The organism is Streptomyces endophytica (assembly GCF_026153355.1).
GTDB classification, from domain to species: domain Bacteria; phylum Actinomycetota; class Actinomycetes; order Streptomycetales; family Streptomycetaceae; genus Streptomyces; species Streptomyces endophytica.
Genome location: NZ_CP110636.1, coordinates 1,955,451 through 2,070,793, shown reverse-complemented (window position 1 = coordinate 2,070,793; position 115,343 = coordinate 1,955,451). Strand labels below are relative to the sequence as shown.

Annotated in this window: 84 protein-coding genes, 3 tRNA genes and 22 pseudogenes (2 of these 109 cut by a window edge); 46 read left to right on the top strand and 63 right to left on the bottom strand. The window is 71.1% G+C overall.

Annotated elements, in window-relative coordinates; translation table 11 throughout:
• Positions 1 to 747, bottom strand: the beginning of a protein-coding gene (gene aspS / locus OJ254_RS09390) for an aspartate--tRNA ligase (protein WP_261956779.1). The gene continues 1,017 nt to the left of window position 1, outside the view; the window shows 747 of its 1,764 coding nt (coding positions 1–747); its start codon is at positions 745 to 747; its stop codon lies off the left edge, out of view.
• Positions 748 to 1,057: 310 nt separating this feature from the next.
• Between aspS and OJ254_RS09385 the strand changes: the two genes are divergently transcribed.
• Complete coding sequence (locus OJ254_RS09385) at positions 1,058 to 3,232, top strand: ATP-binding SpoIIE family protein phosphatase (RefSeq protein WP_265361962.1); 2,175 nt, start codon at positions 1,058 to 1,060, stop codon at positions 3,230 to 3,232.
• Here OJ254_RS09385 and OJ254_RS09380 read toward each other — a convergent pair.
• From OJ254_RS09380 to OJ254_RS09370, 3 genes are all read right to left on the bottom strand, one after another.
• Positions 3,151 to 4,308, bottom strand: coding sequence for an AI-2E family transporter (locus OJ254_RS09380; protein ID WP_265361961.1), 1,158 nt, complete (start codon positions 4,306 to 4,308; stop codon positions 3,151 to 3,153). The genes OJ254_RS09385 and OJ254_RS09380 overlap by 82 nt on opposite strands.
• Before the next feature lie 124 nt (positions 4,309 to 4,432).
• Positions 4,433 to 5,386, bottom strand: a complete 954-nt coding sequence (locus OJ254_RS09375; RefSeq protein WP_261956776.1) for a pirin family protein — start codon at positions 5,384 to 5,386, stop codon at positions 4,433 to 4,435.
• A gap of 174 nt (positions 5,387 to 5,560) precedes the next feature.
• Positions 5,561 to 6,034 carry an SseB family protein gene (locus OJ254_RS09370; protein ID WP_030411509.1) on the bottom strand — a complete coding sequence of 158 codons (474 nt, stop codon included), beginning with the start codon at positions 6,032 to 6,034 and terminating at the stop codon, positions 5,561 to 5,563.
• Between the two features lie 168 nt (positions 6,035 to 6,202).
• On the opposite strand from OJ254_RS09370, the gene OJ254_RS09365 reads away from it, so the two are divergent.
• The 7 genes from OJ254_RS09365 (at position 6,203) to OJ254_RS09335 (ending at position 15,655) form a co-directional block, all read left to right on the top strand.
• The gene (locus OJ254_RS09365; RefSeq protein WP_265361960.1) at positions 6,203 to 8,029 is read left to right on the top strand and encodes an acyl-CoA dehydrogenase; all 1,827 of its coding nucleotides are present in this window, start codon (positions 6,203 to 6,205) and stop codon (positions 8,027 to 8,029) included.
• A gap of 312 nt (positions 8,030 to 8,341) precedes the next feature.
• A complete protein-coding gene (locus tag OJ254_RS09360) occupies positions 8,342 to 9,637 on the top strand; it encodes a M18 family aminopeptidase (RefSeq protein ID WP_265361959.1) in 1,296 nt (431 codons plus the stop codon).
• 1 nt (position 9,638) lies between these two features.
• A complete protein-coding gene (locus OJ254_RS09355; RefSeq protein ID WP_265361958.1) occupies positions 9,639 to 11,603 on the top strand; it encodes an AfsR/SARP family transcriptional regulator in 1,965 nt (654 codons plus the stop codon).
• Between the two features lie 132 nt (positions 11,604 to 11,735).
• Complete coding sequence (locus tag OJ254_RS09350) at positions 11,736 to 12,539, top strand: DUF4232 domain-containing protein (RefSeq protein WP_265361957.1); 804 nt, start codon at positions 11,736 to 11,738, stop codon at positions 12,537 to 12,539.
• Positions 12,540 to 12,834: 295 nt separating this feature from the next.
• Positions 12,835 to 13,755, top strand: coding sequence for an NlpC/P60 family protein (locus OJ254_RS09345; protein WP_265361956.1), 921 nt, complete (start codon positions 12,835 to 12,837; stop codon positions 13,753 to 13,755).
• Positions 13,756 to 13,943: 188 nt separating this feature from the next.
• The gene (locus OJ254_RS09340; RefSeq protein ID WP_423835871.1) at positions 13,944 to 14,831 is read left to right on the top strand and encodes a helix-turn-helix domain-containing protein; all 888 of its coding nucleotides are present in this window, start codon (positions 13,944 to 13,946) and stop codon (positions 14,829 to 14,831) included.
• A 170-nt stretch (positions 14,832 to 15,001) separates the two neighbouring features.
• Positions 15,002 to 15,655, top strand: coding sequence for a DUF4232 domain-containing protein (locus tag OJ254_RS09335; RefSeq protein ID WP_265361954.1), 654 nt, complete (start codon positions 15,002 to 15,004; stop codon positions 15,653 to 15,655).
• A 69-nt stretch (positions 15,656 to 15,724) separates the two neighbouring features.
• On the opposite strand, the pseudogene OJ254_RS09330 reads toward OJ254_RS09335, so the two are convergent.
• A pseudogene (locus OJ254_RS09330) lies at positions 15,725 to 17,524 on the bottom strand (NHL domain-containing thioredoxin family protein).
• A gap of 64 nt (positions 17,525 to 17,588) precedes the next feature.
• On the opposite strand from OJ254_RS09330, the gene OJ254_RS09325 reads away from it, so the two are divergent.
• A complete protein-coding gene (locus OJ254_RS09325; RefSeq protein WP_265361953.1) occupies positions 17,589 to 18,119 on the top strand; it encodes an LURP-one-related/scramblase family protein in 531 nt (176 codons plus the stop codon).
• A gap of 153 nt (positions 18,120 to 18,272) precedes the next feature.
• Positions 18,273 to 19,096: pseudogene (locus OJ254_RS09320) on the top strand (maleylpyruvate isomerase family mycothiol-dependent enzyme).
• Between the two features lie 86 nt (positions 19,097 to 19,182).
• Here the strand turns inward: OJ254_RS09320 and OJ254_RS09315 are convergent.
• From OJ254_RS09315 to OJ254_RS09305, 3 genes are all read right to left on the bottom strand, one after another.
• Positions 19,183 to 20,436: an MFS transporter gene (locus tag OJ254_RS09315; protein ID WP_265365107.1), complete on the bottom strand. Its 1,254-nt coding sequence runs from the start codon at positions 20,434 to 20,436 to the stop codon at positions 19,183 to 19,185.
• Positions 20,437 to 20,579: 143 nt separating this feature from the next.
• Positions 20,580 to 21,263: a GntR family transcriptional regulator gene (locus OJ254_RS09310; protein WP_265361952.1), complete on the bottom strand. Its 684-nt coding sequence runs from the start codon at positions 21,261 to 21,263 to the stop codon at positions 20,580 to 20,582.
• Between the two features lie 135 nt (positions 21,264 to 21,398).
• Positions 21,399 to 22,238, bottom strand: a complete 840-nt coding sequence (locus OJ254_RS09305) for a GNAT family N-acetyltransferase (RefSeq protein WP_265361951.1) — start codon at positions 22,236 to 22,238, stop codon at positions 21,399 to 21,401.
• A gap of 197 nt (positions 22,239 to 22,435) precedes the next feature.
• Between OJ254_RS09305 and OJ254_RS09300 the strand changes: the two genes are divergently transcribed.
• Positions 22,436 to 22,612: a hypothetical protein gene (locus tag OJ254_RS09300; protein WP_265361950.1), complete on the top strand. Its 177-nt coding sequence runs from the start codon at positions 22,436 to 22,438 to the stop codon at positions 22,610 to 22,612.
• Positions 22,613 to 22,618: 6 nt separating this feature from the next.
• Here OJ254_RS09300 and OJ254_RS09295 read toward each other — a convergent pair whose 3' ends face one another.
• Genes OJ254_RS09295 through pdhA (OJ254_RS09275) form a run of 5 tightly spaced genes read right to left on the bottom strand, consistent with a single transcriptional unit; the run spans position 22,619 to position 27,860 of the window.
• Positions 22,619 to 23,089: a VOC family protein gene (locus OJ254_RS09295; RefSeq protein WP_265361949.1), complete on the bottom strand. Its 471-nt coding sequence runs from the start codon at positions 23,087 to 23,089 to the stop codon at positions 22,619 to 22,621.
• A gap of 48 nt (positions 23,090 to 23,137) precedes the next feature.
• Positions 23,138 to 24,145, bottom strand: a complete 1,008-nt coding sequence (locus OJ254_RS09290) for a helix-turn-helix domain-containing protein (protein ID WP_265361948.1) — start codon at positions 24,143 to 24,145, stop codon at positions 23,138 to 23,140.
• Positions 24,146 to 24,151: 6 nt separating this feature from the next.
• Positions 24,152 to 25,633 carry a dihydrolipoamide acetyltransferase family protein gene (locus OJ254_RS09285; RefSeq protein ID WP_265361947.1) on the bottom strand — a complete coding sequence of 494 codons (1,482 nt, stop codon included), beginning with the start codon at positions 25,631 to 25,633 and terminating at the stop codon, positions 24,152 to 24,154.
• A gap of 23 nt (positions 25,634 to 25,656) precedes the next feature.
• Positions 25,657 to 26,640, bottom strand: a complete 984-nt coding sequence (locus OJ254_RS09280; protein ID WP_265361946.1) for an alpha-ketoacid dehydrogenase subunit beta — start codon at positions 26,638 to 26,640, stop codon at positions 25,657 to 25,659.
• A 2-nt stretch (positions 26,641 to 26,642) separates the two neighbouring features.
• Positions 26,643 to 27,860: a pyruvate dehydrogenase (acetyl-transferring) E1 component subunit alpha gene (pdhA, locus tag OJ254_RS09275; protein ID WP_265361945.1), complete on the bottom strand. Its 1,218-nt coding sequence runs from the start codon at positions 27,858 to 27,860 to the stop codon at positions 26,643 to 26,645.
• 327 nt (positions 27,861 to 28,187) lie between these two features.
• On the opposite strand from pdhA (OJ254_RS09275), the gene OJ254_RS09270 reads away from it, so the two are divergent.
• From OJ254_RS09270 to OJ254_RS09255, 3 genes and pseudogenes are all read left to right on the top strand, one after another.
• Positions 28,188 to 28,847: a response regulator transcription factor gene (locus OJ254_RS09270; protein ID WP_279350239.1), complete on the top strand. Its 660-nt coding sequence runs from the start codon at positions 28,188 to 28,190 to the stop codon at positions 28,845 to 28,847.
• 59 nt (positions 28,848 to 28,906) lie between these two features.
• Positions 28,907 to 29,407: a pyridoxamine 5'-phosphate oxidase family protein gene (locus OJ254_RS09265; protein ID WP_423835870.1), complete on the top strand. Its 501-nt coding sequence runs from the start codon at positions 28,907 to 28,909 to the stop codon at positions 29,405 to 29,407.
• 52 nt (positions 29,408 to 29,459) lie between these two features.
• Positions 29,460 to 30,502: pseudogene (locus tag OJ254_RS09255) on the top strand (phosphotransferase).
• Positions 30,503 to 30,523: 21 nt separating this feature from the next.
• On the opposite strand, the pseudogene OJ254_RS09250 reads toward OJ254_RS09255, so the two are convergent.
• Positions 30,524 to 32,136 (bottom strand): annotated as a pseudogene (locus OJ254_RS09250) (protein kinase domain-containing protein).
• A 322-nt stretch (positions 32,137 to 32,458) separates the two neighbouring features.
• On the opposite strand from OJ254_RS09250, the pseudogene OJ254_RS09245 reads away from it, so the two are divergent.
• A pseudogene (locus OJ254_RS09245) lies at positions 32,459 to 34,114 on the top strand (Stk1 family PASTA domain-containing Ser/Thr kinase).
• A gap of 62 nt (positions 34,115 to 34,176) precedes the next feature.
• On the opposite strand, the pseudogene OJ254_RS09240 reads toward OJ254_RS09245, so the two are convergent.
• Positions 34,177 to 34,739: pseudogene (locus OJ254_RS09240) on the bottom strand (bacterial proteasome activator family protein).
• Between the two features lie 621 nt (positions 34,740 to 35,360).
• Between OJ254_RS09240 and OJ254_RS09235 the strand changes: the two are divergent.
• Positions 35,361 to 35,714, top strand: coding sequence for a hypothetical protein (locus OJ254_RS09235; RefSeq protein WP_265361942.1), 354 nt, complete (start codon positions 35,361 to 35,363; stop codon positions 35,712 to 35,714).
• A gap of 263 nt (positions 35,715 to 35,977) precedes the next feature.
• On the opposite strand, the pseudogene OJ254_RS09230 reads toward OJ254_RS09235, so the two are convergent.
• From OJ254_RS09230 to pdhA (OJ254_RS09200), 7 genes and pseudogenes are all read right to left on the bottom strand, one after another.
• Positions 35,978 to 36,954 (bottom strand): annotated as a pseudogene (locus OJ254_RS09230) (NAD(P)H-quinone oxidoreductase).
• Positions 36,955 to 37,058: 104 nt separating this feature from the next.
• A pseudogene (locus OJ254_RS09225) lies at positions 37,059 to 38,199 on the bottom strand (potassium channel family protein).
• A gap of 64 nt (positions 38,200 to 38,263) precedes the next feature.
• Positions 38,264 to 39,689 (bottom strand): annotated as a pseudogene (locus OJ254_RS09220) (molybdopterin molybdotransferase MoeA); the annotation flags it as partial.
• 111 nt (positions 39,690 to 39,800) lie between these two features.
• Positions 39,801 to 40,648, bottom strand: a pseudogene (locus tag OJ254_RS09215) (NTP transferase domain-containing protein); the annotation flags it as partial.
• A 93-nt stretch (positions 40,649 to 40,741) separates the two neighbouring features.
• A complete protein-coding gene (locus tag OJ254_RS09210; protein ID WP_265361941.1) occupies positions 40,742 to 42,190 on the bottom strand; it encodes a dihydrolipoamide acetyltransferase family protein in 1,449 nt (482 codons plus the stop codon).
• Positions 42,190 to 43,223 (bottom strand): annotated as a pseudogene (locus OJ254_RS09205) (alpha-ketoacid dehydrogenase subunit beta). The gene OJ254_RS09210 and the pseudogene OJ254_RS09205 overlap by 1 nt, the downstream one beginning before the upstream one ends.
• Positions 43,220 to 44,410: a pyruvate dehydrogenase (acetyl-transferring) E1 component subunit alpha gene (gene pdhA, locus OJ254_RS09200; RefSeq protein ID WP_265361940.1), complete on the bottom strand. Its 1,191-nt coding sequence runs from the start codon at positions 44,408 to 44,410 to the stop codon at positions 43,220 to 43,222. Before pdhA (OJ254_RS09200) ends, OJ254_RS09205 begins: the two are co-directional and overlap by 4 nt.
• 225 nt (positions 44,411 to 44,635) lie before the next feature.
• Here pdhA (OJ254_RS09200) and OJ254_RS09195 point away from each other — a divergent pair, with 225 nt between their 5' ends.
• Positions 44,636 to 45,160, top strand: coding sequence for an Lrp/AsnC family transcriptional regulator (locus OJ254_RS09195; RefSeq protein WP_265361939.1), 525 nt, complete (start codon positions 44,636 to 44,638; stop codon positions 45,158 to 45,160).
• Positions 45,161 to 45,234: 74 nt separating this feature from the next.
• On the opposite strand, the gene OJ254_RS09190 is transcribed toward OJ254_RS09195, so the two are convergent.
• Positions 45,235 to 45,825 (bottom strand): TetR/AcrR family transcriptional regulator, encoded by a 591-nt coding sequence (locus OJ254_RS09190; protein WP_265361937.1) that lies wholly within the window; start codon positions 45,823 to 45,825, stop codon positions 45,235 to 45,237.
• Positions 45,822 to 47,347: pseudogene (locus OJ254_RS09185) on the bottom strand (3-hydroxyacyl-CoA dehydrogenase). The gene OJ254_RS09190 and the pseudogene OJ254_RS09185 overlap by 4 nt, the downstream one beginning before the upstream one ends.
• A gap of 146 nt (positions 47,348 to 47,493) precedes the next feature.
• Here OJ254_RS09185 and paaN point away from each other — a divergent pair.
• Positions 47,494 to 49,176, top strand: coding sequence for a phenylacetic acid degradation protein PaaN (gene paaN / locus OJ254_RS09180; protein WP_265361936.1), 1,683 nt, complete (start codon positions 47,494 to 47,496; stop codon positions 49,174 to 49,176).
• 148 nt (positions 49,177 to 49,324) lie between these two features.
• Here paaN and OJ254_RS09175 read toward each other — a convergent pair whose 3' ends face one another.
• From OJ254_RS09175 to OJ254_RS09165, 3 genes are read right to left on the bottom strand one after another with little or no spacing between them, the layout of a single operon-like run.
• Positions 49,325 to 49,999, bottom strand: coding sequence for a TrmH family RNA methyltransferase (locus OJ254_RS09175; protein ID WP_265361935.1), 675 nt, complete (start codon positions 49,997 to 49,999; stop codon positions 49,325 to 49,327).
• Positions 49,996 to 51,450 (bottom strand): HTTM domain-containing protein, encoded by a 1,455-nt coding sequence (locus OJ254_RS09170; RefSeq protein WP_265361934.1) that lies wholly within the window; start codon positions 51,448 to 51,450, stop codon positions 49,996 to 49,998. Before OJ254_RS09170 ends, OJ254_RS09175 begins: the two co-directional genes overlap by 4 nt.
• Complete coding sequence (locus tag OJ254_RS09165) at positions 51,447 to 52,118, bottom strand: DUF5819 family protein (protein WP_265361933.1); 672 nt, start codon at positions 52,116 to 52,118, stop codon at positions 51,447 to 51,449. Before OJ254_RS09165 ends, OJ254_RS09170 begins: the two co-directional genes overlap by 4 nt.
• 167 nt (positions 52,119 to 52,285) lie before the next feature.
• Between OJ254_RS09165 and paaA the strand changes: the two genes are divergently transcribed.
• The 6 genes from paaA (at position 52,286) to OJ254_RS09135 (ending at position 57,269) form a co-directional block, all read left to right on the top strand.
• Complete coding sequence (paaA, locus tag OJ254_RS09160) at positions 52,286 to 53,236, top strand: 1,2-phenylacetyl-CoA epoxidase subunit PaaA (protein ID WP_265361932.1); 951 nt, start codon at positions 52,286 to 52,288, stop codon at positions 53,234 to 53,236.
• Positions 53,233 to 53,583 (top strand): 1,2-phenylacetyl-CoA epoxidase subunit PaaB, encoded by a 351-nt coding sequence (gene paaB, locus OJ254_RS09155; protein ID WP_265361931.1) that lies wholly within the window; start codon positions 53,233 to 53,235, stop codon positions 53,581 to 53,583. The genes paaA and paaB overlap by 4 nt, the downstream gene beginning before the upstream one ends.
• Before the next feature lie 8 nt (positions 53,584 to 53,591).
• A complete protein-coding gene (gene paaC, locus OJ254_RS09150; RefSeq protein WP_265361930.1) occupies positions 53,592 to 54,299 on the top strand; it encodes a 1,2-phenylacetyl-CoA epoxidase subunit PaaC in 708 nt (235 codons plus the stop codon).
• A complete protein-coding gene (paaD, locus tag OJ254_RS09145) occupies positions 54,293 to 54,853 on the top strand; it encodes a 1,2-phenylacetyl-CoA epoxidase subunit PaaD (RefSeq protein WP_265361929.1) in 561 nt (186 codons plus the stop codon). Before paaC ends, paaD begins: the two co-directional genes overlap by 7 nt.
• Complete coding sequence (paaE, locus tag OJ254_RS09140) at positions 54,853 to 55,896, top strand: 1,2-phenylacetyl-CoA epoxidase subunit PaaE (protein WP_265361928.1); 1,044 nt, start codon at positions 54,853 to 54,855, stop codon at positions 55,894 to 55,896. The genes paaD and paaE overlap by 1 nt, the downstream gene beginning before the upstream one ends.
• A 239-nt stretch (positions 55,897 to 56,135) precedes the next feature.
• The gene (locus OJ254_RS09135) at positions 56,136 to 57,269 is read left to right on the top strand and encodes an acyl-CoA dehydrogenase family protein (protein ID WP_265361927.1); all 1,134 of its coding nucleotides are present in this window, start codon (positions 56,136 to 56,138) and stop codon (positions 57,267 to 57,269) included.
• A gap of 284 nt (positions 57,270 to 57,553) precedes the next feature.
• Here OJ254_RS09135 and OJ254_RS09130 read toward each other — a convergent pair whose 3' ends face one another.
• The 4 genes from OJ254_RS09130 to OJ254_RS09115 form a co-directional block, all read right to left on the bottom strand.
• Positions 57,554 to 57,898, bottom strand: coding sequence for a rhodanese-like domain-containing protein (locus OJ254_RS09130; RefSeq protein ID WP_265361926.1), 345 nt, complete (start codon positions 57,896 to 57,898; stop codon positions 57,554 to 57,556).
• Positions 57,899 to 57,908: 10 nt separating this feature from the next.
• Positions 57,909 to 58,958 carry a J domain-containing protein gene (locus tag OJ254_RS09125; protein ID WP_265361925.1) on the bottom strand — a complete coding sequence of 350 codons (1,050 nt, stop codon included), beginning with the start codon at positions 58,956 to 58,958 and terminating at the stop codon, positions 57,909 to 57,911.
• A 1,193-nt stretch (positions 58,959 to 60,151) separates the two neighbouring features.
• Complete coding sequence (locus OJ254_RS09120; RefSeq protein WP_265361924.1) at positions 60,152 to 61,612, bottom strand: DUF2252 domain-containing protein; 1,461 nt, start codon at positions 61,610 to 61,612, stop codon at positions 60,152 to 60,154.
• A gap of 426 nt (positions 61,613 to 62,038) precedes the next feature.
• Positions 62,039 to 63,406 (bottom strand): ABC transporter permease, encoded by a 1,368-nt coding sequence (locus OJ254_RS09115; RefSeq protein WP_265361923.1) that lies wholly within the window; start codon positions 63,404 to 63,406, stop codon positions 62,039 to 62,041.
• 186 nt (positions 63,407 to 63,592) lie between these two features.
• Between OJ254_RS09115 and OJ254_RS09110 the strand changes: the two genes are divergently transcribed.
• Complete coding sequence (locus OJ254_RS09110) at positions 63,593 to 64,027, top strand: MarR family winged helix-turn-helix transcriptional regulator (protein ID WP_030798440.1); 435 nt, start codon at positions 63,593 to 63,595, stop codon at positions 64,025 to 64,027.
• A 108-nt stretch (positions 64,028 to 64,135) separates the two neighbouring features.
• On the opposite strand, the gene OJ254_RS09105 is transcribed toward OJ254_RS09110, so the two are convergent.
• On the bottom strand, positions 64,136 to 64,498 hold the full coding sequence (locus OJ254_RS09105) for a winged helix-turn-helix transcriptional regulator (RefSeq protein WP_261956724.1): 363 nt from the start codon (positions 64,496 to 64,498) through the stop codon (positions 64,136 to 64,138).
• 252 nt (positions 64,499 to 64,750) lie between these two features.
• On the opposite strand from OJ254_RS09105, the gene OJ254_RS09100 reads away from it, so the two are divergent.
• The gene (locus OJ254_RS09100; protein WP_265361922.1) at positions 64,751 to 65,401 is read left to right on the top strand and encodes an FMN-dependent NADH-azoreductase; all 651 of its coding nucleotides are present in this window, start codon (positions 64,751 to 64,753) and stop codon (positions 65,399 to 65,401) included.
• Between the two features lie 237 nt (positions 65,402 to 65,638).
• On the opposite strand, the gene OJ254_RS09095 is transcribed toward OJ254_RS09100, so the two are convergent.
• The gene (locus OJ254_RS09095; protein WP_265365106.1) at positions 65,639 to 66,757 is read right to left on the bottom strand and encodes an MFS transporter; all 1,119 of its coding nucleotides are present in this window, start codon (positions 66,755 to 66,757) and stop codon (positions 65,639 to 65,641) included.
• Positions 66,758 to 67,053: 296 nt separating this feature from the next.
• Here OJ254_RS09095 and OJ254_RS09090 point away from each other — a divergent pair, with 296 nt between their 5' ends.
• Positions 67,054 to 67,989 carry a LysR family transcriptional regulator gene (locus OJ254_RS09090; RefSeq protein ID WP_265361921.1) on the top strand — a complete coding sequence of 312 codons (936 nt, stop codon included), beginning with the start codon at positions 67,054 to 67,056 and terminating at the stop codon, positions 67,987 to 67,989.
• A gap of 164 nt (positions 67,990 to 68,153) precedes the next feature.
• Here the strand turns inward: OJ254_RS09090 and OJ254_RS09085 are convergent.
• A tRNA-Leu gene (locus OJ254_RS09085) sits at positions 68,154 to 68,237 on the bottom strand.
• Between the two features lie 609 nt (positions 68,238 to 68,846).
• Here OJ254_RS09085 and OJ254_RS09080 point away from each other — a divergent pair.
• From OJ254_RS09080 to pknB, 6 genes and pseudogenes are all read left to right on the top strand, one after another.
• A complete protein-coding gene (locus tag OJ254_RS09080; RefSeq protein ID WP_265361920.1) occupies positions 68,847 to 69,680 on the top strand; it encodes an FhaA domain-containing protein in 834 nt (277 codons plus the stop codon).
• 10 nt (positions 69,681 to 69,690) lie between these two features.
• A pseudogene (locus tag OJ254_RS09075) lies at positions 69,691 to 70,220 on the top strand (FHA domain-containing protein FhaB/FipA).
• 132 nt (positions 70,221 to 70,352) lie between these two features.
• Positions 70,353 to 71,905: pseudogene (locus OJ254_RS30735) on the top strand (PP2C family protein-serine/threonine phosphatase).
• Positions 71,906 to 71,928: 23 nt separating this feature from the next.
• Positions 71,929 to 73,326, top strand: a complete 1,398-nt coding sequence (locus tag OJ254_RS09065) for an FtsW/RodA/SpoVE family cell cycle protein (RefSeq protein ID WP_265361919.1) — start codon at positions 71,929 to 71,931, stop codon at positions 73,324 to 73,326.
• Complete coding sequence (locus tag OJ254_RS09060; protein WP_265361918.1) at positions 73,323 to 74,792, top strand: peptidoglycan D,D-transpeptidase FtsI family protein; 1,470 nt, start codon at positions 73,323 to 73,325, stop codon at positions 74,790 to 74,792. Before OJ254_RS09065 ends, OJ254_RS09060 begins: the two co-directional genes overlap by 4 nt.
• 144 nt (positions 74,793 to 74,936) lie before the next feature.
• Positions 74,937 to 76,916, top strand: coding sequence for a Stk1 family PASTA domain-containing Ser/Thr kinase (pknB, locus tag OJ254_RS09055; RefSeq protein ID WP_265361917.1), 1,980 nt, complete (start codon positions 74,937 to 74,939; stop codon positions 76,914 to 76,916).
• 105 nt (positions 76,917 to 77,021) lie between these two features.
• Here pknB and OJ254_RS09050 read toward each other — a convergent pair whose 3' ends face one another.
• The 6 genes and pseudogenes from OJ254_RS09050 to OJ254_RS09025 form a co-directional block, all read right to left on the bottom strand.
• Complete coding sequence (locus OJ254_RS09050; RefSeq protein WP_265361916.1) at positions 77,022 to 77,765, bottom strand: class E sortase; 744 nt, start codon at positions 77,763 to 77,765, stop codon at positions 77,022 to 77,024.
• A 24-nt stretch (positions 77,766 to 77,789) separates the two neighbouring features.
• Complete coding sequence (locus OJ254_RS09045) at positions 77,790 to 79,295, bottom strand: class E sortase (protein WP_265361915.1); 1,506 nt, start codon at positions 79,293 to 79,295, stop codon at positions 77,790 to 77,792.
• The gene (locus tag OJ254_RS09040) at positions 79,292 to 79,930 is read right to left on the bottom strand and encodes an aminodeoxychorismate/anthranilate synthase component II (RefSeq protein WP_030412299.1); all 639 of its coding nucleotides are present in this window, start codon (positions 79,928 to 79,930) and stop codon (positions 79,292 to 79,294) included. The genes OJ254_RS09045 and OJ254_RS09040 overlap by 4 nt, the downstream gene beginning before the upstream one ends.
• Positions 79,930 to 80,103 carry a hypothetical protein gene (locus OJ254_RS09035; RefSeq protein WP_261956716.1) on the bottom strand — a complete coding sequence of 58 codons (174 nt, stop codon included), beginning with the start codon at positions 80,101 to 80,103 and terminating at the stop codon, positions 79,930 to 79,932. The genes OJ254_RS09040 and OJ254_RS09035 overlap by 1 nt, the downstream gene beginning before the upstream one ends.
• A gap of 81 nt (positions 80,104 to 80,184) precedes the next feature.
• Positions 80,185 to 80,906 (bottom strand): annotated as a pseudogene (locus OJ254_RS09030) (class E sortase).
• Positions 80,907 to 80,941: 35 nt separating this feature from the next.
• Complete coding sequence (locus tag OJ254_RS09025; RefSeq protein ID WP_265361914.1) at positions 80,942 to 81,712, bottom strand: DUF881 domain-containing protein; 771 nt, start codon at positions 81,710 to 81,712, stop codon at positions 80,942 to 80,944.
• 121 nt (positions 81,713 to 81,833) lie between these two features.
• On the opposite strand from OJ254_RS09025, the gene crgA reads away from it, so the two are divergent.
• Entirely contained in the window at positions 81,834 to 82,088 is a 255-nt protein-coding gene (gene crgA, locus OJ254_RS09020; protein ID WP_030412295.1) for a cell division protein CrgA, read from the top strand.
• A 236-nt stretch (positions 82,089 to 82,324) separates the two neighbouring features.
• Here the strand turns inward: crgA and OJ254_RS09015 are convergent, their stop codons facing one another.
• The gene (locus OJ254_RS09015) at positions 82,325 to 83,242 is read right to left on the bottom strand and encodes a rhomboid family intramembrane serine protease (RefSeq protein ID WP_265361912.1); all 918 of its coding nucleotides are present in this window, start codon (positions 83,240 to 83,242) and stop codon (positions 82,325 to 82,327) included.
• A gap of 203 nt (positions 83,243 to 83,445) precedes the next feature.
• A pseudogene (locus OJ254_RS09010) lies at positions 83,446 to 83,972 on the bottom strand (peptidylprolyl isomerase).
• A 300-nt stretch (positions 83,973 to 84,272) separates the two neighbouring features.
• Between OJ254_RS09010 and OJ254_RS09005 the strand changes: the two are divergent.
• Positions 84,273 to 84,986, top strand: coding sequence for a DUF5324 family protein (locus OJ254_RS09005; protein WP_265361911.1), 714 nt, complete (start codon positions 84,273 to 84,275; stop codon positions 84,984 to 84,986).
• A 188-nt stretch (positions 84,987 to 85,174) separates the two neighbouring features.
• Here the strand turns inward: OJ254_RS09005 and OJ254_RS09000 are convergent.
• Positions 85,175 to 85,247, bottom strand: a tRNA-Ala gene (locus OJ254_RS09000).
• A 127-nt stretch (positions 85,248 to 85,374) separates the two neighbouring features.
• Here OJ254_RS09000 and OJ254_RS08995 point away from each other — a divergent pair.
• Entirely contained in the window at positions 85,375 to 85,923 is a 549-nt protein-coding gene (locus OJ254_RS08995; RefSeq protein WP_030412291.1) for a helix-turn-helix domain-containing protein, read from the top strand.
• 41 nt (positions 85,924 to 85,964) lie between these two features.
• Positions 85,965 to 87,329: a serine/threonine-protein kinase gene (locus tag OJ254_RS08990; RefSeq protein WP_265361910.1), complete on the top strand. Its 1,365-nt coding sequence runs from the start codon at positions 85,965 to 85,967 to the stop codon at positions 87,327 to 87,329.
• A gap of 31 nt (positions 87,330 to 87,360) precedes the next feature.
• Here OJ254_RS08990 and OJ254_RS08985 read toward each other — a convergent pair whose 3' ends face one another.
• The 15 genes and pseudogenes from OJ254_RS08985 to dnaA form a co-directional block, all read right to left on the bottom strand.
• Positions 87,361 to 87,513 carry a hypothetical protein gene (locus OJ254_RS08985; RefSeq protein WP_265361909.1) on the bottom strand — a complete coding sequence of 51 codons (153 nt, stop codon included), beginning with the start codon at positions 87,511 to 87,513 and terminating at the stop codon, positions 87,361 to 87,363.
• On the bottom strand, positions 87,513 to 87,965 hold the full coding sequence (locus OJ254_RS08980; RefSeq protein ID WP_265361908.1) for a hypothetical protein: 453 nt from the start codon (positions 87,963 to 87,965) through the stop codon (positions 87,513 to 87,515). Before OJ254_RS08980 ends, OJ254_RS08985 begins: the two co-directional genes overlap by 1 nt.
• Positions 87,875 to 88,696 carry a hypothetical protein gene (locus OJ254_RS08975; RefSeq protein ID WP_265361907.1) on the bottom strand — a complete coding sequence of 274 codons (822 nt, stop codon included), beginning with the start codon at positions 88,694 to 88,696 and terminating at the stop codon, positions 87,875 to 87,877. The genes OJ254_RS08980 and OJ254_RS08975 overlap by 91 nt, the downstream gene beginning before the upstream one ends.
• Positions 88,697 to 88,728: 32 nt before the next feature.
• A pseudogene (locus OJ254_RS31530) lies at positions 88,729 to 90,615 on the bottom strand (vWA domain-containing protein).
• 287 nt (positions 90,616 to 90,902) lie between these two features.
• The gene (locus tag OJ254_RS08965) at positions 90,903 to 91,037 is read right to left on the bottom strand and encodes a DLW-39 family protein (RefSeq protein ID WP_003958712.1); all 135 of its coding nucleotides are present in this window, start codon (positions 91,035 to 91,037) and stop codon (positions 90,903 to 90,905) included.
• Between the two features lie 190 nt (positions 91,038 to 91,227).
• Positions 91,228 to 91,301, bottom strand: a tRNA-Ile gene (locus tag OJ254_RS08960).
• An 88-nt stretch (positions 91,302 to 91,389) separates the two neighbouring features.
• Positions 91,390 to 91,928: pseudogene (locus OJ254_RS08955) on the bottom strand (DUF3566 domain-containing protein).
• A 165-nt stretch (positions 91,929 to 92,093) separates the two neighbouring features.
• Positions 92,094 to 94,688, bottom strand: a complete 2,595-nt coding sequence (gene gyrA, locus OJ254_RS08950) for a DNA gyrase subunit A (RefSeq protein WP_265361905.1) — start codon at positions 94,686 to 94,688, stop codon at positions 92,094 to 92,096.
• Between the two features lie 50 nt (positions 94,689 to 94,738).
• The gene (gene gyrB, locus OJ254_RS08945) at positions 94,739 to 96,793 is read right to left on the bottom strand and encodes a DNA topoisomerase (ATP-hydrolyzing) subunit B (protein WP_279350192.1); all 2,055 of its coding nucleotides are present in this window, start codon (positions 96,791 to 96,793) and stop codon (positions 94,739 to 94,741) included.
• Between the two features lie 298 nt (positions 96,794 to 97,091).
• A complete protein-coding gene (locus OJ254_RS08940) occupies positions 97,092 to 97,625 on the bottom strand; it encodes a DciA family protein (protein ID WP_261956705.1) in 534 nt (177 codons plus the stop codon).
• Positions 97,622 to 98,758, bottom strand: coding sequence for a DNA replication/repair protein RecF (gene recF / locus OJ254_RS08935; RefSeq protein ID WP_265361904.1), 1,137 nt, complete (start codon positions 98,756 to 98,758; stop codon positions 97,622 to 97,624). Before recF ends, OJ254_RS08940 begins: the two co-directional genes overlap by 4 nt.
• Positions 98,759 to 98,810: 52 nt before the next feature.
• On the bottom strand, positions 98,811 to 99,689 hold the full coding sequence (gnd, locus tag OJ254_RS08930) for a phosphogluconate dehydrogenase (NAD(+)-dependent, decarboxylating) (RefSeq protein ID WP_261956703.1): 879 nt from the start codon (positions 99,687 to 99,689) through the stop codon (positions 98,811 to 98,813).
• A gap of 212 nt (positions 99,690 to 99,901) precedes the next feature.
• Positions 99,902 to 101,032, bottom strand: a complete 1,131-nt coding sequence (gene dnaN / locus OJ254_RS08925; RefSeq protein ID WP_261956702.1) for a DNA polymerase III subunit beta — start codon at positions 101,030 to 101,032, stop codon at positions 99,902 to 99,904.
• A gap of 898 nt (positions 101,033 to 101,930) precedes the next feature.
• On the bottom strand, positions 101,931 to 102,200 hold the full coding sequence (locus tag OJ254_RS31525) for a helix-turn-helix domain-containing protein (RefSeq protein ID WP_423835869.1): 270 nt from the start codon (positions 102,198 to 102,200) through the stop codon (positions 101,931 to 101,933).
• Positions 102,201 to 102,295: 95 nt separating this feature from the next.
• Positions 102,296 to 103,816, bottom strand: a pseudogene (gene dnaA / locus OJ254_RS08920) (chromosomal replication initiator protein DnaA); the annotation flags it as partial.
• 376 nt (positions 103,817 to 104,192) lie between these two features.
• On the opposite strand from dnaA, the gene rpmH reads away from it, so the two are divergent.
• The 9 genes and pseudogenes from rpmH to OJ254_RS08875 all read left to right on the top strand — a co-directional run bounded on the left by rpmH (position 104,193) and on the right by OJ254_RS08875 (position 111,080).
• Complete coding sequence (rpmH, locus tag OJ254_RS08915) at positions 104,193 to 104,330, top strand: 50S ribosomal protein L34 (RefSeq protein ID WP_003975051.1); 138 nt, start codon at positions 104,193 to 104,195, stop codon at positions 104,328 to 104,330.
• A 23-nt stretch (positions 104,331 to 104,353) separates the two neighbouring features.
• Positions 104,354 to 104,721: pseudogene (rnpA, locus tag OJ254_RS08910) on the top strand (ribonuclease P protein component); the annotation flags it as partial.
• Positions 104,722 to 104,807: 86 nt separating this feature from the next.
• Positions 104,808 to 105,125, top strand: a complete 318-nt coding sequence (gene yidD, locus OJ254_RS08905) for a membrane protein insertion efficiency factor YidD (RefSeq protein WP_030412278.1) — start codon at positions 104,808 to 104,810, stop codon at positions 105,123 to 105,125.
• A gap of 3 nt (positions 105,126 to 105,128) precedes the next feature.
• On the top strand, positions 105,129 to 106,289 hold the full coding sequence (gene yidC, locus OJ254_RS08900) for a membrane protein insertase YidC (RefSeq protein ID WP_265361903.1): 1,161 nt from the start codon (positions 105,129 to 105,131) through the stop codon (positions 106,287 to 106,289).
• Between the two features lie 14 nt (positions 106,290 to 106,303).
• The gene (locus tag OJ254_RS08895) at positions 106,304 to 106,810 is read left to right on the top strand and encodes a Jag family protein (protein WP_261956698.1); all 507 of its coding nucleotides are present in this window, start codon (positions 106,304 to 106,306) and stop codon (positions 106,808 to 106,810) included.
• Between the two features lie 136 nt (positions 106,811 to 106,946).
• Positions 106,947 to 107,672, top strand: a complete 726-nt coding sequence (gene rsmG / locus OJ254_RS08890) for a 16S rRNA (guanine(527)-N(7))-methyltransferase RsmG (RefSeq protein WP_201805639.1) — start codon at positions 106,947 to 106,949, stop codon at positions 107,670 to 107,672.
• Positions 107,673 to 107,975: 303 nt separating this feature from the next.
• Complete coding sequence (locus OJ254_RS08885) at positions 107,976 to 109,046, top strand: AAA family ATPase (protein WP_279350177.1); 1,071 nt, start codon at positions 107,976 to 107,978, stop codon at positions 109,044 to 109,046.
• Positions 109,043 to 110,154: pseudogene (locus tag OJ254_RS08880) on the top strand (ParB/RepB/Spo0J family partition protein). Before OJ254_RS08885 ends, OJ254_RS08880 begins: the two are co-directional and overlap by 4 nt.
• A gap of 308 nt (positions 110,155 to 110,462) precedes the next feature.
• Positions 110,463 to 111,080 carry a GNAT family N-acetyltransferase gene (locus OJ254_RS08875; RefSeq protein ID WP_265361902.1) on the top strand — a complete coding sequence of 206 codons (618 nt, stop codon included), beginning with the start codon at positions 110,463 to 110,465 and terminating at the stop codon, positions 111,078 to 111,080.
• Between the two features lie 108 nt (positions 111,081 to 111,188).
• On the opposite strand, the gene trxA is transcribed toward OJ254_RS08875, so the two are convergent.
• From trxA to OJ254_RS08850, 5 genes and pseudogenes are all read right to left on the bottom strand, one after another.
• Entirely contained in the window at positions 111,189 to 111,515 is a 327-nt protein-coding gene (trxA, locus tag OJ254_RS08870) for a thioredoxin (protein ID WP_030412271.1), read from the bottom strand.
• Positions 111,516 to 111,561: 46 nt separating this feature from the next.
• The gene (gene trxB / locus OJ254_RS08865) at positions 111,562 to 112,536 is read right to left on the bottom strand and encodes a thioredoxin-disulfide reductase (RefSeq protein ID WP_265361901.1); all 975 of its coding nucleotides are present in this window, start codon (positions 112,534 to 112,536) and stop codon (positions 111,562 to 111,564) included.
• Positions 112,537 to 112,650: 114 nt separating this feature from the next.
• Positions 112,651 to 113,625 carry an anti-sigma factor family protein gene (locus tag OJ254_RS08860; protein WP_265361900.1) on the bottom strand — a complete coding sequence of 325 codons (975 nt, stop codon included), beginning with the start codon at positions 113,623 to 113,625 and terminating at the stop codon, positions 112,651 to 112,653.
• Positions 113,622 to 114,316: pseudogene (sigM, locus tag OJ254_RS08855) on the bottom strand (RNA polymerase sigma factor SigM). The gene OJ254_RS08860 and the pseudogene sigM overlap by 4 nt, the downstream one beginning before the upstream one ends.
• Before the next feature lie 125 nt (positions 114,317 to 114,441).
• Positions 114,442 to 115,343, bottom strand: partial view of a protein kinase family protein gene (locus tag OJ254_RS08850; protein ID WP_265361899.1) — the 3' portion only. The gene runs 808 nt beyond the window's last position; the window shows 902 of its 1,710 coding nt (coding positions 809–1,710); its start codon lies beyond the right edge, outside the window — the gene reads right to left on this strand; its stop codon occupies positions 114,442 to 114,444.

The following is a 115,343-nucleotide window of genomic DNA, read 5'->3' as shown; positions in this document are numbered from 1 at the left end:
GACGTCCTCCTGCTCGACGAAGGACATCTCGATGTCGAGCTGGTAGAACTCGCCCGGCGAGCGGTCGGCGCGGGCGTCCTCGTCGCGGAAGCACGGGGCGATCTGGAAGTACCGGTCGAAGCCCGAGATCATCAGCAGCTGCTTGAACTGCTGCGGGGCCTGCGGCAGCGCGTAGAACTTGCCCGGGTGCAGGCGGGACGGCACGACGAAGTCGCGGGCGCCCTCCGGGGAGGTGGCGCTGAGGATCGGCGTCGCCATCTCGTTGAAGCCGAGGGCGGTCATCTTCTGGCGGATGGACGCGATGACCGCCGAGCGCAGCATGATGTTGCGGTGCATCCGCTCGCGACGCAGGTCGAGGAAGCGGTACTCCAGGCGCTTCTCCTCGTTGACGCCGTCGTCCGTGTTGATCGTGAACGGGATCTGCTGGGCCGCGCCCAGGACCTCGACCTCGGTGACCTCGATCTCGATCTCGCCGGTGGGCAGCTCCGGGTTGACGTTCTCGGCGCCGCGCGAGACGACCTTGCCGTCGACGCGGACGACCGTCTCCTTCGTCAGCTTGTCCAGCGCCTCGGCGCCGGGGGTGCCGGGGCGGGCCACGAGCTGGACGAGACCGTAGTGGTCGCGCAGATCGATGAAGAGGATGCCGCCCAGGTCACGTCGATTGTGCAGCCAGCCACTGAGGCGTACGTCGGTGTCGACGTCCGCGGCTCGGAGCTCGCCGCAGTTATGGGACCGGTACCGGTGCATCGCTCATCCAAGTCGTCGCGAGTGTCGAGGTGAGGAGTTGTCGGGAGGGGGGCGGGGGGTCGGGATCCGGTGCGGACGCCCGGCCGCTCTCCCCGTGGATCACCCGAAAGGCCACCCCAGGATTGACATAACCGCTCCAGGTTACCGCCCCGGCCCCGGCACTTCGTTGACATATACGCATCAGCGGTTCCCGGCGGGTTCCCGGCACGATTCCGGCGCGATCACCGGGGTGCACCGGGAGCGGGTGACTGGGACGAGGGTCACATCCGTTCTCTGGTCGACCTCCGGCAAACGCCCCTAAAGTGAGGCAATGCGCACCAAGGACCTCCTGGCTGCCATCGCGACCGGCCTCTGGCACTGGGACAACGCCACGGGACGGGTGAGCCTCGATGCCGAGGCGGCCCGGCTGCTCGGGTTGCCGGCCGAGCCGGTGGAGCTGACCGAGGCGGCGGTGCGTTCCCGTTTTCATCCCGTCGACTTCGCCGAGATCAACGGCATCGTGCAGCTCGCGGTCGCCGAGGAGACGCTGGCCGAGGCCCGGCTGCGGGTCGTCGACGAGCAGGGGCGGGTGCTGCGGCTGGTCCGCACCCGTTCCCGGCCCCGCATGGTCGACGGTGACTTCGAGCTGGTCGGCACCCTCCAGGAGGTGCCCGAGCCGCTGCCCGGCACCTCCGCCGCACACACCCCGATCACCGGCGACTGGCGCCGCTCGCGCGAGGCCTTCCTGCTGGACGCGGGGCGGGCGCTGGCCGAGGCCCGGTCCACCGCCGAGGTGCTGCGGGTGGCCGCCGGGCTGTCGATGCCCGGTTTCATGCCGGACGGCCTCGCGGTCTTCGGGATCGAGGGCGACCGGGTGTCGGTCATCGGCCACCACGGGCACCGGCCCGGCGACGAGCAGCCCTTCCTCGACATGCCGCTGGAGACGGAGTACCCGGCCGCGGAGGTGATCCGCACCGGCCGGGCCATCTATCTGCCCACGCCCGAGGAGTACCGCGGCCGCTACCCGGCCACCTGGCCGCTGGCCGCCCGCTTCGGCCGGACGTCCTGGGCGTTCCTGCCGCTGGTCAACGCGGGTCGGACGATCGGTGCCTGGATGGCGGGGTTCGCCGAGCCGGTCGCCTTCACGCCCGACGAACGCTCGGTGCTGACCACCGTCGCCCGGATGCTGGCGCAGGCGCTGGCCAGGGCCGGGATGCAGGAAGAGCAACAGGAGCTGGCGCTGGGGCTGCAGCGCAGCATGCGGCCGACGGTGCAGCCGGACATCCCGGGGATGACGGTCGCGGCGCGCTACGTCCCGACCGGCGGGGGCCTGGAGGTGGGCGGCGACTGGTACGACATGATCCCGCTGCCGTCGGGCCGGATCGCGCTGGTCATCGGGGACGTGCAGGGCCATGACGTACGGGCCGCGGGCCTGATGGGGCAGCTGCGGATCGCGCTGCGGGCCTATGCGTCCGAGGGGCACCACCCGGACGCGGTGCTCTCGCGGGCGTCGCGGTTCCTGGCCGGGATCAATGCCACGGAGTTCCGCGGGCACGGCGAGGACCAGCGGTTCGCCACCTGTCTGTACATCGAGGTGGACCCGTCGACCGGGCTGCTGGACATCGCCCGGGCCGGTCACCCCGACCCGGCGATCCGGCTGTGCGACGGAACGATGCTGATCCGGCCGACCGCGGGCGGGCTGCCGCTGGGCATCGTCCCGGACACCGACTACCCCACCACCCGGCTCGTCCTGGAGCCCGGCGAGACGATGATGGTCTGCACCGACGGGCTGATCGAGACCGGCGGGCACGACCTGGAGACCGGGTGGTCGCGGCTGCGCGGCATCATCGAGTCGCACGAGGTCGGCGCCGACGACGGGGATCTGGAGCGGCTGGCCGACGCCCTGGTCCAGGCCGTGCACGGACCCCCCTCGCACCACACCACCGGGCCGCTGGTGGACCGCCGCGAGGACGACATCGCCCTTCTGCTGCTGTCCCGTGAGGGCGGCAGCTGCGGTGTCGGCACCGGAGGACTGCTGGCGCAGCAGCCCGTACGGCGCACCGCGCTCTCCGTGGCCCAGGCCGAACCGCAGCGGATAGCCGAGGCGCGCCGGCAGGTCCGCGAGGTGCTGCACGACTGGGCCGACCCGGACCAGGTCGACTCGGCGGTGCTGATGGTCTCCGAAATGGTCACCAACGTCCTGCTGCACACCGACGGGGACGCGCTGCTGGTCGCCGAGATCTCCGGGGAGCGGGGCGCCCGCCGGGTCCGGGTCGACGTCTCCGACAGCAGCGACGAGCTGCCGCACCGCCGTAGCCCGGGCGAACTGGCCTCCTCGGGACGGGGGTTGGTGTTGCTGGAGCTGCTGGCCGGGGCGTGGGGCGTGGATCCGCGCGGGGACGGCAAGTCGACGTGGTTCGAGCTCTACGAGGACGCGGGGGACGCGCTGGGCCCGGTGTCGCCGGAGCTGGCGGAGCCCGAGCCGGAGTCCGAACCCGCCGCGTAGTGCTTGCGCAGTTCGTGCAGGACGCCGGAGACCGCGGCGGTCAGCGGGACGGACAGCAGCATGCCGAGGATGCCGGCCACGCTCGCGCCGGCCGTGATCGCCAGCATCACCGTCGCCGGGTGCATCTGGACCGTACGGCTCTGGATCATCGGCTGCAGGACGTGGCCCTCCAGCACCTGGACGGCGAGGACGACGCCGAGCGCCCACAGCGCGATCACGAAGCCCCGGTCGGCGAACGCGACCAGGATCGCCACCGCGCCGGAGATGAAGGCGCCGAGGTAGGGGATGTACGCGCCGACGAAGACCAGTGCGCCCAGGCCCGGGGCACCCGGCACCTTGAGGATCAGCAGGCCGACGGTGATGCAGAGGGCGTCGATCAGCGCGATGAAGGTGGTGCCGCGCATGAAGCCCTGTATGGCCTGGAAGCCGCGGCGGGCCATCCGTTCGAGCTGGGGGCCCGAATTGCCGGGCGCCCAGTCGTGCAGCGCGCGGACGGCCTTGTCCGCGTCGCGGAGGAAGAAGAACGTCAGCAGCAGGGCGAGGACCGCGGCGGCGATGAACTGGCCGACGACGCTGACCCCGGCCAGCAGCCCGGAGGCCGCCTCGCCGCCGAACCTGGCGACCAGACTCTTGGCGTTGGAGGCCAGGTCGCCGAGCGACGCACCGGCCACACCGAAGTTCTTGGAGAGGCCCTGGCCGGCGTCCTTGAGCGAGGCGATGATCTGGTCCCCGGTGTCCACCAGCGCGCTGACGACGACGTATCCGGCGCCGCCGACCACCACCAGCAGGACGGCGCAGGTCAGCCCGGCCGCCAGCGAGCGGTTGAGCCGCATCGCCACCAGCCGCCGGTAGAGCGGCCCGAGCAGCGCACTGCCGAGCAGCGCCAGCAGCACGGGCGTGACCGCCGCACTCAGGAAGACGCACAGCCATACGCCGACGGCCAGCACGGCCGCGATCAGCAGCGCCACCGCGCACCAGGCCGCGGCACGGCGGGCCTCGACCGGCAGCAACGGCTTCTCCGTCAGCGGCCGTTCGGGGCCGGGGCCGCTCCGGTCATGATCCGCATCGTTTCGCACCCGGACAGTCCACCATGGCGCACGCTCCGGAAACGGGCGGGGGAACGCGCCGGAGGCGGTGTTTCACGTGAAACACCTCGTTTCACGTGAAACACCGCCCCTTGTCACGACGTCCGACGCCGGGTCAGTGCTCCCCGGCGGGGATCGTCCCGAGCCGGCCGGCCTGGAAGTCCTCGAAGGCCTGGGCCAGTTCGGCGTGGGTGTTCATCACGAACGGGCCGTAGTGCATCATCGGCTCGCGGATCGGCAGCCCGCCCAGCAGCACCACCTCGAAGTTCGGGCTGCGCGACTCCTGGGTCTCGTCGGCCCGGATCGTGAGCGAGTCGCCGGCCCCGAACACCACCGCCTGGCCCATACGGAACGGGCGCCCGTCCGCGCCGGCGGTGCCGCGTCCGGCCAGGGCGTAGGCGAGGGCGTTGAAATCCTTGCGCCAGGGGAGGGTCAGCTCGGCGCCGGGATTCACCGTCACATGCATCATCGTGATCGGCGTGTGCGTGACGCCCGGCCCGTGGTGGCCGTCGATGTCACCGGCGATCAGGCGCAGCAACGCCCCGCCGTCGGCGGAGGTCAGCAGCTTGACCTGGCCGCCGCCGATGTCCTGGTAGCGGGGGGCCATCATCTTGTCGCTCTTCGGCAGGTTGACCCACAGCTGGAGGCCGTGGAAGAGACCGCCGGACATGACCAGCGACTCCGGCGGCGCCTCGATGTGCAGCAGGCCGGAGCCCGCCGTCATCCACTGCGTGTCACCGCCGTTGATGACCCCGCCGCCGCCGTGCGAGTCACGGTGCACGAACGTGCCGTCGATCAGGTACGTGACGGTCTCGAAGCCGCGGTGCGGGTGCCAGGGCGTGCCCTTGGGCTCTCCGGGCGCGTACTCCACCTCGCCCATCTGATCCATCATGATGAACGGGTCGAGGTGCTTGTAGTCGATGCCGGCGAAGGCCCGGCGCACCGGGAAGCCTTCGCCTTCGAATCCGCTCGGCGCGGTGGCGACGCCCAGCACGGGACGGGCCTGCGCCGCGGCGGGTGCCGCCACACGGGGCAGGGTCAGCGGGTTCTCTACGGTCACAGCGGGCATGACGGCCTCCTCGGTCGCTCACCAAACTTAGTTGAATGCTGAACAACCCGCAAGGCACGCTGCATTCCCGCCCGCGTTTTTGCAGGTCACAGGAGCAAAGCAGACGGCCGGCCGAGCAATGTCGGCCGGCCGTTCAGGAAGCCGGGGCGGTCGCCTGCGGTCCCCGGGGGACGCTCAGCCGTACATCCGCCGCATCGCGAAGTCGACCATCTGCTCCACGGCCTTGGCGTCGAAGACCATCCGGTGGTCGCCCTCCATGTCGAGGACGAAGCCGTAGCCGGTCGGCAACAGGTCGAGCACCTCGGCGCCGGTGATCACGAAGTACTTGGACTCCTTGCCCGCGTACCGCCGCAGCTCCTTGAGCGAGGTGAACATCGGGATCACCGGCTGCTGGGTGTTGTGCAGCGCCAGGAAGCCGGGGTTGTCACCGCGCGGGCAGTACACCTTGGACGTCGAGAAGATGCCCTGGAAGTCCTCGGCCGACATCGAGCCGGTCGTGAAGGCGCGCACCGCGTCGGCGAGCGAGGGCGGGGACGGCTCGGGGTAGAGCGGCTGTTCGCCGTAGCCCCCGGGGGCCGGCTGCTGCGGCGGTGGCGGAGGCGCGCCGTACTGCTGCCCGGCACCCGCGTTCTGGTCGTAGCCGTACATGCGCCTCAGCCTACTGAGTCGGCGCGGCACCGGGGGACGCTCGTCACAGATGGGCGGAAGGGGTTGATTCTTATTACCCGCGGGTAGCATCATGCTAGCTACTAGCCGGTATTGCGTCTGAGGTCCCAGCCTTGGGGTCCTCTCCCGAACCCTTACGGAGCCGTACCCATGGGCCACTACAAGTCGAATCTCCGCGACATCGAGTTCAACCTCTTCGAGGTGCTGGGCCGTGACAGCGTGTACGGCACCGGACCCTTCGCGGAGATGGATGTCGACACCGCCAAGAGCGTGCTGTCCGAGATAGCCCGACTGTCGGAGAACGAGCTCGCCGAGTCGTTCGCCGACACGGACCGCAACCCCCCGGTCTTCGACCCGGACACCAACACCGCGCCGGTCCCCGACACGTTCAAGAAGAGCTACCAGGCGTACATGGACGCCGAGTGGTGGCGGCTGGGCATCCCGGAGGAGATCGGCGGCACCACCGCGCCGCGCTCCCTGCTGTGGGGCTTCGCCGAGACCATCCTGGGCGCCAACCCGGCCGTCTGGATGTACGCCTCCGGCCCCGCCTTCGCCGGCGTCCTGCACGACGAGGGCACCGAGGAGCAGCACCGCATCGCCCAGCTGATGGTCGAGAAGCAGTGGGGCTCCACGATGGTGCTGACCGAGCCGGACGCCGGTTCGGACGTCGGCGCCGGCCGCACCAAGGCCACCCAGCAGGAGGACGGCTCCTGGCACATCGAGGGCGTCAAGCGCTTCATCACCTCCGGTGAGCACGACATGTCCGAGAACATCGTGCACTTCGTCCTCGCCCGCCCCGAGGGCCACGGCCCGGGCACCAAGGGCCTGTCGCTGTTCATCGTGCCGAAGTACGACTTCGACTGGGAGACCGGCGAGCTGGGCGAGCGCAACGGCGTCTACGCCACGAACGTCGAGCACAAGATGGGCCTGAAGGCCTCCAACACCTGCGAGATGACGTTCGGCGCCAACCACCCCGCCAAGGGCTGGCTGCTCGGCGAGAAGCACGACGGCATCCGCCAGATGTTCAAGATCATCGAGTTCGCCCGGATGATGGTCGGCACGAAGGCCATCGCCACGCTCTCCACCGGCTACCTCAACGCCCTGGAGTACGCCAAGGAGCGCGTGCAGGGTCCCGACCTGGCGGCCTTCACCGACAAGGCCGCGCCGCGCGTCACCATCACCCACCACCCCGACGTGCGCCGCTCGCTGATGACGCAGAAGGCGTACGCCGAGGGCATGCGCGCCCTGGTGCTCTACACCGCCACGGTCCAGGACGAGATCATCGCCAAGGAGGCCGCGGGCGAGGACGCCAGCGCCGCCAACCGCCTCAACGACCTGCTGCTGCCGATCGTCAAGGGCTACGGCTCGGAGAAGTCCTACGAGCAGCTGGCGCAGTCGCTGCAGACCTTCGGTGGCTCCGGGTACCTCCAGGAGTACCCGATCGAGCAGTACATCCGCGACGCCAAGATCGACACCCTCTACGAGGGCACCACCGCGATCCAGGGCCAGGACTTCTTCTTCCGGAAGATCGTCCGGGACCAGGGCCAGGCGCTGACCGTGCTGTCCGAGGAGATCAAGAAGTTCCTCGCCGACAACACCGGTGGCGAGGAGCTGGCGCAGGCCCGCGGCGAGCTGGCCAAGGCCGCCGCCGACCTGGAGGCGATCGTCGGCGCCATGCTGACCGACCTCGCCGCGACCGAGCAGGACGTCAAGTCCATCTACAAGGTCGGGCTCAACACCACCCGCCTGCTGATGGCCTCCGGTGACGTCGTCGTCGGCTACCTCCTCCTCAAGGGCGCGGCGGTCGCCGCGGAGAAGCTGGCCGGCGCCTCGGCGAAGGACAAGCCGTTCTACACCGGCAAGATCGCCGCGGCGAAGTTCTTCGCGCACAACATCCTGCCGGGCGTCTCCGTCGAGCGCGGCCTGGCCGAGTCGGTCGACCAGTCGCTGATGGAGCTCGACGAGGCCGCGTTCTAAGGAGCGGACCGGGAGCGGCAGGCCGCGTCCCGGAGCAGGGTCCGCTGCCCGGGCGCGCGGCCTTCCTGAGGACCTCTTCTCAGAATTCTTAGAGGTCTCTCATAGAGGCCGTCCAGACTGACGTGACCCGCCTCCCTTCCCCCGGGGAGGCGGGCTTCGTCATGTACCGGCCCGCCCCACCCGGTCGCCAGACCGGAATCGTTCGTTCCAGTGGGGTTCTCCTTCTGGAATGCAGAAATCGTGGCCGGAAGGGAGCGGAGTCACTCCGCACGCGCACGGGGAATGCGGGGCCCGGCTCCTTATGCTGAATCCATGACCAACTCCGCCCGCTTCGATCGCGGCCACACCGACGACCTGATGTCCTTCCTCGCCGCCAGTCCGTCGCCGTACCACGCGGTCGCCAATGCGGCGGAGCGGCTGGAAAAGGCGGGTTTCCGGCAGGTCGCGGAGACCGACGCCTGGGACGGCGAGAGCGGCGGACGGTATGTGCTGCGCGGCGGCGCGATCATCGCCTGGTACGTCCCCGAGGGCGCGAACGCGGCGACTCCGTACCGAATTGTCGGGGCTCACACCGACTCTCCCAATCTGCGGGTGAAACCGATTCCGGACACCGGCGCCCGCGGCTGGCGGCAGGTCGCCGTGGAGATCTACGGCGGCACCCTCCTCAACACCTGGCTCGACCGCGACCTCGGGCTGAGCGGCCGGGTGACGCTCGCCGACGGGACCCACCGGCTCGTCCACGTCGACCGGGCGCTGCTGCGGGTGCCACAGCTCGCCGTGCACCTCGACCGCTCGGTCAACGCCGACGGCCTCAAGCTCGACAAACAGCGGCACATGACGCCCATCTGGGGCCTGGGCGAGGTGGCCGAGGGCGATCTGATCGCCTTCGTCGCCGAGGAGACCGGCGTCCCGGCCGGGGACATCAAGGGCTGGGACCTGATGGTGCACAGCATCGAGCCGCCGGCCTATCTGGGCCGCGACCGCGAACTGGTCGCCGGGCCGCGGATGGACAACCTGCTGTCCGTACACGCCGGTACGGCCGCGCTCACCGCGGCCGCCGCCCGGGGCTCCGCGCTGACCAGCATCCCGGTGCTGGCCGCCTTCGACCACGAGGAGAACGGCAGCCAGTCCGACACCGGCGCCGACGGACCGCTGCTCGGCACGGTCCTGGAGCGCTCGGTGTTCGCCCGCGGCGGCTCGTACGAGGACCGGGCGCGGGCCTTCGCCGGCACCATCTGCCTGTCGTCCGACACCGGGCACGCGGTCCACCCCAACTACAGCGAACGGCACGAGCCAGGGCACCAGCCGATGCCCAACGGCGGGCCGATCCTCAAGGTGAACGTCAACCAGCGCTACGCCACGGACGGCAGCGGGCGGGCCGTCTTCGCGGCGGCCTGCGAGCGCGCCGACGTACCCTGGCAGAGCTTCGTCTCCAACAACTCGATGCCGTGCGGGACCACCATCGGGCCGATCACCGCGGCCCGGCACGGCATCGCGACCGTCGACATCGGCGTGGCGATCCTGTCCATGCACTCGGCCCGCGAACTGTGCGGCGCCGAGGACCCCTACCTGCTCGCGAACGCCCTGACGGCCTTCCTGGAGGGCTGAGTTGGATTTCTCGCTGCTCGGCCCGATCGCCGTGACGGCCGGCTCCCAGGAGCTGCCGCTCGGCCCAGCGAAACGGCGCAGTGTGCTGGCGCTGCTGTTGCTGCAGCCCAACACCACCGTTCCGCTGGAGCAGTTGATCGACTCCCTGTGGGAGGACGAGCCGCCCGAGCATGCCCGCACGGTCGTCCAGGGGCACGTCTCCCGACTGCGCGCCACGCTCGCCGAGGGCGGCGCCGATGCGTACGGCATCGAGCTGGCCACGCACGGCTCCGCCTATCTGCTGCGGCTGCCCGAGGAGCTGATCGACGCCCACCGGTTCAGCGAACTGGTGACACTGGCCCGTCCCGAGGCCGCGCCGGCCGACGCGGTGGCGCTGCTGCGTGAGGCGCTGGGCCTGTGGCGCGGACCGGCGCTGACCGGCACGGTCACCAGCCCGCCGTTCGCCGCCGCGGCGCATGCGCTGGAGGAGCGCCGGCTGGCGGCCGTGGAGGCGCTGGGCCGGGCGCACGGCGCGCTCGGCGAACACGAACAGGCGGTCGCGATCCTCTACTCCGCGGCCGCCAACCACCCGTTGCGGGAAGGACTGATCGCCGGGCTGATGCGGGCGCTGTTCCGCACCGGGCGGCAGTCCGACGCCCTGGAGTGGTTCCACCGCACCCGCCGGCTGCTCAACGAGGAACTGGGCGTCGACCCCGGCGAGCGGCTGCGCAGCGCGTACGAGGAGATCCTGCGTGCCGAGGCGGCGGGCAGCGGGCGCGGAGGCGCGACGAAGCCGGCGACGGGCGGGGGCCGGGAGACGGCGCCTTCCCCGGGCGGAGGCCGGACGCCCGTGCACGGGAGCACGGCGGGTCCGGAGCCCGACGGTCCGGGGCCCGAGGCGGGGCTTGCCGCCGCTCCGGGCTTCGGCCCCGTATCGGGCGGTACGGGCGCCGGGGCCGAGCGGACCGGTGCCGCGCCGCGGCTGCTGCCCCGGCCACCCGCCCGCTTCCTGGGCCGCGAGCACCAACTCGCCGCACTGACCGACGCCTTGATGGACCGCACCACGGGCGAGAGTCCGCTCGCGGTGGTCGCCGGACCGGTCGGCGTCGGCAAGACCGCCTGTGCCGTGCAGTGGGCGCATCTGCACGCCGACGCCTTCCCCGACGGCCAGCTCTTCGCCGACCTCCGCGGTTTCGGCGAGGGCGCCGAGGCGGCGCCGGCCGAGATCCTGCGCGACTTCCTGCTCGCGCTCGGCACCCCCCAGGAGCAGATCCCCGGATCGGCGCAGGCCGCCTCCGCGCTGTTCCGTTCGCTGGTCGCCGAGCGCCGGCTGCTGGTCGTCCTCGACAACGCCCGCAGTTCGGCACAGGTACGGCCGCTGCTGCCCGGCGGTCCGCACTGCGCCACGGTCGTCACCAGCCGCAGCCGGCTCGACGGTCTGGTGGCCACCGACTGCGCCCGGCCGGTGGGCCTCCAGGCGCTCGGCCACGAGGAGGGCGCGGCGCTGCTCGGCGCCATGCTCGGGCCGGAGCGGGTGGCCGAGGACCCGGCCGCCGCGCGCGAACTGGTCGACCTGTGCGACGGGCTGCCGCTGGCGCTGCGGGCCGCGGCCGCCCAGCTGACCGCCCGGCCGCGCTGGCGGCTGGCCCGGCTCGCGGCCGCACTGCGCGACGAACAGCGGCGGCTGGCGCTGCTGTCGGCGGAGGACACCGGGATCGCGGCGGCGCTGCGGATGTCCGTCGCCCGGCTCTCCGCGGACGACGCCCGGCTGCTGTCGGCGCTGGCGACCAGCGCGGACGGACACCTCAACGCGGCGGTGGCGGCGGCGCTGGCCGGCTACGACCCGGAGCGCACCCAGGACGGCCTGGACCGGCTCGCCGAAATGCACCTGGTGGACGAGGAGGCCACCGATGTCTACACGATCAGCACGCTGACCCAGCTGTTCGCCCGGGACGAGCGCGGCGAGGGCGGGGGGAGCGGCGCGTAGCGGCGGAGCGGCAGGGAGGGACGTGCGGCATCAAAAACGTCGGCAGGTAAGGACGTTAGGCGGGCGTTAGTGGCGCGGCAGCGGCGGGCGGCAACCTGAGGGCATCGACCGACCGAACCGGGGGAGACCGCAATGCCGCAGCGTCCGGACCGCACCAGCAGCCCTCGCACCGCCCGTCCCGCCCGTCGGGGAACGCTGCGGATCGCCGCCGCCGGTCTGACCGCGGTGGCCGCCCTCGGCCTCACCGCCTGCGGCGGGCAGGACAATCCGCTCCAGACCAGCGCGGCCAAGCCGTTCCACCCCGCGGCGCAGGGCGCCGAGGACTCGGCGTCCCGTGCGCCCCGCAAGCTGCCGGTGAAGGAGGCCGGCGAGACGGGGAGCGGGGCCCGGCCCGACGGCGGTGCGGCGGAGCAGGCCTCCGCGCGGCGCGACGTACCCGGCGCGGACGGCGGCATCGACGCCCGTCCTGCCGGCGGGACCGCCGGGCCCGGCCGCACCCCGGACGTACGGCACTCCGCCTGTGACGCCGCGGCGATCCGGATCGTCGCCAAGCCGCTGCGGCGGCCGGTCAACCACCTGCTGCTGGTGGCCACCAACACCTCCGGCGCCACCTGCGACCTCTACTTCGCTCCCAAACTGCGCTTCGACGACGTGCAGTCGCCGCTCGCCGACCTGCCGGAGAGCAGGCCGCAGGCGGTGGTCACCCTCGCGCCCGGCGAGTCGGGCTACGCCGGTGTGCTGACCTCCGCGGCGGACGGATCCGGCCGCAACGGCGGCAGGCGGACCGCGCTGTACGTCAGCCTGCCGGGCCGTGACGGCAAGGGCAGCGTCGGCGGCTCGGCGAAGGTGGCACTGCCGGGCGGCGCGGTGTACGTCGACGACAGCGCGTGGGTGACGTACTGGCAGTCGGACGCGGGCGACGCCGCCGCCTGGTGAGGCGCCGCGCCACCGCCGACTCCCCATGAACCAGGGCGCCCGCATCCCCCAGCGGGCGCCCTGCCAACTGTCCCGACATGTCTCACGCCGGGGCCCGTGATGTCCCATGCAACGGGCGTCTCCGCAGGTCAACGCCGTGCACGCGGCGGCGATGTCCCAAGGAACACAGAGCCCCGGGCCGGCGCCCTGCCCTCGTCCCACGATGTTCTCCGTCGCCGCGGCGGGACCACCCGGCGGCTCACCGACCGGCCGCCGGCCATCCCGGCCAACCGGCCGTCCACGGAGGGGAATCGGTATGGAGGAGCACACGCACAGCGGTCGCCGGACCGTGCTGCGGAAGGTGCTGCCCGCGGTGGTCGCCGCGGGAATCGGCGTCGCGGGAGGCGCGGGGTCGGCCCACGGCAGTGAGCCCGGCCCTGCGGCCGCCAACGGCGTACGGCAGGCCGCGGGCGCGGACATACGGCAGGCCACAGCCGCCGGCCGGCAGACGGCGGCCGCCGCGGACTTTCCCACCTGGGGGACGCGATGGGTGGTGCACGCCGGCCCCGACATCAACTCCCCCGCCGTCGGCATGGTCAACAGGGCCGCCGCGGGCCAGGACCGGATCACCGCCGACTACCAGGTCGACACCGGACACCAGGTCTGCGAGGGCAGCGCCTGCTCGACGTACATGGCCCACCTCACGGGCCCGGTCACCGGCTTCCTCACGGTGGTCGCGGTGGACATCCCGCAGGACCGGCTGCCGGGCGTACCGGTCCACGGCGGTGGCGGCCGGCCCCAGCCCGGCGGCTCCCGCCAGGAGGTGCTGGACCGGGCCGCCACCTGGCTCACCGCCAACAATGGCGCCCAGGTCCCGTACAGCCAGGCCAAGGTCTGGAAGGACGGCTACCGCCAGGACTGCTCGGGGTATGCGTCCATGGCGCTCGGGCTGCCGACGCCGGGCACCAACACCGTGGGCCTGGCCACCAACCGCGGTATCACCCGGCCGATTTCGCTCGGCGAACTCAAGCCCGGTGACCTGCTCATCGATGCGTCCGGGGACAACAACAACCGGCATGTGGTGATCTTCGAGAAGTGGAACAACGACGCACACTCCTCGTACACGGCCTATGAGCAGCGCGGCGGCCACGGCACCGACCACCGGACGTTGACCTACGGCCTGCCGGGCGGGGACGCCGAGTTCACGCCGTACCGTCCGGTGAAGTTCGGCGACTGACGCGCCGTACGCTCTCGCACCGCTGTTTCACGTGAAACGGCGAGGTGGAGGCGAGGCGCTGACGCACGGTCCGTTTCACGTGAAACGTCACCAGCTGGTCCGGGTCCGATCCGGATCGCGTAACGAGGGGCACTTCCGTCACAGGGGAGCGGAAGTGCCCCTCGCCTGCGCATGGCCGCTGTGCTGGAATGCGGGATGTGTCTGGCAATCAGAACCACGCCGCTCATCCCCGACGTAAGCCACTGGCTCCTCTCCCCGACGAACTCTCCGGTCCTGCCCGCGACTTCGCCACCGCCCTGCGCCGTATGCACGGCGAACTCGGCTACAGCCTCAAGGAGTTGGAGGGCCTGTTACCGGCGAGCCGCTCGTCCCTCTCGCGCTATCTGCGGGGCCAGGGGCTGCCCGATGAACGGCTGCTGGTCCAGTGGTGCAAGCTCTCCTTCACCGGCGAGGACCGGCTGCCCGCGCTCGTCGATCTGCTGCACCGGGCCCAGGAGGCAGCGGACTCGGGCCCCGAGACCGCACGGGGAGCGGGCGGGACGGACGAGCCGGCGGACCAGGGGACGGAGCAGGAGGCGCGGGGACCGCGTCGGCTGCCGCTGGTGCTCGCCGCGCTCGGGACGGCCGCGGTGCTGGCCGGTGCCGCGGTGGCCATTCCCGCGCTGACCGGCCAGGACCGGGCGTCGGACGGCTCCTCGCACGACAGCGCGGGTACCGGCGGAGTGCAGGGATCGGAGACCTCGGCGAAGGGCACCGGGTCCGCCCGGATCACCGTCAACAACGTCGAACGTGCCTGCCAGCATCCCCGCACCGACAACTGTGCGCTCGGCCTGGCCCGTGACCCCTACCAGGTCTACCGGCGCGCCAACGTCGTGGCGCACGTCTGGCACGGCGACGTGCTGCACGCGGTGTGCCGGATCGCCGACGGCGTGACGGTCACCGACGAGATGGGCGGGCACAGCAGCATCTGGTTCCGGGTCGATCACGGCGGCGCGCGGATGTGGGCGCCGGGGATCCGCATCCGCCCGGAACAGCTCGAAAACACCACATTGCCGACCTGTCCGGAGGGATCCTGACCCTGCTCCTCCGGGCCGCGGCTCCGCCGCTATCGCTGACCTGCGGCGATGACGCTCCGGCCGGAGCCGCCGCGATCCCGCCCTGGAAGATCGAACCGCGATCGATATCGTGGCCGTGCCATGACAGACACACCTCGCTGACCGTAGCGACCCACTGGGGGACTCCACCCATGACCGCACCCCGCTCCCGCCGCCGCTCCGCCGCGTACGCCGCGCTGGCCCTCGGGCTGGCCGGTTCGCTGGCGCTGACCGGCTGCAACAGCCACTCCTCGAAGAAGTCGAAGAAGACCTCCTCCTCGTCCTCCAAGAGCAAGAAGCGCAAGATCATCGGCGGTGGTGCGGCCGCGGCGGGCGCGGGAGCCGGGGCGGCGTCGCGCCGGGTGACGGGCTGCTGGCCCAGCACCTACCGGGTCACGTTCTCCCAGCAGACCGGCCCGAAGAGCCATGTCACGGTGAAGTTCAAGAACACCACCGGCAACACCTGCCGGCTGTACAACGGCCCGCAGCTGCGCTTCAACAACGCCAAGGCGCCGCTGCCGCTGAGGACGGGCGACCCCGGTGTCCTGGGTGGCCCGACGATCGACGTGCCCGCCAAGGGCTACGCGTACGCGGTCATCCCGACCAACACGGCGGCCAGCAAGGGCACCGAGCAGAAGTCGGTGACCATCGACTTCATGGGTTCCTCCGCGGATTCCACCACCCGCGGGCCGGTCACCCTGAACTTCGCGGAGAAGCGGCTGCACATCTCCGTCGGCCAGAGCAAGGTCACCAACTGGTCGCGCAGCGTCCACGGGGCCGAAGTGATGGCCGGCGTCGGGGACTGACCCGGCACCACACCGCCGCGGCCGCACCGGCTTGGCCCGGGCCCCGTCAACGGGCCCGGGCGCCGGTGGTTATGCGGCGTCCAGCCCCGCCAGCACCAGCCGAGCCGGGCCACGCCGTCCGCGGTGACGGTCACCGGAACGCCCCAGTCCTGCTGGTGGACGTGGCAGGCGGGGTACTCGATGTCCGGGGCGTCGTCGCAGGACGCGGCCATCGCCGAGACGTGCAGCACGCCCTCGGTCACGCCGTCCGCGAGCACCAGCTCCGGCTGAGATCGGTGCCGGCGCCCGCGCCGTCGGCGAGCAGCTCCGGCGGGGTCGCGCTGACCAGCAGCCGGGTCGACGGGCCGTAGCGGGTATCGAGCTTCTGACCCGCCGGGGCCTGGAAGACCACATCGAGCCGGAGCGCGCCCGGCGCCACCTCGGTGGCCGCGCGCTGGGTGCGGTGCGCCACCGCCTCCACCCGGACCGCCTCCTCGGGCAGCCGCAGCCGGGTCAGCCGGTGCCGCGCGGACTCGACGACCACGATGTCGTCGTCGACGAGCACCGCGGCGGACGGCTCGCGCAGGTCCGTCGCCAGCGTCGTCACCTCACCGCTCGCCGGGTCGTAGCGGCGCAGCGCGTGGTTGTAGGTGTCCGCGATCGCGACCGAGCCGTCGGGCAGCGCGGTGACGCCCAGCGGGTGCTGGAGCAGGGCCTGTTCGGCGGCGCCGTCGCGGTGGCCGAAGTCGAAGAGACCGGTGCCGACGGCCGTGCGGATGACGTATCCGTCCTCCGCGGGCTCGACCCAGCGGACCGCGCTGGTCTCCGAGTCCGCGATCCACAGCCGGTCACCGGCGGCCGCGAGCCCGGACGGCTGGGCGAACCAGGCCTCGGCGGCGGGGCCGTCCACCAGGCCCTCGTTCGTCGTGCCGGCGGCCACCTCGACCGTGCCGGTGGCCGGGTCGTACGTCCACAGCTGGTGCACACCGGCCATCGCGATCCACAGCCGGTCCTGCCACCAGGCGATGTCCCACGGCGAGGAGAGCGCCACCTCGCGCGCCGGTCCGGACGTCGGGGAGCCCTGCCACCACTGCTTGCCGGTGCCGGCCACCGTCTCCAGCGTGCCGTCGACGGGGTCGAAGACGCGCAGGGCGTGGTTGACGGTGTCCGCGACGGCGACCTTGCCGTCGGGCAGCAGGGCCAGGCCCTGCGGTTCGTTGAAGGTGTCCGGGGTCAGACCGCGCTCACCGCTGCCGATCCGGCGCAGCACCTGCTCGCCGTCCGCGGCGAGCTCGACGAGCTGGTGGCGGGTGGTGTCGGAGACCAGGAAGCTGCCGCCGGGCAGCCGGACCGCCTTGCCGGGGAAGCGCAGGTCGGTGGCGACCGGCTCCGGCGGTACGTAGGGGCCGTCGCCGCGCCGCAGGGTGCCCTTCGCCTCGTGCTCCGCCGCCAGCTCCTCGACGAGCGTGGCGATGGCGTGCGCATGGCCTTCGCCGGCGTGCTGGGCGACGACGTACCCTCGGGGTCGATCACCACCAGCGTCGGCCAGGCCCGGACCGCGTACTGCTTCCACGTGGTGAGCTCGGGGTCGTCGAGGACCGGGTGCTCGACGCCGTACCGCTCGACGGCGTCCACGACGGCCTGGTGCTCGGCCTCGTGCACGAACTTCGGGGAGTGCACACCGATGATCACGACCGTGTCGCGGTGCTTCTCCTCCAGCTCCCGCAGCTCGTCCAGGACGTGCAGGCAGTTCACACAGCAGAACGTCCAGAAATCCAGGACGACGATGCGTCCTCGCAGGTCGGAGAGGGTCAGATCCTTGTCGCCGGTGTTCAGCCAGCCGCCCTTGCCGATCAGCTCGGGGGCCCGGACGCGCGCACGTGAAGCCATGTGGACATTCAACGTCACTCAGGTGCGTGCGCATTCCGCAGGGGCGTCGGGGAACAGGTCAGCCATGCACCCCTCACCCGCGGCGCAGCCGCCACGCTCCGGCACCTTCCTCGTCCGCGACCGGATCTTCGGCATCGGCGACGACTACTGGATCGACGACGAGCACGGCCGCCATGCCTTCCTCGTGGACGGCAAGGCGCTCCGGCTGCGGGAGACCTTCGAGCTGAAGGACACCGAAGGCCGGGTGCTGATCACCATCCGGAAGAAGATGCTGGCCCTGCGCGACACGATGACGATCGAGCGGGACGACGAGCCGCTGGCCACCATCCGCCGCAAGCGGCTCTCGCTGCTGCGCAACCACTACCGCGTGGAGCTGGCGGACGGCACCGTGCTGGACGTCAGCGGCAAGATCCTGGACCGGGAGTTCGCCGTCGAGTACGAGGGCGAACTCCTCGCCGACATCTCGCGGCGCTGGCTGACCGTGCGCGACACGTATGCGGTCAAGGTCGTACGGGACGACGCGGATCCGGCACTGCTGATCGCCGTCGCGGTGTGTGTGATCCGGCTGGCCGAGCGGGAGCGCGGCGTGGGCTGAGCGGCGGGCGCCCGGAACGCCGCGCCGGAACCCGCTGCGGTCGCGGGACATCGTCCTACGATGGTCCCCCGAAAGCACTGCCGGGGTGCCCGTGCGCAGCGGTAACTTAACTGCACAGACAGCAGCCCGCGTACGAACCGTCCGAGGGGTCCCGTGACCGTCCATCCCAGCCTTCAGTCCTCCATCGATGCTGGACGCACTCCATAGAAGCGATAACCGAGCTGGTGACGCCGCTCGTCGAAGGCGAGTGGAACCGGGCGACGTGCCTGCCAGGATGGTCAGTTCGCGATGTGGTCTCCCACATCATCGGCCTGGAATGCGAAATGCTGGGCGATCCGCGGCCGATCCACACGCTGCCGCGCGACCTCTACCACGTCCGCAGTGAGTCGGCGCGCCGCATGGAGGTGCAGGTCGACGTCCGCCGGCACCACACCGCGCCGGAAATGCTCAGCGAACTCGAATACACCGTCATCCGCCGTTCCCGGCAGCTGCGCAACGAGTCCCGCCAGCCCGACGCGGTGGTGCGCAGCCCGCTCGACGAGGACCGGACGCTGGAATTCGTGCTCCAGCAGCGGGCGTTCGACGTCTGGGTGCATGAGCAGGACCTGCGCCGGGCGCTCGGCAAGCCCGGCAATCTCGACTCCCCCGGCGCGCAGGTGACCCGTGATCTGCTGGTCAGGGTGCTGCCCGGCATCGTCTCCAAGAGGGCCCAGGCGCCCGCCGGTTCGGTGGTGGTCTTCGACGTCAGCGGTCCGCTGGAGTTCCTGCGTACGGTCCGGATCGACAACGAGGGCAACGCCACCATCGACGGCAGCGTCTCGCTCGGCCCGACGGTGACGCTCGCCCTGGACTGGGACACCTTCCACCAGCTGGCCTGCGGCCGGGTCCGCCCGGCTGCGGTCGCCGAGCAGATCAAGATCGATGGCGACCAGGAGCTGGCCGAGGCGATCCTGGACAACTTCGCGGTCACGCCGTAGCGAAGTCGGGCCGGCGGACCACGACGCGTCGGCCGGCCCCCGTTTCACGTGAAACTTCGGCGCTGTTTCACGTGAAACAGCGCCGCTCAGGCCGGAACGTGCACCGCCTCGACGCGGCTGACAACGAGCCGCTCGCGCTCGCGGCGGGCGGCCCGGCGGCGCAGCCGCAGGATCTGGGAGACACCGACCGCTTCGAGGACGAAGACCGAGGCGAAGGCGATCCGGTAGTTGTCGCCGGTCGCGTCCAGCAGGACGCCGATCGCGAGCAGGGTCGTCATCGACGCGGTGAAGCCGCCCATGTTCACGATGCCGGAGGCGGTGCCCTGACGCTCCGGCGGATTGGCGGGCCGGGCGAAGTCGAAGCCGATCATCGACGCCGGGCCGCAGGCGCCCAGCACCGCGCAGAGCGCGATCAGCAGCCCCATCGGTGCATGGTCGGCCGGCCAGCTCAGCACGCTCGCCCAGAGCAGCGCGGTGGCGCCGACCGTGCCCAGCGCCAGCGGCATGCGGGCGGCGTGGTGGCGGGCGATGATCTGGCCGTAGACCAGCCCCACGGCCATGTTGGAGAGCACCACCAGGGTGAGCAGTTCACCGGCGGTGCCGCGGGACAGGCCCTGTGCCTCGACGAGGAACGGCAGGCCCCACAGGAGCAGGAACACCATGGCCGGGAACTGGGTGGTGAAGTGCACCCACATGCCCAGCCGGGTGCCGGGCTCCCGCCAGGCGTCCGCGATCTGCCGCCGCACGAACCCGGCGCCGGTGTGCGCGGCCGCGGCCGGCGGCGGCTCGAAGCCCTCGGGGTGGTCCTTGAGGAAGGCCAGCAGCACGATCAGCACGACGATGCCGCCGGCCGCGCTGGCGGCGAAGGTCGGGGTCCAGCCGAAGGTGTGCAGGAAGCGGGCGAGGACGAGGGTGGAGACCAGGTTGCCGGCCATGCCGACCAGGGCGGCGATCTGGGCGATCATCGGGCCGCGCCGGGCCGGGAACCAGCGCGAACCCAGCCGCAGCACGCTGATGAAGGTCATCGCGTCACCGCAACCCAGCAGCGCGCGCGAGCCGAGCGCCATGGGATACGAGGCGGACAGCGCGAAGCCGAACTGGCCCAGGGTGTAGAGGACGACGCCGAGGGTCAGCACCTTCTTGGCGCCGAGCCGGTCGACCAGCAGCCCGACCGGGATCTGCATCCCCGCGTACACCAGCAGCTGGAGGATGGAGAAGGTCGACAGCGCCGAGGCGTTGATGTGGAAGCGCTCGGCGGCGTCCAGCCCGGCCACGCCCAGGCTCGTGCGGTAGGTGATCGCGACGAAGTAGACGGCGACGCCGATGCCCCAGACCGCCATGGCCCGGGGGCCGCCGGGCGGGTCGGAGGGCAGCGGCCGGGCGCCGCCGCCTATGCCGGAGCGGGCGGAACCGCCGCCCACGGCGCCCGTACCCGAGCCGGAGCCGCCCTCTATGGAGCCGTCCGGTCCGCCGGTGCCACCGCTCATCGCACGTCTCCCTGGGCGAGGTTGCGGACCCAGCTGACGTGCCGGTGCACGACGTCGGTCGCGGCGTCCGCGTCACCGGCCCGCAGCGCGTCGAGGATCTCGGCGTGCTCGGCGATGTTCTTGGCGATCCGATCGGGGTGGGCGTGCATCACCGCGACGCCCATCCGCAGTTGGCGGTCGCGCAGCTGCTCGTAGAGCCGGTCCAGGATCTGGTTGCCGGCGCTGCGCACGATGGCGGCGTGGAAGGCGCGGTCGGTGACGGACACGGCGGCCAGGTCACCGGACGACGCCTGCTCGCGCATGGTGTCCAGCAGCTCGGTCAGCTCGGTGAGCAGCGGCTCGCTCGCGGGCACCGCCTTGGCGGCGGCGTGCTTCTCCACCAGCAGCCGGGTCTCGACCACGTCGGCGATCTCCTGTGCGGAGACCGGCAGCACCATGGCGCCCTTCTTCGGGTAGAGCTTGATCAGCCCCTCGACCTCCAGGCGCAGCAGCGCCTCGCGCACCGGCGTCCGGGACACGCCCACGGCGTCGGCCAGTTCGCCTTCGGTGAGCAGCATGCCGCCCTCGTAGTGGCGCTGCAGGACGGCGTCCTTGACGTGCGCATAGACCCGCTCGGCGGCGGGCGGTTGTTTGGCGGCGGATTCTCTGGCGGGGGCGGTGGGCGTGGACGCTGAGGGCATGCGCACAGGATAGATACAACAGGTATGCGTCCGAAACGTGATTCCGCGATGCGGACGATCGATGGGTACGGACGACTGACAGGTGCGGACGACCGGTGGGTGCGGACGATGACGGGGCGGCCCGCGCGTCGTACGTCAGCCCGGCATCCGCCCCTGGGCCACCAGGCGGTCCACGACTTGGGAGTGGGCCGGGGCACAGCGCTCGCGGGCCTCCCGGCGGTCGAACCAGGCGTACTCGGCGATCTCCCGGCCCGGCACCGGCACGACGTCCTGCGGCCCGCCGGTGAAGCAGGTCATGTGCAGCCGGCGGCCGTTCTGGCCGTGCGCGACGTCATGGATGACGAACGCCTCCGTCAGGGTCCCGGCGGGGACGTCCAGGCCGAGCTCCTCGGACAGCTCCCGCGACAGCGCCTCACGGGCGGACTCCCCGGGCTCGTACTTCCCGCCGGGGAGGTAGAACGTGTCCTTGCCGCGCGTGCGGACGCTCAGCAGCCGGCCCTCCCGCACATGCAGCCAGCTCACCGACTTCAGCGGCGCCGCCCGCTCCAGCACCAGCAGCGGATGGCCGGTCTCCTCGTCCACCCGCCGCCCCCGCTCGGTGAAGCCCAGGTGCGTGGAGAAGCGGCGGGCGCGCGCATTGCCCTCGAAGACCTCCAGGGTCAGCGCGCCGTACCGCGCCGCCGCGTGTTCCACCAACTGCCGCCCGACACCGTCCCCTTGGGCCTCCGGCGCGACGAACGGCCCGCCGATCCCGCCGTCGGGGAGCAGGCCGAGCAGTCCGATGACCGTGCCCGCCCGTTCGGCGACCCAGTTCTCGGCCCGGACGAGATACACCTCGCGGAGGATCCGCGCGCGCTCGCCCCCGCCCTCCCCCTCGATGAACGGATGCGCCAGGCGCACGGCCCGTGACCAGAGATCGACGACAACATCCTGGTCAGCGTCCCGGTACCGGCGGATGATCACGTTGCTGCTCATTCCGCCGACCGTAAGCGGCCGGTCCGGCGACGGCAAACCCTTTCCCGGCCCCTGCCGCAAGGGGGACCACAGGCGGACGGCGGGTCCACCTCAGGTCTGACCCGAGTCCGTACCTGGCGCGTATGGAGCGGCCCGGATTCCGTGGGTGAATGGAGGCATGGAGCCGGGGAGGCTCCGGAATTCAAGGGGAGTTGACCATGCTGTCCAGGACGAACGCCGGCCGTCGTGCGCGGAACACCGTCGTACTGGCATTGATCGTCGCCGGTCTGTGGGCGGGGGTCGCGCTGACCCGCGGCGCGGCGCACGCCGATGAGTCCGGCCCGACCGGGCCGGTGGCGCACTTCAGCCGCGCCGTGGAACTCATCCGCGGCTGACCGGCCCTACGACCGGACCGGGTGCGGCCGGCCGCGGTAGGTGCCGAAGGACCAGCGGTTGCCCTCGGGGTCGCGGGCGCTGAAGCCCCGTGAGCCGTAGTCGGTGTCGGCCAATTCGTCGGTGATCTCCGCGCCGGCGGCCCGGGCCCGGGCACACAGCGCGTCGGGCCGGCCGGTGACCACATAGGCGCCGGAGGTCCCCGGCCGCAGCCCGCAGGGGTCGTCGTCCGCCTCGCGGGCGGAACCGAGCATGATGCCGCCGCCCTCGGGCCAGGAGAGCTCGGCGTGCTCGACCCGTTCGCCGTCGCCGTAGACAGCGGTGGCTTCAAAGCCGAACGCCTCCGTCAGGAACCGGATCAGGGCGCGGGCGTCCCGGGCCCGGAGCACCGGCCACACCTGAGGCGCGGGCGCCGTCGCGGAGTCGTGCGGGGACGTGGTGGCGTCGGATGTGGTGGCGTCGGAAGTGGTCTTCGGCATGAGCGCCGTTCCTCCTCGGTCGGTACGGCCCCGGGTGGGCCGCCGCCCTCAGCCTTCCGCGCAGCCGTCCGCCGGGGCTTGGACGTTTCGGAACTCCTCGGCGAGCCACCGGCTGGGCGGACAGCCGGCCAGCGAGCGGAACTCCCGGGCGAGGTGCGCCTGGTCGAAGTAGCCGCAGTCAGCGGCCAGTTCGGCGAGCAGCGGGGGTGAGCCGGTACGGGCCGCGGCGCCCAGCCGCCGTCGTGCGCGGTCGAAACGGATGACCCGGGCGGCGGTCTTGGGCGTCAGACCGGTTTCCTGCCGGAAGCGGGCGGTCAGATGGCGGGCGCTCCAGCCGATGTCGGCGGCGAGCGCCGCGACCGGCACGGCGCCCCGGGAGGTGGTCAGCAACTGCCAGGCGCGGGCGACCTCGGGCGCCGGGGCGGGCCCCGCACCACCCGGCTCCCGGTCCAGCCACCGCAGCAGATGGACGTCCAGCAGGGCGAACCGCTCCGGCCAGCTGGCGGCCGCCCGCAGCCGCTCGGCGACGTCCCGGCCCCGCGGCCCGAGCACCGCCTCCGCGGGGAGATCGATACCGGCCAGCTCACCGGCCGGCAGGCCCAGCAGCGCCCGGGCACCCAGCGGGTGCAGAGCGAGCTGGATGCCGGACTGGCGGCCCTGATGGGTGATCAGCGCGGGGCGGGTGTGCAGCCCGCCGAGGAGGGTGGCGTAGCTGCCGGGAGCCTGGCCGGGGTCCGGGTGGCCGGCCAGGGTGAGCGGCTCGTCGAGGGTGAAGATCAGCGTCAGCCGGGGCGAGGGCAGCCCGCGGTGCAGGGCGGGCGGGACCCCGGCCTGCCGGTATGCGGCGTAGGAGCTGACATACGGCCGGAGCGCGGGCGCCGGCCGGGCGATCAGCTGCTCGTCAACGGCACCGGACGGAACGGCGGCCGGCGCGCCCCTGGCATGAGGGCGGGCCGGTCCGGCGGGGGCGTGGGGCGGTGTTTCACGTGAAACACCGGCCCCGGCCCCAGGCGTCGTTTCACGTGAAACGACGCCCTGGCCCGACCGGCCCCGCATCCCGGGTCAGCCCCAGGTGATCAGCCGCTTCGGCCGCTCCAGCACCGCCGCGATATCCGCGAGCAGCTTGGAGCCCAGCTCACCGTCGATGAGACGGTGGTCGAAGGACAGCGCGAGGGTGGTGACCTGGCGCGCCTTCACCTTGCCCTTGTGCACCCAGGGCTGGAGCTTGATCGCACCGACGGCGAGGATCGCCGACTCCCCCGGGTTGAGGATCGGTGTACCGGAGTCGACGCCGAAGACGCCGACGTTGGTGATGGTGACGGTGCCACCGCTCATGGCCGCCGGAGAGGTCTTGCCCTCGCGGGCGGTGGCGACCAAATCGCCCAGTTCCTCGGCGAGTTGGGGGAGCGTCTTGGACCCGGCGTCCTTGATGTTGGGGACGATCAGCCCGCGCGGGGTGGCCGCCGCGATGCCGAGGTTCACGTAGTCCTTGTAGACGATCTCCTGGTTCGCCTCGTCCCAGGACGCGTTGACCTCCGGGTGCCGCTTGAGGGCGACCAGGAGAGCCTTGGCGACGATCAGCAGCGGGTTGACCCGCAGGCCGGCCATGTCCGGGTCCTGCTTCAGCTCCTGGACGAGCTTCATGGTGCGGGTCACGTCGACGGTGATGAACTCCGTGACGTGCGGCGCGGTGAAGGCGCTGGCCACCATCGCCTGCGCGGTGGCCTTGCGTACGCCCTTGACCGGCACCCGCCGCTCGCGGGCCGCCGCGTCCACGACCCCGGTCACCACGGGAGCGGCGGCCGGTGCGGCGGGAGCCTCCACGGCCGGTGCCTGCGCTGCCACCGGGGCGGCGGCCGCGTGCACGTCCTCGCGGGTGATGATGCCGTCCGGCCCGGTCGGGGAGACGGTCGCCAGGTCGATGCCGAGGTCCTTGGCGAGCTTGCGCACCGGCGGCTTGGCCAGCGGTCGCCCGGCGGTCGCGGCGCCCACGGGCCGGGCGTCCGGCGTCACCGTCACGGCCGGCTGCGGTGCGGCGGGAGCGGCCGGCTGCGCCGCGGGCCGTCCGTTCAGCTCGGCCTGGAGCGCGGCCTTCACCGGCTCCGGCTGCGACGGCACACCGGCCTGCGGCTTGCGCGCCCGGCGCTTGGTCGAGGACGGCGCGGCGCCGTAGCCGACCAGTACCGCCTGGCGGCCCTGCGGCTCGGCGTCCTCCTCGGCCGGAGCGGCCTCCTGCGGCGCGCTCGCGGTCGCGGGGGCCTCGGCCGGTCCGGCGCCCGGGTCGGTGTCCACCGCGATGATGGCGGTGCCGACGTCGACGGTGACGCCCTCGCCGAAGCGCAGCTCGTGCACCACCCCGGTGTAGGGGATGGGCAGTTCGACGGCGGCCTTGGCGGTTTCGACCTCACACACGACCTGGCCGTCGGTGACGGTGTCACCGGGCTGGACGTACCACTTGAGGATCTCGGCCTCGGTGAGCCCCTCGCCCACGTCGGGCATCTTGAACTCGCGGAAGCGCTGGGCCTTGGCGGTGCCTGTAGTCATGGTCACGAACTCTCCTCAAACCCTCAGTACGCCAGCGCACGATCGACGGCGTCGAGCACCCGGTCCAGCCCCGGAAGGTACTCGTCCTCCAGCCGGGAGGGCGGGTACGGGGAGTGGAAGCCGCCGACGCGCAGGACCGGGGCCTCCAGGTGGTAGAAGCACCGTTCGGTGATCCGGGCGGCGATCTCCGCGCCCGCGCCGAAGAACACCGGCGCCTCGTGGACGACGACCAGGCGCCCGGTCTTCTGCACCGACGACTGCAGGGTGTCGAAGTCGATCGGGGAGAGCGAGCGCAGGTCGACGACCTCGACCGACTTGCCCTCCTCGGCCGCGACCTTGGCGACGTCCAGGCAGACCTTCACCATCGGGCCGTAGGCGGCCAGCGTGAGGTCCGAGCCGCTCTGGGTGACCCGAGCCTTGTGCAGCGGGTCCGGGATCGACTCGGTGTCCAGCCGCGACTTGTCGTGGTAGCGCCGCTTGGGTTCGAAGTAGATGACCGGGTCGTCGCCCGCGATGGCCTGCTGGAGCATCCAGTAGGCGTCGGAGGAGTTCGAGGGAGTGACGATCTTGAGGCCCGCGACGTGCGCGAACAGCGCCTCGGGGGACTCGGAGTGGTGCTCGACCGCACCGATGCCGCCCGCGTACGGGATGCGGATGACGACCGGCACCTTGACCTTGCCCAGCGCGCGGGCGTGCATCTTGGCGAGCTGGGTGACGATCTGGTCGTAGGCGGGGAAGACGAAGCCGTCGAACTGGATCTCGACGACCGGGCGGTAGCCGCGCAGCGCCAGGCCGATCGCGGTGCCGACGATGCCCGACTCGGCGAGCGGGGTGTCGATCACCCGGTCCTCGCCGAAGTCCTTCTGCAGTCCGTCGGTGACCCGGAAGACGCCGCCGAGCTTGCCGACGTCCTCGCCCATGACGAGGACCTTGGGGTCGGCCTCCATGGAGGCACGGAGCGAAGCGTTGATCGCCTTGGCGATGGTGATCTTCTCGTGGACGGCCATGGTCAGTTCCCCTCCGCCAGGACATCGGCATCGACGAACGACGCCTGGTACGCGGCGAACTGCGCGCGCTCCTCATCGACGAGCGCGTGCCCGTCGGCATAGACATTCTCGAAGATCGCCATGTGGTCCGGGTCGGGCATGGCACGGACGGCCTCGCGGACCCGCACGCCCAGGGCCTCGCTCTCCTCGTCGATGGTGGCGAGGTACGCCTCGTCGACCAGGCCCTCGGCCTCCAGGTACGTCCGCAGCCGCAGGATCGGGTCCTTGGCCTCCCAGGCCACCCGCTCCTCGTCCCCGCGGTAGCGCGTCGGGTCGTCGGAGGTGGTGTGCGCGCCCATCCGGTACGTGAACGCCTCGATCAGCATCGGGCCCTGGCCGGTGCGCGCCCGCTCCAGCGCCGCCTTGGTCACCGCGAGACAGGCCAGCACGTCGTTGCCGTCGACCCGTACGCCGGGGAATCCGTAGCCGCGGGCGCGCTGGTAGAGCGGCACCCGGGTCTGCTTCTCGGTGGGTTCGGAAATGGCCCACTGATTGTTCTGGCAGAAGAACACGACGGGGGCGTTGTACACCGCGGAGAACGTGAAGGATTCCGCGACATCGCCCTGGCTGGAGGCACCGTCACCGAAATACGCGATGACCGCGGAATCCGCGCCGTCCTTCTGGACACCCATCGCATAACCGGTCGCGTGCAGCGTCTGCGAACCGATCACGATGGTGTAGAGGTGGAAGTTGTTGCTGTTCGGGTCCCAGCCGCCGTGATTGACACCGCGGAACATGCCCAGCAGGTTCGTCGGGTCGACCCCGCGGCACCACGCCACACCGTGCTCGCGGTACGTCGGGAAGACGTAGTCGTCGTCGCGCAGCGCGCGTCCGGAGCCGATCTGAGCGGCCTCCTGGCCCAGCAGCGAGGCCCACAGGCCCAGCTCGCCCTGGCGCTGGAGGGTGGTCGCCTCGGCGTCGAACTTCCGCGTCAGCACCATGTCGCGGTAGAGGCCGCGCAGTTCTTCGGGGGAAAGGTCGATGGCGTAGTCCGGGTGCTCGACCCGCTTCCCTTCCGGGGTCAGCAGTTGTACGAGCTGATCCTGCTCCGCCTCGTCGGGCCGGCCGTTGGTACGGGCCTTGGCCGGCGACGCCTTCTTGGCAGGCGTCGCCTTCTTGGCGGTGGTGCGCTTGCTGCTGCCGCGGGTGTTTTTCCGCTGCGCAGTGCCTTCCACGGTCACGTGCTGCTCCTCCGTCTGTCCGGCCCCCGGGGTCCGCCGGTGGCCGTATTGCGGCTCACCCGGTATCCGATACGGCGCACGGGGTGTGTGCGAACGCGGCCGGATCCGGGTGGAACAAAGCTCCCGGACAGTGGCCTGCTCATTGCACGTTACCCATTGTCAAAGCCGAAGTGGAAACGGCGCTGACCTGCGATTTTGCTTGGATTTCCAAGTAAAATCGCAAAGGCTGGAACAACTCCTGGTCACAGCGTTGCAGGCCGCCGGGACAACGGCACGTTATATCGGTGACCTGGAGCACGGGAAGACTTGATGTGTGAGACTGAGCCCGTGCCCGAAGACGGAAAAATCACGGTATTCCTACTCGATGACCATGAAGTCGTCCGCCGCGGTGTCCACGAAATGCTCGCGGTCGAGGCTGACATCGAGGTGGTCGGCGAGGCCGGCACCGCCGAAGATGCCCTGGTCAGGATCCCTGCGACGCGTCCCGACGTGGCCGTGCTGGACGTCCGGCTGCCGGACGGCAGCGGGGTCGAGGTCTGCCGGGAGATCCGTTCGCAGAATCCGGACATCAAATGCCTGATGCTCACCTCGTTCGCGGACGACGAGGCGCTCTTCGACGCGATCATGGCCGGTGCGTCCGGTTATGTCCTCAAGGCCATCCGGGGGAACGAACTGCTCTCCGCCGTACGCGACGTGGCCGCCGGCAAGTCGCTGCTCGACCCCGTGGCCACCGCCCGCGTACTGCAGCGGCTGCGGGACGGCAACGCCACCAAGGAGGACGACCGGCTGGCGAGCCTGACGGAGCAGGAGCGCAAGATCCTCGACCTGATCGGCGAGGGCCTGACCAACCGCGCCATCGGGGAGCGGCTCCACCTCGCCGAGAAGACCATCAAGAACTACGTCTCCAGCCTGCTCTCCAAGCTCGGCATGGAGCGCCGCTCCCAGGCCGCCGCCTATGTGGCGCGCCGGCAGGCGGAGCGCCGCTGACCGACGGATTCCGGAGCGGCCGCGCTTCGGGCGCCGCCACCCCGGCCACCGCCCGGGTCATGGCGATTCAGGACCATCGTCCCGTTTACTCCAGGCTGCTGGACCCTGTTGACGAGCCCTCCCGACCGGCAGGGTGGGACCATGCCCACCGACCACCACCGTGCCATCGAACTGCTCGCCGCACCCCCTACGGGCGGGTCTCGGCCAGTCGGCGGGCGCTGCCCTTCACCACCGTCACCCGGCACCTCGTCCTGGACGACGGACGGCTGATCCTCCGGCTGCACCGCGGCTACGGCTACCACGGGGCGCTGGACGGGAGCGTCGTCGCGTACGAGGCCGACAACGTCGGCAGCGGGGCGCCGGACACCTGGTCCGTGCAGTTCACCGGCACCGCCCGGGTGACCCTCCCGGATGCCGCCGAGCGGGAGCGCTTCGGCCGCACGCCCCGGCTGGCCGACGGGGCGCCCTTCGATCCCGTCTTCCTGGGCGTGGAGCCGGAGTTCGTCACCCTGCACCACCTCACCGAGGTGCCGGCCCTCGGCCTCGCTCACTCTGCGTGAGGCTTTCCGATACCCCCACCCGCATAGGTGTAGTTGATCTAACATCTGGCGCGTGCTGCGCTCATCTGTAGTCCGGACGGCGGCGACGCCCGACAAAGACGCCCTCGGATCCCTGCTCCGCCACTACACCGGCGCCGGCGCGCCGCTGTCCTGCGAACCCGTCGCCGAGGGCCTGCTCAACCACGGCTACTTCCTCGCCACCACCCGCGGCCGCTACTTCCTCAAGCACCACCTCGACGGCGACCTGGCCGCGATCACCCGCCAGCACCGCGCCACCCGGCGGCTCGCCGCGCTCGGCCTGCCGGTCGCCCCGCCCGTCGCCGACGCCGACGGCCGCACCGTCACCGTCCTCGACGGCCGCTGCTACGCCCTGCACCCGTGGGTCGAGGGGCGCCACCTGAGCGGGGCCGCGCTGACCACCGGGCAGTCCCGCCGGCTCGGCGCCCTGCTCGGGCTCGTGCACACCGCGCTGACACAGGTCATGGCGGACGAACCGCATCCGCCCCGGCCGCCCTTCGCGGACGCCGGCGCCGACCCCGAGCGGACCTTCGAGACCATCGACGAGCTGCTGGACCTGGCCCGCTGCGCCCCCCGCGCACCAGCTTCGACGAGCTCGCCGAGCACCGGCTGCTGGAGCGCCGGGCCCTCCTGGAGCGGCAGGCGCACCGGCGCCCCGCCCCCGGCGCGGAACCCGCCGCCGGCTGGGTGCACGGCGACTTCCACCCGCTGAACGTGCTCTACCGCGGCACCGAGCCGACCGCGATCGTCGACTGGGACCGGCTGGGCGTCCAGCCCCGCGCCGAGGAAGCGGTGCGCGCCGCCGCGATCTTCTTCGTACGGCCCTGCGGCACCCTGGACCTGGCCAAGGTCGCGGCGTACGCCGGTGCCTACCGCAGCGCCTGCGGAGCCGGCGCCGACGAACTCGCCGCGGCCGTCCACCGGGTGTGGTGGGAGCGGCTGAACGACTTCTGGATGCTCGCCTGGCGCTACCAGCTCGGCGACCGCCGCACCGATCCGCAATTCCCGGCGGCGGCCGCCCTGGCGGTGTGGTGGACCCGCGAATACCGCGCCGTGCGCGACGCGTTCACCCGCTGACCCGGACCCACGCGGGGCCGGTCAGCCGCCGGTCGTGCCCAGCGTGGTGCCGCTGTCCGCGCCCGAGGACGCCCCGCTGTCCGCCCCGGCCGTCGAGCCGCCGTCGGCCGTACCGCCGTCCGCGGTGCCGCCGTCGGCCGTCCCACCGTCCGCGGTGCCGCCGTCGGCCGTGCCACCGGTCGTGTCGGTGGGCGGCTCGGTGGTCGGCTCGCTGGTCGTCGGAGGCTGCGAGCTCGGCGGCGCGGACGTCTCCGGGGTGCTCGGCTGCGTCGTCGGCGGCTGGGTGTACGAACCACCGTCGCCGCCGGTGCCGCCCGGCTGGGTCTCCGGAGTGGTCGGCTCCTCGGTCGTCGGCTCGCTGGTCTCCTTGTGCTTCTTCGGCGTCGGCGACTGCGAGGCGGGAGTCTCGTGCTTCCGGCCCGGGTCCTTGGTGTTCTGCAGCGCGAAGGCCACACCGACCGCGATGGCGATCAGCGCGAGCGCCGCGATCAGCAAGGCCTTGCCGCGGCCGCCCTTGGACGGGCGGGGCCCGCCCTCGAAGCCTCCGTCGTCCTCCCGCATCCCGTGCGTGAGGATCGGCTGCGCCGTGGTCTGGCCGGCATCCGGGTGCGGCAGCGCGGTGGTCGCGGCGGTCCCCATGGAAGGGTGCGACCGCCCTCGTGCATGACGACCGGACCGGTGTTCCAGGTGCCGGTGTGCCCACCCTGCTCCTGCAGCATCTGCAGCGAGTACTGGACCAGCCCGCGCATCTCCTCGGCGGTCTGGAACCGGTCGTCGGGGTCCTTGGCCAGCGCCCGCATGACCAGGCCGTCCAGCTCCGGCGGCACGCCCTCGGCGACCTCGGAAGCCGGCACCGGCATGTCCTGGACGTGCTGGTAGACGACCGAGAGCGGGGTCTCACCGGTGAACGGCGGCCGCAGGGTGAGGAGTTCGTAGAGCAGACAGCCGGTGGCGTAGAGGTCGGAACGGGTGTCGACGGTCTTGCCGAGCGCCTGCTCCGGGGAGAGGTACTGGGGCGTACCCATGACCATGCCGGTCTGGGTCATGGTGGACTGCGCGCCGTGCAGGGCGCGGGCGATGCCGAAGTCCATGACCTTCACGGCGCCGCTGTTCGTGATGATCACGTTCGCGGGCTTGATGTCACGGTGCACGATGCCGTGCTGGTGGCTGTAGGCCAGTGCCTCCAGCACGCCCGAGACGATGATCAGCGCCTGGTCCGGCGGCGGGGCGTCGGCGTTCAGCAGCAGATCGCGGATGGTGTGGCCCTCGACCAGCTCCATCACGATGTACGGCACGGTGTTGCCGCCGACCAGGTCCTCGCCGGAGTCGTAGACCGCGACCACCGCGTGGTGGTTCAGCCCGGCCACGGACTGTGCCTCGCGGGTGAAGCGGGCCTTGGACACCGGGTCCTCGGCGAGGTCGGCACGCAGCAGCTTCACGGCCACGGTGCGGCCGAGGCGCACGTCCTCGGCGGCGAACACCTCCGCCATACCGCCGCGCCCGAGGCGCCGCGTGAGCCGGTACCGGCCGTCGCCGACCAGGCCGCCATTGCCCCACATCTCCGGTGCCTCGGGGACACGGGAGCCGGTGGCCTCAGGATCGGACGGGCCCTGGGGGCTCTGCGTCGGTGCCATCGGTCCTCGCCGTCGAATCGATCCGCCCGAGAGCGGTAAGGTCATCGGTCTTCGCTAGAGCACGCTACAGGTTCCGCGGCACCCACCGGTCCGTCGTGGACCGGCCATCAAACCCGCCGTTCGCCTGACATCGCAAGTTCACCCCCGGTGATTCAGGGTGCCGAACGTCTCAGGTCCGTGACCGGATCTTGCACATCTGGTCACGGAACGGGCACACAGCTTGACGTGTCCGGGCCCTGGGGCACACTTGGCTGCGGAATTCCAGATTTTGATCGCTATAACGTGCGGGTAGTGCGCCGTGCGCCTAGGGGGAAGCGGAACGATGAGCCAGGACGGCGCTCAGGGCCAATTCGAGGGCCGTTCGGTCGGCGGAGGACGTTACCAGCTTCGTGATCTTCTCGGGCCGGCGGAATGGCATCCGTGCACCTCGCGCACGACACCGTGCTCGACCGCGACGTCGCGATCAAGACACTGCACACCGAGCTCGGTCGCGAGCAGGCCTTCCGCGAGCGCTTCCGCCGCGAGGCACAGTCAGTGGCGAAGCTCACGCACACCAATATCGTCTCGGTCTTCGACTCCGGCGAGGACGAGCTCGACGGCGGCATGGTGCCGTACATCGTCATGGAGTACGTCGCGGGCCAGCCGCTGCGCTCCGACCTCGACACCGACATCGCCCAGCACGGCGCGATGCCGACCGAGAAGGCCCTGAAGATCACCGCCGATGTGCTCGCGGCGCTGGAAGTCAGCCACGAGATGGGCCTGGTCCACCGCGACATCAAGCCCGGCAACGTCATGCTGAACAAGCGCGGCGTCGTCAAGGTCATGGACTTCGGCATCGCCCGCGCCATGCAGTCCGGCGTGACGTCCATGACCCAGACCGGCATGGTGGTCGGCACCCCGCAGTACCTCTCCCCCGAGCAGGCGCTGGGCCGCGGGGTGGACGCCCGCTCCGACCTCTACTCCGTCGGCATCATGCTCTTCGAGCTGCTGACCGGCCAGCTGCCGTTCGACGCGGACTCCCCGCTCGCCATCGCCTACGCGCACGTGCAGGAAGAGCCGCCGGTCCCGTCGAGCATCAACCGCTCGCTGCCGCCGGCCGTGGACGCGCTGGTGGCCCGGGCGCTGAAGAAGAACCCCAACGAACGGTTCCCGACCGCCGAGGCGATGCGGGACGAGTGTCTGCGGATCGCCGGGTCGGGGCAGTCCGGTGCCACCCCGCTGATCATCGGCGAGGGCCCCGGCGCGCACCAGCGGCTCCTCGGTGTCCTCCGCGGTCTTCCCCACCGCCGCCGGAAACCCGCACACGCCGGCCCCGCCGAACGTCCAGCAGCCCTACCAGCCGACGCAGGCGGCCGGCTTCGGCCCGCAGACGCCCCCGCCGCCGAACAACGCCTACCCGACGCCGGCCCCCGGCCCGATTCCGGGCCCGGCGCCGTTCAACGCGGGCGGTTACCAGGCTCCGCCGGCGTACACCCCGCCCCCGCCGCCGGTCACCGCCTCGATGCCGTCGGCCGGCGGTCCCGGCGGGCGGAAGAACAACACCCCGGTGATCGTGGTCTCGGCGATCGTCGGTGTCGTCGTGGTCACCGCGATAGCGATCGGCATCGGCCTGAGCGCCGGTTCCTCCGACGACAACGGCGGCGACGTCACGCCGTCCTCCTACTCGGCCTCGCCCAGCGAGAGCATCCGTCCCGAGGACAAGACGGCGACGATCCTGACGTCCGAGTGCACCAACCCGACCAAGAGCTACGCCGACAAGGGCAAGGTCCTCTTCCCGTCGTTCCGGTTCAAGAACCTGGACTCGGTGAAGGAGTGCATCAAGGCGGCCGGCTGGAAGTACAAGATCGTCAAGGAAGAGGACAGCTCGATCTGGGGCAAGAACACCGTCACGGATCAGTCCCCGGCCGCCATCAGCTGGTGGTACCCGACCAAGGACGCCACGATCGAGCTGACCATCTCCACCGGTCGCAGCGGCTGACGGTCGCACCGCACACAGAAGGGGCCGGCACGCATCCGCGTGCCGGCCCCTCGTGCCTACGGTCAGAGGTACGGGCCCGAGCGGGCGCCGCCGTGGCCGGGCTTGCCCTCGTCGCCCTCCGTGGGCAGGACACCGGGCGGCAGGGCACGGCGCATCGACTCCAGCTGGGCCCGGGCGGCCATCTGCTGGGCGAACAGCGCAGTCTGAATGCCGTGGAAAAGGCCCTCCAGCCAGCCCACCAGCTGCGCCTGGGCGATTCGCAGCTCCGCCTCCGTCGGCACCGACTCATCGGTGAACGGCAGCGACAGCCGCTCCAGCTCCTCCACGAGTTCGGGGGCCAGCCCGTCTCCAGCTCCTTCACCGAGCTGGCGTGGATCTCCTTGAGCCGGACCCGGCTGGCCTCGTCGAGAGGAGCCGCCTTCACCTCTTCCAGCAGCTGCTTGATCATGCTGCCGATGCGCATGACCTTCGCAGGCTGTTCGACCATGTCCGTCACCGGGACCTCGCGGGGCTCCTCGCCGTCGTCCCCGCCACCGGAGCCGGCGCTGCCGAGCGCCATGCCGTCCGGGCCGACAACCAGGACGTGCGGGTTCTCCTGCGACCGTTCGTTCATCGGCATATCCATGCCGCCATTCTCTCGTACGAGCGCTTCTCGACGGTGGTGCCCCCAGGAGAACGTGATCCACCATTCCGGGGGACCCGAGCTCCGGCGTTTCACGTGAAACCACGGATTCTCGCTGTTTCACGTGAAACCACGCCAACCGCTCCCACCGTTTCACGTGAAACAAACGGGAGCGTTTCACGTGAAACGGTGTCGCGCGCTTCCTCGTTTCACGTGAAACGAGGAACGCGGAAGCAACGGTCTCAGCGGCGGCGCAGGCGCAGACCCAGGAACGCCAGGCCCAGGCCGGTCAGCGCCAGGCCCGCGCCCATCGGCAGAACCCGCTCGACCGGGGCCGTCGGGGCTCCAGGGCGTATGGGCGGGCGGTGTCCCGTCCTCGTCCGTGGTGCCCGTGGTCGCGTCCTCGGGGACGGTGGGCGACGGGAGCGGCGGCAGCGTTTCGTACGAGCGGGGGCTGCGCCGTTCCGCCGTCCTGACGCGGTGCGACGGCGTGGAGTGCGAGGGTGCGGGGTCGGATGCGGCCTCCGCCGGTGCGTGCCGCTTCGCGGGGTCGCGACGGCCGGGCAGCGGGTGGGAGCGGTCGGTGTCGGGCGGACCGCCCGGCCCGGCCTTCCGGAAGTGGCCGTGGCCCCCGAAATCCGCGCTGCCGGGGCCGTCCCCGTGGAAGCCCGGACCGAACAGGTGCGGGTGGTGGTGCCACCGGCCGTGCCAGCGGCCCGGGTGGTGGTGCGGCACCCGGCGCGGATAGCCCGCCATGTCGTACGGGAAGCCGGGGAAGCCGTCCGGGAACTCGCGGAAGCGGGCCGGAGCCCCCGGCCGGCCGGCGTGGCCCCGGCCCGGCACGAACGGCTCATCGACCTGCGGCAGGTCGCTCACGAAGTCCTCGGCGGCGAAGGCATCGGCCCCGAGCATCTCGGGCCGCAGCTCCTCCGGCACGTTGTCGTCCGGCGAATCGCCCGGGCGGACGAGCTGCGGTGAACGGTCCACCGGCGTGGCCTGCCGGTCCGCGGCCGCCGCGGGGCGGCTCCCACCGGAACGGGCAGGACGACGGCGGCGACCAACAGACTGCTGGCAATGCGCGAACGGAAACCTGGAGCGACCACAGTGCCCCTCCCGTGCCGAGCCGTCGGGTGACCAGCCCAGCGTCACATGTGATCAGATGCACGGCATCTTGGGACTGTCCGCCGGGTTATCCGGCGACGGCCCGGGAGGGGGATCCGGAAGGCCGCAGCGCGGCCGGTTCAGACGGTCAGCACGACCTTGCCGACGTGCACACTCGCGTCCACGACGCGGTGCGCCTCCGCGGCCTCGGACATCGGGAGCGTACGATCCACGATCGCCCGGACCTGGCCGTTACCGATCAGCGGCCAGACGTGCTCGCGTACCGCGGCGACGATGGCCGCCTTCTCACTGAGCGGGCGGGCACGCAACCCGGCGCCGGTGATCGCGGCGCGCTTGGCCATCAGCGCGGCGAGGTTCAGCTCCGCCTTCACCCCGCCCTGCAGCCCGATGATCGCAAGTCGGCCGCTGACCGCCAGCGCCTTCACGTTCCGTTGCAGGTACTTCGCGCCGATGATGTCGAGGATGACGTCCGCGCCCTTGCCGTCGGTGGCCTTGCGGATCTCCTGGACGAAGTCCTGCTCGCGGTAGTCGATCAGGATGTCCGCGCCGAGCTCCGCGCAGCGGGCCAGCTTCTCGGGGCCGCCCGCGGTGACCGCGACCCTCGCCCCGACCGCCTTGGCGAGCTGGATCGCCATCGTGCCGATACCGCTCGCGCCGCCGTGGACCAGCAGCGTCTCGCCGGGCCGCAGGTGGGCGATCATGAAGACGTTCGACCAGACCGTGCAGGTCACCTCGGGCAGCGCGGCGGCCGTGACCAGGTCCAGGCCGGGCGGCAGCGGCAGCACCTGCCCGGCCGGCACCACGACCTTCTCCGCGTAGCCGCCGCCCGCCAGCAGCGCGCACACCTCGTCGCCGACCGCCCAGCCGTGCACGCCCGGGCCGACCGCGCTGATCCGCCCCGAGCACTCCAGCCCCGGGTACGGCGAGGCTCCGGGCGGCGGGTCGTAGAAGCCCTGCCGCTGGAGCAGGTCGGCGCGGTTCACGGCGCTGGCCGCGACCTCGATCAGGACCTCGCCCTCGCCGGGTGCGGGTCGGGCACATCCGTCCAGACAAGTGCTTCGGGGCCACCGGGCTCCGGGATAGTGATCGCTCGCATGGGCGCGAGGCTACTCGTCGTCCGCGGACAGAGCGATGGCACGGGGGCCGCCGGCCACCGACGCGTCGTCACATCACCCTGGCCCGACCTGGGTCAAGGGCCCGTCATTCGTCGTCCAGCCGGCGCATCGGGGAGACGGTGGTGCCCGGGAGGGTGGGCCGCGCCGGCTGCTTGGCGGGCAGGTCCGGCTCCTCCGACACGGCCGCCCGGACGATAGTGATCAGCCGGTCCGTGCTCTGCAGCGGGCTGGCCTCCGGATCGTCGTAGCCGAGCAGCCGGTGGCCGCGCAGCACGGACACGACCAGGTCGTCGGTCTCCCGCACGGACCTGCCCACCTCGGCCTTCACCACCGGGCGTTCGACCAGGTCCAGGCCGCTGCCCTGCTGGATCAGGTCCTCGATGACCATGCCCGCGCTGGGGCTGTGCACGGAGAGCCCAGCAACCGGCCGGCCGCACTGGCCGAGGTGATCACCGCGTCGGCGCCGGACTGCCGCAGCAGCGGGGCGTTCTCCTCCTCCCGCACCGCCGCGACGATGTGCGCCGCTTGTTGAGCTGACGGGCGGTCAACGAGACGAGCACGGCGGTGTCGTCGCGCTGGGTGGCGATGACGACCTGCCGGGCGCGCTGGACCTCGGCGCGCAGCAGCACATCACTGCGGGTCGCATCGCCGACGACCCCGGCGAAGCCTTCGGCCACCGCCGCCTCGATCACCTTGGTGCTGGGGTCGACGAGGACGATGCGGTCGCGGCCGACGCCGGTGGCCCGGAGGGTCTGCACGGCGGACCGCCCCTTGGTGCCGTAGCCGACGATGACGGTGTGGTCGCGCACGGCGTTTCTCCAGCGTTTGAGTTGCCACTGCTCGCGGGTGCGTTCGGTCAGCACTTCCAGGGTCGTACCGACCAGGAATGATCAGGAAGAGCACGCGGAGCGGCGTGATGAGCAGGATGTTCAGCAGCCGCGCGCTGTCGCCGTACGGGACGATGTCGCCGTAGCCCGTCGTGGAGAGCGTGACGGTGGCGTAGTAGAAGCAGTCGAGCAGGTCGACCGTGCCGTCGGCGTTGTCGTGGTACTCCCCGCGGTCCGTCCAGACGATGAAGACCGTCGCCAGCAGCACCAGCAGCGCCATCATCAGCCGGCGGGCGACCTGGCGCAGCGGCGCCTTCGGTGCCCGGCGCGGAGTATCAGGCGGTGGGAGCGGTCCTCGGGCACGTCGTGCGCCGTGCTGTCGTGGGAGGGGAGCTTCACACCGCGCCTCCGGCCGGGCCGAACGGGTCCCCGAAGGCGGCCCGGTCCACCGGCCCGCCCGCCGACCACCCGCTGACCAGGGGAGTTCCAGGAGTTCGAGTTCGGTGCCGCGCTGGGCGCCGCCGGGCGGGACGACCGCCAGCGCATCGGCGGCGGCGATCCCGCGCAGCATGGCCGGGCCGTGGAAGTGCAGCGGCTCGGCCGTCAGGCCGTACCGCTCGTCGTCGCGGTAGGCCACCGGGACGAGCCGGGTGTCGTGCGGATGCCCGTGCACCGGCGCGGTCAGCGGGGTACGGCACGGGGCGGGCGGCCGGCGGTAGGCGAGGGTCCGCAGCAGCGGCTCGGCCAGCGTGCAGAGCCCGGACACCGCGGCGAGGGGGTTGCCGGGCAGGCCGACGAGGTGCCGGCGCGGGGCCAGTCGGGCCAGCAGCATCGGATGCCCGGGGCGCACCGCACACCGTCCACCAGCACCTCGGCGCCGAGGCGGCGCAGGGTCGGATGCACATGGTCGACCGGCCCGCGCGGTGCCACCGGTGGTGATCACCACGTCGGCGGTGGACTCCGCCAGCGCGCGTACAGCGTGTCGGCGTCGTCGGCGAGGTGGCGGGGGGCGGCCGCCACGACACCGAGGGCCTGCAGCCAGGGCCCGAGCATCGGCCCGAGCGCGTCCCGGATCCGGCCGGCCTGCGGCAGCCCGTGGTCCAGCAACTCGTCGCCGAGGACGAACACTTCGGCCCGCGGCCGGGGTAGGCGGTCAACTCGTCGTAGCCGGCCGCGGCGGCCAGGCCGAGGACGGCGGGCGTCACCAGCGCGCCCGCGGGCAGCAGGTGGTCGCCGCGGCGACACTCCTGGCCGCGCGGGCGGATGTCCTGGCCGGGCGGTACGGGCCGCGGCGCGTGCAGCTGCCGGCCGCCGCCGGGCAGGTCGCGTACGTCGCCGTGCTCGCTGCGCAGTACGGCGGTGGCACCGGACGGGATACGCGCGCCGGTCGCGATCGCGATGGCATGACCGTCCTGGAGGGCCTCGGCAGGGGACTGACCGGCGAGGATGCCCGGATCGGCGGCGCCCCCGGGCCGGTCGACGCGCCAGGGGCCGGGGCCGGAGACCGCCCAGCCGTCCATGGCCGAGGTGTCGAACGACGGCAGGTCGGTGAGGGCGGTCAGCGGGACCGCGAGCGTCCGGCCGAGCGCCTCGGCGAGCGGGGTGGCCGTCGGCGCGGGCGGCCCGGGGACCGCGTGCGCGGCGAGTTCGCGGGCGCGCTGCCAGGGCGTGGCGGGCGGCTGGTGGTGCGGAGCCGAGGCCGGGGGCCGGCCGGTGTCCGCGGGGCCGGAAGGTCCGGACGCACCGGTGGCGGTGTCCGGGTCGTGGCTGCCGCGCGCGGTGGGTGCACCGGAGGCCGCCGTGGGCGTCCCGCCCGCGGACGGGACGCCGTGGCCCGGTCCGGGGCGCCGGGTGGGGCCGGTGGCCGCTGCGCGGGTGTGGTTGGCCAGGGCGAGCGCGTCCTCGAACGGGTCGCCGCGCGCAGGTCGTCCCGGGCGGCGCCGAGCGCCCCGCCGGTCTCGCCGTCGGTCATTCCGCGGGCTTCGTTCCGGTGCCCGCGGCGTCCGCGGAGCCGCCGGCGGCTCGGCCTCCGCGGCCCAGCGGTTCGCCAGGGCGGCGGCCCGGTCGGTCAGTTCCTTGACGTCCCGGCCCTGTTGGCCCGCCGCGTATCCGATCAGGAAGGTGGTCAGCGGCGCGGCCGGGCGGGCCACGCCGTGCGCCGCGTCCCGCGCGAGGTCGAGTAGCGCCGCCACGTCGACATCGAGGTCGATGCCCAGTTCGGCCTTGACTGCGGTGATCCATTCGTCCAGCACGTGTCCATGCTCCCTGATCCGGGCGCGTGCCGCGCCGAGGTCTTCCCAGGTGTCGCAGTCGAAGGCGGCGGCGGCGGGGTCCGGGACCCGGACGAGCGTCAGGCCGGCCAGCAGGGCGCGCAGCGGCAGACCGGCCGCTGTGCCGTGCTCGGCACGGATGCGGGCCAGCGCGCGGCGCAGCGGCTCGGCGCGGTAGGCCGCGACCAGCGGCTGGTCCCGGCCCGAGGCGTCCTGGAGCAGCGCGCCGTCCACCGGGGCGGCGGCCGCCGTCAGCAGGGCGCGTACCGTCGCGGCGGTCAGGAACGGCAGGTCCGCGGAGAGGACGAGCACCGTGGGGGCGGTGGTGTGCCGCAGGCCGGCGTCCAGCGCGGCGAGCGGGCCCCCGCCGGGCGGGTCCTCACGGGCGTGCAGCACGGCGCGGGCGGTCGGGGCGCGGGGCCGACGACGACGGCGCGGGCCGCATCGGGGCAGGCGGCGAGCACCCGGTCCAGGAGCGGGCGGCCGCCGACGGACAGGGCGGGCTTGTCCGCCCCGCCGAGCCGCCGGGCCGCGCCGCCGGCCAGGACGATCGCGTCGTGGTCGGTGTGGTCGTTCACCCCTTGAGTATCGCCAGCCGCGGCGCACTCACACAGGTGTCGTGCGCGGGCCCCTCCGGGCCCGACGGGGGCCGGGTCCGGAGGGGGCCGGGCTCACAGGCCCCGCAGCAGCAGTGCGGGCCGCTCGACGCAGTCGGCCACATACCGCAGGAAGCCGCCCGCGGTACCGCCGTCGCACACCCGGTGGTCGAAGGTGAGGGACAGCTGGACGACCTGCCGGACCGCCAACTCGCCTTCGTGCACCCAGGGTTTGGCGGCTATCCGGCCGACGCCGAGCATCGCCGCCTCCGGGTGGTTGATGATCGGTGTGGAGCCGTCGACGCCGAAGACGCCGTAGTTGTTGAGGGTGAAGGTGCCGTGGGTCAGCTCGGCCAGGGACAGCCCGCCGGCCCGGGCGGTCTCCGTGAGCCGCGCCATCTCGGCGGACAGGTCCTCGGCCGTACGGGCCTGGGCGTCGCGGACGACCGGCACGACCAGGCCGCGGTCGGTCTGCGCGGCGAAGCCGAGATGGACCGCGGGCAGCCGGACGATCTCCTGGGTGCGGGTGTCGACGGTGGCGTTGAGCTGCGGGAAGCGCGCGAGCGCGGCCGTGGTGATCCGGGCCAGCAGCGCGAGCAGCGACACCTTGGGGGCGCCGGGGACGTTCATCGCCCGGCGGGCGGCGAGGAGTTCGGTGGCGTCCGCGTCCACCCAGCAGGTCGCCTCGGGGATCTCGCGGCGGCTGCGGCTGAACTTCTCGGCGGCCGCACCGAGCATCCCGCGCAGCGGGATCCGCTCCTCGCCCGGGATGGGGGCGACGCCGGGGGCGGCGGGCGCGCCCGCGGGGGCCGTCCGTTCGACCGGGACGGCCGCGGCGGCCTGCTGCGGTGCGCGCTCGCGGCGGGCGCGGAGCGCGGACTCGATGTCCGTACGGAGGATCAGGCCGTCCGGCCCGGTGCCCGTCACCTCCCGCAGGTCCAGGTCGTTCTCCCGCGCCATGCGGCGTACCAGCGGCGAGATGACGGGCACCGTGCGGCCGTCGGCGTCCGCGGCGCGGGCCGCGCGCTCCGCCGCGGCCTCCTCGGGCGGCGTGGCGGGCTCGGCTCCGGTCGGGGGCTGCGGGCCGCCCGTCTCGGGGCGCGCGCCGTCCGCGGGGCGGATCCGGCGCCGCCGGGCCGCGGCCGCGCTCGTGCCGTACCCGACCAGGACGTTGCCGGAGCCGTTCTCCGTCGCGTCGGCGGCCGGTGCCTCCGGGGCGGTCGCCGTCCCGTTGGCGGCGCCCGTCGTGGGGGTCCGCTCCGCCAGATCGTCAGGCACCGCGCCGACCGCGACCGTCACCAGGGGTGCGCCGACCGGCACTTCGACGCCTTCGTCGCCGTAGCGGGCGGTCACCACGCCGCCGTACGGGCACGGCACCTCGACCATCGCCTTGGCGGTCTCGACCTCGACCACCGGCTGGTCGACGGCGACGACCTCGCCGACCTCGACCAGCCACTGCACGATCGTCGCCTCGGTGAGGCCCTCCCCCAGGTCGGGCAGGGTGAATTCACGGACCACGGCCATCACGCACCACGTCCTTCGGTCCAGTCCGACTCCCACTGCAGGCGCGCGACGGTGTCCAGGATCCGGTCGACGCCCGGGAGGTGGTGCCGCTCCAGCATGGGCGGCGGGTAGGGGGTGTCGAAGCCGGTCACCCGCAGCACCGGCGCCTCCAGGTGGTGGAAGCAGCGCTCGGTGATCCGCGCGGCGATCTCCCCGCCGGGACCGCCGAATCCGCCGGCCTCATGGACGACCACGGCCCGTCCGGTGCGCCGTACGGACGCGCAGACCGTCTCGTCGTCGAACGGCACCAGGGAGCGCAGATCGACCACCTCCAGGTCCCAGCCCTCGGCGCGGCCGGCCTCGGCGGCCTCCATGCAGGCGGGCAGCGAGGGGCCGTAGGTGATCAGGGTGGCGCTGCTGCCGCGCCGGCGTATCTCGGCGCGGCCCAGGGGCGCGACCGGGTGGGGGCGTCCGGCGACCACTCGGCCTTCGACCAGTACAGCCGCTTGGGCTCCAGGAAGACGACCGGGTCGTCGGAGGCGATGGCGGCCCGCAGCAGTCCGTAGGCGTCCTCGACGGTGGCCGGGGTGACGACATGGAGCCCCGGGGTGGCGAGGTAGTACGCCTCGGAGGAGTCGCTGTGGTGCTCGACGCCGCCGATGCCTCCGCCGTAGGGGATGCGGATGGTCAGCGGCATCGGGACCGCGCCGCGGGTGCGGTTGCGCATCCGGGCGACATGGCTGACCAGCTGCTCGAACGCCGGGTAGGCGAACGCGTCGAACTGCATCTCGACCACCGGCCGCAGCCCGTACATCGCCATGCCGACGGCGGTGCCCAGGATGCCGGCCTCGGCGAGCGCGGTGTCCGTGCAGCGGTCCTCGCCGAACTCCTTGGCCAGGCCGTCGGTGATGCGGAAGACGCCGCCCAGGGCGCCGACGTCCTCGCCCATCACATGGACGGCGGGGTCCTCGGCCATGGCGTCGCGCAGCGCGCGGGTCAGCGCCTGCGCCATGGTGGCGGGCTTGCGCGCGGTGGCCGGAACGGTGGTCGTCATGGCCTGGCCTCCTCGGCGGGCGCGGTGCCCGCGGCGTCCTCGGGGTGTCCGGCGGCCTCGGCGTCCAGCTCGGCGCGCAACTGCGCGGCCTGGGCACGCAGTTGGCCGGTCTGCTCGGCGAACACGTGGGTGAACAGGTCCATCGGGTTCAGCACCGGGTCGGCGTGCATCCGCTCCCGGAGGTCGGCAGCCAGCTGCTCGGCGCTCTCCCGGGTGGTGGCGACGAACTCGTCGGTCAGCAGGCCGCGGTCGGCCAGCTCGTGCTCCAGCAGGGCTATCGGGTCGTGTGCCCGCCAGGTCTCGACCTCGGCGTCGGTGCGGTAGCGGGTGGCGTCGTCGGCGTTGGTGTGCGCCTCGATGCGGTACGTGACGGCCTCGACGAGGGTGGGGCCGCCGCCCCGGCGGGCGCGCTGGACGGCCTCACCGAGCACCTCGTGCATCGCGGGCGCGTCGTTGCCGTCGACCAGGCGGCCGGGCATGCCGTAGCCGACGGCCTTGTGGGCGAGCGAGGGCGCGGCGGTCTGCTTGGCGAGCGGCACGGAGATGGCGAAGCCGTTGTTCTGCACCAGGAAGACGACCGGGGCCTGCCAGAGCGCCGCGAAGTTCAGCGCCTCGTGGAAGTCGCCCTCGCTCGTGCCGCCGTCGCCCACCATGGCCAGCGCCACCACCTCGTCGCCCTTGAGGCGGGCGGCGTGCGCCAGGCCCACGGCATGGGGGAGCTGGGTGGCGAGCGGGGTGCACAGGGGGGCGATGCGGTGTTCGTGCGGGTCGTAGCCGCAGTGCCAGTCGCCGCGCAGCAGGGTCAGCGCCTGGACGGGGTCGAGGCCGCGGGCCACGGCGGCCAGGGTGTCGCGGTAGCTGGGGAAGAGCCAGTCCCGCTCCTCCAGCGCCAGCGCGGCGGCGACCTCACAGGCCTCCTGGCCGGTGGAGGACGGATAGACCGCCAGTCGTCCCTGCCGGGTCAGGGCGGTGGCCTGGGCGTTGTACCGGCGGCCGCGCACGAGCTGGGCGTACAGCCGGGTCAGCAGGTCGGAGTCGAGGCGGGCGGCGGCGGCCGTGCCGAGGACGCGGTACGGCTCCTCGTCGGGCAGGAGAGGGGCGGGGTCGACGCGCGGGCGCCACGCGGGCGGCGGGCCGGCCAGGCTGCTCTTGTTCCTGCTGCTGCCGGGCTGCTCTAGGACCGTCATGACGAGCACCTCCTCGGTACGAAGGGGTGGCGCGATGGCGCCGCAGAAGGGTGGTGGGCGGACAGCGGATGGGCAGGATGAAACCGGTCGGGGCGGGTGAGCCCTTCCCTACCGATTGTTCGGTCGTCGATGCATTTTGGCTACAGGCGGGTTCAGCCTGTGGACAAACGGTTCTCCACAGCTTCAGATGAAGACAGGGCGTCCACAAAGGGGAGGCGGGACCATATGCCGGACGAACAGATGGCCAATAACAACGGTCAGCCACCGTCGCCCGAACCGCCCGCCCCGGCCGCCCCGGCCGCACGCCCGCTGGACACCATCGACCGGTCGATCCTGCGCATGCTGCAGACCGACGGCAGGGCCTCGATACGCTCCGTGGCCGAGCGGGTCCATGTCTCGCGCGCCAATGCCTACGCGCGCATCAACCGGCTGCTGGACGACGGGGTGATCCGCGGTTTCAGCGCCCAGGTCGACCAGGAGCGGGCAGGCCAGGGCGCCTCCGCGTACATCACGCTGAAGATCGTGCAGAACTCCTGGCGGACCGTGCGCAAGCAGCTCACCGCGCTGCCGGGCGCCACCCACATCGCGCTGGTCAGCGGCGATTTCGACGTGCTGCTGCTGGTGCACACCAAGGACAACCGTGAACTGCGGGAGCTGGTCCTCACCCGTATCCAGTCGATACCGGAGGTGCTCAGCACCCGCACCCTGCTGGTCTTCGAGGAGACCGATCTCGGGCCCGAGGGGGAGTGAGCCGCCCGGCGCCGCGGGCGGCCGTCAGGGCCCCGTCAGGGCCCCGCAGGACGTCAGGCCCTCACAGAGCCCCGTCAGGGGCGGCGCAGGCCCGCGAACGCCGTGCGCACCACGGCCTCGGCGACCTCGTCGCGGTTCGCCGTACCGCCCCGCCCGGGCCGGTACCACTCGACGATCGAATTGATCATGCCGAAGAGCAGCCTCGTGGCGAGCCGGACGTCCACGTCGTCCCGCAGGTCGCCGTCGGCGGCGGCCTGCTTGAGGAGGGCGGAGACCTCGTGGTCGAACTCCCGGCGGCGCTCCATGGCCCACCGCTCGGTGTCCGTGTTCCCGCGCACCCTCAACAGCAGCGTCACGTACGGGAGTTCGTCCATCAGCACCTCGGTCACCCGGCGGGTGACGTGCTCCAGCCGCTCGATCGCCCGCCCCTGGAGGGCCGCCGGCTCCTCCAGCACGCCGAAGAGGCCGTCCAGGGCCCGGCTTATGGCACGGTGCAGCAGCTCTTCCTTGCTGCGCACGTGGTGGTAGATCGAGGACTTGGAGATGCCGGCCGCCTTGGAGAGGTGCTCCATGGAGGTGCCGTCGTAGCCGCGCTCGATGAACACCTCGACAGCGACGGCGAGCAGCGAATCGGGCGTGTAGGTGTCGCGCTTGGCCATGGTCATGATGAGAGCACCTGTTCCTCGAGGTCCGCACGGCGCCGCAGCGCCCAGGACGGTACGTAGCGTCCCTGGGCATTCTGGTGGTGCATCGAGTCCAGCAGGTCCCACACCCAGTGGGCGCCGAGCCGCTCGGCCCACTCCATGGGGCCGCCGGGGTAGTTCACGCCCAGCCGCATGGCCGTGTCGATGTCCTCGGGGGTGGCCACCTGGCGGGCGGCGGCGTCCACGGCGAAGTCGACGATCATCGCGACCGTCCGGGCGACGATCATGCCCGGGACGTCGCCGATCACGCTGACGTCCTTGCCCAGCGCCTGGAACAGCCCGACGGCCTCCGCGACGTCCGCCTCGGAACAGGTCTCCGAGGCGGCCAGCGCGATCCGGGTGGCGGCCCGGTAGTCGAGCGAGAGGTCGAAGCGGATGTACCTGTCGTAGACGACGCTCGTCGCCGGGTAGCCGTTGGTGAGCGCGAGGCAGGCCCCGCCGGGCAGCCGGATGAAGCCCTCCGACTCGCCGGGCGTGCGGTCGCGGGTGACCTTGATGCCGGCCTCCTCGATCAGCTCTCGGAGCACCGCGGCGGGGCCGGGCAGCCGCGCGTGCAGGGCGACGGCCTCCGGGGCCGGGCAGGGCTCCGCGGTGTGCGGCGCGGGCCGCTGGGCGCCCTCGGAGTAGTCGTACCAGCCGCGCCCCGCCTTGCGGCCGTGCAGCCCGGACTCCACCAGGCGGCGCTGCGCCAGCGAGGGGGTGAACTTGGGGTCCTGGAAGAAGGACTGCCACACGGAGTGGGTGACCGCCTCGTTCACGTCCTGCCCGATGAGGTCGGTCAGCTCGAACGGCCCCATCTTGAAGCCGGCGCCGTCGCGCAGCACCGCGTCGATGGTGGCGGGGTCGGCGACCCGCTCCTCGTAGGCGCGCAGGGCCTCGGCGTAGAAGGGGCGGGCGATGCGGTTGACGATGAAACCGGGGGTATCGGCGCAGCGGACCGGCTTCTTCCCCAGGCGGCGGCGGTGTCGTACGCCGCGCCGGCGGCCGCCTCGTCCGTGGCGAAGCCGCTGACCACCTCGACCAGCGGGAGCAGCGGCGCGGGGTTGAAGAAGTGCAGGCCCACGCAGCGGCCGGGGCGGCGCAGGCCGCCGGCGACCGCGGTCACGGACAGCGAGGACGTATTGGTGGCCAGCAGGCAGTCGTCGCCGACGATGTCCTCCAGCGACCTGAACAGCTCCTGCTTGGGCTTCAGCTCCTCCAGGATCGCCTCGACGACCAGCGCGGCGTCGGCGAGCTCGGTGAGGGCAGTGGCGGGGGAGAGGCGCTCGCGCGCGGCGTCCCGCTCGGCCGCCGTGATCCGGCCTTTCTCCACCAGCCGGTCCAGCCGCCGCACGAGCGCGCCGGCGGCCTGCTCCGCGCGCCCGGGGGCGCTGTCGTAGAGCCGTACGCGGTGGCCGGCGACCAGCGCGACCTGCGCGATTCCCTGTCCCATGGTGCCGGTGCCCACCACTGCCACGGTGTTGCCGGTGCCGATTGCCGTCATGCCCGCTGATCCTCCCCGACCGACTTTTCCACAGGCTCGCCGGGCCCTCTTGCCCCGACCGATCGTTCGGTTACTCTAACTCCGTTGTCCTGTCCGCTCCCAGCCCTATCCGCTCTCCGCCCGGCTCGACGAGGAGTTGGTCATCGATGGCCGCCGAAATGACCGCAGCGCAGTTGATCGAGAAGCACCGTCCGACCCTCGACCAGGCGCTGGAGGCAATCCGTACCCGCGCCTACTGGTCCCCGCACCCCGAGCACCCCAAGGCGTACGGCGAGACCGCCGCGGCCGACGGTGCGGCCGCGTTCGAGGCGCTGCGCGGCAAGCGCTTCGAGCTCACCCAGCCCGGCACGGACGACTGGACGGGCCAGGAGGTCTCGCCCTACGGGCCGGAGCTGGGGATCAGCTATCCGCACCCGGACGTGGACGTCCTGCTGCCCGCGATGCGCGCCACGATCCCGGCCTGGCGGGACGCCGGTCCGGAGCTGCGCGCGGCGGTCTGTCTGGAGATCCTGGCCCGGATCAGCGCGCGCACCCATGAGTTCGCCCAGGCCGTGATGCACACCAGCGGACAGGCGTTCATGATGGCGTTCCAGGCCGGCGGGCCGCACGCCCAGGACCGCGGCCTGGAGGCGGTGGCGTACGCGTACGCCGAGCAGACCCGCACCCCGGGGCAGGCGGCCTGGTCCAAGCCGCAGGGCAAGCGCGACCCGCTGGAGCTGTCCAAGAGCTTCACGGCCGTGCCGCGCGGCGTGGCCCTGATGATCGGGTGCAACACCTTCCCGACCTGGAACGGCTACCCCGGCCTGTTCGCCTCCCTGGCCACCGGCAACCCGGTCCTGGTCAAGCCGCATCCGCGGGCCGTGCTGCCGCTGGCCATGACCGTCAAGGTGGCGCGCGAGGTCCTCGACGACGCCGGCTTCCCCGCCGACCTGGTGTGCCTGGCCGTGGACCGGCCGGACGAGGGCCTGGCCAAGACGCTGGCGGTCCGCCCCGAGGTGCGCATCATCGACTACACCGGCTCGACCGCGTTCGGCGACTGGCTGGAGACGCACGCCCGGCAGGCCGAGGTCCACACCGAGAAGGCCGGCGTGAACACCGTCGTCATCGACTCCACCGATGACTACAAGGGCATGCTCAGCAACCTCGCCTTCTCCCTGTCGCTCTACAGCGGCCAGATGTGCACCACCCCGCAGAACCTGCTGATCCCCCGCGGCGGCATCACCACGGACGCCGGGCCGAAGTCGTACGACGAGGTGGTCAGCGACCTCGCGGGCGCGGTGAGCGGGCTGCTCGGCGACGACGCGCGGGCCAACGGGCTGCTGGGCGCGATCGTCAATCCGCAGGTCAAGGAGCGGATCGAGGCCGCCGGCGGACTCGGCGAGGTGGCTCTGGCCTCCCGTGAGGTGACCAACCCCGACTTCCCCGGGGCGACGGTCCGCACCCCGGTGATCGTCAAGCTGGACGGGGCCAAGCCGGATTCCGAGGCGGCATACCTCTCGGAGTGCTTCGGGCCGGTGTCGTTCGCGGTGGCCGTCGACTCCGCCGCCGACGCCGTGGAGCTGCTGCGGCGGACGGTCCGCGAGAAGGGCGCCATGACGGTCGGCGCGTACACCACGGACGCCGAGGTCGAGCGGCTGGTGGAGGAGGCCTGCCTGGAGGAGTGCGCCCAGCTGTCGCTGAACCTCACCGGTGGGGTCTATGTGAACCAGACCGCGGCGTTCTCGGACTTCCACGGCTCCGGCGGTAACCCGGCGGCGAATGCGGTGCTCTGCGACGGCGCGTTCGTGGCCAACCGCTTCCGGATGGTGGAGGTGCGCCGCCCTGCATGACGTGAGCCGGGGGCCGGGGCGCCGGCCCGCATGACGTGAGCCGGGCCGGGCGCCGGGCCGCGTGACGTGAGCCGGGCCGGGCGCCGGGCCGCGTGACGTGAGCCGGGCCAAGCGCCGTCCCGCATGACGTGGCCGGGGCCGGCGTCGGTCAGCCGGCGTCCGGCCCGTCGATCCGTGCGTGGCGGCCGATCCAGGCGTGCATCGCGATGGCGGCCGCCGCGCCCGCGTTGATCGAGCGGGTCGAGCCGAACTGCGCGATCGAGCAGACCAGCGAGGCGTGGCGGCGCGCCTCCTCGGTCAGCCCCGGGCCCTCCTGGCCGAAGAGGAGCACACACCGCCGCGGCAGCTGTGTCGTCTCCAGCGGCACGGACCCCGGGAGATTGTCGATCCCGATGATCGGCAGCCCCTCGGCGGTGGCCCAGGCGGTGAGGTCCGCGGTGTCCGGGTGGTGGCGGACGTGCTGGTAGCGGTCGGTGACCATCGCCCCGCGCCGGTTCCAGCGCCGCTGGCCGACGATGTGGATCTCCTTGGCCAGGAACGCGTTCGCGGTGCGCACGACGGAGCCGATGTTGAAGTCGTGGCCCCAGTTCTCGACCGCCACATGGAAGTCGTGGCGACGGGTGTCGAGGTCCGCGACGATCGCCTCGCGCGTCCAGTAGCGGTAGTGGTCGACGACGTTGCGGCGGTCGCCGTGCGCGAGCAGCTCCGGGTCGTAACGGTCGTCCTGCGGCCAGGGCTCCGGATGCGGCCCGACGCCGATCTGGGCCCCGTAGCCCTCGTCGTACTGGAGGGGCTCGGCGGGGGCGGTTTTCTCGCTGCTCACCCCACGAGCGTATGGCCACCGCCGCCGTGGTCCGTACGAGCCGGGGGTTCACCGCCTCCGGGGCCGCCGTCCGGGACGGCCGGGACGGCGCGCGGGAAGAGCCGTTCGCGCAGGCCGGAGGCGCGGGCGGAGACCCAGGTCAGGAAGTTCGTCGGCAGGAAGACCGCGTCCGCGGCGATCATGGCGAGCGAGAAGAACGGCAGTCCCAGCAGGAACGCGATCGAGAGGTGCTCGCAGATCATGATGACCAGGAGCACGTTCTTGAGCCGGCGGTTGAAGAGCGTGAAGGGGAAGGCCACCTGGACGATCACCGTGCCGTAGGTGATCAGCATGACCATCAGGCCGTTGCTGCCGAGCAGCTGGGAGAGCGCGGGCCAGGGGGAGAAGTAGTCCAGGTGCATCGGGTAGTAGACCGCGGTGCCGTCCTGCCAGCGGGAGCCCTGGATCTTGTACCAGCCGGCGGTGGAGTAGACGAGGCAGACCTCGACCATGATCACCAGCAGTGCGCCGTTGTGGGCGAGCTTGGTGAGGGTGTCCAGTACGGTGCGCGGCTCCCCCGGCGCGTAGCGCTGGACCGCCCACCAGAGGGCGTGCGCGGCCCACAGACCCCACAGGACCAGGCTCCAGCCGATGTGCGGGAACGGGCCGTTGTCGAACCACAGGAGGGCGTAGCCGCCGGTGAGCTGCGCGACGGCGAGGGCGAGGCCGAGCACGGCCCACAGGACGATGCCGGTCAGATCGCGTCCGCGGCCCGCTCCCGGCGTCTGTGCGGCGCTCGGCGCCCCCTCGGGCGCCTCCCCGCCGGCTTCCTCGGCCGCGGCCGCCTCCGCCGCGGCCCGGGCGCGCTTGGCGCGGCGTGCGTCCAGCGACCAGACCTGGCCGCACCGGGTGAGCACGAGATACATCGACATCAGGTGGATGACGTTGTCGCCGCCGTCCCCTATGAAGACGCTGCGGTTCTGCAGCGAGATCACGCCGAGCATGAAGAGCACCGACATGGTGCGGGTGCGCCAGCCGAGCAGCAGCGCCGCGCTGGAGGCGACGGCCATCAGGTAGACGCACTCGAACCAGCCGCGGCCGTCGGACCACAGCAGCATGGAGAAGGCGTGGTTGGCGTCCAGGAGGCGGCGCGCCATGTCCAGGCTCCAGGGGCTGTCGGGCCCGTAGAGCGTGAGGCGGTGCGGCCACTCGCGCAGCAGGAACAGCAGCCAGGTCGCCGAGAAGCCGATCCGGATCACGGCGGTCTGGTACGGGGCCAGCGCGCGGCCGGTGGTGCGGCCGAAGAGGCGGCCGATGGCGCGCTCGATCCGGGTCTCCTCGTAGGGGGCCGGGGTAGCGGCGGGGGCCTGGGGGTCGTGGGGTGCGTGCGCTTGCTGCGACACGTCGGTGGGCTCCGTGGTGTGCGAGGGCTGCGAGGTGCTCCGGGGCTGCTGGGGCGTCGGCGACGTCACTGGCTGTTCGCCCCCTCGGGGAGGTCGGCCGAGGTGATCTGCCACCAGGGCTGCACGCGGTACACGGGCTTGTCGCTGATCTTCTCGGTGCTCCACGGCGGCGGGCTGACCGCGGCCGTACGGGAGCGGACCTGGATGCGCTCGACCCGGCCGCCGGCCGCGGTCCACTCGCCCTGCATCCGGAACATCACGATCCGCCGGATGTAGCGCTCGGCCAGCTCGCCGCGGGCGCCGATCGGACGGCCCTGGGCGTTGTGGCTGTTGACGAAGAGCTCCCAGCCCCGGCGCAGCTGGTTCTGCTCGGTGTGGCTGGGCAGCGGGTTGTGGAGTATGGCCCGGCCGTCACGGGCGGTCAGGTCGGTCCACCCGGTGGTGCGGCTGCTGCCGTCCTCGGCGCGGACCTGCGCGCGGACCTGGACCGCGACGTTCTGCTGGAGGGGGTTGGGCGCGAACAGCTTCCAGTTCTGTTCGTACTCGGGATAGACGTAGTCGCTGATCAGGGAGCCCTGCTGCTTGCTGAGCGTGTTCTGCGGCGCGACGTGCAGGAACATCATGGCGAGATGAATCGCGACGATGACGGCGACGGCGCAGGCCGCCACGCCTATGACGATCCGCGAGGGTAGCGACAGCGCGGCCAAAGGCCGCGATTCGTCCCCGTATGACTGCATTCCCGCCCCGTTCCCGTAAACCCATGCGGTCAACTCCGCCCCGGAACCGTACCTACGCGGCCCCACCCGGCACACCCTCCCCCGGGTTATCCACAGGCTTGACACCCGCTGCCCGCCCACTCACCATTGAACCGAACGATCGGTCGGTCGGGAGCGAGGGGGCACACATGACGACGATCGCGCCGGAGGAGGCGGCTCAGGAGGCCGCATTCGACGCCACCGTGGCCGCGGACGAGCGGATCGAACCACGGGACTGGATGCCGGAGGCGTACCGCTCCACACTCGTGCGGCAGATAGCGCAGCACGCCCACTCCGAGATCATCGGCATGCAGCCGGAGGCCAACTGGATCACCCGCGCGCCCTCCCTGCGCCGCAAGGCGATCCTGATGGCCAAGGTGCAGGACGAGGCCGGCCACGGCCTGTATCTCTACAGCGCCGCCGAAACCCTCGGCACGAGCCGCGACGAGCTCCTCGACAAGCTCCACACCGGCCGCCAGAAGTACTCCTCGATCTTCAACTACCCCACCCTGACCTGGGCGGACGTCGGAGCCATCGGCTGGCTCGTGGACGGCGCGGCGATCACCAACCAGGTCCCGCTGTGCCGGTGCTCCTACGGCCCCTACGCCCGCGCGATGGTCCGCGTCTGCAAGGAGGAGTCCTTCCACCAGCGCCAGGGCTACGAGCTCCTGCTGACCCTCAGCCGCGGCACCGAAGCCCAGCACGCGATGGCGCAGGACGCGGTCGACCGCTGGTGGTGGCCCTCCCTGATGATGTTCGGCCCACCGGACGACGAGTCGTCGCACTCCGCCCAGTCCATGGCCTGGAAGATCAAGCGGCACTCCAACGACGAGCTCCGCCAGCGCTTCGTCGACATCTGCGTCCCCCAGGCCGAGGCCCTCGGCCTCACCCTCCCCGACCCCGACCTGGTGTGGAACGAGGACCGCGGTCACTACGACTTCGGCTCCATCGACTGGACCGAGTTCCGCGAGGTCCTCAAGGGCAACGGGCCCTGCAACGAGCAGCGGATCAACCGCCGCCGGCGGGCCCACGAAGAAGGCGCCTGGGTGCGCGAGGCAGCCGCCGCACACGCGGCCAAGCACGGGAAGGCCGGACGATGACGACGACACCCCGCCCCGCGGAGACCCCCGCCTCCGGCGCCCCCGCCGAAGCGGGGGACACCCGCCCCACCGACTGGCCTCTGTGGGAGGTCTTCGTCCGCAGCCGCCGCGGCCTGTCGCACACCCACGCCGGGAGCCTCCACGCCCCGGACGCCGAGATGGCGCTGCGCAACGCCCGCGACCTCTACACCCGGCGCTCCGAAGGCGTCTCCCTCTGGGTGGTGCCCTCCGCCCAGATCACCGCCTCCTCCCCGGACGAGAAGGACGCCTTCTTCGAGCCGGCCGGCGACAAGCCCTACCGCCACCCGACCTTCTACGAGATCCCGGAGGGGGTGCACCACCTGTGAGGGACACCGTGACCACCCCCGCCCTGCCCCTCGGGGACGATGCGCTGATCCTCTCCCACCGCCTGGGCGAGTGGGCCGGCCAGGCCCCGGTCCTGGAGGAGGAGGTGGCGCTGACCAACATCGCGCTGGACCTGCTCGGCCAGGCCCGGGTGCTGCTCTCCCTGGCCGGCGACGAGGACGAGCTGGCGTATCTGCGCGAGGAGCGGGAGTTCCGCAACCTCCAGCTCGTCGAGCAGCCCAACGGCGACTTCGCCCACACCATCGCCCGCCAGCTCTACTTCTCCACCTACCAGGAGCTGCTCTTCGAGCAACTGGCTTCCGGGGACACCGAGTTGGCCCCCCTGGCCGGCAAGGCCGTCAAGGAGGTCGCCTACCACCGCGACCACGCCACCCAGTGGACCCTCCGGCTGGGCGACGGCACCGACGAGAGCCGCACCCGCATGCAGCGCGCCCTGGACGCCCTCTGGCGCTTCACGGGCGAGATGTTCGAGCCGGTGCCCGGACTGGAATCGCTGCCCTGGGCCACGTTCCACGACGTGTGGACCACCCGCATCACCGCCACCGTCGAGCAGGCCACCCTCCGCCTCCCCGAAGGACCGCAGCGCGGCGCCTGGACCGCCGGCGCGGGCCGCCAGGGCCTGCACACCGAACCGTTCGGACGGCTGCTCGCCGAGATGCAGCACCTCCACCGCAGCCACCCGGGGGCGACATGGTGACCACCGGCGACACCACTGCCACGAGGGCCGACTCACCCACCTCGGCCGGCAGGTCCACCACGGCCGGCACGGCCCTCGAAGCGGAACTGCTGGCACTGGCCGGCTCCGTTCCCGACCCCGAGCTGCCCGTCCTCACCCTCGCCGAACTCGGCGTCCTGCGCGATCTGCGGCTGACCGCCCCCGACCGCGTCGAGGTCGAGCTCACCCCCACCTACACCGGCTGCCCCGCCATCGAGGCCATGTCCGCCGACATCGAGCGGATACTCCACGACCACGGCATACCCGACGTCGAGGTCCGTACGGTCCTCAGCCCGCCCTGGACCACGGACGCCATCACCGCCGAGGGCCGCCGCAAGCTGGCCGACTTCGGCATCGCCCCACCGCGCCCGGCCGGCCCGGCCGGCGGACCGATCTCCGTCGACCTCACGATCCGCTGCCCGCACTGCGGATCGACCGACACCACCCTGCTGAGCCGGTTCTCCTCCACGGCCTGCAAGGCGCTGCGCCGCTGCGAGTCCTGCCGCGAACCCTTCGACCACTTCAAGGAGTTGTGATGTTCCACCCGCTCCGGGTCCAGGAGGTCGAGCGGCTCACGGACGACGCGGTGGCCGTCACCTTCACCGTCCCGCCCGAACTCCGCAGCGCCTTCCGGCACACCCCCGGGCAGCACATCGCGCTGCGCAGAACGGTCGACGGCCAGGAGACCCGCCGGACGTACTCCATCTGCACCCCGGCCACCGACGAGCCCGTCCTGCGCGTCGGCATCCGGCACGTCGAGGACGGCGCCTTCTCGACCTACGCACTCAAGGAGCTGGCCGTCGGCGACACGGTGGAGGTGATGGCCCCGGCCGGCCGGTTCGTCCTCGCCCCGCGCCCCGGGCACTTCGTCGGGATCGTCGGCGGCAGCGGCATCACCCCCGTGCTGTCCATCGCCAGCACCCTCCTCGCGCAGCAGCCCGACGCCCGCTTCTGCCTGATCCGCAGCGACCGCACCGCGGCCTCGACGATGTTCCTGGAGGAGGTCGCCGACCTGAAGGACCGCTATCCCGACCGCTTCCAGCTGATCCACACCCTCTCCCGCGAGGAACAGCAGGCCGGCCTGCCCTCCGGCCGCCTGGACGAGGACCGGCTCCGCACCCTGCTGCCGGCCCTCCTGAAGACCGACGCCATCGACGGCTGGTACCTCTGCGGCCCGTACGGCCTGGTCCAGGGCGCCGAACGCGCCCTGCGCGCCCTCGGCGTACCCCGCAACCGCATCCACGAAGAGATCTTCCACGTCGACAACGGCGCCCCGACCGCGCCCGCGGCCAAGGCCCCCGCGCACAGCACGGTGACCGCCACCCTCGACGGCCGCTCCGGCACCTGGCCCGTCCACGACGGCGAATCACTCCTGGAAGCCGTCCTCCGCAACCGCGCCGACGCCCCCTACGCCTGCAAGGGCGGCGTCTGCGGCACCTGCCGGGCCTTCCTGGTCTCCGGCGAGATACGCATGGACCGCAACTTCGCCCTCGAATCCGACGAGGTCGACGCCGGCTACGTCCTCGCCTGCCAGTCCCACCCGGCCACGGAGAAGGTGGAGCTGGACTTCGACCGGTAGGGGACGACTACGGACCTCCCACGGCATGGGCGGCCCACGCCCATGGGCCGCCCTATGGGCCGTCCCCGGCCTTTGAACGGCTACGTCGGGCGAATCAGCGGTTCAGGGGGCCGGCTCGGCGGCCGTCCCTTCACCACCGCACCACCACCGCCATTCCCAATTCCTGGAACATGTTCTACCTTGGCGCCTGACTTGACGGCTCGTCAGGTCGTGGTGCCGTGCGGAAGGAAGGACAGGCAGTGGACTTCACCTTCACCGAGGAGCAACAGGCCGCCGTCGAGGCAGCGCGGGCCGTCTTCTCGGGGACCGCTCCGGACGACGTACCCAGCCCGGCACTGACCACCGGAGCGGTCGCCGACGACTTCGACCGCGCGCTGTGGCGCAAGCTCGCCGACGCGGATCTGCTGAGCCTGCTCATCGCGCCGCAGTACGGCGGCGCGGGCCTCGACCCGATAGCGCTCTGTCTCGTTCTCCGCGAATCGGCGAAGGTGCTGGCCCGCGTGCCCCTGCTGGAGTCCGGCGCCGCGGCGCTCACCCTCCAGCGGTACGCCGATGCCGCGCTCCGTACGGACGTACTGCCGCGGGTCGCCACCGGCGACCTCGTCGTCACCGTCGCCGCCGCCGGCCGTACGGGCCATGAACCGGCCGAACTCGCCGTCCGCGCCACCCAGGAGGGCAGCCACTGGATCCTCGACGGTGCCCAGACCGCCGTCCCCTGGGCCGCCACCGCCGACCGGATCCTGCTGCCCGCACACACCGCCGAGGGCAATGCCGTCCTCGCCCTCGTCACCCGCACCCAGCCCGGCGTCACACTCGCCGACCAGATCTCCACCAGCGGCGAGCGCCAGGCCGAGGTCCGGCTCGACTCCGTCCGTATCAGCGCCACCGAAACGCTCACGGACCCGGCCGCCTGGGAATCCCTCCGCCATCTCCTGACCATCGGCACCTGCGCCCTGGCCCTGGGGCTCGGCGAACGGGTACTGGCCATGACCAGCGAGTACACCGGCAAGCGCGAACAATTCGGGTTCCCGCTGGCCACCTTCCAGGCCGTGGCGGTCCAGGCCGCCGACCGCTTCATCGACCTGCGCGCCATGGAGGCCACCCTCTGGCAGGCCGCCTGGCGCCTCACCGCCGACGCAGCCGGCCCGCTCCCACCGGCCGGTGACATCGCGGTCGCCAAGATCTGGGCCTCCGAGGGCGTACGCCGCATCGTCCAGACCGCCCAGCACCTGCACGGCGGATTCGGCGCCGACACCGACTACCCGCTGCACCGCTACCACGCCTGGGCCAAGCAGCTCGAACTCTCCCTCGGCCCCGCCGCCGCCCACGAAGAGGCCCTCGGCGACCTGCTCGCGGTGCATCCACTGGGGTGAGCCGTGGCGCGGAGGCCGCACGGGCTCGCCGGGCCGGCGCATGCGGCCCGGCCCCGGGGGCCTGAGGCGTGGCGACGCACGCCCGTCCCGTGCAGCGGCCGGCTGAACGCGGGTGGGTACAGGTGCGTACAGGTGGGCAGCGGAGGTCGGCCAGCCGTGCCACGCAGGCGCTGGCCGACCAGCCCTGGCCGGCCAGGCACCGATCGACCAGGAACCGGCCGACTAGGAACCGGCCGGCTGGATAACGACCTGGTAGGCGCCCGGCTGGCTGGCTGGCTGGCTGGCTAGATAACGGTCCCCGCTCCGCCGTTACCGTCCGAAACGGGACGTCCGGCGGCCTCCCATGCCTGCATGCCGCCCGCGACGTTCACCGCGTCGACGCCCTGCTGGATCAGGTACTGCGCCACCTGGGCCGAACGGCCACCGACGCGGCACAGGACGTAGACCTTGTCGCCCTCGGGAGCCTTCTCGGTCAACTCCCCGTAGCGGGCGACGAACTCGCTCATCGGGATGTGCAGCGCACCTTCGGCGTGCCCCGCCTGCCACTCGTCGTTCTCCCGCACGTCCAGAAGGAAGGCCTCGGCCGAGAGCGCATCGACATCGACGGTGGGTACAGAACCAAATTGCATGGTCCCGACGCTACCCGACCAGCTGCGCGAGGTACGCCTCACGTTCTGCGACGTCGGCGAGCAGCTTCTCAGCGATCTCGTCCAGCAGCCGGTCCGGGTCCTCCGGCGCCATCTTGATCATCGCGCCGATCGCGCTCTCCTCCAGCTCGGCGGCAACGGCCGCCAGCAGCTCCTTGCGCGTGGCCAGCCACTCCAGGCGGGCGTAGAGCTCCTCACTCTCGCTGAGCCGCTCCTCGGCCGGCGCCGGACCGGCCGCCCACTCCCGCGCGAGCGCCTGCAGCGCCACCTCGTCACCCCGGCCGTACGCCGCATTGACCCGCGCGATGAACTCATCCCGCCGCGCCCGCTCCGCATCGTCCCGTGCCAGGTCGGGGTGGGCCTTGCGGACGAGTTCGCGGTAGGCCTTACGGACCTCCTCGCTGGGCCGCACCTTCTGCGGCGGCTGCACCGACTGCTCGGTGAGCATCGCCTGCGCCTCCGGGAACAGCCCGTCCGACCCCAGCCAGCCGTGGAAGAGCTCTTCCACCTCCGGCATCGGCAGCACCGACGCCCGCGCCTCGCGCGCCTTACGGATGTCCTCGGGGTCGCCGGTACGCGCTGCCACGGCCTCGGCGATCTGCGCGTCCAGCTCGTCCAGCCGCGCGTACATGGGACCGAGCCGCTGATGGTGCAGCCGGGAGAAGTTCTCCACCTCCACCCGGAACGTCTCCACCGCGATCTCGAACTCGATCAACGCCTGCTCCGCCGCCAACACGGCCTTGGCCAACCGCCGCGTCCCCTCATCGGCCGCGTCTTGGCTGGGGGAGGAAGACTGCGACTGCTGACCGTGGGAGTCCTGGTCACCGGATGGGGCCTGGCCGGATGCGCCCGACGGGGCGGTGTCGCCGGACGAGCCGGAGCCGTCAGACGGTGACGGCTGTGCGTCCGTGCCTGCGGTCGGGGCGCCCTGACCGCCGTCGCGGGCATCCGACGCCTGCGGATCCCCCAGGGCAGCCGCCGTGTCCGGCCCGTCCGCTCGGTGCTGGTCGTCCTGTGTGTTGTCCGCGTGCGAGTTCGTCACCCGGTCAGCGTACGGCCCGAGCCGGCCCCCGCCCTCCGTCGCCACCGGCCGACCGGCCGGGCGCCGCTCCCGTCGTTCCATGCCTTGGCCGTGTGGGCTCACTCCATGCCTTGGCCTTGTGGGCCCTGAGAGACCGGAGCTTCGCCTTTCCCTGCTGCCTTCCCCCCGGGGCCCCTCCCCTCCCCCCACCCCACCCCGCCCCTCACCCACCACCCACCGACCACCGCTCACCACCTACCGCCTCACCCACCCCCACCGGTCGCCGCTAACCGACCGCGGACCGTCGACCACCGACCACCGCAAACCGGGACCGCCGACCGCGAACCGTCGAACCACCGACCGCCGCACCACCGGCCACCGGCTGCCGCCTGCCGCCTGCCGCCTGCCGCCTGCCGCCTGCCGCCTGCCGCCTGCCGCTAACCGCATACGCCCGCCGCTAATCGACCGCCGACCGCGACCACCCACCGCCGCCCGCCGCCCGCCGCTAGCCGCTTACGCCCGCCGCCCGCCGCCCGCCGCCCGCCGCCCGACGAAGCAGCTCGACACCCCCAATCGGCAGCCCTCACCCTCAGCCACCGCCCCGAACCGTCAGGTCACACCTGCACCTGCACCTCGTCACCAACCGCAAGATCACAAGTCCCGTCAGGCACGGCTCGGTGAGGCCACCCCCTGAGCGGCAGCCGCCATCGGCCCCCCTGGCGGCCACCAGTCAGGCCGGTGCCCGTCGCCGCTACGCCCGATCAGCCCCGATCAGCCGTGATCAAGAGGCCATCGCGGCCGGGCGCCCCTCGGGTGCCGAGCGGCCGTCGGGCCACCACGGATCGTCGCGTCGAGTCGCAGCGCGCCGCGCGACCCGTGCCCGCCGCCCGCCCGGATCCGTGGTGTCAGCATTGTCAGCGCCCGCACCCGTACCCGCACCCGTCCGAGTACGGTCCGAGAGGCAGGGCCACCTTCCACGACCATCCCTCCTGGCCCATTCCTCAGGGCCCAGCCGGGGCCACCCAGCCCCCCCGGCAGCCGCCTCCCAGCCAGCGCCACGACCAACAGTCGACGCTCGTCAGACCGCTGAGGCTTTCCTCAGTGCGCTGAGGCTTTCGTCATCCCGCTGAGGCGAGCGTCGGTCGGCAGAGTCGATCGATCGCCGAAAGAAGCCATCGCCGACGGCAGAGACGAGCCCGAAGAGGTGTGGCGGCTCATACCCCCATTTCTGCCGCCACCCGGCCGTTCTTCACTGCTGTTGTCAATGCGGTGTGGTCCGCTTCCGTGCGGTCTGCGTAGGCGACGGCGAACTTCGCTATGGCCTCGTCCAGTTCTTCGCTCTTGCCGCAATAGCCGGCCACCAGGCGTGGGTCGGCGCTGTGGGCGTGGGCTCGGGCCAGGAGGGCGCCGGTCATCCGGGCGTAGTCGTCCAGCTGGTCGCCGGTCAGTTGGGCCGGGTCGACGCTGCCCTTGCGGTTTCTGAACTGGCGGACCTGGAAGGGAAGTCCGGCAGCCGGATCGCCCGTCCCCTGGGCAGGGGTAGTGGAGCGGGTACCTCCATCGTCGGCCACGGGTATGTCCTGCACAGTCGTCCAGCCGAGCAAGATGTCGCTGACGACCTGCATCCTCCGCTGGCCGAGCACCACCCGCCGGCCTTCATGCGTCACCGCCGGGGACGGGAAGCCGGCCTTCTCCACATACGGTGTCAGCGCGGAGCTACGGGCCTCCTTGACCTGCAGAACCAGTGGCTCGCCGCGGTGATCCAGCAGCAGCACCACGTACGACCGCAGGCCCACGCTGCCCGTGCCGACGACTCGGAAGGCCACGTCGTGCACCGCGTACCGGGCCAGCAGGGGCAGCCGGTCCTCGGGGAGGGTGTCCAGGTAGCTGGTGAGGGAAGCGGCCACGGCTGCCGCTTCGGCGTCCGGCACCCGGCGCAGCACCGGTGGCGCGTCCACGAACCGGCGGCCTCCGTCCGCCGTCCGCTCGGTCGCCTTCGCCGCGAACCGCGCGCTGGTGTTCTTCCGCGCCTTGGCCGACACCCGCTCCAGCGTCCCCAGCAGGTCCCGGGCGTCGGTGTGTGAGACCAGTTCCTCATCGGCGATCGCGTTCCACGCCTCCGTCACCGGCAGCTTCGCCAGCAGCCGCATCGTGCGTCGGTACGCGCCCGCCGCGTCCTGGGCGGCTTTGCGGCACTCGTCCTCATCCGCACCCGCTTCCCGGCCCGCCAGGACCATCGACGTGGCGAGCCGCTTCACGTCCCACTCCCACGGCCCGTACAGGGTCTCGTCGAAGTCGTTGAGGTCGATGACGAGGCCGCCGCGGGCATCGCCGTAGAGCCCGAAGTTGGCGGCGTGGGCGTCGCCGCAGATCTGGGCGCCGATACCGGTCACCGGATCGGCCGTCAGGTCGTACGCCATCAGGCCCGCGGAGCCGCGGAGGAAGGCGAACGGGCTCGCGGCCATCCGGCCGACCCGTATCGGCGTCAGGTCGGGAAGCCGTCCGGCGTTGGATTCCTCCACCGCCGCTACCGCGTCCGGGCGTTCGGCCGCGCTCGACAGTGCGGACTGCGCGGCACGGGGCAGCCGCTCCCGCAATGCCCGGCCGGCGGCCTTGGGCGACGGGCCTTCTGCATCGGCCTTGGCAAACCCCGGTACGTACGGCACACGCGTCATGGCGGGCCACCTCCCCCTTCAGGACCTTCACGGCTGCGGCGACTTCGGCGACGCCCACCAGGTCGGTGAGGTCGGTCGGCGAATTCTCTGTCACTGGGCATTGCTTACCGGCCGCCGGACGGAACTGCTTCCGGCCTGCCGACGTGCCATGACGGTACCGACGTCGCGTCATCGCGCGCAGGGCCTGTGGATAACCCTGCGTATGCGCATGTGTATGCGCCTGCGCTGGTCGCTGAGGAGGGGAGAGGAGGTCCGGGGCAGGGGAGGCAGGGGGCCCGTCCTGCGGCCAGGCGTTGGCATCACCCCACAGCCCGCAGCCCACAGCCCGCAGCCCGCAGCCCGCAGCACAACCCGCAACCCGCAACCCGCAACCCGCCAAGCTCCCAGCAGCAGCCGTCAACTGCCACGCCACCGACCGACCGACCACTACACGCCCACCACCTCCTCCAGCTCTTCCTCCGCCATCTCTTCCTCCGCCATCTCTTCCTCCGTCAGCTCTTCCTTCGTGGCCTCGTCCGACGAGCCGGTGCCGGGCGCCGCCGCCCTCACCAACCGGCGCGGCCTGGGCTCCGGCACCGTTGCCGCCACCGCGGCCGCCGCCACTGCCGCCGCATTGGCCGCCGCTTCCGCCTCCGCGGCCCGCCGGCGCCGCTCGGCCAGCCCCGCCAGGCCGACCATCAGCACACCGACGAGCAACCAGCCCACCAGCGTCCAGACGTGGCCGGACAGGCCGTAACCGTGGAAGTAGACGTGACTGCGGAGGCCCTCCACGAAGCCGGCACCGTTCCAGAAGGAGTGCAGCGCGGCGAAGAAGCCGTTCTGCATCTCAGGCCGGAAAATCCCGCCGGACGAAGTGAAGTTGAGCATCACGAAGAGGGCCATCACGCCGAGCGTCGTCCACCGCTTGAGGAAGGTGTGCAGGCCGGTACCGATCAGCAGAACGCCGGCGGAGTACAGCCACGCCATGCCCCACAGGCCCCACAAACCGTGGTCGACGAGGTGGAACACCGGGCCCGCGAACGCCGTGCCGATGAGGCTGACCACGGCGGACGTGCCGATCGCCAGCGCGGCCCGCAGCCGGAGCGGCAGCACGGCGCCGGCGCCGCCGATCACCGCGACCGAGGCGTACGAACCGATGCTGATCGCCACCAGCAGGAAGAAGATGCCCTGCCCGGTCGGATCGTCCTCGGCGGGCGGTGCGACGTCCGTGACCTTCAGCGGGGCGCCTTGCTGGGCCGCGAGCGGCGTGAAGATCTTCTGCACGACGGAGGCGCTGGTGTCGGATCCGGCGGTGGCGACGAGCAGTTCGGGCGCCACCGGTCCCTGCGTCCGCCCCTGCGTGCCCTCCGGTATCCGTCCCTGCGCCGGCCCCTGCGTGCCCTTCGGAGTCCCTCCCTGCGCGCCCTCCTGCGGCTGAGCCTGCGCGTGCGCCTTCGCATGCATCACATACGCACCGAAGATGTCCTGGTGCTTCAGCTGCTCGACCGCCGTCGGCCGATCGGGGACCGTTCGCACCTCCAGGTCACCGCCCGACGTGTCGTTGAGGGACTGGGCGAGCAGCTGTGCGCCACGGCTCGATCCGACGACCGCGACCGGCAGGTGGTGGGGTGCCGGATGCGCGAACGCGCCCAGGTAGGCGAGCCCCATGCCGATGCACATCAGCAGGGGTGTGACCAGGTGCGCCAGGACATGACGGAGCCCGGCCGCGTGGGCGGCGGGGCGGCCGGCGGGCGCGGCGCGGTGCCCGCCGTGGGGCGCACTTCGGTGGTGGTCGGGACGTCGGACCGTACTCATGGGGCGAGCCTTCTCAGCTGAGGGGTTCTGTCGCTGGCTTGTGGGGTGGCTTGGGGGTGGACTGATCGCCACGGCTGGCGAGTGGACTGATCGCAACGGTCGGCAAAGGGACCGGAGCGGCGATGGTTGGCAAATACAACTCATGCTTACGTTGTACTCTACAACTACATCTACGAAAGGCAACCCGTGCCCCATCGCGACGACTCCGTCGAGACCATCCAGCAGGAGATGACCGCATTCGCCCGACGGGCCCGCGCGACCGCCGCCCGGATGCATCCCGAGCTGTCGCTGGTCTCCTACACCCTGCTTGCGCACCTCGATGACCAGCGCGGATGCCGCGCGACGGACCTCGCGGCGCACTACTTCCTGGACAAGTCCACGGTCAGCCGGCAGATCGCCGCACTGGAGAAGCTCGGTTTCGTCGAGCGCCGGGTCGACCCGGACGACCACCGCGTCCAGGTGCTGCATCCCACCGAGAAGGGCGCCCAGGTACTCGCCAATGTCACCGCCAGCCGTCGCCAGGCCTTCCACGAGCGCCTGGCCGACTGGGACGAGGCCGATCTCGACCGCTTCGCCACGTACCTACGGCGCTACAACGCGGCCCAGGAGCGACTGGGCTGACCGAGGTACCCCGAAGGCCCTACCCCAAGCCCCTGACCCCAGGCCTTGACCCCACGCCCTGGCCTCAGGCCCAGAGCCCAGACCCCAGACCCAGCCCCAGCCCGCCGCCTACCTCCGGAACCGCTGCGGACATTGCCCGCCGTCCGCCAGATAGGTCTCCGCCCAGCGCCCCAGCTCCTTGAGGGCGGGATCCATCGCGAGACCGGCCTCCGTGAGCCGGTAAGAGACGCGCAGCGGAGGGCCCGCGTCCACTTCGCGCACGAGCAGGCCGACCCCCGCGAGCTCCATCAGCCGGTCGGAGAGCATCCGCTCGCTGATGCCGGGGATCGCCCGTCGCAGGTCGGCGAAGTGCACCGGGCCGGACATCAGGGTGGCGACGATCAGCCCCGTCCAGCGCTTCCCGAACAGCTCGAAGACGCGCGCCATGCCGTCGTCGACCTGCTTACACGTCGCCTCACTGTGGTCCGCCATACACCCAGCGTACCGCCCTCTTGTTGGCTACTGCAGAAAAGTAAGCCCCTGTGCTATGAATAGTGACGTACGGAATTCAACCAGCTAGCCAAACGTTGGTCACCCCGTACTCAGCCAGGGACCGTGCAGCAGTCCCCGCGGGGCCCTGGGGTCCCGAACCGAGTGCTGAACCGAGTGCTCAACCGATCTGAAGACCCGCTCCCCCACCCGGCCCTGACCGGCCGGATGGCACCAACCGAAGGAACGATTCCCATGGCCACGCTTCTGCTCATCGACTCGTCCGTCTCCCCCGAGGGCGTCTCCGCCTCCCGCTCGGTCACCGCGGCCTTCCGCAAGACCTGGGAGGAGCAGCACCCCGAGGGCACCGTCATCCACCGCGACCTGGCCGCCGACCCGCTGCCGCACCTCGACGGCGTCGCCGCCTCCGCCGCGTTCTCCGACCCGGCCACCCACACCCCCGAGCAGCAGGCCGCGTTCGCCGTGCGGGTCAAGCTCGCCGAGGAGCTGGAGCAGGCCGACGCGGTCGTCATCGCCGCGCCGATGTACAACTTCACGATCCCCTCCACGCTCAAGGCGTGGCTCGACCAGGTGATCATCATGGGCCGCACCGCGGGTGAGGCGCCGTCCGCCAAGGGGACGCCCGTCACGGTCGTCGCCAGCCGTGGCGGCTCGTACGCGCCGGGCACGCCCCGTGAGGGCATGGAATACGTGCAGAACTACATGGAGGCCGTGCTGGGCGGCGGCATGGGGATGGACGTCGAGTTCATCGTCCCCGAGCTGACCATGGCCCCCGTCAACCCGGCGATGGCCGACCTGGTGCCGCTGTACGAGACCTCCCGCGACAAGGCCCACGAGGAGGCCGCCGCCAAGGCCAAGGCCCTCGTCGCTCGCCTCGCCGCCTGAGCACGGGAGCCGGACCCCGAACTCGGGCCCGAGCCCCCAGAACCCCCGGAAGCCCCAGAACCCCTGGAACCCCTGGAACCCCTGGAACGGGACCGCCCAGCCGCGGGCTCCGAGCACGCCACAGCGCCCGGAACCCGCGGCGGGGGCCCGCCAACGCGCCTCACGATCCCCGACCGCCCCACGAAGCGCGCCTCACGACGTGCGCCCGCTGCACGAAGCGCGCCTCACGAAGCCGCCTCACGAAGAACGGCACAACATCACCAGCGCACCCGTCGCCAGTGCGCCGCCCAGCCACATCACACCGGCCGGCCCCCAGCCGTCCGCGGCCCGGCCGCCCAGGAGGGCGCCCAGGGCGATCGCCCCGTTGAACACCGCCACGAACAGCGCGGAGGCGGCCTCCCGCGCACCGGGTGCGGCCGCCGTCAACCAGGTCTGGGTGCTGACCGAGACGCCCCCGTAGGCCAGCCCCCATACGGCCATCAGGACCGCCGGCCCGGCCGGCCCGGTGCCCCGTCCCAGCAGCGGCACCAGCAGGACCGTTCCGGCGAGCACCCCGCAGATCACCAGCAGCGTCGCGCGCGGGGACCGCGCCGCCCCGGCCCCCGCCCCGAAGTTCCCGGCCAGACCGGCGAGGCCGAAGGCCAGCAGCAGCGTGCTGATGTGGCCCGGCTGTACACCGGCCACGTGCTCCAGCACCGGCCGCACATACGTGTACGCCGCGAAATGGCCCGTCACCAGGAGCGCCACCAGCACCAGCCCGGTCCGTACGGGCGCACCGCGCAGCAGCCCGAGCACCCCGCCGAGGCGGACCGCGGCGGACTCCGGAAGCGGCGGCAGCAGGACGACCAGCGCGAGTGCCACCAGCGCGCACACCGCGGCCATCCCCACGAACGCGGTGCGCCAGCCGCCCAGTTCGCCCAGGGACGTACCGGCCGGAACCCCCAGCACCGAGGCCGCCGCGACCCCGCTGAAGACCAGGGACGTGGCCGCCGCGACGCGGTGCGCGGGCACCAGCCGCACCGCGAGCCCCGCCGCGATCGCCCACACCCCACCCATCCCCAGCCCCACCAGCACCCGGGCCACCAGCAGCACCGCGACGTTCGGGGCGTACGCGGCGAGCAGGTTCGCCGCCGTCAGCGTGGCCATCAGGGCGGCCAGCACCGCCCGCCGATCCCGCCGCCCCATCAGCAGCGTCAGCAGCGGCGCGGCCAGCGCGGCCACCAGGCCGGTCACGGTCAGCGTCAGCCCCGCCGTACCGTCCGAGACCCGCAGCTCCCGGCCGATCGGGGTCAGCAGCCCGACGGGCAGCATCTCGGACGTGACGACCGTGAAGGTCGCCGCCGCCAGCGCCGCCACCGCCGGCCAGCCACCGCCCCACCCAACCGCCCTCCCGCCACCCAACTCCCCACACCGGGACCGTCCTTGCCGCTCGCGTCCCGTCACCTCCACGGGCTTCTCCGAGGTCTCCCCCACGTGCGCCATCACCGGGCTCACCACCGGGCTCACCACCGGCCCGTCCTCACTCGTCGTCATACCCCCAGCCAATGCGCACGCCCGCCGGGGAACAACGGCCAACTCCTCACCCTTCTATGAGCAGAGCTCATCGATCTTCTCTGAGCAGAACTCATCGATCCCACGAGCGGGTACACCTCATGACCGCTGCCCCCGGCCTCGAACTCCGCGAGCTGGAGTGCTTCCTCGTGCTGTCCGAGGAACTGCACTTCGGGCGCACCGGCGAGCGCCTCTACGTCTCGCAGAGCCGCGTCAGCCAGCTGCTGCGTTCCCTGGAGTCGCGGATCGGCGCCCGGCTCGTCGACCGCACCAGCCGCCGGGTCCGGCTGACCCCGCTCGGCGAGGAGTTCCGTACGTCGCTGCGCCCCGCGTACGACGCCCTGCGCGTCAGCGTGGAGCGTGCCCGCAGTGCCGCCCGGGGCGTCGAAGGGCGGCTGACGATCGGGTTCCAGGGGACCGCGGACGACCGGATCATGCGGGCCATCGACACCTTCCAGCGCCGCCACCCCGGTTGTGCCACCGAAATCGTCGAGATCCCCCTGTGTGACCCCTTCGGTGCGCTGCGCAGCGGTGCGGTCGACGTCGCCGTGACGCTGCTGCCCATGGCCGAGCCAGACCTCACCCTGGGCCCGGTCTTCTCCGCCCAGCAGCAGACCCTCGCGGTGTCCGTACGGCATCACCTGGCGTCCCGGACCGCGATCGGCGCCGAGGAGCTTGCCGGCGTCCCGCTGATCTCCCCGGACGTCCCGGCGCCGCTTTACTGGCGCGCGGCCCACGCCCCGGCCACCACACCTCAGGGCCGCCCCATACCGGCCGGCCCGCGGATCAGCACCCTCCAGGAGGGCCTCACCCTCACCGCGGCCGGGCGCGGGGCGATGCTGCTGTGCCGGCCCACCGCGGACTACCACGGCCGGCGCGACCTCATCTTCGTCCCGGTGACCGGACTCCCCGACTCCGTCCTGGGCCTCGTCCACCACACCGCACGCGAGACCGCCCGGATCCGCGCCTTCCGCACGGCCGTGACGGACTCGCTACCGCCTGACGAAGTCCGTGAAGCCGTCTCTCTACAGCCGTGACGGAGGCCACACAAGCCGCGCCCGGCCCCTCGCCCAGATCCCACCCCGGCCCGACCCCGGGCCGAGAAGGTGACCGAGGCAACAATGTGAGGAAGCCAACCTGCACAGGGACAACGAAAGACCCCCGGTCTCCGGATTTCTCCGGAGACCGGGGGTCTCATCTGTGCGCGAGGGGGGAGTTGAACCCCCACGCCCTTTCGGGCACTGGAACCTGAATCCAGCGCGTCTGCCTATTCCGCCACCCGCGCATGGGTGTTGCCGTTCGATTCTCTCACGCGATCCGGGTTGTTCTGTCCGGGTCTTGTGCGAGCGCCTTCCGACATCCAGAACATTAGCACGCTGGCCGGGGTGGGTTCACACGCCTTTCCCCCGGGCCCCTCCCCGCCCGCGTCTCCTGGGACCCGGACGGGGTCCCAGGCCCGTCCAGGGCCGTACAAGGGCATGCGGCGCCGGGAGGCGGCGGGCGAAACCGCGAGGTGACCTGCACCACCGGGAGGTGACATGCAGCACCACATACGGGGACGGGCGGGGCCGTGAGGTGACGCACGGAGTCGTGAGGTGGCGTGCGGAGCCACCTGCCGGGCAGGGTGTCCGGGGCCCGGTCCGACTGCGCCCCCGGCCGCCCGGAGTGCTCGGCGGTTGCGGGACACTGTCATCGGGGCACATCTACGATCGCAGTGCACGAGCAGCGGGCAAGGAGCGGACAGGCACCGGGCAACCCTGTGAGAGGCGACACTCGTCCTCAAGGCGGGAAAGGGGAACCAGCCGATTTCCCAAGGCGTGGATACGATCAGTAAGCAGTATCAGGACCACCCGATCAGGACGACACCGACGGAGACTGAGGAAGGAGGTGCCCCGTGGGAGTACTGAAGCGTTTCGAGCAGCGTCTCGAAGGTCTCGTCAACGGCACCTTCGCCAAGGTGTTCAAGTCCGAGGTGCAGCCCGTTGAGATCGCCGGTGCGCTGCAGCGCGAGTGCGACAACAACGCCACCATCTGGAACCGCGACCGCACGGTCGTCCCCAATGACTTCATCGTCGAACTGAGCGCCCCGGACTACGAGCGGCTGAGCCCGTACAGCGGGCAGCTCGGCGACGAGCTGTCGGCCATGGTCCGCGACTACGCGAAGCAGCAGCGCTACACCTTCATGGGGTCGATCAAGGTCCATCTGGAGAAGGCCGACGATCTCGACACCGGCCTGTACCGCGTGCGCAGCCGCACCCTCGCCTCCAGCACGTCCCAGGAGCAGCCCGGCCAGGCGGCCGCGCAGCGCGCCTCGGCGGTCCCGCAGGGCCCGCGCCCCGGCGCCGGCCACGTGAGCCCGCCCCCCATGCCTTCGTCCCCGCCTCCCGGCGGCGCACAGCCCGCACCCCGTGCGGCACCGCCCGGTGCAGGACCGCAGCCCTACGCGCAGACCCGGCGCTGGATCGAGATCAACGGCACCCGCCACCAGATCTCGCGCCCGACGCTCGTGCTGGGCCGCAGCACCGACGCTGACGTACGGATCGACGACCCGGGTGTCTCCCGGCGTCACTGTGAGATCCGGGTCGGAACGCCCCCCACGATCCAGGATCTGGGTTCTACCAACGGCATCGTGGTAGACGGGCAGCACACCACCCGCGCTAGTCTCCGCGACGGCTCGCGGATCGTCGTGGGCAGTACCACCATCGTTTACCGGCAAGCCGAAGGGTGAAGCGGGGGCAATGTCAGAGCTGACCCTCACGGTCATGCGGTTGGGTTTCCTCGCCGTACTGTGGCTGTTCGTCATCGTGGCCGTCCAGGTCATCCGTAGCGATCTGTTCGGCACCCGCGTGACTCAGCGCGGGGCCGCCCGGCGGGGCGGGCAGGAGGCCCGTACCCAGCGCCAGGCCGCGCCCCCGCAGCAACAACAGCAGCGCCGCCAGGAAGGCGGCCGCGGCGGCAATCGCCAGCGCCGCGGAGCGCCCACGAAGCTCGTGGTCTCCGAGGGGTCGCTGACCGGCACCACCGTCGCCCTCCAAGGCCAGACGATCTCCCTGGGCCGTGCGCACGACTCCACGATCGTGCTGGACGACGACTACGCGTCCAGCAGGCATGCCAGGATCTACCCGGACCGTGACGGCCAGTGGATCGTCGAGGACCTCGGTTCCACCAACGGCACGTACCTGGACCGGACCCGACTGACGACCCCGACACCGATTCCGCTGGAGCCCCGATCCGCATCGGCAAGACCGTCATCGAGCTGCGGAAGTAGTACGACAATGAGCGAGCGGAGCGAGCGAGCCGCGGCGGTCCACTCGGCGGACCCAGGCGTGCTCCCGACCGGAGGGTGGGCAGTGTGGCCAGGCGAGACCGGCTGTACCCCGAGCCGACGGGTGAGGTGCGCATGAGTCTGTCACTGCGCTTCGCCGCCGGATCGCACAAGGGCATGATCCGCGAGGGCAACGAGGACTCCGGCTACGCCGGGCCGCGGCTGCTCGCCATCGCGGACGGTATGGGCGGTCAGGCCGCCGGTGAGGTCGCCTCCTCCGAGGTGATCTCCACGCTCGTCCAGCTCGACGACGACGTCCCGGGGTCGGACATCCTGACCTCGCTCGGCACTGCCGTGCAGCGTGCCAATGAGCAGCTGCGGGTGATGGTCGAGGAGGACCCCCAGCTCGAAGGCATGGGGACGACGCTGACCGCGCTGCTGTGGACCGGCCAGCGGCTCGGCCTGGTGCACGTCGGCGACTCCCGCGCGTACCTGCTCCGGGACGGTGTGCTGACCCAGATCACCCAGGACCACACCTGGGTGCAGCGGCTGGTCGACGAGGGCCGGATCACCGAGGAGGAGGCCACCACCCATCCGCAGCGGTCGCTGCTGATGCGGGCGCTGGGCAGCGGTGATCACGTCGAGCCCGACCTGTCGATCCGCGAGGTGCGGGCCGGCGACCGCTATCTGATCTGCTCGGACGGGCTGTCCGGCGTCGTCAGCCACCAGACGCTGGAAGAGACGCTGGCCGGCTACCACGGGCCGCACGAGACCGTGCAGGAGCTGATCCAGCTCGCGCTGCGCGGCGGCGGCCCGGACAACATCACCTGCATCGTCGCCGACGTCCTGGACGTGGACGGCAACGACACGATGGCCGGGCAGCTCAACGACACCCCGGTGATCGTCGGTGCCGTCGCGGAGAACCAGAACCAGCTCAACGACCCCAGCACGCTCCAGACGCCGGCCGCGCGGGCCGCCGAGCTCGGCCGTCCGGGCGGGCAGCCGTCCGCACCCGGTGGTGCCTTCGGGCCGCCCGGGAGCGGTGACCCGGAGGTCGGCGGTCCGCCGCAGGGCTCCTTCGGCGCGTTCATGGACGAGGACTTCGTCAAGCCCAAGCGGGGGCGGTGGCTCAAGCGGTCGCTGTTCGGCGTGCTGGCGCTGGCCGTCGTCGGCGGCGGGCTCTACGCGGGCTACCGCTGGACGCAGACCCAGTACTTCGTCGGCGCCAAGGACGACCACGTCGCGCTGTACCGCGGCATCAGCCAGGACCTCGCCTGGTTCAAGCTCAACGCCGTGGACGAGGACCACACCCGAGATCGAACTCAAGTACCTGCCGCTGTACAGCGGAACCAGGTCAAGCAGACGATCGCGGTCGACAGCCGCCTGCAGGGCGGCGACAAGGTCACCGAGCTGAGCAAGCAGGCCAACGCCTGCCGCAGCAAGGAGCAGCGGGAGGCCGCCGAGCGCGAAGCGGCGCGCAACAAGGGCAAGGGCCAGGCGGGCACGCCCGCGAAGCCCGGCACGAAGCCCGGTACGCCGACCACCAAGCCCGGCACCACGGACAAGTCCGGCACCGGTACGGCGGGGGCGCTGTCGGCGCCCGCGTCCGCGACTCCCACACCCACTCCCAGCCAGGCCCCTCCGAGGAGCAGCAGAAGCTGGAAAAGAATTGCAGCACCCAGCAGTGAGGGCCTAGGGGGCCGTAGATCTCATGAGCAGTACCACCAACACCACCACCATCGGCACGATCGGAGCCCCGAGCCGCCGCAACACCGAGCTGGCGATGCTCGTCTTCGCGGTGATCATTCCGGTGTTCGCGTACATCAACGTGGGCCTGGCCAAGGAGGAGACCGTCCCCGCCGGTGTGCTCGGCTACACCCTGGGGCTCGGCCTGCTGGCCGGCGTGGCGCACCTCGTCGTACGCAAGTGGGCGCCGTACGCGGACCCGCTGATGCTGCCGATCGCCACCCTGCTCAACGGCCTGGGTCTGGTCTTCATCTGGCGGCTGGACCAGGAGCCGCAGATCAGCACCCCGCAGCTGGGCGGTGCGATGGCGCCGGGGCAGCTGATGTGGTCGACGCTGGGCGTCGCGCTCTTCCTCGGCGTACTGATCTTCCTCAAGGACCACCGTGTCCTGCAGCGCTACACCTACATCTCGATGGTGGTGGCGCTGGTCCTGCTGATCTCGCCGATCTTCTTCCCGGCCCGCTTCGGCGCGCGCATCTGGATCACCATCCCCGGTGTCGGTTCGCTGCAGCCGGGCGAGTTCGCCAAGATCATCATCGCGATCTTCTTCGCGGGCTACCTCATGGTGAAGCGGGACGCGCTGGCGCTGGCCAGCCGCCGCTTCATGGGCCTGTACCTCCCGCGCGGCCGTGACCTCGGACCGATCCTGGTCATCTGGGCGCTGAGCCTGATGATCCTGGTCTTCGAGACCGACCTCGGTACCTCGCTGCTGTTCTTCGGCCTCTTCGTGATCATGCTGTACGTCGCCACCGAGCGGACCAGCTGGATCGTCTTCGGTCTGCTGCTCAGCGCGGGCGGCGCGGTCGCCGTGGCCACGTTCGAGTCCCACGTCCAGGTGCGTGTCCACAACTGGCTGAACCCGCTGGAGCTGCTCAACGGCGGTGTCACCGAGACCGCCCAGGCCATGTACTCCTTCGGTTCCGGCGGCATCCTCGGCTCGGGTCTGGGCCAGGGCTACTCCCGGCTGATCGGCGGTATCGCGCCCAAGAGCGACTACATCCTCGCCACCGTCGGCGAGGAGATCGGGCTGGCCGGCCTGATGGCCATCCTGATGCTGTACGGCCTGCTCATCGAGCGCGGCATCCGTACGGCGCTGGCCGCCCGTGACCCGTTCGGCAAGCTGCTGTCGATCGGCCTGTCCGGCGCCTTCGCGCTGCAGGTCTTCGTCGTCGCCGGCGGTGTGACCGGCCTCATCCCGCTGACCGGTATGACGATGCCGTTCCTGGCCCAGGGTGGTTCCTCCGTCATCGCCAACTGGGCGCTGGTGGCCATCCTGCTGCGCATCAGCGACACCGCGCGGCGCCCGGCGCCGACCCCCGCACCGTCCACCGACGCCGAGATGACCCAGGTGGTCCGCCCGTGAACAAGCCCCTGCGCCGGGTCGCGATCTTCTGCGGCCTGCTCGTCCTCGCCCTGCTCATCCGCGTCAACTGGGTGCAGTTCGTCGAGGGTGACCAGCTCAAGAACGACACGCACAACCGCCGGGTCGCCATCGAGCGCTACAGCACGCCGCGCGGCAACATCATCGTCGACGGCAAGGCGATCACCGGCTCGACGACCACCGACAGCGGCGACTTCAAGTACAAGCGGACGTACAAGAACGGCAAGATGTGGGCGCCGGTCACCGGTTACGCCTCGCAGGCGTTCGACGCCAACCAGCTGGAGAAGCTCAACGACGGCATCCTCACCGGCACCGATGACCGGCTCTTCTTCAGCCGCACGGTCGACATGTTCACCGGCAGCAAGCAGAAGGGCGGCAACGTCGTCACGACGCTGGACGCCAAGGCGCAGAAGGCGGCCTTCGAGGGCCTGGGCAACCAGAAGGGCGCGGTCGCCGCGATCAACCCGGAGACCGGGGCGATCCTGGCGCTGGCCAGCACCCCGTCGTACGACCCGTCCACGTTCGCCGGCATGAGCAACAAGGACGCCGAGGCGTACAACGGCCTGCTGAAGAAGAACAACCCCGACGAGCCGATGCTCAACCGGGCGCTGCGGCAGACCTACCCGCCGGGCTCCACCTTCAAGGTCGTCACGGCCTCGGCGGCGCTGGAGAACGGGCTGTACAACGACGTCGACGCCAAGACCAACTCGCCGGTCCCGTACACGCTGCCCGACACCGCCGGCCTTCCGCTGAAGAACGAGGGCTCCATCCAGTGTGAGAACGTCAGCCTGCGCGAGGCCCTGCGCCTGTCGTGCAACACGGTCTTCGGCAAGGTCAGCGCTGACCTCGGCAACAAGAAGATGAAGGCCGAGGCGGAGAAGTTCGGCTTCAACAACTCCAAGATCGACACCCCGGTGCGGGCCGCGGAGAGCATCTTCCCCACCGACAACCGGCCGCAGAATGCCATGGCCGGTATCGGGCAGGCGTCCAACCGGGCCACGCCGCTGCAGATGGCCATGGTCGCCTCGGCGGTCGCCAACGGCGGCAAGCTGATGAAGCCGTACATGGTCGACCAGCTGGTCGCGCCGAACCTCAACGTGGTGCAGCAGCACACGCCGCAGGAGATGAGTCGGCCGCTCAGCCCGGAGAACGCGCAGAAGATCCAGAGCATCATGGAGACCGTCGTCAAGAGCGGCACGGGAACCAATGCACAGATCCCGAACGTCACAGTCGGGGGTAAGACGGGTACCGCCCAGCACGGCGAGAACAACAAGGACAACCCGTACGCCTGGTTCATCTCCTACGCGAAGACCGACAAGGGCACCCCCGTAGCGGTCGCTGTCGTCATTGAGGGATCCGACACCCTTCGCGATGACATCGCCGGTGGCAAGCTCGCCGCTCCCATCGCGAAGCGCGTCATGGAGGCGGTACTCGAAGGCGAGAAGTGACTCGGGTCATGCCAGTACCGGTCACGTATCAGGTTGCGGCTCCGGCCGGTCCGATGCGGCGTCCCGGGTACGGTAGCCCGGACAGCACACCGCCGGACCACACACGGGTGCGGTCGGGACTGACGGAGAGGGCTGGAGAAGCTTATGGAAGAGCCGCGTCGCCTCGGCGGCCGGTACGAGCTGGGCTCGGTGCTCGGCCGCGGTGGCATGGCCGAGGTGTACCTCGCGCATGACACCCGCCTCGGCCGCACCGTAGCGGTGAAGACGCTGCGGGTGGATCTTGCCCGCGACCCGTCCTTCCAGGCCCGGTTCCGCCGTGAGGCCCAGTCGGCCGCCTCGCTGAACCATCCGTCGATCGTCGCGGTCTACGACACCGGCGAGGACTACGTCGACGGTGTCTCGATCCCGTACATCGTCATGGAGTACGTGGACGGGTCCACGCTGCGTGAGCTGCTGCACTCCGGCCGCAAGCTGCTGCCCGAGCGGTCGCTGGAGATGACCACCGGCGTCCTCCAGGCGCTGGAGTATTCGCACCGCGCCGGCATCGTCCACCGCGACATCAAGCCGGCGAACGTCATGCTGACGCGCACCGGCCAGGTCAAGGTCATGGACTTCGGCATCGCCCGCGCAATGGGTGACGCCGGCATGACGATGACGCAGACCGCGGCGGTCATCGGCACCGCCCAGTACCTCTCGCCCGAGCAGGCCAAGGGCGAGCAGGTCGACGCCCGCTCCGACCTGTACTCCACCGGCTGTCTGCTGTACGAGCTGCTCACCGTCCGGCCGCCGTTCGTCGGTGACTCGCCGGTCGCGGTGGCCTACCAGCACGTCCGCGAGGAGCCGCAGAAGCCCAGCAACTTCGACCCCGAGATCACGCCGGAGATGGACGCAATCGTCCTGAAGGCGCTGGTCAAGGACCCGGACTACCGCTATCAGTCGGCCGACGAGATGCGCGCCGACATCGAGGCGGCGCTGGACGGCCAGCCGGTCGCGGCGACCTCGGCGATGGGCGCGGTCGGCTACGACCAGGACCAGCCCACGACGATGCTGCGGGCGCAGGACCCGGCGGGCCAGACCACGATGCTCCCGCCGATGAACCCGGACGACGGCGGCTACGGCTACGACGAGCGGGCCGACCGGCGCCGCGGCGGCGGCCAGAAGAAGAGCAACGTCTCGACGATCCTGCTGGTCCTCGCGGCGGTGCTGGTCCTGGTCGGGGCGATCTTCATCGGCAAGGCGATGTTCACCGGCGGCAAGCAGAACGCCAAGTTCGCCGCCCCGAACCTCGTCGGCCGGACGCTGCAGGAAGCCAAGCAGTCCGGGGTGAACAGCTCCTTCAAGGTCAAATCGGCCGGCCGCAAGCCCTGCACCAACGTCAAGAGGAACCAGGTCACCTCCCAGGAACCGGCGCCGAACACCCAGATCGCGAAGAACGACACGATCACGGTGACGATCTGCGCGGGTGCGGCCAAGGTGCCGGTCCCGGACGTCAAGAGCCTGCAGTTCGAGGAAGCCGAGCGGGAGCTCCACAACAAGGGCTTCGAGAACGTCAAGCGGGTCGATGAGGAGTCCGACCGGACGGCGGGCACCGTCATCCGCCAGGACCCGAGCGGGCAGAGCAAGGCGACCAAGGACACCGAGATCACCCTCACCGTCGCCAAGGAGATCCAGAAGACCAGCGTCCCGGACGTCAAGGGCCAGGACGCGGCGGCGGCCGAGAAGCAGCTGACGGACCTGGGCTTCAAGGTCACCAAGACCGAGCAGGACGCCCCCGACCCGAGCCAGGTCGGCAAGGTGATCGACCAGACCCCGGCCGGCAACACCCCGGCCAAGAGCGGCTCCACGGTCAACCTTGTGATCGGCAAGGCCGCAGCGCAGACTCCGGTGCCGGAGGTGCGGAGCCAGAAGCTGAAGGACGCGAAGAAGGCGCTGGCACAGGCCGGCTTCACCAACGTCCAGGTCAACGGATCGCAGGACGACAACGCGCTGGTGATCAACCAGGACCCCGCGGGCAACACGCCGTCCGACCCGAAGTCGACCACCGTGACGCTGACCACCGTCGGTGGTGGCGGTAACAACGGCGGTAACAACGGTGGTGGCGGGTTCATCGGCGGATTCGGCTGACAGCCGGCACAACATCACGAGGAAGCCCCGGCAGCCCTTGGAGGGCTGCCGGGGCTTCGTCATGTGCCGGACGGGCGGTACGGGGCCGTTGCGGGCCCTGCGCGGCTAGCGCAGTTCGGCCGGCGGTGTGCGGTCCGCGTCGACCTTTTCCGTGCGTTCCAGCTCGCCCCAGACGATGTAGCGGTAGGTCGAGGTGTAGACCGGGGTGCAGGTCGTGAGGGTGATGTAGCGGCCGGCCTTGTGCTTGCCGGACTCCTTCGGGACCTTGTTGAGGACGTCGACGTTGTACTTCGAGGTCTCGGGCAGGACCGCGAAGACCTTGTAGACGAACCAGGTGTCCTTGGTCTCGAAGACGATCGGGTCGCCGTCCTTGAGCTTGTCGATGTTGTGGAACTTCGCGCCGTGGCCGTCGCGGTGCGCGGCGAGCGTGAAGTTGCCCTTCTTGTCCTGCGGCAGCGCCGACTTGACCGGCTTGGTGTAGTAGCCGGCCACGCCCTCGTTGAGGACATCGGTGCTGGTGCCCTTCTTGACCAGCACCTCGCCGTTGTCCATCGCGGGGACGTGCAGGAAGCCAATGCCGTCCTTGGTGTCCAGCGCGCCGGGCCCCTTGGGGCCGCTGCTGGCCCAGTGCCGGCGCACCTGGTCGCTCTGCTGGTGCGCCTCGCGGTCGGCGAGGACGTTGGTCCACCACAGCGAGTACGCGACGAACAGGCCCAGGATCAGCCCGGCGGTGATCAGCAGTTCACCGATGACGCTGACGACGGACGCGATGGTCCGGCGCACCCGGCGCGGTGGCGAGGGCGGCGGCGCGGACCGGTCGCTCTCTTCGTCGGTTCCGGTTGCAGTCACCGCGTAGCACCCCTCTTGTTTTCGCTAGCCGCCGAGCGCTTCCGGTTTGCCCTTGCTCCGCGGCCGCTCGTCGACCATCTTGCCCCAGACGATCAACCGAAAGGTACTGGTGAATTCCGGGGTGCAGGTCGTCAGGGTGATGTAGCGGCCGGGCTTGGTGAAGCCCGAACCGGGCGGCACCGGCCCGATCACGCTGGTGTTGCTGGGCGACGTCTGCGGGAGCACGCTCTCCATCTCGTACGTGTAGTAGGCGGCCTTCGTCTCGACGATGATCTTGTCGCCCTTGACGAGTCGGTTGATGTAGCGGAACGGCTCGCCATGGGTGTTGCGGTGGGCCGCGAGCGCGAAGTTGCCCTTCTTGTCCCAGGGCATCGCGGTCTTGATCCCGCTGCTCTTGTCGTAGTGACCGATCATGCCGTGGTCCAGCACGGCATGCTTGTCGGTGCCCTGCGCTATCGGCGCCTTCACATCGAGCTTGGGGATGTACATGATCCCGAAGCGCTCGCCGACGGCGAGGTTCTTCTTCTCCGCACCGCCCTTGTTCCACTCGTGTTCGAGGTTGGTGGTGGCGCCGCCGGCCTCCTCCTCGGCCCGCACATTCGTCCACCACAGCTGGTAGGTGACGAACAGCAGCATCAGCACGCCGAGGCTGATGAACACCTCGCCCAGGGCGCGGCTGGCGATCAGGCTGGGGCTGTCCTTCGCGGCACGGGCGGCCTGGCGGGCTTCCACGCGGGAGAGGGGACGCGTCGGTTCGGAGGCCGTGGCTGCGGGGGCAGCGCCGCTGTGACGGCCGCGTCGTCCGCCTCTCTTCGCGGCCTCCTGAGCGGCCTTACGGCGGGCCGCCCGGCCGCCGGGCGCGGGCGTCTCCGCCGCGCGGGAGGTCGTGGTCGTGGTTTCACGTGAAACACCGGCCCCTGTTTCACGTGAAACGGCGTCGGTTTCACGTGAAACGGCGTCCCGGCCGGCCATTGCGGCCTTGTCCGCCTGGCGCAGTGCCATGGTCTCGTCGTCGTCCCGCCGGGGCTTCGCGGCGGGCGCCGGCGCGCTGGGTGCGACCGGGGCGGGAGCGGGCACGGCGGGAGCGGACGCCGTCGGGGGCGTGGCTGCGGCATGCGGCCCGGCTATCGGTTCGGGTGCGGCCGGGGCGGGGCCGCCGGACCGGGTGCGGGGGCCGTACGCCTGGCCGTAGGCGGCGGGGTCCGGGCCGTAGGACCGCGGCGTCCCGGGGCCGGGCCGGGGCGGGGTCGGGGGCTGCGGCTCCTGGTGGGGGCGGAACCACGGCGAGGACGGCCCCTCGTCGGCCGGTGGGGCCGCGTGGCGCCGCCGGCGGCCGGTGCCGGGCGGCGGCGCTTCCTGGCTCGGCAGCGGGTCGTTCAGCGGGTCGCTGAGCCGGCCCACCGCCGCCTCGAACGCATCGGGCTGCCCGAGCGGCTCCGGCTGCCCGGCCGGGTCCTGCGGCGCGTACGGCTGTTCCGGCCCGTACGGCTCGTAGGATCTCCCTTCACGCTCGGGGCGTAGGTCGGTCACGCGCCGGCCTTGCCGACCACCGGGGCAAGCCCCGTCGAGCGCTCCACTGCTCCTGCGTCGCCGCATTCGACGAGCCAGTTGGCCAGCATCCGGTGTCCCCACTCCGTCAGCACCGACTCGGGGTGGAACTGTACGCCCTCGACCGGGAGTTGGCGGTGCCGCAGGCCCATGATGATGCCGTCGTGCGTGCGGGCCGTGACCTCCAGTGCGTCCGGGACGGTGGCGGGTTCGGCGGCCAGCGAGTGGTAGCGGGTGGCGGTGAACGGCGAGGGCAGTCCGGCGAAGACGCCTTTGCCGCCGTGCTCGACGAGGGAGGTCTTGCCGTGCAGCAGCTCGGGCGCCCGGTCCACCACCCCGCCGTAGGCCACCGCCATCGACTGCATGCCCAGGCAGACGCCGAAGACCGGGACGCCGGTGTCCGCGCAGTGCCGGACCATGTCGACGCAGACGCCGGCCTGCTCGGGGGTACCGGGGCCGGGCGAGAGCAGTACGCCGTCGAAGCCGTCCTGGGCGTGCCGTGGCGCGACCTCGTCGTTGCGCAGCACCTCACACTCGGCACCGAGCTGGTAGAGGTACTGGACGAGGTTGAAGACGAAGCTGTCGTAGTTGTCGACGACGAGAATCCGTGCGGTCATCAGAGGGCAGCCATCCCTTCGTCGACAGTGACGTCATTGAAGGGCAGCAGCGGCTCCGCCCACGGAAAGACGTACTGGAAGAGCACGAAGACGACCGCCAGTACGAGCACCATGGAAATCAGCGCCTTGACCCATGTGTTGCCCGGCAGATGCCGCCAGATCCAGCCGTACATGCTGTCGCTGTCCCCTTGCCGATGCCGATGACGATGTCGATTGCGACACCAGAGTAAGGGGCGAGGGCGGGGGCGGGTGGGTCAGCCGGTCAAAGCCGACGGCCTTCCCTGGGCGACGGGTTGGGTGGAATCCAGATGGGCCCAGGCGATCAGCCGGTGGCTGTGGCCCCACTCCGGTTCGCAGGTGGTCAGCGTGAGGTAGCGGCCCGGGCCGTTGAAGCCGGACTTCCGCGGCACCGGGTCGATCACGCCGATGTCGCTCGGCAGCGTCGTGTACGGGCGGTTGTCGATGCGGTAGGTGAACCAGGTCGTGCCGTCGCTCAGGACCACCGCGTCCCCGGGCCGCAGCTCGGGAAGTCCTTGAACGGGTCGCCGTACGTGCGGCGGTGGCCGGCCACGGCGAAGTTGCCGAGGTCGCCGAGGCGCGCAGTGCGGGCGTAGTGGCCGAGGCCGCGCTGGAGGGTGCCGGTCGCGGTGCCTTCCAGGACGGGCTTGGCCCAGTCGGCGCCGAAGCGCGGGATGTACATCACGGCGAAGGAGTCGCCCGCCCGGTAGCGGCGGGGCGGTGGGGCCTGGGTGGGGCTCTCGCCGGGCGCCGGTGTGCGGTCGGGGGCGGCCGCCGCTCCGGACGACCACCGGTCGTGGAGCTTGCCGATCTCGCCGTCCATGGCGCTGTCGGCCCGTACGCCGGTCCAGAAGAGCAGGTAGACCACGAAGAGGACGATCAGTGCGCCGGCGGTGAGGCAGATCTCGCTGAGCGTCCGTACGATCCATCGCGCCGTCGTCCGGCTCCGCAGCGTCATCCGGCCCGCCCCTCCCGCCGGCCCGCGGGCACGGCTTACGGCTTCACAGGCTGTGCGTAATGGAGATCCACTGTGCCGGAGTAGCCGGGCAGAGTCACCGCCTCGCGCTGGTCGACTTTCCAGCCCAGGCCGTAGGCGTTGACGTACTGCAGGTAGTTCTGGATGGCGGGGGAGGCGGTCAGCGCGTTGTTGAGCGCCTCGCGGTCGCCAACCGCGGTGATCTTGTACGGCGGGGAGTAGACCCGGCCCTGGAGGATCAGGGTGTTGCCGACGCAGCGGACCGCGCTGGTGGAGATCAGCCGCTGGTCCATGACCTTGATGCCCTTGGCACCGCCGTGCCACAGGGCGTTGACCACGGCCTGGAGGTCCTGCTGGTGGATGACCAGGTCGTTGGGCTGCGGCTCGGGGACGCCGGGGATCTTGGCGGTGGCGTTCGGCGGGGCGTCCATGAGCGTCACCGTCACGCCCTGGCCGGACACCGGCTTGGTGCCGGCGTTCTTCTCCAGCGCCCGCAGCTTGGCGTCCTCGGCCTTGGAGCTGCCGTTGTCGCGCCGGGCGAGGCCGTCGACCTCCTCGCGCAGGGTGGCGTTGCGGTCGTCCTGGACACCGTTCTTGTGGCTGCGTTCCTGGATGAGGTCGGAGAGGCGCAGCATGGAGTCGTCGGAGCGCAGGTTGGTGCCCCGCGCGGTGTCGAAACTCAGCCAGAACAGCAGCCCGGCGAGCGCGAAGACCACGAGCGTCAGCAGCCGGACGGGCCGCAGACGGGCACGGCGGGGAAGGCCGGAGGGGTCGGCGGGATTGCTCAACGTACCCTTACTCCTTACGACGCCGCGGAAGCACTACGCTAACGGACGCCCGGGAAAGGAATCCGACCCCATCGCGTCCGCGCCCGGCGCACACCGCAGCGCATCGACAGGAGAGTTCCTCGTGCCGAAGTCACGGATCCGCAAGAAGGACGATTTCACGCCGCCGCCGGCGAAGACCACCAACCTGAAGATGAACTCCGGTCGGGGTTGGGTGGCGCCTGTGATGCTGGCGATGTTCCTGATCGGTCTTGTGTGGATCGTGTTGTTCTACGTGTCCGAGGGCGATCTGCCGATCGCGGCCATGGGCAACTGGAACATCGTCTGCGGCTTCGGCTTCATCGCGGTGGGCTTCGGCGTATCCACTCAGTGGAAGTAGCGCAAGCCCTGCCCAAGGCCATCCACACGGTTATCCACAGCCGGGGAAAACTTCAGAAGATCTGTGGATAACCCTCCGGCGGTTGACGCCGGTGTGATCGGCCGGGCCCTCGGCCCCGGCCGTCCCCTCCCCGCTCCTTCCTGCGGAAACGCAGGTCACAGCGGTCCGGAAGCAGAGTTCCGCACAGCTTGCACAAGATCGGCCACGCACTGTGGACAACGTGTGGGTGACGGCCCTCAGCCCACCAGCTGGAGGGTCCGTACCCACACCACCGCGGCGATCGCCAGCACCGCCACCGCACACGTCGCCACATGCACCGCGTTCCGGCGGTCACGCGGTGCGTGCACCATCCCGAACGCCACCGCGGCGCCCACGATCAGCCCGCCGACGTGCGCCTGCCAGGCGATGTGCGGCCACAGGAACGTGAAGCCCAGGTTGAGGGCGAGCAGGATCAGCACCGGCTTCATGTCGTAGTTCAGCCGGCGCATCAGCACCGCGGTCGCCCCCAGCAGCCCGAAGATCGCGCCGGAGGCACCCAGCGAGGGCTGGTTCTGGGCGGCGAGGAGGTACGACAGGGCGCTGCCGCCCAGGCCGGAGAGCAGGTACAGCGCGGTGAACCGCAGCCGGCCGAGCGCCGCTTCCAGCGGTGGGCCCAGCCACCACAGCGAGAGCATGTTGAACGCGATGTGTGCGACCTGCTGGTGCAGGAACATCGCGGTCAGCAGGCGGTACCACTCGCCCTCGGCGACCCCGACGAGCTGGTAGCGGGACGGGTCGAAGGCCAGGCCCAGCAGGTCGAGCCGGTCGGGCAGCGGGCTCGTCGGGCCGCCGGTTGCCAGCACGGCCACGAACACCGCGGCGTTCAGCCCCAGCAGGATCTTGGTGATCAGCCGCCGGTCGGCCGCGACCGTGCCGCCCGCGAGCGTGCGCGGGGCGGTCGCCCGCGGGGAATGGCCGGTGCCGCTGCCGCCGCGTACGCAGTCCGGGCACTGGAACCCGACCGAGGCGCTGACCATGCACTCAGGGCAGATCGGGCGGTTGCACCGGGTACAGCGGATGCCGCTGGGACGGTCCGGGTGGCGGTAGCAGCCGGGCAGGCCGTCGTCGCCCCGCGCGTCCTGCGGCTCCTGCGGGCTGCCTGGCACCTGGTCCATCGGTCCCCTCGTCCTCTTCAATGTCCACCGGGCGGCATCGAAACACGGGCATCACAACACACCGCCCCTCCCGCCCGCCGCCCGCCTACCACCCCTGGACGAGCTGCGGGCCCCGCCTGATTTACGTCCAGGCGGGGCGCAATGGTTCCCCGGACGGGACCGGGGCGCAATGGTTCCCGGGCCGGGCCCGGCGGCACCGCGGGTCAGCGGGTCTCGACGACCACCGACTCGATCACCACGTCCTGGACCGGACGGTCGGTGCGCGGGTTGGTCTGGGTGGTGGCGATGGCGTCCACGACCTTCTTGCTGGCCTCGTTGCTGACCTCACCGAAGATGGTGTGCTTGCCGGTCAGCCAGGCGGTCGGGGAGACCGTGACGAAGAACTGGGAGCCGTTGGTGCCCGGGCCGGCGTTGGCCATGGCCAGCAGGTACGGCTTGTCGAAGGCCAGGTCGGGGTGGAACTCGTCGCCGAACTCGTAGCCCGGCCGCCGGTGCCGTTGCCGAGCGGGTCGCCGCCCTGGATCATGAAGCCGCTGATCACCCGGTGGAAGACGGTGCCGTTGTACAGCGGGGCGGTGGTCTTCTGCCCGGTCTCCGGGTTCGTCCACTCCCGCTCACCCGTGGCGAGCTCGACGAAGTTCTTGACCGTCTTGGGTGCGTGGTTCGGCAGGAGCCGAATCTCGATGTCGCCCTGGTTCGTCTTCAGGGTGGCGTACAGCTGCTCAGCCACGATCAACCTTCCATGAGTCTTTGCTGACGGGCCCCCGATCCTCGCACGAAGAACCCCTCCCGTCGCCGGACCACCACCTCTTACCGGGCTTCGCACTGATTTCGGGCGCGGTCGGCGGCAAAGCGTGGCATCGTCGTCCACAGAGCTCCGGAAGTGTCCGGTATTGACCCGTATGCCACCCTGCGCATGCCGTATGTCGCGTGAACGGGCATGATCTTCCAACGGGTGGACAGGCGACATAGCAGACAAGGGGAACCGACCCCCCGAGCCCCCGGACACGCCACCGAGGAGGAGGATCCCGTGACCCGCAAGGACAGCGTGCGCACCGCGACCAGTTCGGCCAGGGACAGCGTGCGGCACGCCGCGGAGGCGGTGGCTCCGTATGCCGGTACGGCCAAGGATGCCGCCGTGCACTACGCGCACGAGGCCCGTACGCGCATGGCCCCCAAGGTGGCCGAGGCCGCCCACCAGGCCCGTGTGCAGTACGACGCCCATCTGCAGCCGCGCATCGAGCACGCCCGCGGCGCCCTGCCGCCCAAGGTGGACGCGGCGGCGAACCGGGCGGCGCGCCGGACCCGCAAGGCGGCCCGCCAGGCCGCCGACTACACCGCACCACGGCTGGAGCACGCCGTGAGCAGTGCCCGCGCCGCGGCCGATCCGGTACGCGAGGAAGCCGTGGCCCGCGGTACCGCCGCGCTCGCCGCGCTGCGCGGCCAGGTGACCGCCAAGGAGATCGCCAAGCTCCAGAAGAAGCACAGCCGCCGCGCCCGGCGGGGCAAGCTCGTCAAGCGCCTCACCGTGCTGGGCGTCCTGGCCGCCGGTGCGGTCGTCGCCTGGAAGTGGTGGGACAAGCAGGCCAACCCGGACTGGCTGGTCGAGCCCCCGGCCCCCACCGAGGTCGGCGACCGCGGCCGGCTGAGCGCGGTCGACGGCAGCGAAGGTGCCGCGCTCGATCCCGAGGTCCAGGCCAAGCAGGAAGAGGCCGATGAGCGCGGAGGCGGCAGCACGCCCTGACGCCGGGCCCCGCCACAGCACACCGGGCCGCGTCCCCACCCCGTCCGCGGGGCGGCGGGCGCGGCCCGTTCGCCTGCCGGCGTCCGCCGGCCCCGCACGCGCGGACGGCGATGATGGCCCGTCAATCCCCCAGCGCAGCAAAAAACCCTTCTGACCAGCGATGACGCCGACCGGAAGGGTTTGGGGAGTGGAGCCTAGGGGAGTCGAACCCCTGACATCTGCCATGCAAAGACAGCGCTCTACCAACTGAGCTAAGGCCCCTTCGCGCACCAGGGTACCCGGTGTCCGGGCGCTTTCCCGACCGGGTATCGCCGCACCCCGTCGCTCTCCGTAGGATGCTTCGCGAGATTCGCGGCAGCGAAGCGATCGGGGAGACAGGGGAGACGGTATGGACGCAGCACAGCAGGAAGCCACCGCGCGGGCCCGGGAGCTGCAGCGCAGTTGGTACGGGGAGCCTCTGGGCGCGCTGTTCCGCCGACTCATCGACGACCTCGGTCTCAACCAGGCCCGGCTCGCCGCCGTGCTCGGGCTCTCGGCCCCGATGCTCTCCCAGCTGATGAGCGGGCAGCGGGCGAAGATAGGCAACCCGGCCGTGGTGCAGCGGGTCCAGGCACTGCAGGAGCTGTCGGGCCAGGTCGCGGACGGCAGCGTCAGCGCCGCCGAGGCCACCGACCGCATGGACGAGATCAAGAAGACGGCCGGCGGCTCGGTACTGAACAACACCGCGCAGCAGACGTCGTCGACGGGGGCGACCACGGTCCGCCGGGTGGTCCGCGAGATCCAGTCGCTGCTGCGCTCGGTCTCCGACGCCGGGGACATCATCGATGCCGCGAACACCCTCGCCCCCACTCACCCCGAACTGGCAGAGTTCCTCCGGGTCTACGGTGCCGGTCGCACCGCGGACGCGGTCGCCCACTACGAGGCGCACCAGAGTTAGCCACAGGGGACTTCGCGGGTACAGGAAGCGGACGGGGCGCAATGGGTGAGATCTTCGCCGGCCGGTACGAGCTGATCGACCCGATCGGACGCGGCGGGGTGGGCGCGGTCTGGCGCGCCTGGGACCACCGGCGGCGACGCTACGTGGCGGCGAAGGTGCTCCAGCAGAGCGATGCGCACACGCTGCTGCGCTTCGTCCGCGAACAGGCACTGCGGATCGACCATCCGCATGTGCTGGCCCCGGCGAGCTGGGCGGCGGACGACGACAAGGTGCTGTTCACCATGGACCTGGTGAGCGGCGGCTCGCTGGCCCATCTGACCGGCGATTACGGGCCCTTGCCGGCGCGGTTCGTGTGCACGCTGCTGGACCAGCTGCTGGCCGGGCTGACCGCGGTGCACGCCGAGGGCGTGGTGCACCGCGACATCAAGCCGGCGAACATCCTGCTGGAGGCCACCGGCACCGGCCGTCCGCATCTGCGGCTGTCGGACTTCGGCATCGCGATGCGCAAGGGCGAGCCGCGGCTGACCGAGGCCAACTACGTGGTGGGGACGCCCGGTTACTTCGCGCCGGAGCAGCTGCTGGGCGCCGAACCGGACTTCCCCGGCGACCTGTTCGCGGTCGGACTGGTCGCGATCTACCTGCTCACCGGCGTCAAACCGGATCCGGAGGCGCTGATCGGGCACTTCGCCGACGGGATCCCGAACGCGCCCGAGGGCGTACCGGAGCCGTTGTGGCAGGTGCTGGCGTCCCTGGTGCACCCGAACCCGGACGCGCGGTTCAAGACGGCCACCGGGGCGCGCAAGGCGATCCTGTCGGTGGTCGAGCTGCTGCCGGAGGCGACGGTCGAGGACGAGGTCGTCGAGGTCTTCGACCACATCGGGCCGCTGCCGGCCGGTTTCGGGCCGGAGGGGCCGCTGGCGACCGACGGGCCGGACGAGCCCACGCAGGACGACGGACCCGCGGCGGCCGGTGCCGGGACGACCGGGCCCGGGACGGCCGGACGCAGCACCCTCACCGGCACCGGGACGTCCGGGCGGGGCTCCTTCGCCGGCACCGACAGCTTCCCGCTCGCCCCGCCGGAACCGCGCACCCCACCGGAGCCGACCACCCCGCCGACGCCCGCTCCGCTGCCCCAGCCGGTCCCCGCGACGCCCCCGCCGCCCCCGGTGCCGGCGTACGAACCGACCGCCGCGGTCCGCCCCGAGGCGGCCGCCACCCGTCCCTACACGGCGGGCCCACACCTGGTCCCCGGGCAGCCGCCGGCCGGTATGCCGGCCGCCGCTCCGACCGTGGCGCCGCCCGCCCCCTACCGCAAGCCGGGACCGCCCCCGAAGGTCGCGGTCCCGGTGCTGATCGTGGCGCTGCTGTGCATCGCGGTCGGCGTCTGGGCGCTGCTCTCGGCCTGAGACCGCGCCCGGACCATCCGGACCCCGCGGCTCACCAGCCTCCCGGGGGCCCGAACTGCTGGCTCTCCTGCTTCCGTTGGGCGGGCGGACCGGCCGCCGCGGACCGCCGGGCCACCAGCGTCCACACCCCGAGCGCGGTCAGCAGCACCACGCCCGTGCCGATCCCGGCGTACGCGACCGTCATCAGGGTGCCGCTCCGCGCCGAGTCCTCCTGTGCGCTGCGGCCGTTCTGGGCCGCGTCCCGGTCGTCGGGCGTGACGGAGAAGTTCTGGGTGGGGAGGCGTATTCAGGGCCAGGCTTGGGCTTCTGGCGGACGTCCACGCGGAGCGTGAGGTCGGCGCCCTTGGCGAAGTACGGGGCGGTGTTCGGGTTGAGGCTCACTTCCAGGTAGTACCAGCCGGCGAAGCGCATCGCGCTGACCGCGTCGGTCGGGTTGAAGCGGTTGCCGTAGTCGACGGGTGCGGTGAACTTCTTCGCGGCGGCCCCGTTGTCGTACGCGACGAAACTGTCGTTGCCGACCGCGCCACGAGCAGGGTTGTAGACGCTCAGCCCGAGCGCGTTGGCGAGGAAATGCGAGGTGCCGGTGGTCGAGTTGGGCAGCTCCGCGCTGAGGTTGAGCTGCTGACCCCAGTCCACCGGTACGCGGTAGAAGCGGGTCTCGCCCGGCTCGATGTGGTCCTTCCAGACACCGGGGGCGACCGAGCCCGCGTCGTTGAAGCCGGTGCCGCCCTTGGCCCGGCGCTTGGTGGGGGCGGTCCGGGCAGGGGCGTGGCGGTGGACCAGGTGCCCGGCTGCGGGCGAGGAGGGGTGCTGCCCTTGATCGGGGGCTCTTGCAGGTAGTCCAGCTCGACCGGCCAGGCGTCGGGCCCGGAGGTCGCGGATCCCTCGCGGGTGAGGACGACGAAGTACGGCCCGGGCTTCTGGCATTGCGTGCGGTCGCTGCCGATGCGGCGGGTGGCGTAGTCGGCGATCGGATAGGCCATTCCGCCGCCGTGGAAGGACGGTGTCGCATCCGTGCCGCAGGGCTGGCCGCCGCTGTCCTGGACGCTGATGGTGAACTGGTCCTTGTAGTCCTCGACCTTGGTGCCGGGCCGGGGCGCGGCGACCACCGAGAAGTAGGCGTTGGTCGTGGCGTCGAGGGTGACCGCGTAGTACTTCTGCTGGCCGCGCCGAAGGGTGTCGGTGTGCAGCCCGGGCTTGAGCTCGGGGGCGTCCGCCCTGCTGGGGCTGCCCTTGACCGCCGTGGCATCGTCCGCCGTCCGGTAGCCGGGCACGGTCGCGGCCGAGGCCACGCCCACCGCCCCGGGCATTACGGCCACCGCTGCCAGCGCCGTCAGCGCGGCGGCCGCCCGTCCGCTGTGTTTCACGTGAAACACGGTCCGCCTCGCCGTGCGTACGGTCACCACGAGCCACCCCTCTTCGGATCCGAATTCCCGCCGCCGGCCGACGGTTTCCGGTGGGCCCGTACGTAGGCCAGTGCCAGACCGGCCAGCATCAGGACCCCCACTGCACCGACGGCTACGGCCATCACGCGTCCTGTGGACCATCCTCCACCGTCCTGTGAGGCACCGTCCGTCCGGCCCCCGGGAGTTCGCCCGGAGGCAGCACCGGTGACGGTGGCCGCACCGGCCTCGGGGCCGGCCTTCTCCTTGCCCAGCACCGCGACCCTCAGCACCACCCCGATACGCGGGTTCTGGGCGATCTCGGCGGCCTTGGCGCCCAGCGTCACGGCCAGGTAGAAGTCGCCCTTCTGGTGCACGGGAATGACGTTGGGGTGGCCCTCGTAGCGGTTGGTCCAGGCGACCGGGACCGTGCCCATCGCGAGCGAGGCCGGCCGCCCGTCGTACGGCACCGAGACGTCGAACTCCCCGGTGCCGCTGCCGACCGGGATACGGGCCGGTGTGTAGACCTGGGTGCCGCCGAACGAGGGGGTGGCGCTGTGGCCCCTCACCGTCGGTTCGTTGGCGAACTCCACGTCGTAGCGCAGCTGCTGGCCCCAGCCGACCGGCACCTTGTACCAAAGGGTCTGCGCCGGAAGGAGCCTGCCCCGCCAGACGCCCGGATGCAGGGTGCGCGCGTCGTTGAATCCGGTGCCGCCGGTGACGTCCCGGGGCGCGCTGGTGGGCAGGATCGCGTCCTTGCCGCCCGCGCCGTACTCGGCTCCGACTGTGCGGGGGTGACGCCCTTCGTCAGCCGTGGTTCCACGTGAAACGTCAGCTCCATCGGCCAGCGCGCGGCGTCCGAGCCCTCGGCGGCCTTGCGCTCGACGACCAGCCAGTACCGGCCCGCCTTGTCGCAGGTACCGGTGCCCGTCTCCGAGGGGACCCGGCTGACGGCGGACGTCAGTGGCGTGGCGCCCTCCGACTGCCCGAACATCGCGGTACTGGACTCACAGGCGCTGTCGGTGCCGTACGCGATCCGGGTGCGCACGGTGTCGAGGAGGCCGACGGTGGCCCCGGCCTGCGGCACCACGGTCGCCGAGAAGTCGGCCGTCGACGCGGCGTCCAGATCGACCGCGTAGAAGCGCTCCTCGTTGGGCCCGATGGAGTCCAGGTACTGACCGGGGGCGAGGTGCGGGGCGCTGCTCTTTGTCGCCGTGCCGCGGACCTGCTTCCCCTTGAACCGGTAGCCCTCCGCGGAGAGTTGGCCGGCCTCTGGAGCTGGCGGGCCAGCGCTCGGGCGTCCGGGGCGTCGTAATAACGGCCGTTGCCGGCCTTGGCGATGCATTCCAGCTGTGCGCGGGCCTTGCCGGCCACCTGGAAACCGATGGCGTCGATGTGCAGATCGACGCCGGACGCGGCGAGTTGGGCCGCGACCTTGCACGGCGGCGGTGCCTGGCAGTTGTCCTCGCCGTCGGAGATCAGCAGGATCGTGCGCTTGCCGACCGAGCCGCCGGCCGGCCGGGGGAGGTCATCGGCCGCCTTGCGCAGCGACAGCCCGATGGGGGTGTCGCCCTTCGGCCGGACGCCCGTGACGGCCCGCTTCAGCCCCGCCCGGTCGAGCGCGCCGACCGGACGGACGAGCCGGGTGTCGTCGCAGCCCTTGGGTTTGTCGGCGCCGTAGACCCGCAACCCGGTCGGATAGCCGTCCGGCAGGGCGTCCACGACGGCGCCCACGGCCTTACGGGCGGCGGCGATCCGAGTGCTGCCGGCCCGTCGCTCCCGCTCATCGAGCCGGAGGAGTCGAGCACCATCACCATGCCGCTGCCCGCCGCGGCCGGCGCCGCCTCGGCTGTCCCCGCGGCGATGGCCTGAAACGGTGCGGCCACGGCGGCCAGGGCCAGCATCAGCCCGCCGAGCAACGCCACCGCCCTCTGCGTGGTCGGTGTGCCATGCCTTGATCCCCCTGGAGTCCTGCTGGTTACGACACAGACAGAATCTTTGCTTATGCAAGCTAATGGTGTGCGATCGCAAACTCAAGAGCGTCACCGTCACGGTCCCGCAACGACGATCAGCCGCCCCGGCCCACTCCCCGGCACCCCTCGCACACCGCCCCGCCCGCCCCCGGACATACGAAACCCGACTGCCACCGGGCAATCGGGGTTCGTACGAACTTGCTGTACGTAGGTGCGTCTCAGACACCCGAACCTGCGGGCACGGAGTCGGTCGCCTCCGTCCACAGATCCTGCTCGGCGCGATCCGCCTGGATCTGGCGGTACACGAGGAGCCCGCCGATGGCGGCCAGTGCGACCAGGAGAAGCTTCTTCACCGCGCGACCTCGTCTTTCGTTGACGTAGGGGACCTATGTCGGCCGATGATACACACCGGCCGATACCGATCGGTTACCTAGCTCGCAGTCGGCAACGCCTCGTTCGCGGGCGCCCGCCGCGAGCCAACTTCCGCACCGGAACAACGAATCGGCCCGGCGGGGAGTTCCCCGGCCGGGCCGATCGGTGCGGTGCGGCTACCAGGACTTGAACCTGGGGCCTCTTCCTTATCAGGGAAGCGCTCTAACCGTCTGAGCTATAGCCGCGCGTTCGCTGCACCGAAAGATTAGCGCACTTCAGAGGCGTTCCCAAAATCGGTTCCGGGAGCCCCCCGGACGCCCTGTCGTACGGGCCTCATTCGTCCTCGGCGAGGGTCAGCTCCACGCCCCCGACGAACCCGGCCGAGAGGTTGTAGATGAAGGCGCCGAGGGTGGCCAGCGCGGTCGCCAGCACCACGTCGATCACCGCGATGATCCCGGTGAACAGCAGCACCCGCGGCAGCGACAGAAACGTCTGGAGATCGAAGCCGCCGCCGTCGCCGGAGCCGGTGGCCTCGCTGATCGTCCCGCCGACCGTGGAGAAGACGCCCATCGCGTTCATGACCATCCACAGCACCGAGACGGCACGACCGTGCAGATGCCCAGCGCGATGGAGAGCAGGAAGCTGACCTTCATCACCGACCACGGATCGGCCCGCGCGACCCGCAGCCGGGCCTTGCGCGTCCGCGGGGCCGTAGCGGCGCCCGTACGGGGCTTGCGGACCGCCTGGGGCCCGCCGCCCTGCCCACCGGCGGTGGAATACGCCTGGGGCGGCTGGTACGGCGCTTGCGGGCCCTCTGCGGCCTGCTGGGCCGGATCCTGCGGCTGCGGCTGCGGCTGGCGGGTGTCGCTCACGGGTCCCCCCTGGTGCTCGCCCTCGTGTCGGGGGCCGTCGGCAGAAATGGCGGAGCCACGGGCGCTGTCCTCCGTCACGGTCGCGGGTCCCGACGGGGAGTCCTTCCCGACTCCCCGTCCACCCGCCGCAGCGCCCGTGGCTCCACTCATGACCTACTCCTCGTGCTACTCCGCCGGGGGCTCGGTCACCTCTGCCGCCTCGGTCTCGGGGTCCTCCCCGTCGACCTCTTCGGCTTCCCGGCCGGCCTCGGCGTTCCGTGCGATGCCCACGACGGCATCGCGCTTGCCCAGGTTGATCAGTTGGACGCCCATGGTGTCACGGCCGGTCTCCCGGACTTCGTTGACCCGCGTACGGATCACGCCACCGCCGAGCGTGATGGCGAGGATCTCATCGGTCTCCTCGACGACCAGCGCGCCGACCAGCGAACCCCGGTCCTCGACGATCTTGGCGGCCTTGATGCCCAGACCGCCGCGGCCCTGGACGCGGTACTCGTCGACCGCGGTGCGCTTGGCGTACCCGCCGTCCGTGGCCGTGAAGACGTAGGTGTTCGCGCGGACCACGTTCATCGAGAGCAGCTCGTCACCCTCGCGGAAGCTCATGCCCTTCACACCGGAGGTCGCCCGGCCCATCGGCCGCAGCGCCTCGTCGGACGCGGTGAAGCGGATCGACTGGGCCTTCTTGCTGATCAGCAGCAGGTCGTCGGTCTCCGAGACCAGCTCGGCGCCGATCAGCTCGTCGTCCGTGCCGTCCTCCTGCTCGCGCAGGTTGATCGCGATGACACCACCGGACCGCGGCGAGTCGTAGTCCTTGAGCGGCGTCTTCTTCACCAGGCCGGCCTTCGTGGCGAGGACCAGGTACGGCGTGGCCTCGTAGTCGCGGATCGCCAGGATCTGCGCGATCTGCTCGTCCGGCTGGAAGGCGAGCAGGTTGGCGACGTGCTGACCACGGGCGTCGCGGCCCGCGTCCGGCAGTTCGTAGGCCTTGGCGCGGTAGACCCGGCCCTTGTTCGTGAAGAACAGCAGCCAGTGGTGGGTGGTGGAGACGAAGAAGTGGTCGACGATGTCGTCTTCCTTGAGCTTCGTGCCCCGAACGCCCTTGCCGCCGCGCTTCTGCGAGCGGTAGTCGTCCGTCTTCGTGCGCTTCACATAGCCGCCACGGGTGATCGTGACGACGATGTCCTCCTCGGCGATGAGGTCCTCGATGGACATGTCGCCCTCGAAGGGCACCAGCTTGGAGCGCCGGTCGTCGCCGAACTTCTCGACGATCGCGGCGAGTTCCTCGCTGATGATCTGGCGCTGCCGCTCGGGGGAGGCCAGGATCTGGTTGTACTCGTTGATCTTGCGCTGCAGCTCGTCGTGCTCGGCGGTGATCTTCTGGCGTTCCAGGGCGGCCAGCCGGCGCAGCTGCATCTCCAGGATCGCGTTCGCCTGGATCTCGTCGATCTCCAGCAGGCCCATCAGGCCCTCGCGCGCGACCTCGACCGTGTCACTGCGCCGGATCAGCGCGATGACCTCGTCGATGGCGTCCAGGGCCTTGAGCAGACCGCGCAGGATGTGCGCCCGCTCCTCGGCCTTGCGCAGCCGGAACTTCGTCCGGCGGACGATGACCTCGATCTGGTGGGTGACCCAGTTGCGGATGAACGCGTCCAGGGAGAGCGTGCGCGGCACGCCGTCCACCAGGGCGAGCATGTTCGCCCCGAAGTTGGTCTGCAGATCGGTGTGCTTGTAGAGGTTGTTGAGGACGACCTTGGCGACCGCGTCCCGCTTGAGGACGATCACCAGCCGCTGGCCGGTGCGCGAGGAGGTCTCGTCGCGGACGTCGGCGATGCCGCCGATCTTGCCGTCCTTCACCAGGTCGGCGATCTTCTGGGCGAGGTTGTCCGGGTTGACCTGGTAGGGCAGCTCGGTGACCACCAGGCACTGGCGGTTCTGGATCTCCTCGACCTCGACGACCGCGCGCATGGTGATCGAGCCGCGGCCGGTGCGGTAGGCCTCCTCGATGCCCTTGCGGCCCACCACCAGCGCGCCGGTGGGGAAGTCCGGGCCCTTGACCCGCTCGATCAGCGCGTCCAGCAGCTCCTCGGCGGAGGCGTCCGGGTGCTCCAGTGCCCACTGGGCACCGGCGGCGACCTCGCGGAGGTTGTGCGGCGGGATGTTCGTCGCCATGCCGACCGCGATACCGGCCGAGCCGTTGATCAGCAGGTTGGGGAAGCGGGACGGCAGGACCGTCGGCTCCTGGTTGCGGCCGTCGTAGTTGTCCTGGAAGTCGACGGTCTCCTCGTCGATGTCCCGGAGCATCTCCATCGACAGCGGCGCCATCTTGCACTCGGTGTACCGCATGGCCGCGGCCGGGTCGTTGCCCGGGGAGCCGAAGTTGCCGTTGGAGTCGACCAGCGGCATCCGCATCGACCACGGCTGCGCCAGACGCACCAGCGCGTCGTAGATGGAGGTGTCGCCGTGCGGGTGGTACGTACCCATGACGTCGCCGACGACGCGGGCGCACTTGTAGAAGCCCTTCTCGGGGCGGTACCCGCCGTCGTACATCGCGTACAGGACGCGGCGGTGGACGGGCTTGAGGCCGTCCCGGACGTCCGGCAGCGCACGCGAGACGATGACGGACATCGCGTAGTCGAGGTAGGAGCGCTGCATCTCCGTCTCGAGCCCGACGGGCTCGACGCGCATCCCGACGCCTTCGATGGCGGCGGGCGCGCCCTCGGCGGTCACGCCGTCCGGGGTCACAGGGGGGTTCTCGTCGGCCATGGTGGTTCAAAGTCCTTTCGAGCTGCGGCTGTTGTTCGGGCCGACAGGGCTCAGATGTCGAGGAAGCGGACGTCCTTGGCGTTGCGCTGGATGAACGAGCGGCGTGCCTCGACGTCCTCGCCCATGAGCACCGAGAACAGGTCGTCGGCGCGGGCCGCGTCGTCCAGCGACACCTGGCCGAGCACACGGTGGTCGATGTCCATGGTCGTCACCCGCAGCTCCTCGGCGTTCATCTCGCCGAGACCCTTGAACCGCTGGATCGAGTCCTCACGGATCCGCTTGCCGTTCTGCTTGCCGAGCTCGACCAGCGCGTCCCGCTCCGAGTCGGAGTAGGCGTACTCGAAGTCGTCCCGGCCCCACTTGATCTTGTACAGCGGCGGGCGGGAGAGGTAGACGTGACCGGCCTCGACCAGCGGGCGCATGAAGCGGAACAGGAAGGTCAGCAGCAGGGTGTTGATGTGCTGGCCGTCGACGTCGGCGTCCGCCATCAAGATGATCTTGTGGTACCGGAGCTTCTCGATGTCGAAGTCCTCGTGCACGCCCGTGCCGAAGGCCGAGATCAGCGCCTGGACCTCGTTGTTCTGCAGGATCTTGTCGACCCGGGCCTTCTCGACGTTGAGGATCTTGCCGCGGATCGGCAGGATCGCCTGGTACTCCGGGTTCCGGCCGGACTTGGCCGAGCCGCCGGCGGAGTCACCCTCGACGATGAAGATCTCGCACTTGGTCGGGTCGTTGGACTGGCAGTCGCTCAGCTTTCCGGGCAGCGACGCGGTCTCCAGCAGGCCCTTACGGCGGGTCAGATCGCGCGCCTTACGGGCGGCCACCCGGGCGGTCGCCGCCTGGATGCCCTTGCGGATGATGTCCGCGGCCTCGTTGGGGTTGCGGTCCAGCCAGTCGTTGAGGTGCTCGTGAACCACCTTCTGGACGAAGGTCTTGACCTCGGTGTTGCCCAGCTTGGTCTTCGTCTGGCCCTCGAACTGCGGCTCGGCGAGCTTGACCGAGATGATCGCCGTCAGACCCTCGCGGATGTCCTCGCCCGTGAGGTTGTCGTCCTTCTCGCGGAGCAGCTTCTTGTCGCGCGCGTAGCGGTTGATCAGGCCGGTCAGCGCCGCGCGGAAGCCCTCTTCGTGGGTGCCACCCTCGTGGGTGTGGATGATGTTCGCGAAGCTGTAGACACCCTCGCTGTACTGGGTGTTCCACTGCATGGCGAGGTCGACGGAGAGGTTCCGCTCCTTGTCCTCGGCCTCCACCGAGACGACCGTCGGGTGCACCAGCTCGCCCTTGCGGGAGTTGAGGTACTTCACGAAGTCGACGATGCCGCCCTCGTAGTGGTACCGCACCGAGAGCGGCTTGCCGTCCTCGTCCACGTGGTCCGCGCGCTCGTCCTTGAGCGAGATGGTCAGCCCCTTGTTGAGGAACGCCATCTCCTGGAAGCGCCGGGACAGCGTCTCGAAGCTGTACGTGGTGGTCTCGAAGATCTCGCCGTCGGCCCAGAACGTGACCGAGGTGCCGTGCTTGTCGGTCGCCTCGTGCTGGGCCAGCGGGGCGGTGGGCACGCCCTGCTTGTACTCCTGGGTCCAGCGGTAACCGTCCGTGTGGATCTCGACCGCGACCCGGGTCGACAGGGCGTTCACCACGGACACACCCACGCCGTGCAGACCACCGGAGACCGCGTACCCGCCGCCGCCGAACTTGCCGCCGGCGTGCAGGACGGTCAGCACGACCTCGACGGCCGGCTTGTTCTCGGACGGCACGATGCCGACGGGGATACCGCGGCCGTTGTCGACGACGCGCACGCCGCCGTCGGCCAGGATCGTCACGTCGATGGTGTCGGCGTGGCCGGCCAGCGCCTCGTCGACGGAGTTGTCGACGACCTCCTGCACGAGGTGGTGCAGACCGCGCTCGCCCGTCGAGCCGATGTACATGCCAGGGCGCTTACGGACCGCGTCCAGGCCTTCGAGGACGGTGATCGCGCTGGCGTCGTACGACGTCTCCACCGAGGAGTCGCCCATGGCGCCGGCAGGAACCCCCTCTTCAGTAGAAGCCGTGTTGTTCTCGTTGAGGTCGCCGGAGTCGGCCACGAAGCGCCCTTTCTGGCACAGCACAAGCCCCTTCCGCGCCTGTGCGGGTCACCCCGGGAAAACAGGCGGGAGCGGCTGCGTCGTTCGACATATTCCGCGAGTGGGCGGGATTGCTACCAGTGTACCGGTGGCGCCGACACTCATGGGGGTTTGCAGGCACCTGAGTCGTCATGTGCCGCCCTGAACCGCCGTCCGCCGACTCCCCATATTCGAGACGGGGCCCCAGGACGCTCAAACGGGCACTCAGCGCTTCCGGCTGTCAACCGGCGGCTACCGTGAGCGGAGTCTCACCCGCCGCAGTGGTTCACCCGTGTCCTACGGCCTATCCGTAGGTGTCGCCCGGCCCCTTGCTGCCGGGCGCGCGCAGCGCTCCGTACCGGCGGGCGGGACCCCCCGGACCCAGCACCTTGAGCATCTTGACCGTGCCGTGGCCCAGGTCCTCGTTGAGCCGGGCCACCAGCTGGGGGGCCAGCAATCGCAGCTGGGTCGCCCACGCCGTGGAATCGCACTGCACGGTCAGCACCCGGGCATCCTCGTCGTAGCGCTGCGGCTCGCAGTGCTGCGCCACCTCGGGGCCGACCAGCTGCGGCCAGCGGCCCATCACCCCGCCGACCGCGGCCGGGGTCTCCCAGCCGCGCTCCGTGATCAGCCGGTTGATCGCCGCCCCGAGCGGCAGCGGATCGCGGCCGTCCGCCCGCGCGCCGGAGCGCAGGCCCCCGCGCCGGGCCTGCTTCTTCTGCTGCGCGGCCGCGCCCCGCGCCCGCGCCTGCTCCTTCGCAGCCACCAGCGCCTGCCGGGCCAGGTCCACTCCGGACAGCTCCGGGGGCTCGGGCCGGTCGGACTGCTGCTCGCTCACGGGGTCACCTTCTCGACGGCGCCGTCGGAGACCGCGTAGCGCGCCCCGACCAGCACCCCGGGCACATCGTCGTCGACCGCCGCCGTCACCAGCACCTGCTCGCCCGGGGCCACCAGCTCCGCCAGCCGCTCCCGGCGCCGCGCGTCCAGCTCGGCGAAGACGTCGTCCAGGACCAGCACCGGTTCGTTGCCCTCGGCGCGCAGCAGGTCGTACGAGGCCAGCCGCAGCGCCAGCGCGTACGACCAGGACTCGCCGTGGCTGGCGTAGCCCTTGGCCGGCAGCTGGCCGAGCTTCAGCACCAGGTCGTCGCGGTGCGGGCCGACCAGCGTCACCCCGCGCTCGATCTCCTGCTTGCGGGCCTCGCCGAGCGCGGCCAGCAGCACGCCGTACAGGTCCTCGCGGGACGTCGCACCGGCCATCGCCTCGCCCGCCGAGGGACGGTACTCCAGCGTCAACGGACCGCCGCCCGGGGCGAGTTGCTCATACGCCTTGTCGGCGAGCGGCTGCAGCGCGGCGATCAGGTCGAGGCGCTGCGCCAGCAGTTCGGCGCCGGCCCGGGCCAGATGCTGGTCCCACACGTCGAGCGTCGAGAGGTCCATCTGCCGTCCGCCGTGCCGCCGGGCCAGCGCCGCGGTCTTGAGCAGGGTGTTGCGCTGCTTGAGGACGCGGTCGTAGTCGGCGCGCACCCCGGCCATCCGGGGCGAGCGCGCGGTGATCAGCTCGTCCAGGAACCGCCGGCGCTCGCCGGGGTCGCCCTTGATCAGCGCCAGATCCTCCGGCGCGAACAGCACCGTCCGCACGATGCCCAGCACATCACGCGGCCTGACCTGCGAGGACCTGTTGATACGGGCGCGATTGGCCTTGCCGGGATTCAGCTCCAGCTCGATCAGCTGCTGCCGCTCGCCCTGCGCGACGGCGGCCCGGATGACCGCCCGCTCGGCGCCCATCCGCACCAGCGGCGCGTCCGAGGAGACCCGGTGGCTGCCGAGCGTGGCCAGATAGCCGACCGCCTCGACGAGGTTGGTCTTGCCCTGCCCGTTGGGGCCCACGAACGCCGTGACGCCCGGATCGAGCGGGACCTCGACCCGGGCGTACGAGCGGAAGTCGGCGAGCGACAGATGCGTCACGTGCATGGCGGTGCGCCGACCTCCCCCGGCTGCGTGGTGGTGCCAGTACTGCTGGTGGTTACTTCTTGCTCTCGACCGCGTGGCCGCCGAACTGGTTGCGCAGCGCGGCGATCATCTTCATCTGCGGCGAGTCGTCCTGGCGGGACGCGAAGCGGGCGAAGAGCGAGGCCGTGATCGCGGGCAGCGGCACGGCGTTGTCGATGGCGGCTTCCACAGTCCACCGGCCCTCGCCGGAGTCCTGTGCATAACCGCGCAGCTTCTCCAGGTGCTCGTCGTCGTCGAGGGCGTTGACGGCCAGGTCGAGCAGCCAGGAGCGGATGACCGTGCCCTCCTGCCAGGAGCGGAAGACCTCGCGCACGTCCGTGACGGAGTCGACCTTCTCCAGCAGCTCCCAGCCCTCGGCGAAGGCCTGCATCATCGCGTACTCGATGCCGTTGTGGACCATCTTCGCGAAGTGGCCGGCGCCGACCTTGCCGGCGTGCACCGAGCCGAACTCGCCCTCGGGCTTGAGGGCGTCGAAGATCGGCTGCACCTTGGCGACGTCGTCCTTGTCGCCGCCGTACATCAGCGCGTAGCCGTTCTCCAGGCCCCAGACGCCGCCGGAGACGCCGCAGTCGACGAAGCCGATGCCCTTGGCCTTCAGCTCCTCGGCGTGCTTCTCGTCGTCGGTCCAGCGGGAGTTGCCGCCGTCCACGACGATGTCGCCGGGCGAGAGCAGCTCGGCCAGCTCGTCGATCGTGGACTGGGTGGCGGCACCGGCCGGCACCATGACCCAGACCACCCGCGGACCCTTCAGCTTGTCCACAAGCTCCTGGAGGCTGTTCACATCCGCCAGGTCCGGGTTGCGGTCGTATCCGACGACGGTGTGGCCGGCGCGGCGGATGCGCTCGCGCATGTTGCCGCCCATCTTGCCGAGACCGACGAGACCGAGCTCCATCAGAGACCCTCTTTGCACGTAGTCGTTGCTGTTCGTACCCGAGTCCGAGCCTACGCCCGCAGGTCCGCGCACACCTGTGGGCTCAGCCGCTCATCAGGGCCCTTCAGCCGGTCGCCGCAAGGGCCCCGCCGCGGCGCGCTCCCGGCCGTCAGCCCGACAGCCGCACGGGCATGCTGCAGCCGTGCGAGGGCCGACCCTCGCGCTCCCGGCCGTCAGCCCGACAGCCGCACGGGCATGATCAGGTACTTGTAGGCCTCGTCCGCCTCGGCGTCCTTGGCGGGGCGACCGCTCAGCAGCGCCGGCTTGGTGGACGTCGTGAACGACAGCTGCGCCACGGGGGAGTCGATCGCCGACAGGCCCTCCAGCAGGAAGCCCGGGTTGAACGCGATCGAGATGTCGTCGCCGTCCAGATCGGCGTCGACCCTCTCCACAGCCTGTGCATCGTCGCTGGAGCCGGCCTCCAGGATCAGCACGCCCTGCTCGAAGCTCAGCCGGACCGGGGTGTTGCGCTCGGCGACCAGCGCCACGCGCTTGACGGCCTCGACGAACGGAGCGGTCTCGATCACCGCGACCGAATTGAACTCGGTCGGGAAGAGCGTGCGGTACTTGGGGAGGTCGCCTTCCAGCAGACGGGTGGTCGTGCGCCGCCCGGCGCCCTCGAAGCCGATCAGGCCCTCGCCCTGGCCGGAGCCGGACAGCGCGAGCGTGACCGTGTCGCCGCTGCTCAGGGACTTGGCGGTGTCCAGCAGGGTCTTGGCCGGGACCAGCGCGACCGCGGAGGCGTCCGGGCTCTCCGGCTTCCACAGGAACTCACGGACCGCGAAGCGGTAGCGGTCGGTGGAGGCCAGGGTGACGGTGTCGCCCTCGATCTCGATGCGGACGCCGGTGAGCACCGGGAGGGTGTCGTCACGGCCGGCCGCGATGGCGACCTGGGCGGCGGCCGCGGCGAAGACCTCGCCGGGGACCGTGCCGGTCGCGGTCGGCATCGCCGGCAGGGACGGGTACTCCTCCACAGGAAGGGTGTGGAGGGTGAACCGCGAGGAGCCACAGACCACGGTCACCCGTACACCGTCGGTGGAAATCTCCACCGGGCGGTTGGGGAGGGCGCGGCAGATGTCGGCGAGCAGCCGGCCGGAGACGAGGACCGTGCCCTCCTCTTCGACCTCGGCCTCCACCGAGACGCGCGCCGAGACCTCGTAGTCGAAGCCGGAGAGGCTCAGTGCGCCGTCCTCGGCCTTCAGCAGCAGGCCCGCGAGGACGGGCACCGGCGGACGGGCCGGGAGGCTCTTGGCCGCCCAGGCCACTGCCTCCGCGAGTACATCGCGCTCCACCCGGATCTTCACCGGAAACCGCCTCCTGCTGTTGCTGGCTTACGCCCTGCTGGCCTTCGTCGTCGGCTCAGTGGCCGGAGACCAGTCTGACGCACGCCACCGACAGTCGGTGCGGCTCGGGGTCAAGTCGACTCGGGCGACGTCGGACGCCGGGCCGCCGAGTTGTGCACAGGCCCCGTTTCCGAACGAGTTCCCCGGTAGATATCCGTGGTCGTAGTAGTAGGCCCTGTGGAAACCGTGGACAACTGCGTCTGCGCAGGTCAACGTCGGTTTTTTGTCCACCGAGGCTGTGGGCGGGGGCCGTGGATAAGCGGCCTGTGCTGTGGACTGCGGAAAGTTCTGCACACCCGATGCACAGGAGACGGGCAGTTCTCCCCAGTGCCATCCCCAGCTTTACCCACGTTCCCCACAGCCCAACCCATCACCTTGGTGTGACCGCTTTCACTCAGCCCGGTGAGAGGGGGTGTTGCGTTGCCGAACAGTGGACAGGGGTGTGGAGAAGCTCGGGATTGCTGGGGACAACGGCGGCTCACCTGTGGGCGGGCGGTGGACAAAAGATCCACTGCCCTGTGGACGAAATCTCTGTCCACACCCTGTGGAGAGCGGTTGGCCACAAATCCACACCCGGCTGACCTCCTCCGATCTCCCCTCGGAGGGCCCGGCTGTGGATCCCACAGGGATAACTTTCCTCTCCCCAGGGTGTGGACGGAAGATTCTTGCCCAATCTGTGGAGAGAGGCCGTGACCAGGCGCGGAATCGAACACGGCCGGCGGCGCTCCACAGCCCGGGGACGGCGGCGCGGCGCGTCGTACACCGCCCCGGGGCGGCCCCGGAACGGCGAAGGGCGCCCGGGAGCGGGTCCCGGGCGCCCTGGGCGCGGTCGGTCCGAGGCGGCGCGTCGGCCGCGCCCTCAGCCGTTCTTGATGCGGTTGGTCAGCTCGGTGACCTGGTTGTAGATCGACCGCCGCTCGGCCATCAGCGCGCGGATCTTGCGGTCGGCGTGCATCACGGTCGTGTGGTCCCGGCCGCCGAACTGCGCGCCGATCTTCGGCAGCGAGAGATCCGTCAGCTCGCGGCACAGGTACATGGCGATCTGCCGGGCGGTGACCAGGACCCGGCTGCGGGACGAGCCGCAGAGGTCGTCGATGGTCAGGCCGAAGTAGTCGGCGGTCGAGGCCATGATCGCGGTGGCGGTGATCTCCGGAGCGGCGTCCTCGCCGCCGGGATCAGGTCCTTCAGCACGATCTCGGTGAGCCCCAGGTCCACCGGCTGCCGGTTGAGCGAGGCGAACGCGGTGACCCGGATCAGGGCGCCCTCCAGCTCGCGGATGTTGCGCGAGATCCGGGACGCGATGAACTCCAGCACCTCCGGCGGGGCGTTCAGCTGCTCCTGCACCGCCTTCTTGCGGAGGATCGCGATCCGGGTCTCCAGCTCGGGCGGCTGGACGTCGGTGATCAGGCCCCACTCGAAGCGGTTGCGCAGCCGGTCCTCCAGGGTGACCAGCTGCTTGGGCGGCCGGTCACTGGAGAGCACGATCTGCTTGTTGGCGTTGTGCAGCGTGTTGAAGGTGTGGAAGAACTCCTCCTGCGTCGACTCCTTGCTCGCCAGGAACTGGATGTCGTCGACCAGCAGGATGTCCATGTCCCGATAGCGCTTGCGGAACGCGTCCGCCTTGCCGTCGCGGATGGAGTTGATGAACTCGTTGGTGAACTCCTCCGAGCTCACGTACCGCACCCGGGTGCCGGGGTAGAGGCTGCGGGCGTAGTGCCCGATCGCGTGCAGCAGGTGGGTCTTGCCCAGACCCGACTCCCCGTAGATGAACAGCGGGTTGTACGCCTTGGCCGGGGCCTCGGCGACGGCGACCGCGGCGGCGTGCGCGAAGCGGTTCGAGGCACCGATGACGAAGGTGTCGAAGAGGTACTTCGGGTTCAGCCGGGCGGTGGGCTCACCCGGGCCGGTGGCCGGCGCGGGCTGCGCGGCGAGCGGGCCCGGGGCGCCGCTGGGCGCCGGCAGCGCGGCACCGGGGCCGGAGCGGCCGTTGTGGCCACCGGGCTGGTGCTCGGGGAGGTCGCGGCGCTGCGCGTCGTACGGGGAGCGCGCGCCGTCGGAGTGCCCCGGGGGGACGCCGCGGTCCTGGCCGCGGTAGTCCGGCTGCGCCTGCTGGTGCTGCGGTACGTGGGGCGCCGACGGGTACGGCTCGCGCCACTGCTCCGCGGACGTCTCGCGCTCGGGGAAGCCGCCCAGGTGCTGCTGCTGCCAGCCGTAGTCCTCGCGCGGGCCGGGGCCGCCGGGGGCGATGTGCTGGGGCCAGGCGCCGGGTTCGTGCCGCGGCTGCTGGTAGTCCGGGTAGGCGGGGCGGACGCCGGGCAGGTCGTCGCCCTGGTGCCCGTAGCCCTGCCGGCTGTCGTGCCGGGGCTCGTAGTCATACGTCTCGTGCTGCTGCGGCGCCGGGTGCTGCTGATGGTGCTGCGGCTGCTGGGGCGACTGGTGCTGCACGGGCGCGGACGGCGCCGGCGGCTCCTCGGAGGAGTCGTCGACGGTGATAGCGATCCGGATCGGGCGGCCGCACTCATGGCTGAGGGCCTCCCCGATCAGCGGCGCCAGCCGGCCTTCGAGCACGCCCTTGGCGAATTCGTTGGGCACGGCGAGCAGCGCGGTGTCGGCCACCAGCGCCAGCGGCTGGGTGCGCTTGAGCCAGTCCTGGTCCTTCGGCTTGAGGCCGTCGGCCTCCGCACGAAGAAGATGATCGAGCACGCGCGGCCACACTGCGGCAAGATCGGCAGGTACATCAGCCACAGGGCACGCTCTCTCACAGTCCCACGAATGTGTGATTCTCAGGACGGGCGGGAAGGAATCGGAGTTCAGCCAAGGTAGTCAGGGCGGGCCTGGTGATTCAAGTCGTTGTCCACAGGCTGTGCATAGTGTGTCCTGACGACGTGCCGTGCGGGCTCCCATGGAGCCGGTTTGACCGGATGGCGTAGCCGCGCGTACCGTGACCAGGTCGAGTTGTCGATGGCTGCTGCCGCCTGCCTCCGATGGGCAAAGATCGCGCTCTGGTGATCGTGTAGCGGTGCACTTAGGCGTTGCGAGCTACTCGTGGGCGCACGGTGACAGCCAACGACGCCCCACATCTGTCTCACCTTGAGACAACAAGCATTCCTGGAGCCCCCGAGTGAGCAAGCGCACCTTCCAGCCGAACAACCGCCGCCGCGCGAAGACCCACGGCTTCCGTCTGCGCATGCGGACCCGTGCCGGCCGCGCGATTCTCGCGACGCGCCGCAGCAAGGGTCGCGCCCGCCTGTCGGCCTGAGCAGCCCGACCTAGGTCCATGACGTGCTGCCTACCGAAAATCGGCTGAGGCGGCGCGAGGACTTCGCGACCGCGGTACGCCGGGGACGCAGGGCCGGGCGCCCGCTCCTTGTCGTGCATTGTCGTAGCGGTTCAACGGACCCGCACGCAGCGGGGGAAAGTGTTCCCCGACGCGTGCGGGTTTCGTCGTGAGCAAGGCCGTTGGCATCGCGGTCGTCCGCAACAAGGTCAAGCGGCGCCTTCGGCATCTCCTGCGTGACCGGCTGGACCGGCTTCCCGCCGGTAGCCTGGTTGTCGTACGGGCCCTGCCCGGCGCGGGCACCGCGGACCACGACGAGCTGGCCCGCGACCTGGACGCCGCCCTGGAGCGGCTGCTGGGAGGGTCGCCGAGAGGCTCCAACCCCGCGGGGGCCGCGACCGGCAGTGGTTGTGCCGCGGACCCCCGGAACCCCGGCCGGGGCCCGGGAGGGAGCGCACAGTGAAGTACCCGCTGCTGCTTTTGATCAAGATCTACCAGTGGACCATCAGCCCCCTGCTGGGGCCGGTCTGCAAGTACTACCCGTCGTGCTCGCACTATGGCTATACGGCCATCGACCGGCACGGCGCGGTGAAAGGGACTGCGCTGACAGCCTGGCGCATCCTGCGCTGCAATCCGTGGTCGCTCGGTGGCGTCGACCACGTCCCTCCCCGGAAGCGTCCGGTCTGGCACCAGCGGCTGAGGAGCCGTCTGGGCGGGACTGCCGTCCATGAACCCGCCGCCCAGCCCGAGACTCAGCCCAACGCCCAAGGAGCCTGATTCGTGGACACGATCCTGAATCCTCTCTATTACGCCGTTTCCTGGATCATCGTCCAGTTCCACTCGTTCTACAGCCTGGTCTTTGATCCGAACAGTGGTGCGGCGTGGGGTCTGTCCATCGTCTCGCTGGTGGTGCTGATCCGTATCTGCCTGATCCCGCTCTTCGTGAAGCAGATCAAGTCGACGCGGAACATGCAGGCGCTCCAGCCGAAGATGAAGGCGATCCAGGAGCGCTACAAGAGCGACAAGCAGCGCCAGTCCGAAGAGATGATGAAGCTCTACAAGGAGACGGGCACCAACCCGCTCTCGAGCTGTCTCCCGATTCTGGCCCAGTCGCCGTTCTTCATCTCGCTGTACCAGGTCCTCAGCCACATCGCGAACGGCAAGACGGTCGGTTTCATCGACCAGACGCTGCTGCAGAGCGCGCAGAAGGCACACATCTTCGGCGCCCCGCTGGCCGCGAAGTTCATGGACAGCGCGGCGAAGATCGAGAGCCTCGGTGCCTCGGTCACCAACGTCCGCGTGGTCACGGTCATCATGATCGTCCTGATGTCGGCGTCGCAGTTCTACACGCAGCGCCAGCTGATGACCAAGAACGTCGACCTCACGGTGAAGACGCCGTTCATGCAGCAGCAGAAGATGCTGATGTACGTCTTCCCGATCATGTTCGCCGTCTTCGGCATCAACTTCCCCGTCGGTGTCCTCGTCTACTGGCTGACCACCAACGTGTGGACCATGGGCCAGCAGATGTTCGTCATCCGTCGTAACCCGACCCCGGGCAGCAAGGCGTTCGCCGAGCGCCAGGAGCGGCTGCGGGCCCAGGGCAAGCTGGTCGAGAGCCCGGCCGAGGTCGCGGCGAAGAAGGCCGTCGAGGAAGCGCGCCAGAACCGCCAGCAGCCCAAGCGTCAGACGAAGTCCAAGCGGCAGACCGGCGCGACGCCGGCCGGCGGTGCCCAGGCCCGGACGCAGAACCGTACGCGGGCCGGCTCGGCGGGCACGGCGGACGACTCGGCGGGCTCCGGCCAGGGCGGAGCGAAGAAGCAGTCGCTGGAGAAGAAGTCCGCGCAGGACGGCACCGCGCAGAGCGGCTCGTCCGGGTCCCGCTCCGCGAAGTCCGGCCAGCGCAAGGGCCAGCAGCGCCCCAAGCACCCGTCGAAGAAGTAAGAAGGAGTCCTTTCGTGACGGACACGACCCCTGCCACCGAGGGCACCGACACCCTGACCCGCCTGGAGCAGGAAGGCGAGATCGCGGCCGACTACCTCGAGGGTCTGCTGGACATCGCCGACCTCGACGGTGACATCGACATGGACGTCGAGGCCGACCGCGCCGCTGTGTCGATCATCAGCGACTCGACCAGCCGCGACCTGCAGAAGCTGGTGGGACGCGACGGTGAGGTGCTGGAGGCGCTGCAGGAACTGACCCGGCTGGCCGTGCACCGGGAGACCGGTGACCGCAGCCGTCTGATGCTGGACATCGCCGGCTTCCGGGCGCGCAAGCGCGAGCAGCTCACGGCGATCGGTGCGAAGGCGGCCGAGGAAGCCCGTGGTACCGGTGAGCCGGTGAAGCTGGACCCGATGACGCCGTTCGAGCGCAAGGTCGTGCACGACGCGGTGGCGGCGGCCGGGCTGCGGAGCGAGTCCGAGGGTGAGGAGCCGCAGCGCCGAGTGGTTGTCCTCCCGGCCTGACCGCTCAGCGCTTCCGTTTTTTCTTTGGCCCCGTCTGCTCGCAGGCGGGGCCAAAAGTTGTCAGCGTTCTGTGTTATTCCGGGTGCGTGACCCAGGTTCCCGGCAGGAAAAACAGTCCAGAGGAAGGGCGGTTCCCGTGACGGAGGCAGCAGCGGAGCTCCCTCCTGCGCCGAAGGCGGCACAGGAGGTATTCGGTGAGCGCTTTCCGGAGGCCGTGCGCTACGGCGAACTGCTCGCCGACGCAGGGGTGACGCGAGGGCTGATCGGGCCGCGCGAGGTGCCGCGGCTGTGGGAGCGGCATCTGCTGAACTGCGCGGTGCTCTCCGAGGTCGTGCCCGAGGGCGTCTCGGTCTGTGACGTGGGCTCGGGGGCCGGGCTGCCCGGCATCCCGCTGGCTCTGGTGCGGCCGGACCTGAAGATCACGTTGCTGGAGCCACTGCTGCGGCGGACGAATTTCCTCCAGGAAGTCGTCGAGTTGCTCGGCCTCGACCATGTGACGGTCGTGCGGGGACGGGCCGAAGAGGTCATGGGCAAGCTGCCGCAGGTGCATGTGGTGACCGCGCGGGCGGTGGCTCCGCTGGACCGGCTGGCCGGCTGGGGCGTTCCGCTGCTGCGTCCGTACGGCGCGATGCTGGCCCTCAAGGGCGATGCCGCGGAGGAGGAGCTCAAGGGTGCCCGGGCCGCGCTGAGCAAGCTCGGTGTGGTCGACACCTCGGTGGTGCAGGTCGGCGAGGGCATCGTGGATCCGCCGACGACGGTGGTACGGGTCGAGGTGGGCGAGAGCCCCGGCGGTGTGCGCTTCGCGGCGAAGCGGGCGAAGGCGGCGCGAGCCAGTCGTCCGACGAGGGGGCGCCGGCGCTGAGGCATCAGCCGGAGCCGTGGAGACCGGCGTGGGCAGAGGGAATCCCCGTTCCGCGAAATAGGGGAAGCGGTATTTCCATAAACCCCATCAAAACGGCACAAGACGGAGTGTCGCGGCTTATTCAGACGCGACGCTGGCATCGTGTTTCACGTGAAACGTCGCTCTCTGCTGCAAGGGATCATCGGCCGTGGTCGTGCGGCTGCCGCGCCGCGCGACCGTAGACCCACACGGGTAACGGAAGTATCCACAGACGTGGGTTTGTCCACAGGAGAACGGACCTCACTGGTTCACGACGCCGAAAGCATGGCAGGCTCTGAACATTGCGAGCCTGATGTCGAGGAGAGTGAATCCTTGCGGTCCGACGCCAACATCGCGGGACCGATGACCGATCCGGTCCCCGGTCCCCGTAGCGAGTCGTTCGGGGACGACGTTTCACGTGAAACGCCGCCCCCGATGGACGACACCCCGATCGGTCGTGCAGCTCAGCTGGCGGTAGAGGCACTCGGCCGCGCGGGCGAGGGGCTTCCCCGGCCCGAACAGACCCGGGTCATGGTCGTTGCCAACCAGAAGGGCGGGGTCGGTAAGACCACGACCACCGTGAACCTGGCGGCCTCCCTGGCCCTGCACGGGGCACGGGTTCTGGTCATCGACCTCGACCCCCAGGGCAATGCGTCGACGGCGCTGGGGATCGACCATCACGCCGAAGTGCCGTCCATCTATGACGTGCTGGTGGACAGCAAGCCGCTCTCCGATGTGGTGCAGCCGGTCGTGGATGTGGAGGGGCTGTTCTGTGCGCCCGCCACGATCGATCTGGCCGGCGCCGAGATCGAGCTGGTCTCGCTGGTGGCCCGGGAAAGCCGGCTGGACCGGGCCATCAAGGCGTATGAGCAGCCGCTGGACTACATCTTCATCGACTGCCCGCCCTCGCTGGGCCTGCTGACGGTCAATGCGTTGGTCGCGGGGGCCGAGGTGCTGATTCCGATTCAGTGCGAGTACTACGCACTGGAGGGACTGGGGCAGCTGCTGCGGAACGTCGACCTGGTGCGGGGTCATCTCAACCCGCAGCTCCATGTCTCGACGATTCTGCTGACCATGTACGACGGACGCACCCGGCTGGCCTCCCAGGTCGCCGACGAGGTCCGTAACCACTTCGGTCACGAGGTGCTCCGTACCAGCATCCCCCGCTCCGTGCGGATCTCCGAGGCACCCAGCTATGGGCAGACAGTGCTCACCTATGATCCCGGATCCAGTGGTTCGCTTTCGTATCTCGAAGCGGCCCGGGAGATCGCGCTGCGTGGGGCCCCGCAGACCGGGGGCCAGGGCCTCAGCGTCACCTATGAAGGACAGCACAGCATCTCGGAGGGGACTCAGTGAGCGAACGACGTAGAGGCCTGGGCCGTGGGCTCGGGGCGCTGATCCCCGCGGCACCGCAGAGCACGGACCATGCCGGGCCCGCGGTGGGGCAGGGAGCGACATCACCCTCGTCCGTACCGGTCCTGGCGCCGGAGCGAGGGGTGGCCGCCGCCAAGGTGACCTCGCTTCCGACGCACGGTGTTTCACGTGAAACGGAAGCGCCGGCAGCGGTGGAGCCGTCGGCGGACGGGGTATCGGAGGTGGCGGGTGCGCACTTCGCCGAGGTGCCGCTCGATGCCATCACCCCGAACCCGCGCCAGCCGAGAGAGGTCTTCGACGAGGACGCGCTCGCCGAACTGATCACCTCCATCAAGGAGGTGGGCCTGCTCCAGCCGGTGGTGGTTCGTCAGACCGGTCCCGGCCGGTACGAGCTCATCATGGGGAGCGCCGCTGGCGGGCCTGCCGTGAGGCGGGGCTGGAGAAGATTCCGGCGATCGTGCGGGCGACGGAGGACGAGAAGCTCCTCCTCGACGCGCTGCTGGAGAACCTGCACCGGGCCCAGCTCAACCCGCTGGAAGAGGCGGCCGCCTATGACCAGTTGCTCAAGGACTTCCAGTGCACGCATGACGAGCTGGCCGACCGGATCGGGCGCTCGCGTCCGCAGGTCTCCAACACGCTGCGTCTGCTGAAGCTCTCCCCGTCCGTGCAGAAGCGGCTGGCTGCCGGGGTGCTCTCGGCGGGTCATGCCCGGGCGCTGCTCTCCGTGGAGGACTCCGAGGAGCAGGACCGTCTCGCGCGCCGCATCGTCGCCGAGGGGCTGTCGGTGCGTTCGGTCGAGGAGATCGTGACGCTCATGGGGTCGACCCCCGCGAGCCCGAGCAAGGCGAAGGGGCCCCGTGCGGGCACCCGGGTCTCCCCCGCGCTCACCGGACTCGCCTCCCGGCTCTCCGACCGCTTCGAAACCCGGGTGAAGGTCGACCTGGGCCAGAAGAAGGGAAAGATCGTCGTTGAGTTCGCCTCGATAGACGATCTGGAGCGCATCCTCGGCACTCTCGCCCCAGGTGAAGGTCCCGTCCTGGGTCAGACGCTGGCCGAGGAGAACGATGAGGAGACCGGCGAAGAGCAGTGAGCTGACGCCTACGGCTCCCGGGCGGGCCGTGTTCCGGAGTCCATACCGGAACACGGTCCGCCCTTTGCTCTCTCGCGCTACCCGTGCCCGTAAAGGGTGGATACGATGCGTTCGGGTATGGCACGCATCCACGTGGAGACGCCTCACATCGAGGAGAGGGCCATGCGATCGGTGAGCCGCACCGGAATGCTGGCAGCGGGCTTCGGCCTGGCAGCCGTCGGAGGCTTCGTTGGTGGTCTGCTCAGAGAGCCGGCCGTGCTGACGGCACTGCGCGGTGCGGCGGGCGAGAGAAGTGAGGACCTGGTTCCATGGGCCGTCGGCTCGTACCGCTCACGCTGGACAACCTTCCGGATCTCCCCAAGCGCTGCCGCTCCTGTGTCTTCTGGGAGCTCGACCCCGTCAGCGGCGAGGCCGCGGTAAAGGCGGGACGTCCCGAGCTGGAGAAGGAAGCCTGGATCTCGGCGGTCCTGCTGGAATGGGGATCCTGCGGGCGGGTTGTCTACGTCGACGAGGTGCCGGTGGGGTTCGTGATGTACGCCCCTCCGGCTTACGTGCCGCGCTCGATCGCCTTCCCGACCAGCCCGGTATCACCGGACGCGGTGCAGCTGCTGACCGCATGGCTGACGCCCGGATATCAGGGCCAGGGGCTGGGCCGGGTCATGGTTCAGACGGTCGCGAAGGACCTCACTCAGCGAGGGTTCAAGGCGATCGAGGCGTTCGGCGATGCTCGCTGGACCGAGCCGGCCTGTGTGCTGCCCGCCAACCATCTCCTCGCGGTGGGCTTCAAGACCGTACGGCCTCATCCCCGCTTTCCGCGGCTGCGCCTTGAGCTGAGGACCACGATCTCGTGGAAGGAAGATGTGGAGATGGCACTCGACCGCCTGCTGGGCGCCGTCCAGAAGGAGCCCGCCCTGCGGCCGCTGTAGCGCACGATGTTTCACGTGAAACGGAGCTCTGTTTCACGTGAAACGGAGAACGGGCCCGTCCTCGGTGAGGAACGGGCCCGTTTCACGTGAAACAGACGATGAGGTGACTCAGGCGAGGTAGTCCGCCAGGTCGCGCTCGATCGCGGCCTTCGGCTTGGCGCCGACGATGGTCTTCACGACCTCGCCGTCCTTGTAGACGTTCATCGTCGGGATCGACATGACGCCGTACTTGGCGGTGGTCGCCGGGTTCTCGTCGGTGTTCAGCTTGGCGATGACGATCTCGTCGTGCTCCGCGGCAATGGCCTCCAGGGAGGGGGCGACCTGACGGCACGGGCCGCACCAGGTGGCCCAGAAGTCCACGAGGACGGGCTTGTCGCTCTTGAGGACGACCTCTTCGAAGTTGGCGTCCGTGACGGTCACCGTGGCGCCGGCCATGGCAATCTCCTTATTGGGTGGGTGGTGGGAAAGCTGGGGCCGCGGGTCAGGCGGCCGGGGTCTTCTCGGGCTCGGGGGTCGACTCGCCGTCCGCCAGCGCAGCGAGGTACCGCTCAGCGTCGAGAGCGGCGGAGCAGCCCGTGCCGGCCGCGGTGATCGCCTGGCGGTAGGTGTGGTCGACCACGTCGCCGGCCGCGAAGACGCCCGTCAGGTTGGTGCGGGTGCTGGGCGCGTCGACCTTGAGGTAGCCCTCGTCGTCGAGGTTCAGCTGGCCCTTGAAGAGCTCGGTGCGCGGATCGTGGCCGATCGCGATGAAGAGGCCGGTGACGGGAAGCTCCGAGGTCTCGCCGCTCTTGAGGTTGCGCAGGGTCAGGCCGGAGAGCTTGTTCTCGCCGTGGATCTCGGCGACCTCGCTGTCCCAGACGAACTTGATCTTCGGGTCGGCGAAGGCACGCTCCTGCATCGCCTTGCTGGCCCGAAGGGTGTCGCGGCGGTGGACGACCGTGACCGACTTGGCGAACCGCGAGAGGAAGGTGGCCTCCTCCATCGCGGTGTCGCCGCCGCCGATGACGGCGATGTCCTGGTCCTTGAAGAAGAACCCGTCGCAGGTGGCGCACCAGGACACGCCACGACCGGAGAGCTCGTCCTCACGGGGCAGACCGAGCTTGCGGTGCTGCGAGCCGGTGCTGACGATGACTGCCTTCGCGCGGTGCACATTGCCGGCGGTGTCGGTGACGGTCTTGATGTCCTCGCTGAGGTCGACCGAGACGATGTCGTCGGGCACCAGCTCGGCGCCGAAGCGCTCGGCCTGGGCGCGCATGTTGTCCATCAGGTCCGGCCCCATGATGCCGTCGCGGAAACCGGGGAAGTTCTCCACGTCGGTGGTGTTCATCAGCGCGCCTCCGGCGGTGACGGCACCTTCGAAGACCAGCGGCTTCAGGGACGCGCGGGCGGTGTAGAGCGCTGCGGTGTAGCCCGCGGGCCCGGAGCCGATGATGATCACGTTGCGGACGTCGCTCACGGGTGTCTTCCTTGTCTCTGCCGACTGCTTGCTGGGGCTCTCGGAACTCTCACCCCACCCAACGGATCCTACGGGGCATGCATTCCCGGAGTGTCACAGCGCACTACTCGTCGTTCAGTCTCGCGGGTACGAGTGCGACAGCAGGACCTTTCCGGGGGCCGGTGGCGTAGCCGAGACACAGGAGGACGAGACCACATACGCCGAGACGCGCTTGGCATCCGCCGGGTCCGGCAGGACGACCAGGAAGGCGTCCTTGCCCTGGTAGCGGGTGTGGCTGGACGCGAGCGGGGCCTCCGGGCGGCCGATGCCGAGGCGGACGCAGGACGGAATGGTGTCGGTACTGCCCCGCAACGGGCTCTCGGGAGAGCTGCGGGCACCGATGTCCGGCGATTTGTGCGAGCCCTTGGTCGCCAGTAGGGCGTGGACGTGGGAGCCGAGATTGGCGGCGGTCAGGCCGGTCGCACCGCCCGAGCCTTTCTCGGTGGTCGCCGTGGGCCGGGGAGGTCCGGCCTGCGTACCCTCCGTGGCGGCGTTCTGCAGGAGCAGGCCGCCGACGCTGAAGACGGCTGCGGCCGCTGCGGTGCCGAGCAGCACTCGCGGCCAGCGCCGTGCCCGGGAGGCCCGGCCGCCGCGTGTCTGCCGGCCCGGTCCGGAGGAACCAGTGGGACGTCCGGCGGGGCGGGTGATCGGCGCGCCCCGGACAGGTGCCTCGGGCTCGGTTTCACGTGAAACAGGAGCGGGACGGGCGGTCGTTTCACGCGCCGCCGTGGTACGGGTCACCGTTTCGCTGGTCGCTGTTTCACGTGAAACATGCGCGGCGGAGCCCGGAACGGTGGCATTGAGAAGTGCCTCGGCTGCGAGGGCGGCATCGATACGCCCGGCGACATCAGTCGGCATGCGCATCGGCCCGGGGAGCCTGCCGAGCATCCCCCGGATCTCTTCCAGGGAGTCGTAGACGTCCTCGCACAGGGCACAGCCGGCGAGGTGGGCGCGCAGTTCCGCGCTGCGCGAGGGGGAGAGCAGTCCGTCCGTGAGGTCGGAGATCTCGGAGACCTCCGGGTGCTCACCCGTGCCGGTCGTCGACGTCACGCTCGCCCACCTCCGCCCTTCACGGCACCTGTGTCCTTCGGTCCTGCCGTCGGTGGGACGGATGTCCCCTGCGCCCGGTTCCTTCCCCGGCTCGCCGGGTTGCTACCCCCGCCGTCAGCCCGCAGATGGGTGACCAAGGGAGGAGGCGGGCACGGCCGCGTGCGCAGCGGCTCTTCACCGTTCCGGTCGGGATGTCGAGGATCGCGGCTGCCTCGGCGACGGGGTATCCCTGCATGTCGACGAGGACCAGGGCGGCGCGCTGTTCCTCGGGAAGAGTGCGCAGGGCGCGGAGCAGCTCGCGGTGCAGGTCTTGGCGCTCGGCGGGGACCGCGGCGGACTCCTCGGGTTCGAGGAGCTGCTCCAGCCGCTCAGTGTCGGCAACCGGCGCGGTGCGCCGGGAAGCGGCCTTGCGGGCCCGGTCCAGGCAGGCGTTGACCGTGATGCGGTGCAGCCAGGTCGTCACCGCGGACTGTCCGCGGAAGGTGTGGGCCGCGCGGTAGGCGGAGACCAGGGCGTCCTGTACGGCGTCCGCGGCTTCCTCACGATCACCGAGAGTGCGCAGTGCCACCGCCCAGAGCCGGTCGCGATGACGCCGGACGATCTCCCCGAACGCATCGGGGTCGCCCTTCACGTGCAGCGCAAGGAGATCGGCGTCGGTTGGTGTCGAAGCCTCGTCGCTGTCGGTGGACACGGGCCCCCCGGCCGTAGCTGCCTGATCTCGGTCCCATTGAAGCCCGCCGGGTGGGGAAAGTAAATGTGCCGAGGGGCGTTGATCAGCGGGCGAGCGACCCGTTTCAGCCGCTCGCCCGCTACCGCTCAGCCCGTCACCTTGATCTCGGAGATCCCGCCGCGGAACCAGTCGTCGCCGTCGCTCGGCAGCTCGGTGATGTGGATCAGCACGTAACGCGTCTTGACGGCCTTGTCCAGCTTCACCGTCAGCTTCTCACCGGCCTTCGTCGGCTTGGAGAGCCGCCGCGAGAAGTCACTGAGCGCTGCCGGGCTCGATGCGGACGGCGCCGCTGCCAGAACCTCAGCGGTCTGGCCCGGACGGTACATGCTGACCTCTACACCGGAGACGTCCTTGGCGCTTCCGAGGTCTATGACGATGCCGCTGCCGTCCTTGCGGGCCGGCAGGTTCCCGAAGTTCGGCCAGCCCTGGAAACGGCCGGTCACCCACGCCGTCGAGGGCTTGCCGTCCGTCGCGTTCGACGCCTCGTTTCCGGAGAACGCAGAGGCCAGCGGAGAGAACTCCGTGGCACTCTGGATCGCCAGCGGAGCCGACGGCTTCTTCTTCTCGGTGCCACCCTGCGGCTGCGAGTTCCCCGGATCGTCCTGGTCCTTCTCGCGCTTCAGCAGGGTGTCCGCGAGCTGCCAGCTGCCCAGGCCCAGCGCCGCGATGAGCAGCGCGGAGACGGACCACTTCAGGGCCCGGCCGGTACGGCTCTGGAGCGGGGGCGGCGGAGTGGCGATCGCCTGCGTCGGGCGGCCGGCCGGGGCGTTGTGGGACGCCGCCTGCCGGTAGCTGCCCTGCTGGTACCCCGTGCGCTGGTACGGCGGGGGCGTGCTGAACGCGGTCTCCGGGGGCCGGATGCGGGGCATCGCCGCGACCGCCTTGGACAGCTCCTCCGGCGTGGTGCACGGCTGCTCCTGGCGGGAGGCAGTGGCGCCGTCGTTGATCAGCGCGCGCATGGCGAGCTCGGAGAGGCCGCGGTGGACAC

Excerpts from the sequence above, each read along its gene's own strand:
- OJ254_RS09385 (WP_265361962.1), top strand. The coding sequence starts at position 1,058 with ATGCGCACCAAGGACCTCCTGGCTGCCATCGCGACCGGCCTCTGGCAC.
- OJ254_RS09375 (WP_261956776.1), bottom strand. The coding sequence starts at position 5,386 with ATGCCCGCTGTGACCGTAGAGAACCCGCTGACCCTGCCCCGTGTGGCG.
- OJ254_RS09370 (WP_030411509.1), bottom strand. The coding sequence starts at position 6,034 with ATGTACGGCTACGACCAGAACGCGGGTGCCGGGCAGCAGTACGGCGCG.
- OJ254_RS09365 (WP_265361960.1), top strand. The coding sequence starts at position 6,203 with ATGGGCCACTACAAGTCGAATCTCCGCGACATCGAGTTCAACCTCTTC.
- OJ254_RS09360 (WP_265361959.1), top strand. The coding sequence starts at position 8,342 with ATGACCAACTCCGCCCGCTTCGATCGCGGCCACACCGACGACCTGATG.
- OJ254_RS09350 (WP_265361957.1), top strand. The coding sequence starts at position 11,736 with ATGCCGCAGCGTCCGGACCGCACCAGCAGCCCTCGCACCGCCCGTCCC.
- OJ254_RS09345 (WP_265361956.1), top strand. The coding sequence starts at position 12,835 with ATGGAGGAGCACACGCACAGCGGTCGCCGGACCGTGCTGCGGAAGGTG.
- OJ254_RS09340 (WP_423835871.1), top strand. The coding sequence starts at position 13,944 with ATGCGGGATGTGTCTGGCAATCAGAACCACGCCGCTCATCCCCGACGT.
- OJ254_RS09335 (WP_265361954.1), top strand. The coding sequence starts at position 15,002 with ATGACCGCACCCCGCTCCCGCCGCCGCTCCGCCGCGTACGCCGCGCTG.
- OJ254_RS09325 (WP_265361953.1), top strand. The coding sequence starts at position 17,589 with ATGCACCCCTCACCCGCGGCGCAGCCGCCACGCTCCGGCACCTTCCTC.
- OJ254_RS09315 (WP_265365107.1), bottom strand. The coding sequence starts at position 20,436 with ATGGCGGTCTGGGGCATCGGCGTCGCCGTCTACTTCGTCGCGATCACC.
- OJ254_RS09310 (WP_265361952.1), bottom strand. The coding sequence starts at position 21,263 with ATGCCCTCAGCGTCCACGCCCACCGCCCCCGCCAGAGAATCCGCCGCC.
- OJ254_RS09305 (WP_265361951.1), bottom strand. The coding sequence starts at position 22,238 with ATGAGCAGCAACGTGATCATCCGCCGGTACCGGGACGCTGACCAGGAT.
- OJ254_RS09300 (WP_265361950.1), top strand. The coding sequence starts at position 22,436 with ATGCTGTCCAGGACGAACGCCGGCCGTCGTGCGCGGAACACCGTCGTA.
- OJ254_RS09295 (WP_265361949.1), bottom strand. The coding sequence starts at position 23,089 with ATGCCGAAGACCACTTCCGACGCCACCACATCCGACGCCACCACGTCC.
- OJ254_RS09290 (WP_265361948.1), bottom strand. The coding sequence starts at position 24,145 with ATGCGGGGCCGGTCGGGCCAGGGCGTCGTTTCACGTGAAACGACGCCT.
- OJ254_RS09285 (WP_265361947.1), bottom strand. The coding sequence starts at position 25,633 with ATGACTACAGGCACCGCCAAGGCCCAGCGCTTCCGCGAGTTCAAGATG.
- OJ254_RS09280 (WP_265361946.1), bottom strand. The coding sequence starts at position 26,640 with ATGGCCGTCCACGAGAAGATCACCATCGCCAAGGCGATCAACGCTTCG.
- OJ254_RS09265 (WP_423835870.1), top strand. The coding sequence starts at position 28,907 with ATGGCGATTCAGGACCATCGTCCCGTTTACTCCAGGCTGCTGGACCCT.
- OJ254_RS09210 (WP_265361941.1), bottom strand. The coding sequence starts at position 42,190 with ATGGCCGTGGTCCGTGAATTCACCCTGCCCGACCTGGGGGAGGGCCTC.
- pdhA (WP_265361940.1), bottom strand. The coding sequence starts at position 44,410 with ATGACGGTCCTAGAGCAGCCCGGCAGCAGCAGGAACAAGAGCAGCCTG.
- OJ254_RS09195 (WP_265361939.1), top strand. The coding sequence starts at position 44,636 with ATGCCGGACGAACAGATGGCCAATAACAACGGTCAGCCACCGTCGCCC.
- OJ254_RS09190 (WP_265361937.1), bottom strand. The coding sequence starts at position 45,825 with ATGACCATGGCCAAGCGCGACACCTACACGCCCGATTCGCTGCTCGCC.
- paaN (WP_265361936.1), top strand. The coding sequence starts at position 47,494 with ATGGCCGCCGAAATGACCGCAGCGCAGTTGATCGAGAAGCACCGTCCG.
- OJ254_RS09165 (WP_265361933.1), bottom strand. The coding sequence starts at position 52,118 with ATGCAGTCATACGGGGACGAATCGCGGCCTTTGGCCGCGCTGTCGCTA.
- paaA (WP_265361932.1), top strand. The coding sequence starts at position 52,286 with ATGACGACGATCGCGCCGGAGGAGGCGGCTCAGGAGGCCGCATTCGAC.
- paaB (WP_265361931.1), top strand. The coding sequence starts at position 53,233 with ATGACGACGACACCCCGCCCCGCGGAGACCCCCGCCTCCGGCGCCCCC.
- paaD (WP_265361929.1), top strand. The coding sequence starts at position 54,293 with ATGGTGACCACCGGCGACACCACTGCCACGAGGGCCGACTCACCCACC.
- paaE (WP_265361928.1), top strand. The coding sequence starts at position 54,853 with ATGTTCCACCCGCTCCGGGTCCAGGAGGTCGAGCGGCTCACGGACGAC.
- OJ254_RS09130 (WP_265361926.1), bottom strand. The coding sequence starts at position 57,898 with ATGCAATTTGGTTCTGTACCCACCGTCGATGTCGATGCGCTCTCGGCC.
- OJ254_RS09120 (WP_265361924.1), bottom strand. The coding sequence starts at position 61,612 with ATGACGCGTGTGCCGTACGTACCGGGGTTTGCCAAGGCCGATGCAGAA.
- OJ254_RS09115 (WP_265361923.1), bottom strand. The coding sequence starts at position 63,406 with ATGAGTACGGTCCGACGTCCCGACCACCACCGAAGTGCGCCCCACGGC.
- OJ254_RS09105 (WP_261956724.1), bottom strand. The coding sequence starts at position 64,498 with ATGGCGGACCACAGTGAGGCGACGTGTAAGCAGGTCGACGACGGCATG.
- OJ254_RS09100 (WP_265361922.1), top strand. The coding sequence starts at position 64,751 with ATGGCCACGCTTCTGCTCATCGACTCGTCCGTCTCCCCCGAGGGCGTC.
- OJ254_RS09090 (WP_265361921.1), top strand. The coding sequence starts at position 67,054 with ATGACCGCTGCCCCCGGCCTCGAACTCCGCGAGCTGGAGTGCTTCCTC.
- OJ254_RS09065 (WP_265361919.1), top strand. The coding sequence starts at position 71,929 with ATGAGCAGTACCACCAACACCACCACCATCGGCACGATCGGAGCCCCG.
- pknB (WP_265361917.1), top strand. The coding sequence starts at position 74,937 with ATGGAAGAGCCGCGTCGCCTCGGCGGCCGGTACGAGCTGGGCTCGGTG.
- OJ254_RS09040 (WP_030412299.1), bottom strand. The coding sequence starts at position 79,930 with ATGACCGCACGGATTCTCGTCGTCGACAACTACGACAGCTTCGTCTTC.
- OJ254_RS09035 (WP_261956716.1), bottom strand. The coding sequence starts at position 80,103 with ATGTACGGCTGGATCTGGCGGCATCTGCCGGGCAACACATGGGTCAAG.
- OJ254_RS09015 (WP_265361912.1), bottom strand. The coding sequence starts at position 83,242 with ATGGACCAGGTGCCAGGCAGCCCGCAGGAGCCGCAGGACGCGCGGGGC.
- OJ254_RS08995 (WP_030412291.1), top strand. The coding sequence starts at position 85,375 with ATGGACGCAGCACAGCAGGAAGCCACCGCGCGGGCCCGGGAGCTGCAG.
- OJ254_RS08990 (WP_265361910.1), top strand. The coding sequence starts at position 85,965 with ATGGGTGAGATCTTCGCCGGCCGGTACGAGCTGATCGACCCGATCGGA.
- OJ254_RS08985 (WP_265361909.1), bottom strand. The coding sequence starts at position 87,513 with ATGACGGTCGCGTACGCCGGGATCGGCACGGGCGTGGTGCTGCTGACC.
- gyrA (WP_265361905.1), bottom strand. The coding sequence starts at position 94,688 with ATGGCCGACGAGAACCCCCCTGTGACCCCGGACGGCGTGACCGCCGAG.
- recF (WP_265361904.1), bottom strand. The coding sequence starts at position 98,758 with ATGCACGTGACGCATCTGTCGCTCGCCGACTTCCGCTCGTACGCCCGG.
- gnd (WP_261956703.1), bottom strand. The coding sequence starts at position 99,689 with ATGGAGCTCGGTCTCGTCGGTCTCGGCAAGATGGGCGGCAACATGCGC.
- OJ254_RS31525 (WP_423835869.1), bottom strand. The coding sequence starts at position 102,200 with ATGGCCTCGACCGCCGACTACTTCGGCCTGACCATCGACGACCTCTGC.
- OJ254_RS08885 (WP_279350177.1), top strand. The coding sequence starts at position 107,976 with ATGGCAGGCTCTGAACATTGCGAGCCTGATGTCGAGGAGAGTGAATCC.
- OJ254_RS08875 (WP_265361902.1), top strand. The coding sequence starts at position 110,463 with ATGGGCCGTCGGCTCGTACCGCTCACGCTGGACAACCTTCCGGATCTC.
- trxA (WP_030412271.1), bottom strand. The coding sequence starts at position 111,515 with ATGGCCGGCGCCACGGTGACCGTCACGGACGCCAACTTCGAAGAGGTC.